Source organism: Porticoccus litoralis (genome assembly GCF_030676955.1).
Lineage (GTDB): Bacteria > Pseudomonadota > Gammaproteobacteria > Pseudomonadales > Porticoccaceae > Porticoccus > Porticoccus litoralis.
Window position 1 is genome coordinate 57,672 of sequence record NZ_JAUUUU010000005.1, and the last position, 105,113, is coordinate 162,784.

Here is a 105,113-nt window from a genome sequence, read left to right on the forward strand (position 1 = left end):
TTGCCGCGCCGCCTCCACCACAAACTCACGGTATTTTTCCTCAATCTCCTCGCGCTCACGATCAAAACGCAGCTTGTCCCTGGTACTTAACGCCTTCCAGTCCTCAAGAATCGGAATATGCGAGGTCGCCTGAGTCAGTTGAAAAAACACTTGGTAGCGATCTCTTTCTGTCTCCTCAAGATCCAGTTGTGATGCCAGCATACTGATACGTATGGCGCCCTCCGTCAGGGTCATCTGATCCGCTTCCAGCGCGGCAGCAAGTATCTGGATACTCTTTTTATAATGTTCGCGCCGCTCTTCAAGATCAGCGGCGCGCTGGTGTGCCTGTTCCTCTCTGGCCCGATTACGCTGGTGTAATTGTTTCTGCAGGTAGATAGCGTAACCGGCAAGGGCGACAATAATGAGTGCGCCGAGGATAAGTAATATTGTCATCAGTCTACTTGTTCCTGTTTGTTTGTCTGGTGGTTTATCTGGGGCAGCTCTTCCTGGTCATCCGCCTCTTCCACCAGCTTGTCAGGCAGTTGACGACTGGTGCGGGCGCCCAGCTTGCGGATATCTTCAAACTTCTTCACTAGGTTCCCGCGACCATCCACCAAGCGTTTTCGGGTCATCTGCCAGGCCTCCTGGCTCTTGTTCAGGTGTTTCCCCACATCATCCAAGGACTCCACCACCAACACCAGTTGGTCATAGAGCTTACCGGCCTCAGCAGCAATTTTCTGAGCATTGCGGTTCTGATCTTCATAGCGCCAGATATTGTGAATAGTGCGCAGCGTTGCCAGCAGCGTGCTGGGACTGACCAGAATAATGCCTTTATCATAGGCATCCCGAAACAGACTGTGATCCTGTTCCAGTGCCAGCATAAAAGCGGCTTCTACCGGCACAAAAATCAGTACGAAGTCGAGGCTGTTAACACCCTCTAGCTGTTCATAGGACTTGCGACTTAAGCCCGTAATATGTGCTCGGATCGAGTTGATGTGCTGTTTGAGAAAACGTTGTTTTTCGTCCGGTTCTTCGGCGCGACAATAGCGCTCATAGTCAGTCAGAGACACCTTGGCATCAATAACGATATCCCGTTGATCTGGCAGGTGCACAATAACATCCGGGTTGCGCCGATTGCCCTCATCATCCTTCAACGCCACCTGGGTGTCGTATTCACGCCCTCTAGTGAGCCCGGACTGCTCCAGTATCCGCTCCAGTACCACCTCACCCCAGTTGCCCTGGAACTTGCTGTCACCCTTCAGGGCGTTGGCGAGCATGACGGCGTCCTCCCCAACCCGCTGCGCCTGTTTTTGCAGCTCTACAATCTGACCCACCAGCTTGTTTCTTTCTGCATTTTCCTTGTCATAGGCATCCTCAACTTTTTTTCGGAAGTCGTGAATTTCCTTGCGCAGGGGGTCAATGCTGGTATTAAGCGCCTGCTTGCTCTGCTCGGAAAATTTCTCCTGTTTGGCATCGAAAATACGATTAGCCAGATTTTCAAACTCCTGGGTCAGAGATTCCCTTGCCTGGCGCAATAGCTGAAGCTGCTCCTCGTGACGAACCCGGTCAGCCTCCAGTCGGGTTTCCAGACTGACTTTTTCATGACTCAGCCTGGACAATTCTGCCTCACGCTGCACCTTGTCATTTCTCAGGTTATCCAGTTCACTCTGCATCCCGGATGCCAATCCTTCCGCCCTGCTGAGTAACGAGCGAATAAACAGATATGCCAGCAACCCACCAATCACCAGGCCAGCGAGTAAAAAAACCAGATTATCAACACTGACTTGCATGATTGGACGTGTATCCTGTGACTGTGGACTGGCGCATCCACCGGATCATCGACCTTTGTCGGCAACAGGTGTTATGCGATCATTTCTTTCAGTCAAGGATAACAAAGATAACTTCAATGATGCGCCCGCTTTTTGATATCGACACTCTCAAGGATCAAATCGAGAAGGGTGCCCTTATCCTCACACCCAACAACCGCCTGGCCAATAAAATCTGCCAGGCATGGGGTTTTCACCAACAGCAGTTGGGCCACCATAGCTGGCCCGCACCCCGGGTTGAGGCAATTGAATCCTGGCTGGATGAACAATGGCTACGTTGCGTGGACCTCGGGGTGATGGCCGCCGGTGCGGGTACGCCCGTCAATCCCCAGATGGAATTGATTCTCTGGGAACAGGCCATTGACCAGGACAGTGAAAAACCGGACATGCTACTGCCGGGCACCCTGACCCGACAAGCCCGCAGCGCCTATGACATCGTGCAACGCTGGCAGATATCTGATGTGATTCTGCAGCAGGAAACACCCATGTTCTGGCGATGGGTGGAACACTTCCGCAGAGCACTCACGACTCACCGCCTGATTACCGTCGCGGATAAAGCCAATGTGGTTAGGCAGACATACAAGGAAGGGCTGTTACCATCACCACCCTCTATTCACCTTTGTGGGTTTGATTATCTATCGCCGCTTTATGAAGATGTTCTAACCAATACCGCAACACAGATCACCCGTGACGAGGCAAAAAGGCGACCTGCCCAATCGGTAAAACTGGCTTGTTTCTCAGAATCACAGGAGCTTTCAGCTGCCGTAACCTGGGCGGCTGCCCGGCAACAATCCGACCCGGAAGCACGCATAGGCATCATTATTCCAGATCTCTCAAGGCTGCGAGGGCAAACTGAGCGATTGTTGTATTCTCAACTAAATCCCGGTTACAACCTGCCACAACAATCGCGGCAGCCCCCCCCCTTTAATATTTCCGCCGGTATATCTCTGAACAGCTGTCCGCTAGTGAGCAATGCCCTGCTTTTGCTGGAACTCAATCGCCGACAACTTCCCTTGGAAACCCTCTGTCAAATACTGAACAGCCCCTTCTGGGGAGAAAGTGCGCCTAAAGTGCGCGCTGAAACCGAGACTCAGCTGCGAGAAAAAGCCCAGATGCGCCTGCGCTGCAGCGAATTGCGCTTCCAACTCAGCCGCAACGATCTGGCTGAGGATTGCGGTCTGGCCAGTCGCCTGGAAGCCATGGAATCCCTGCGTCGTGAAATGCCTGACAAAGCCGGTTACGGTCAGTGGCTGGAATTATTCCAGCAGCAGCTTAACGCCCTTGGCTGGCCCGGCGAAAGAAGCCTGGACAGTATCGAATATCAACAGCTACAGCACTGGCAAAACCTGCTACAGCAATACCCTCAATTCGACCAACTGGGAATGATGGTTGAGCTCCCGGAAGCCCTGAGACAACTGCAGAACATGGCCACTAGCGCAGTTTTTCAACCAGAGACACCTGACTCCCCTATTCAAGTATTGGGGTTACTGGAATCCGCAGGGCTGCATTTTGATCACCTGTGGGTGATGGGGCTGGACGACCGACAATGGCCACAATCAATTTCACCAAATCCCCTGCTCCCTTTTACCTTGCAACGACAGCTGAATATGCCTCGAAGCAATCCGGGGCGGGAACTCTTGTTAGCAAAGCAACAACTCTCCAACCTGTTGCTGGCAGCACCCGAGGTGGTGCTGAGTTACAGTCAATTCGACGGGGAGCAGCCGTTACAACCCAGCGAATTGATTTCGGATATCCCGCCAATCACATTCGCCGATTTACCGGGGAATACCGCGGGTGAGCTGGACACAAAATCCGTATCTGTGGCCCTTGAAACCCTGTCCTGCGAATATGCTCCACCATTGGACACGGCACAGGAGCTTATCCGTGGTGGTACCGGTATTTTCAAGCAGCAGGCCAGCTGCCCCTTCAATGCATTTGCCATCCACCGCCTTGGTGCCAGACAACCACCGGATCCTTCTCCAGGCCTGTCCGCCATGGAACGGGGCAACCTGGTTCATGGGTGTCTCGAGCTGCTCTGGGCCAGACTGGAGAATCAGGCCCGGCTAGTGGCTATGGATGAGCAAGCGCTTCATCAGCTTGTGGACGAGGTAACCCAGTCTGCCGTTCGGGAATTCCAAAAGAACCAACGGGACTTGTTTGGCCCGGTATTTACAACGTTGGAACAGCAACGACTGCGTAAGTTATTACTGTCATGGCTAGATGTGGAAAAAACCCGTCAGCCATTTGCAGTGGCTGGCATGGAAAAACGTATGGATACAGAATTCGCCGGCTTACCCCTGAGAATGACCATCGATCGTATCGATACGCTGGATTCTGGAGAACGAATTATTATCGATTATAAAACCGGCTCAGCTTCCACTCGGCGCTGGCTTGGTGAGCGCCCGGAAGAACCTCAACTTCCCCTTTACCTGTTATGCAGTGAAACACCTGTCGCCGCAGTGTGCTTTGCCCAAATCAACAGCAGTGAGCAGAAGTTCCTGGGTTATACCAACAGTGAAGGTCTGTTACCTGGTGTCATTCCCCCCAGGGGAAAAAATAGCGAGCCTGACAGCTGGGAGCAACTACTTGAACAGTGGCAACAGTCGCTCAATCAACTGGGTGAAGAGTTCAAACAGGGTTACGCCGCCGTGGAGTTTCACCATCCTCAAAGCCGACAGTTTTCGGCTGCTCTCGAACCACTAAATCGCGCTGCAGAAATGACGACGTCTAGTGATGGGGAAAACGACGAATGACGATATCTGACGCCGAACAGCGCCGAATTGCGTTAGACCCTAACCGCTCCTTTGCGGTAGCTGCTCCGGCCGGTTCGGGTAAAACAGAACTGCTCACCCAGCGCGTGCTTCGCCTGTTATCAACCGTTGATGCCCCGGAAGAAATTTTATGTATGACATTTACCCGCAAAGCTGCAGGGGAAATGCGTCAGAGAATCATTCGAGCCCTCCAGCAGGCGGACCAGCAGGTACCGGACACCAGTGAACATCAGCGTGTCACGCTCGAACTGGCCCGCACGGCTCTGGATAGGGATAAGGCACTGGGTTGGCAGCTGTTACAGACTCCGAACAGGCTGAGAATTCTCACCATCGACGGTTTCTGCCTCAATCTCGCGAGACAGCTTCCTGCCGACAGTGGCTTTGGCGACCAGGTGGAACCGTTGGACAACCCCCTTCCCCACTATCGGCAGGTTATCGCTGAGCTGCTGTTACCGGCGCTGGAACAACAGTCCCTGCTGGGAACCGCCGTAGGCACGCTGCTGCGTCATCTGGACAACGATCTCAATAAACTGGAGCAGCTCTTGGTAGAGCTGTTGCAAAAACGTGAACAATGGATCAGCCCGTTGCTGAGTGCCAGGGATGCGAAGGCCTATCTGGAACAGAATCTGCAAGTCGCCATCTACGAAGTTTTGTCCAGCGCGCACAGTAAGCTCGTCCCTTTTGGCAGTGAATTGGCCTCGTTGGCGGATTTCGCGGCCTCACAACTACCAAAGGAAAAGCAGCAGTCAAAAATTGCCTCATGCCTGGGTATGACAGCCCTTCCCGAAGGCAATGGGGATCGTCTTGAGCAGTGGCTTGGTCTCTGTGAATTACTGCTGACCACCAGTAATCAGTGGCGTCTTAGCCTGAATAAGAACGTAGGCTTTCCGACAGATGTTGACGGCGATAAATCACTGGCAAAAGCCCGTAAGGATCGCATGAAGGCTTTGCTATCGGAATTAAGGGAGATCCCCGGCCTGCAGGACACCCTTGAGGACGTGCGTTTCCTGCCCTATCACACCTACCCTGATAACCAGTGGCAGGCTCTCGATGCCCTGTGCCAGCTGCTTCCGACCCTGGCTGCGGCATTAAGCCTGCACTTTCAACAAATCAAAGCCTGTGATTTCACTGAAATCACACTGGCGGCATTAAGAGCGTTAGGCAGTGAAGACGATCCCTCGCAGCTGGCTCTCAGGCTTGATTACCAGATTAAGCATATCCTGACCGACGAATTTCAGGACACCTCCACCGCCCAGTTTGAGATACTTAAACAGTTGACCGCAGGCTGGCAGTCCAATGATGGGCACAGCTTGTTCATCGTCGGTGATGCCATGCAATCCCTGTATGGTTTTCGCAATGCCAATGTAGGGCTGTTTCTGGAGGCCCGCACCCAGCCCATCGGGCAAATCCAACTCGAACCATTGGATCTCACTGTCAACTTTCGCTCACAGGCGGGCATTATCCAATGGATCAACGAGCACTTTCCCGCGGTATTTCCCACGGAAGAAAATATCGCTCGCGGTGCTGTCCCCTACAGTCCAGCCACTGCGTTTCACGAGGCGATGTCAGGGTCTGCCGTGACCCTGGAAGCCTTTCTGGACTACCCGGACCGAGAGGCGGAAGCACAGCGCGTGGTCGAACTGGTGGCCGAAGCCAAGGGTGAAAACCCCGATGGTTCCATCGCCATACTGGTACGCAACCGCACTCACCTCCCGGAAATTCTCAGTGCATTGCGCCAAGCTGGCCATAGCTGGCAGGCTTCGGACATTGATCCCCTGGCCAGCTGTATGCCGGTTATTGACCTGATGTCGCTGACACGAGCGCTGCTATCACCGGCAGATCGCATCGCATGGCTTTCCATACTGCGCGCGCCCTGGTGTGGCCTCGATCACCATGATCTGCTCTATCTCGCCACCACCATCAAAGGGCGATCAGAACAGAAAGGCTTTCCCTTACTGTTATCCCAACTTCAATCGAGCGCAGTTTTGGAGCAATTATCGACGGCTGGCAGAACCATCATGCAACGGGTGGCTCCTGTGCTTGTAGAAGCCTGGCAGCAACGGCAACGCAAACCCCTACGCTGCTGGATTCAAGGGACCTGGGAGGCCTTGGGTGGTCCCGTCGCACTCGGTTCGGTCACAGAACTGGAGCAATACCAACAATATCTGGACCTTCTGGAAACCCACGACCATGCCGGCACCGTGCCGGACTGGCAGACCTTTGAACGGGATGTTCAGGCGTTATATGCCACACCAGACGAGAATGCGGATCCGCACCTGCATGTCATGACCATTCACAAGGCCAAAGGCCTTGAGTTCGACACCGTGATTATTCCCGGACTCAATCGCAAGCCCCGCAATGAGGACCCTCAGCTGCTGTTGTGGCAGGAAAGGGTCAGCAAACAGGGTGGCAGTCAGTTGCTGATCGCCCCAACGGCGGAAATTGGGCAGGATAAAGATAGCCTCTATCTTCACCTCGACCGGGAACGCAAGCTCAAAACCCGACAAGAGATCGCTCGTGTGCTTTATGTGGGTATGACACGTGCCATCAAGCGCCTGCACCTGTTATGCACCATGAAAACAAACGACGAGCCGGTTAAAAACAGCCTGTTAGGTAGCCTCTGGCCAGCGATAGCGGACGACTTTACATCTCGGTCCGAGTCTATGCGGTGGTATCAGTACCAAGGAGACAACGGCGCCAGAAAGCCGCTGGCATTAAAACTGACCACACTTAAACGCCTTCCTCCCAGCTGGACTCCACCGATTCCCAGTCGTCCTCAAGGAGATGATCTACACGGTGATAACCCATCAGAGTCACTGCCGAGTTCAGCTTGGCAGGTGGAACAGGATCACGCCGCTCGACACACGGGAACGGTGCTCCATCGAATACTTCAACAAATCACACTAGATGGTATCGAACGCTGGTCTGCACAAACTGTGGCAGAACGGCAGCCGTTCTGGGATATCCAGCTGCGACAATTGGGACTGTGCGATACCCGAGGAGCGCTGTCTATTCTCCAGCAGGCCGTCATTAATTGCATCGAAGATAAGAAGTCGCACTGGATATTCGATCACAGCCATCCACAAAGCGCTTGCGAGTATGCCCTCGGTTATCAGGACCATAAGGGAAATTTTCGCACTGCCGTTATTGACAGAACCTTTATTTGTGAGGGGTCTCGCTGGATTATCGACTACAAAACAGCGCAACCGCATAAAGGACAAACCGAAGCAGAATTTCTACAAAATCAGCAAGAACAATACAGGGAACAGCTAAGCTGCTATGCCCTGTTATTAGAGGGGAGCGATGATTTTCCCATTCAATGCGCCCTGTATTTCCCCCTGATACAAAAACTACACATCTGTCCGGGATAGCATGATTCTGTCAATAAAGGCAAAATCGCTGTCCACTGCCACGATTCAGGCAAATTCATGTAGAATGCCCGGCCGAACTGGAACAAAACGATTTATCTGGTAACCCAATGACTAAAGCTGTTGAAAATATCAACATCCTGTCCCAGGACGTGTTGATCACACCCCGCGACCTGAAAAAGGAACTGCCTATTTCGGACGCGGCGCGCAAAACCATTACCGAAGGACGCCTCACCATTCAGAACATTCTGGATCGCAAGGACCCTCGCCTTCTGGTGGTAGTTGGTCCCTGCTCCATCCACGATGTGGACGCTGCCAAAGATTATGCTAACCGTCTGAAGAAACTGGCAGACGAAGTCAGTGAGACACTGTATGTAGTCATGCGTGTCTATTTCGAGAAACCCCGTACCACCACCGGTTGGAAAGGTTTGATTAACGACCCCTACCTGAACGACTCCTTCAAAATCTCTGAAGGCCTTCACGTGGGACGTCAGCTGTTGCTGGATATTGCTGAAATCGGTCTGCCCACTGCCACAGAAGCACTGGACCCCATCTCTCCTCAGTACATGCAGGATCTGATCTCCTGGTCAGCCATTGGCGCCCGCACCACGGAATCCCAGACACACCGTGAAATGGCATCCGGCTTGTCTTCTGCAGTCGGCTTCAAAAACGGTACCGATGGCAGCCTCACCGTCGCCATGAACGCGCTGAAATCTGTGGCTAGCCCGCACCGGTTTTTGGGAATCAACTCTGAAGGTTCAGTGGCAATTATTACCACGGCAGGCAACCCGTACGCTCACGTGGTGCTTCGTGGCGGTGACGGCAAACCCAATTACGATTCGGTCAGTGTCAGCCTGGCTGAACAAGAACTTGAAAAAACCGGTATCCCCGTCAACATCATGGTGGACTGCAGCCACGCCAACTCCAACAAAAACCACGAGCTGCAACCGCTGGTGATGGAAAATGTCACTAATCAGATTATCGAAGGCAACAAGTCTATTATTGGCCTGATGATCGAAAGCAACCTGAAGCCAGGCAATCAGAAGATTCCGGCCGACCTCAAAGAGCTGGAATATGGTGTATCGATCACCGATGCCTGCATTGGCTGGGAAGCTACCGAGCAGTCACTGAAGGAAATGAACGAGAAATTGAGGGATGTACTCCCCAACCGCTGAGTGTTGAAAGTATAAAAAAAGGGCCTTACGGCCCTTTTTTTATATGTCTGATTACTTTCAATGTTAGTTCTTCGATCAATCACCAAACACCGGAGTAAGTCCGGTATCGATCACTTGCTGCAACACTTCCGGAGACGCGCTGGATTTACACAAAGAGCGAAGACCTGCGGTCAAACCAATCAGATAGTCCGCCAGGGATTCCGCACTCTTCTCACGTTTGATGAGCCCGGCCTGCTGCGCCTCAGTCAATCGGGCAACGAACAGCTGTTTAATCCATTCAATCGCTTCAACTGCCTTGATCGCTAACTTGGGCTCCGTCTTGTTGAGTTCATTGATAGTATTGAAAAACAGACAGCCGTTGGCCAGCTGATCCTTATCTTCATATTCTATGAAAGCTTTCTGATAAAAACCTGTAATAGCGCCCTTGGGATCATCCTGCTTTGCCAGAGAACAACTGAAGAGTTCACGGCGCAGCATATCCATGTAGTGGTCAAGAACTTCAATGTACAAGTTGCTTTTACCGCCAAAAGCGGCGTACAGACTGCCACGGTTCATTTCCATAGCATCGAGCAGTTTGCTGATGGAACTGGATTCATAACCATGTGACCAGAACAGGTCAAGGGCCCTGTCCAGTACCTGGTTTCTGTCAAACTCGGGTTGACGCGGCATCTGTTCTCCCGGCGGTTTAGACGGTTTTTTTATTATTTGCAGACAGTTGCTGAGTGTATACCCCTCGTCAGGCGGCTGTCTAATATCTCAGATATACGACTGACTGCGGTCAGAATGGTCGGTTACGTCTCTAACCCCTTTCAGCTCGGGAATTTTCTCCAAAATGGTTTTCTCGACACCTTCTTTCAATGTCACATCTACCATGCCACACCCCTGACAGCCACCGCCAAAACGCAGTATGGCAATATCGTCCACCACCTCTTCCAGGGTGATCATGCCACCGTGAGCAGCCAATCCCGGGTTAATTTCATCGTAGAGCAGGTAGTTGATCTTGTCTTCAACCGGGCTATCGTCATTCACTTGCGGCATACGAGAGTTCGGGGCACGAATGGTCAACTGACCACCGAATTTGTCATCGGCATAATCCACCTTGGCATCCACCAGAAAAGGCAGACTGCGATGCTCAAAGTAGGCTTTGAAACTGGTCAGTTCCATCACCTCATCGTCCTCTTTTTCCTCCCCTGGACGGCAGTAGGCAATACAGGTTTCTGCCTTCGGCGTGCCAGGGTCAGTAACGAACATACGAATCCCAATACCTTCGCAATCCTGCTTGGCAAGAAGGCCACCAAGATACTGCTGAGCGGATTCGGTAATAGTGATATTGAGCATGAAAACAACCTGATTGATATACCCGACTAATTTAGTCATGTATTCTAGCAGTGTTGAGTATGCACCACAATCATTCAAACGGGTTTTATCCTGCTGAAGAGCGACTCTTCCCTCAGCAACTCGTTGAAACTCTGTTAGAATGCGCCCCTTTCTTTACCAGATGTCAGATGGAAAACGCCTTGAATAATCGACAGACCCGCATTGATGCCCTCTACGAAGCCGCTCGTCAACGAATCCTGATTCTGGATGGCGGCATGGGTACCATGATTCAGTCTCATCGTTTCAGTGAGGCCGATTATCGCGGCGAGCGTTTTTCAGACTGGCATCAGGATGTAGCGGGCAACAATGACCTGTTATCACTGACACAGCCAGATGCGATTGAGGCCATTCATCGCGCCTATCTGGATGCTGGCGCTGATATTGTCGAGACCAACACGTTCAACTCCACGACAGTCTCCATGGCCGATTATGGTATGGAATCGCTGGTTCGCGAACTCAACGAAGCGGGAGCACGTGTCGCTAGACAGGCCTGTGATAGCATCGCCACCTCTGATCGACCCCGTTGGGTTGCCGGCGTACTCGGCCCCACCAGCCGCACGTTATCTATTTCTCCGGACGTCAATGATCCCGGCGCACGAAACACCAGCTTTGACGAACTAGTGGAAACCTATAACGAGGCCACAGAGGGGCTGATTGCAGGTGGTGCTGATCTCATCCTGATTGAAACCATTTTTGACACACTGAATGCCAAGGCCGCCATTTTTGCCGTTCAGGGAACCTTCGAAAAACTGGGCGTGACTCTCCCGGTTATGATCTCCGGCACGATAACCGATGCCAGCGGGCGCACTCTGTCGGGGCAAACTCCGGAAGCCTTCTGGAATTCTTTGTCACACGCAAAACCTTTTTCCATTGGCCTTAATTGTGCACTGGGCGCTAAAGAACTGCGCCCCCACATTGAAGAGTTATCACGGGTTGCCGACACACTCGTCAGTGCTCACCCCAATGCCGGGTTGCCTAATGAGTTCGGCGAATACGATGAAAGCGCCGAGGAAATGGCGGCCATTGTGACCGAATTTGCCCAGAGTGGTCTGGTTAATATTATTGGTGGCTGCTGTGGAACCACTCCTGCACATATCCGAGCGATCGCTGAGTCCGTCGCCAAATTCCCGATTCGTGACATACCCCAAATTGCCCCCGCCTGCCGGCTCTCAGGCCTCGAACCATTCAATATCACCGCTGACTCACTGTTTGTGAACGTAGGCGAGCGCTGTAATGTGACCGGCTCTGCCCGCTTTAAACGGTTGGTACTCGAGGGTGATTACAATACTGCCCTCGATGTTGCTCGCCAGCAGGTGGAGGATGGCGCCCAGATCATTGATATCAACATGGATGAAGGCATGCTGGACGCCATCGAGGCGATGACAACTTTTCTCAAACTGGTTGCCACCGAGCCGGATATCTCTCGCATCCCCCTGATGATCGACTCCTCCAAGTGGCATGTGATTGAGGCTGGCCTGAAGTGGGCCCAGGGCAAGTGTGTAGTCAACTCCATCAGCCTCAAGGAAGGCGAAGCATCGTTCATTGAGCAGGCAAAACTCTGTCTGCGCTATGGTGCTGCGGTAGTGGTTATGGCCTTTGATGAAGAGGGCCAGGCGGACAATCTGGCCAGACGTCAGCAAATTTGCCAAAGAAGCTATGACATTCTGGTCAACCAGGTGGGCTTTGCACCTAACGACATCATTTTTGACCCCAATGTGTTCGCCGTCGCCACCGGTATCGATGAACACAACAATTATGCGGTTGACTTTATTGATGCCTCACGCTGGATAACCGCCAACCTACCTGGCGCTCTGATTTCCGGCGGAATCAGTAATGTCTCGTTCTCGTTTCGCGGTAACAACCCCGTGCGAGAGGCCATCCATTCTGTCTTCCTGTATCACGCCATCCATGCCGGTTTGCGTATGGGAATCGTGAATGCAGGTCAGCTGGCCGTGTACAGCGACCTGCCTGCAGAACTGCGCGATAGGGTTGAGGACGTCATCCTTAACCGCCATACCGATGCCACCGAGAACCTGCTTAATATCGCCGAGAAATACCGGGGTGATGGAACCGAAGAGAAAAAAGAAGACCTGGAATGGCGTTCATGGCCGGTTGCTAAACGACTGGAACATGCTTTAGTGAAAGGGATTACTGCCTTTATCGAAGAGGATACTGAAGCCGCACGACAGGAGGCTGACCGTCCGCTGCATGTCATTGAAGGTCCACTGATGGACGGCATGAATGTGGTCGGCGACCTCTTTCAGGAAGGTAAAATGTTCCTGCCCCAGGTGGTCAAATCCGCGCGGGTCATGAAACAGGCCGTTGCTTACCTGCAACCCTATATTGAAGCGGAGAAGGAAGAAGGGGCTGAAGCCAATGGAAAAATCCTGATGGCGACGGTCAAAGGCGATGTCCACGATATTGGTAAAAATATTGTCGGTGTGGTGCTGCGCTGCAATAACTACGAGGTGATTGATCTCGGAGTTATGGTGCCCGCGGAAAAAATCATTCAAACAGCAAAGGAAGAGGCCGTTGACATTATTGGCCTCTCCGGACTGATTACCCCCTCACTGGACGAGATGGTACACATCGCCAGTGAACTGGAACGGCAGCAACTCGACTTTCCGCTATTAATTGGTGGGGCGACAACCTCCAAAGCGCATACGGCTGTCAAGATCGACCCCAAGTTCAAGCGTAATCAGACAATCTACGTCCCGGATGCCTCTCGCGCTGTGGGTGTCGCCAGCAAGCTGCTGAGTAAAGACCTGCGGGATGCGTTCGTCACCGATATCCAACTTGAATACGAGCAGGTCCGCCAGCGAACAGCCAACCGCAAACCCAAGGGAACCACACTCCCCTATACGGAAGCCCGCAAAGCAGGACTCACCACAGATTGGGCAAGCTACACGCCTGTAAAACCTTCGGTTTTGGGGCTGCAAATACTGGATGATTACCCGCTGGAAAAGCTAGTTGATGTCATTGATTGGACTCCCTTCTTTATCACCTGGGGACTAGCAGGCAAGTACCCCAAAATTCTTGATGATGAAAAAGTCGGCGAAGCCGCCAGAAACCTGTTTAGTGACGCACAAACCATGCTCGCCAAGTTGCTCGATGAGCATCGATTGAAAGCCCAAGGGGTTTTTGCTCTCTGGCCAGCAAATACCATCAACAGCGATGATATTGAAATTTATAGTGACGATTCTCGAACCGAGGTGCTCGGCACCCTGCACCAGATCCGGCAGCAGGTCCGCAAGCTCGGTGCTGGGGACGAATTACTGTCGCTTGCCGATTACATTGCCCCGAAAGAAAGTGGCGTAGCGGATTATATCGGTGCATTTGCCGTCACCGCTGGTATCGGGGCTGACGAACTGGCTAACGAATACGAGTCCCAAGGCGATGACTACAGCAGCATCATGGTCAAGGCCCTGGCAGACCGCTTGGCAGAAGCGTTTGCCGAACATCTACACGAGCGGGTACGCAAGGAATTCTGGGGCTATGCCCCCAATGAAAATCTGGATGCCGAGGCACTAATTCGGGAACAATATCGGGGTATACGCCCTGCGCCCGGCTACCCCGCCTGCCCGGATCACAGTGAAAAAGACACGCTGTTCCGGTTACTGGAAGTCACCGACAAAACTGCCATTTCCCTCACAGAAAGTTTTGCCATGCTGCCTGCTGCTTCGGTGAGCGGACTGTACTTCTCTCACCCGCAGACAAAATATTTCAATACGGGTAAAATACAGAAGGATCAGTTGGAAAGCTTGGCGGAGCGAAAACAGGTCTCCGTGGAACAGATGAAACGCTGGCTTAGTCCGATCTTGGAAGATTGACATGAATAAACCCGACCCCGACAACGAGAAGAAACCCGGTTTTTGGCAAATTGTTTTCAGTACAATGGCTGCCTTTTTCGGTGTTCAGAGCAATAAAAACCGCGAGCGCGATTTTAAACACGGGAACATATACGCCTATGTGGCCTCCGGGTTAATTTTCACCGTGATATTTATTTTCTGTGTGATTACAGTCGTCAAGATGGTGTTGAGTAGTCGGGGTATGTAAACACCGAAAATAAGCGTCCAGGAGAAGATGTTAAGCGGCAGTAGCAAAAATCAGACACAAAAAAAGGCGGCCAATGGCCGCCTTTTTTAATGCAGCAGTTACTGATTGCTCAACCAGAAAATCACTGTCGCTACAAATAAACAGACAGTTGCAATAGCTGCAATGGCATCAGCACAGCTGTCGCCATCATTTTTTTCTGCTTCCATAACTGCATCAACTTGATTGTTCATAGTTCTTGTACCTCCAGGCTGGGACGAACGGCGGGCGCATTGTAGCAACATCACTAAACGATGTCCCTATTATCGTGGTGAATCCTTTATTACCCAACGCAACCTGGTTAGAGAGAAAAAGTTTTTCAAATCCGTGGGCGCTGCCGCTATTATCCACATCCGACTGACAGACCGCGCGTTAACCTGTAGAATTCGCGGCTTTCTGCCACCTGGCACACGAGAAATTACAGACACTATGTACCGTTATACTGAACACGATCAGAAAATTATCGAGGAGCGCGTTGCCCAGTTCCGGGGGCAAACTTCACGCTACCTGGCTGGGGAACTGGCTGACGAAGAGTTCCTGCCTCTGCGCCTGCAAAATGGACTTTACATCCAGCGCCTGGCACCCATGCTGAGGGTTGCTGTTCCCTATGGCCTGCTCAATGCCGGGCAATTTCGCAAACTGGCGCACATCGCCCGCCACTACGACAAGGGCTATTGCCATTTCACAACCCGCCAGAACATTCAGTTCAACTGGCCACAGCTTGAAGAAGTGCCGGACATTCTGGCCGAGCTTGCGGAAGTACAGATGCATGCTGTACAGACCAGCGGTAACTGTATTCGCAATATAACTTCCGACCAGTATGCCGGTGTGGCTGAGGATGAAATCGAAGATCCCCGCCCCTGGTGTGAAATTCTGCGTCAGTGGTCAACCTTCCACCCGGAATTCGCGTACCTGCCGCGTAAGTTCAAAATTGCCGTGAGCGGCTCAGAAAGCGACCGCGCAGCCATCCTTGTTCACGATATCGGCCTGCAGCTGTTGCGTAACGATGAAGGCGAATTGGGTTTCAAGGTGTATGTCGGTGGTGGTCTAGGCCGTACCCCGGTAATCGGTAGTGTCATTCGCGAATTCCTTCCCTGGCAGCACATTCTTGGCTACCTGGATGCCATCGTGCGTGTCTATAACCGCTATGGTAATCGTGCTAATAAATACAAGGCGCGGATCAAGATTCTGGTACGCGCCTGGACCCCCGAAGTCTTTGCCGAAAAGGTTGAAGCTGAGTGGTCTCACATTAAGGATGGCCCCTGCACACTCACACAGGAAGAAGTGGACCGGGTGAAACAATACTTCACTCTCCCGGATTACCAGGTTCTGGATGACGCCACCGAAGAGGCAGCACTGCAAGCCCTGAGTGCCGACAACATAGCCTTCGCGAAATGGCGGGAACGCAACACGCTGAAACATCGTGTCGCCGGTTACAGTATTGTCCACCTGTCACTGAAGCCGACTGGCGTTGCACCTGGTGACGTGACCGACAGCCAATTGGAAGCCATTGCCGACCTCGCCGACAAATATTCCTTCGGTGAGATTCGCGCCACCCACAACCAGAATCTGGTGTTGGCCGATGTCAGAAAATCCGACCTCCATGCCCTGTGGCAGGAGGCCAAAGCTGGCGGTTTCGCCACACCCAATATCGGCACACTGACTGACCTGATCTGCTGCCCCGGCGGTGATTTCTGTTCCCTGGCGAACGCAAAATCCATCCCGGTTGCAGAAGCCATTCAACGCCGCTTCGACGACATGGATTACGTCTATGATCTCGGAGATCTGAGTCTCAATATTTCCGGCTGTATGAACGCCTGTGGACACCACCATGTCGGCAATATCGGCATTCTGGGCGTCGACAAAAAGGGTGAGGAGTTCTATCAGGTCCAACTGGGTGGCTCCTCAGAGAATGACGCCGCGCTCGGCAACGTTCTGGGGCCCTCATTTGGCCGCGAAGAAATGCCTGACATCATCAGTCGAATTCTTGATGTCTATATCAATAACCGCCTGGGTGATGAGCTGTTTATTGACACTTATCGCCGCATCGGCCTCGACCCATTTAAGGAGAGCGTCTATGCCAAAAATCATTAATAAAGACAAAATTGTCGACGACAAGTGGGTAGTTTTGCCCAAAAACTATTCCGGCAATCTGCCAGAGAACCAATTGTCCCTGGCACCCATGAAGTATTGGCTCGAAAACAAGGAGTCCATCCGAATAGCCGTACTGGGGCTGTGGATCGACAGTGATGAAGATGTGGAAGCGCTAGGGGAAGACGCCAACCAATTCCCATTGATTGCTGTAAATTTCCCCTCATTCACTGACGGTCGCGGGTTTTCCACCGCCAGACTGCTTAGAGAGCGCTTTGGTTACAATGGCCAATTGCGCGCCATAGGCAACCCCAATCGCGACCAGCTTTTCTACCTAAAGCGCTGCGGTTTTGATTCATTCGTCTTGCCAGAAGGTACGGACCTGGAAGCTGCCCTGGAGTCGCTGAAGGATTTCAGCGTCACCTATCAAAACGCTGCAGACCAGCCTAACCCTCACTTCCGGCGCGATCAGTAAGTGAATAGCCGGTTGCATACTGCAACCGGCACTTGCTGCCCCTCCACCCGTACCTCACAATAGGGGTTGTGGAGTACCCCTATGAATGAAGCCGTTTTTCAGTCGTTCTTCCTGATATTCACCGGCGCTGCCATTATTGCCTCTTTGGCCATTTATGGTCGGCAGCCCCTGCTTGTAGCCTACATCGCTCTGGGTGCACTGATCGGTCCTTACGGACTTGGTTGGGTACAGGACGTCCACCTGCTGTCTGAAATCTCCGAAATCGGCATTATTTTTCTGCTATTTCTGTTGGGCCTGGATCTTCAGCCTCAATCGCTGATGACCGCGCTCAGAAAAGTCACCGTAGTGACTCTGATTAGCTCCGCACTCTTCGCCGCTGCCGGTTATCTGATCGCCCACCTGTTTGGCTTCAACTCTACCGAATGTCTGATTATCGGTGCGGCAATGATGTTTTCCAGCACCATTATTGGTATCAAGCTGCTACCAACCACCATTCTTCACCACCGTCATATCGGTAACATGATGATCGGCTTACTGCTGATGCAGGATTTTCTGGCGATCTTTGTATTACTGGTCCTGCTCAGTGGTGAAGGTGGGCAGATTAATGTCATGCAGATCGGCTTCACCCTATTGGCGCTACCGCTACTGATCCTGTTTGCCTGGGCCTTTGTCCGCTGGGTCTTATTGAAACTGATAGCCAAATTCGACCGGATGGGCGAATATATTTTTCTGCTCGCCATCGGCTGGTGTATGGGTTTGTCGGAGCTCGCTGAAGTCGTAGGACTGTCGCGGGAAATTGGCGCATTCCTCGCGGGCATCACCCTCGCCTCTAGCCCAATCTCCCAACACATTGCCCTGACACTGAAACCTCTCAGGGATTTTTTCCTGATCATGTTTTTCTTTTCCCTGGGCGCGGGATTCAATCTTGGACTGTTACCGGAAATTGCCTTGGCATCTGTGGCACTTGGCGGGACGATGCTGATTCTGAAACCGGCGATTTTCCGTTTCCTGCTGGGTCGGCAGAGCGAAAAGAAGGTATTGGCCTGGGATATTGGCTTTCGCCTCGGACAGATCAGTGAATTTTCGTTATTGATTGCCTATGTGGCTTTCAACGCCTCTCTGATCAGTGTTCAGGCATCTCACCTGATACAGGCTGCCGCGATTCTGACCTTCCTGCTGTCGAGTTATATCGTGATTTTCAACTTCCCAAACCCGATCGCAGTCAGCGAACGATTGCGACGAAACTAACATGTGGCGGTCGGGCTTCTTCAGCCGTTATCAACGATTAATATTAACCAGGTAACGGCCTTCTTTGGCAGAGGCTGTTCCACACAGTCCTCTCCCAGCAAATTGACGTTGCGCAAAATAAACGAATGTTCGTCAGGAAAAAAACTGCTGTTTCCGGGTCCTATCCAGCCAACGCATTAAAAAACTATCTGCGCGACTCTCAGCCGCTAGGCCAAATTTTTCTGGCAGACTTTTATGATAGACGAACTTGACCTGGAAGATGTCCGCCTCGGCTGAGCGTTCGACGAGATAGGTATCGCTGGTTTTGAGTTCATCCACCAATAATTTATCAAGGGCATGGCAGCCAAGCCATACTTTTCCTGTAGAGATTTCATTAATATCAACAGCTTGTCTGTGATTTTTCACAAAGTCTTTAAAAATGTTGTGGATTTCTTCCAGGTCCTCAATAAATTTATCCCGGCCCTCTTCTGTATTTTCCCCGAACATCGTCAGGGTGCGTTTGTAATCACCAGCAGTATGCAGCTCCACATCGACATCGTGTTTTTTCAACAGGCGATTAAAATTTGGTAGCTGTGCCACAACGCCGATAGAACCGATCATGGCAAAGGGCGCGGCAAGGATTTTGTTGGCGACACAGGCCATCATATAACCACCGCTGGCCGCCACCTTATCAACACATACAGTGAGCGGAATATTCTGCTGACGAATCCTGTCCAACTGGCTGGCGGCAAGACCATAGCTATGCACCATGCCACCACCACTTTCCAGGCGAACAACTACCTCATCTTCCGGTTTTGCCTGGGTAAGAATGGCCGTAATTTCCTGGCGTAGACTAGCCACAGCCGACGCACGCATGTCTCCCTTGAAATCCAGCAGAAAAACCCTGCTTCTGATTTCCGAGTTGGTTTTTTTATCTTTGTCCGATTTCTTTTTTTCCTTGTGCCACAACTTACGCTTTCCCGGCGGGAGGGTTGCCAGCTGTATCACATTGCTCATCTGCTCATACGTCTCATTTAGTTGCTCGATCTCAAGCTCACCCTCGGCATGTTTGCGAGCGCGATTACTGAGGCCGATGGCAATGCCTATCACCACAACTAGGGAAATAATGAGAGTAATGGCCTTCGCCAGAAACAATCCATATTGCAGCAAATAATCCAACGTCAGTTCCCCTTACATCATAATTTTTCAATTAAAGCTCATTGGGTCAGGCCACCAAAACAGTTGACGGCATCACCAGAAAGTTATTGTATGTTACCTATGACTGTTAACCATATCCTATATCTGTTGGCAGTCCTATCGCCCATCCCCTTTATTCATGCCGTACGGGATGGCTCTCCCGGCTGGATAGTCACAGCCTTAGGTGGTGCTCTCGAAAGCTCACCCACACTATCCATTCAGCGCCTCGACGCATGAGACGTTAACGCTCGACTTTTACTGATGCGTTTTGCTATCTGACTATAAACGTCAGCTTCACGACCAGTAGACCCGCTTGTTGTATTGCTTCGGAATGATCAACCAAATTGCGGGCGGTATTCATTTGAGCAAGACCATCTCCATCAATCAGTCAACCTGATTGAGAGCACTGAAATCAAAAGTTCAATCTCAAAAAAGTGGTGATGACGATGTCAAAAGTAATTATTTCCTGTGCAGTCACGGGTTCCATACATACCCCTTCCATGTCGCCCTACCTGCCGGTGACCCCCGAGGAAATTGCTGAATCTGCCCTGGGTGCCGCTGAAGCAGGCGCCGCTATCGTTCACCTGCACGCCAGGGACCCTGTGGATGGACGGCCGGTACATACCCCTGAAGATTTCGCCCCGTTTCTTACGGCAATCAAAAGCCGCTCGGATGTCGTAGTAAACATAACCACCGGAGCATCCCCCTTCATGCCCGTTGAATACCGCGTTAAACCCGCTGAGCATTGGCAACCAGAGGTCGCCAGTCTAAATATGGGGTCGATGAACTTTGCCCTATTTCCCATGTTAAAACGCTTTAAAGAGTTTGAGCATGATTGGGAGCCGGAAATGCTCGAGGGCTCCCACGATCTGGTATTTCGCAACAGCTTTAAAGATATTCGCTACGCGCTGGATACACTTAACAAAACCGGAACCCGCTACGAATTCGAGTGTTACGACACCAGCCACCTCTACAATCTCCAGTACTTCTATCAGGAAGGCATTGTTAAGGCTCCCTTGTTTATTCAAACCTGTTTTGGCCTGCTCGGTGGCATTGGCGCACATCCCGAGGATGTCATGCATATGAAGCGAACTGCGGATCGTCTCTTTGGGGATCATTACCGCTGGTCAGTGTTGGCTGCCGGTTCCAATCAAATGCGCGTGGCAGCCATGGCAGCCTCCATGGGGGGCAATGTTCGGGTAGGACTTGAAGACTCGCTGTGGTTACGTCGTGGAGAACTGGCTAAAACCAATGCCGAACAGGTCTATCAGGTGCGTAAAACCATTGAAGGACTGGGGCTGGAAGTCGCAACTCCAGACGAGGCTCGAGCTATTCTTGAATTGAAAGGTAAAGAGAAGGTGGCATTCTAACCACCTCCTCAAAAAGGCCGTGATTTCGGGTTGTTCTCTCTAGAAAAAAGGCGATGACAGATTATCGCCATGTCGACACGGCCTGTTTCGCCTCGGGATTGACGGGGCGAGCCAACATGCCACCAAAAGCCAGTTTGACTTCATAGACAGCACCATCGGCCATGGGCAAAAAGGTGGCGCTGCCATATTGCGCGTCAATCCACCGTCCCAGACCCGGGAATTTTTTGAGTAGCATCCATGTGTCAAAGTCGGTGGGTGGTTCAACCAGCTGGTGTGCACTGGCCGGTTCCTCAAGCTGTTGGCGGATATCGGCATAACGGCCACTTAAGCGATCGAGGCGATACAGCGATTTGAAGCCAAGGCTGGCCAGAGTCGGATGCCATTTCACTATGCGCGCATCCAGCTGCCACTGATCGCCGCTCAGGTGATAGCGGTATTGCTCCCCGTTACTTTCCACCAGAATGACACGGTAGCGCTGGGACTGCAGCTTCTGAAACTGCATGGTGACCACAGCCTGCTCGTCCAGCAGGGATCGATAGCTGTGCAGGTCATATCCAGCTAAAAATAACACCGCGCTACCCGCTAACAGTAGCAAGCCCAATGCGGAGCGCAGAACAGCCGCCAGCATACCCTGCCCGATCAACGCCTTGAGCCCAAGCAACAGTAACAGAATGGCACCAACCATAATGATCGAGATGGGAAGTGACATGATCAACTCTCCGCTTCTCGACAGGTGGCGACAAAATGGCGGATAAGTTGGCCTGATAACGTATTTTCATCCGGGTGAGGAGGCAAATCACGGTAATGCCACCAGTCCGCTGCGACGATCTCTTCACCATCTACCTGAATCTCACCGCGCAGGTAGTCGGCGTGAAAGCCCAGCATTAATTGTCCGGGAAACGGCCAGGGTTGGCTGGCAAAATAGGTCAGGTTGGAAACCCGAATACCGACTTCTTCCATCACTTCACGATGCAACGCCTGCTCGACGGTTTCCCCCGGTTCAATGAAACCGGCCAGCGCGCTGTAATAGCGCCCTTCCCAGCGGGCACTGCTCGCCAACAGGCAATACTCGCCACGACGGATCACCACAATGACACAGGGGGACAAGCGCGGATAGAAGCGCTCCTCGCAGGTACCGCAGGAACGGGAGCGATCTTCGGGAATAACAGTAGTCGCCCGGCCGCAGCGACCGCAATAACGGTGCTGCTTATCCCACTGCACGATCTGACAAGCTCTACCCGCCAATTGAAAACGGGTTTCATCCAGATCGCCCAGCAAAGAACGAAGCGCAACAAAAGACATCCCGGAGGGCAGCTCGGCAGTGGATGCATCCACTGCATAACAGGGTTGCCCGTCGAACACGCCCAGTAAATGTTTTGTCCCGTTGAGTGATGGGGCGAGAAACTCCGAGAGGAAAACGTCCCCTGAGCTCTCTGTAGCGCAGGCAACCTGTTGTCCATTAACGGCAATTAGCAGCGGGGTTTTATGGATACCCTCAGGCAGAGAGGAACAAGGTACAAAGTGGTGTTCTGAATTACCCATCAGCGCTGGTGTTAGGCTGCTTCCAGAGTCAACAAGCATTCTTCAGCCACACTGAGCACTGCGTCGTCAAAATTGCGGTTCCAGCGACGGTTTTGCAAGTAATACTCGAGGCTGACAATGGCGTCAGCAAACACTTCCATCGTCGAGGCCAGCGTCACGGTTCCGCCGGAAGTAACGCAGCGATTAAGAATCTCCAGGCAGCGCCGGGCAACATTCTCGGCACGGGTGAGCTCCAGCATACCCATCGGCCCGAGAATCAGTTTGAAATTATCCAGCAGCGGTTCGGCGACTTCATCACCGGCTATACCATCACAGTAATCTGCTGTCATCTGCATGACCACTGACAGGTGATCATTGGCTTCCTGAAGCGCCCTTCTCTCTGCATGTTCAACAATATTGTTTTCCACGACCTGTTTGAGGCTGCGTGTGTTCACCTTGGCAATGTGGGATTCCGAAGGCGCTTGGGACTGTAACTCCGTCAGGATACAGTCCAGGTACAGCAACGTATCGGCCAGTTGCTCATAGAGCTGCATGGGCAATTGACCGCCCTGCAGGCTTTCAATACCGGCAACATGAACCTGGCATCGTTGACTGGCAAGTTTCAGGTGGCTCTGTTCGCATAACTCGCCCAGCAGACTAAGCCCGGCTACCAGCTCTTCACAACGTTCCCCTGGATCCGCGTCTGACGTCATACCTTCATCAAGTTGCTGCCGGAGCTGATCAACTTGCTCGGCGATTGCCTCCAGCAATACACCGAGGGGCTTATCGCTATCCCCCGTGAAGCTGTTCCGACTCTCCGCAATTTCCTGACTGGTTATGCCGGGCGAAGTAACACCCAGCTTGTTCGCCAGTTTCTTGGCACCGTCACTCTGCAATCCGGACAGGGCGAAAAAAGCCAGCGCTCTTTGCTGGATATCCAGCGGATAAAACGCGCTCGCATCACGGTTCTCTTCCATAACACGCAACTGCTTTTCCACACTCATCAGTGTTTTGAGCAGGCTCTGCTCAAAACCCAGTGTGCCACGATGCATCGCACTGAGAATTTCAAACAACAGGGACCAATAATCGCGCTCGGCAGGTTCAGTGAGTGTCTTGCGCAACCGGTGTACGCCGTGGGCCATAACCTTGATAGCAGCCTTGCGATTTACTCCCCGGAAGGCGTGTACCAAACCTTGCTGAAACAGACGTCTTACCGAAGCAACGACCTGCCGCTCATCCTCGGTTCGCAGCGAAACATTGAGCAGTGGTAAATTTTCCGGTGTGCAATCACGTACTGCATCTCTTTCGTCCATCACTGGCTTACCAGCCACGGCACGCAATTCGTTGATCTCCGGAAGCAACAACATCAAGTTGTCCTGCTTGAGATTTGCCAGTTGCTGCAGGTAGGCAGAAAAGCTTTGCAACGCAGCGTAAACAGCCTTGGCTTCATAGGAGCCAGATGCCAGTTGAACCGGGGTATCCGCCAGCTCTGAAACCGCCTGCATAAAAGCAGTGGCGCTGGGCAACTCCAGAACTTTCAAAGCCCCTGAAAGAGCCGTAAGGTGTCCCTTAAACTTCTCCAAATCGACGCGGTCAGCGGCATCTTCAAGCAATTGCATCAGGGCGAGCACTTCTTTTTCAAGCTCTTCCTGCACCATCGCAATAACTTGGGGATTTATTGGATACATTAACGCATTCACCCTTTATAATTGCAGGCCGAAAGTTTACAAAACCACGAGGCCCGGGATAGTTTTTTCGTCACCAGATGGTCTCCGATAATAACACCATTAGCTCCCTGCGTTTGAGCCCGAGATAGACCGAACAAATAAAAAGGAACCCTTCATGTCCCAATCCATGTTCCAGGCATTCACGAAAAACTTTCTTGGCAATTCCCCAGACTGGTACAAATACACCATTTTGGGCTTTCTGGCTATTAACCCTGTTCTGGTTTTTACCGTTGGCCCTTTTGTGACCGGCTGGCTGCTGATTATCGAGTTCATTTTTACGTTGGCAATGGCGCTTAAGTGCTATCCGCTGCAGCCCGGTGGCTTGCTCGCTATTGAAGCCATTTTCCTGGGACTGGCCCAACCTGAAACCGTTTACCATGAAGCCATTGGAAATTTTGAAGTTATCCTTCTTCTGATGTTTATGGTGGCAGGCATCTATTTCATGCGCGATCTGCTGCTGTTTACCTTCACTAAAATTTTGATCGGTGTACGATCCAAAGCTGTTCTGTCACTGCTTTTCTGTATCACAGGCGCCTTTTTATCTGCTTTTCTCGACGCATTGACTGTGACCGCTGTATTGATCAGTGTCGCCGTTGGCTTCTATTCCGTTTATCACAAGGTTGCTTCCGGTAAGGAAGTACACCATGACCACGACCATTCCAGCGACGTATCCGTGATGGAATATCACCGGGAAGACCTGGAAGGATTTCGTTCTTTTTTGCGCAGCTTAATCATGCACGGTGTGGTGGGAACGGCACTGGGTGGTGTCTGCACCCTGGTGGGTGAACCCCAGAATTTGCTGATTGCCGAAAAGGCCGGCTGGAGCTTTATCCACTTTTTCCTCGTCATGGCACCAGTCACCATGCCAGTTCTGGTCTGTGGGTTACTGACTTGCTTGCTGCTGGAGAAAACTGGCATTTTTGGTTATGGCGCAGTTATTCCAACAAACGTCCGCACCGTTCTCGAGGAATTCAATGTTGAGGAATCCAAAAAGCTGACCAACAGGCACCGTGCGACCCTTATTGTACAAGCCCTGGTGGCCATTTTTCTGGTGGTTGGTCTGGCATTGCATTTGGCGGCCGTGGGACTGATCGGCCTGACCGTTATTGTGTTGCTAACCGCCTTTAATGGTGTCACAGAAGAACACCAGATTGGCCACGCATTTGAAGAGGCGCTTCCCTTCACCGCACTACTGGTGGTGTTTTTTGCTGTCGTCGCAGTGATTCATGAACAGCATCTGTTCTCACCGATTATTAACGCGGTGCTCGCCATGGACCAGAGCATTCAGCCGGTGATGTTCTTTATCGCCAACGGTGTACTATCCATGATCAGTGACAACGTGTTTGTGGCTACGGTATACATCAACGAAGTGAAGGCTGTATTTGAAGCAGGAAAAATCAGTCGCGAACACTTTGATCTGCTGGCTGTTGCCATCAACACCGGTACAAACCTGCCCAGTGTTGCCACCCCGAACGGTCAGGCTGCATTTCTGTTCCTGTTAACTTCAGCGCTGGCCCCACTGATTCGTTTGTCATACGGACGCATGGTAATTATGGCACTGCCTTACACCATCGTACTTTCCGGTGTTGGCATTATCAGTGTTGTTTTTATTCTTTAAGTTATAAGGCTAGTCCTTAGACAACCAAAGACACGCGCCACTGGCCTGCTCAATGCGGGCCAGTTGTGCATTGTGGGCTTCGATTTCCTCATCAGAGGCTTTGATCACTTTGAGCGGCTTCCGATCAGCTGACAACCGTCTGATCGCTTCTCCCCCTGACACACCGCCACGGGCACCGTGACCTCCAAACCCGAGATCCACTTGACCGCCGGTCATCATCAGATAGACGTCAGCAAGAATCTCGGCATCTAACAATGCGCCGTGCAGATCCCGCTGTGAGTTGTCCACATCGTAACGTTTGCAGAGTGCGTCCAGATTGTTCTTCTGACCGGGATGCCGTTGGCGGGCCATCACCAGGGTATCGACCACGGAACAGTAATCGAGGGTTTTACCATAGCCTTTCAGCTTGGCAAATTCGTGATCGATAAAACCGACATCAAAGGGCGCATTGTGGATTACCAGCTCGGCACCCTCGATGAATGCCAGAAAGTCTTCGGCGATGGCTTCAAACAGGGGTTTGTCGGCGAGAAACTCGTTGCTGATGCCATGCACTTCCAGCGCGCCATCATCGACTTCCCGTTGGGGGTTGATGTACTGGTGGTAGTGACGGCCGGTGAGACGACGATTGATTACTTCGACACAGCCGATCTCGATAATGCGGTGGTCCTGTGTAGTTTCCAGACCGGTAGTTTCAGTATCCAGAACAACCTGGCGCATATGATTACCTTTGGGTAGTGTTTGCTGTTATCCATTAACGGGGAGTTCATCAATCCCCCGGTTGGCCAGTTGATCTGCCAGTTCGTTTTCACGGTGGCCGCTATGTCCCTTGACCCAGTGCCATTCAACCTCATGCCTGGCTACTTCCTCGTCAAGCTTTTGCCACAAGTCGACATTTTTTACCGGTTTCTTGGCAGCGGTTTTCCAGCCACGTTTTTTCCAGTTCTCCAGCCAACTGGTTATGCCCTGCCGTACATACTCGGAATCCGTCGTCAGGCTCACCTTACAGGGCTGAGTCAGCGCTGCCAGTGATTCTATGGCTGCCGTCAGCTCCATACGGTTGTTGGTCGTCATGGCCTCACCACCATAGAGTTCCTTCTCATGCCCTCCGTAGCGAAGCAACGCACCCCATCCGCCTGGGCCGGGATTTCCACGACAAGCGCCATCTGTAAAAACTTCTACTTCTTTCAATCTACTTTCTTCCTGTGTGGGGACTTTCTCATAGCAGACTTCTCAATACCCGGCACCAGCGGCGCACTGATTGAGCGCCACAGTCGAGAGCCCGCCGGTGTCAGCCTCGCGGTATATTTTCTTGCACGCACAATATAAAAAGCGCCCCAGGGCAGCCGAAGCCTCTGACCGGCCCGCTCCAGTGGACCGGGTTCCTGACAACTGTCACCACACCCCAGAGGCCAACTGAAACATCCGGATACGGCTTTCTCAGGTTGCAGATTGAGTAGCCGTAACCAATCCAGCAGACGTCGGTTGCGCAGGCTATGGTGTCGCCAGCCCAGCTGGTTTGAAAAGAGTCTGGCCGGCCACTTGGCGATTCCAAACAGGCTGATCGGATTCAACACGACCAAGATCACTTGGCCGCCGGGAGTCAGTACTCTGGCGACCTCACTCAACACCTCATGGGGATATTGCGAAAATTCCAGTGCATGGTGCAACAGAACCGTATCAATGGTCTCGGAAGGCAACGGCAACGCATCAAAATCAGCGACGGCGGCAGCATTGCCAGTACCGGAGGGTGAGGCACTGATACAGAAACTATGTAAATGGTGATAATCATCACCCAACAGGCGACAGGCTCCCGCACCCAGGTAGAGCATCCGGTGGGCCTCAGTGGAGGGCATTAATTGCTCGAGTGCCTGCTGTTCCCGACGAAGTAACAATTCACCCTGACGGGTATGGAACCAGCTATCCAGCGCCTGTTGCGAATCAGCCAGCGGCAACACAGCATGGCGAAGGTCCAGATATTCAACTATCCCCTTGAACCACTCCTGTAATCGCATTCAGAAACCCGGATTAACCTTTTCGACCCTGTTGTTTATTATGGGTAATATGTTGCCCGAAAACTACCGGATCAATCCATGTCATTAATCATTGAGCGTATTGCCGCCTTTAGCGACAACTATTTTTGGCTGTTTCATCAGGCTGACAGCCAGCTTGCCTGTGTGGTGGATCCGGGCGATGCCGCACCGGTTGAAGCCGCACTTAAAGAACACCGACTGACTCTGAATGGGATTCTGGTAACACATCATCACCATGACCATATCGGCGGCATCAGGGAATTACTCCAAAATCATCCAGTGCCCGTCTACGGCCCGGGCAGCATCGAAGAGATCACGCACCCGGTAGCTGATCAAGACCACCTAACCATCGAGGGCACCCTGTTTGAGGTAATCGCCGTTCCCGGGCACACCTTGGACCACATTGCATTTTTTGCCCCTGAGGAATCCCTTGTTTTCTGCGGAGACACACTGTTTGCTGGAGGTTGCGGCAGATTATTTGAGGGAACACCGAAACAGATGTGGCAGTCCCTGCAAAAATTAATCGCTCTACCCCCATCAACCCGCATTTTCTGTGCTCATGAATACACCCAGGCAAATCTGCGCTTTGCCCAAGCGGTTGAACCGGAAAACAAGGCCTTGGCGATAAGAGTAAATGAGGTTGAGACTTTGCGCCGTGCTGGCATGGCAACCGTGCCATCAACCCTGGCCGAGGAAGTGGCGACCAACCCTTTTCTGAGGCCTGAACAGGCTTCTGTCCACTTGGCAGCAGAAGCCCATGAAGGTCACACAATTCAGAGCTCAGATGAGGTATTTCGCGTCATACGACAGTGGAAAGATAACTTTTAGGTTAAGGGATCTACTTCAACCTGAAGGGCGACTGACCGAGACTTTGCTCACAGCGGCAACAACTACTCGATCCCAAAGATTGCAGGCATGGGATCGCACCGTTAGAATTCTTGGCCAACGTGCTGGCTAACAAGAAAACTCCATGCCCCGATATTTCCGAACGACCGTACTAGTAGTTTTGTCGCTTCTCGCTGGCTGTGCACAGCAAGCCGTCGAGCAAGCCAAAAACACCTCGCCAAACGCCGTTCCACAGCAAACCGTCCTGACACAATCCCCCAGCAGACCAGCCCTCCAGCAAAAGCCTTCAAAAAAACCGGTAATATTTACCTCCTATGAGACACCGGCCTCTATTGAAATAGAAGAGGATATTTGGCAACGCATCCGCAATGGCATGGTGTTACAGGAGTATTTCGAGCATCCCGGCATTGCCCCACAGGTTGACTGGTACTCCAATAACCAGACTTATTTCGACCGTGTAATGGGCCGCGCCGAAATGTACCTCTATTACATTGTCGAACAATTGGAAAGCCGGGGGATGCCCCTTGAACTGGCGCTGCTACCAGTTGTGGAAAGCGCCTACGACCCATTTGCCTACTCAAACAGTCATGCGTCGGGGCTGTGGCAGTTTATACCGGATACTGGTACCAGGTTTGGCCTGCGCCGTGACTGGTGGTACGACGGACGTCGCGATCCCATCGCTGCAACGGAAGCAGCCATTCAGTACCTCCAGTACCTTTACAATTATTTTGATCAGGACTGGCTTCTCGCTCTAGCCGCTTATAACTGTGGTGAAGGCAATGTTCGACGCGCGATGAAACGAAACCGCAAAGCGGGCAAGCCCACAGACTTCTGGTCTCTTAAACTGCCCCGGGAAACACGCGCCTACGTGCCACAACTTCTGGCTGTCTCACGGGTGGTTTTAACACCCGAAGCGCACCAGATAGCCCTCCCCCACATTGATAATGCACCTTATTTCGATATTGTGGATATCCCCGACCAGCTGGATTTAGCGAAAGCGGCGGAATTAGCCAATTTGAACGAAGCTGAACTGCAACAACTGAATGCCGGCTATAGTCGCCTCGTCACGCATCCAGAGGGACCACACCGCATCCTGTTACCCATTGATCATACCCAGAGCTTCAAGCTGGCCCTGAATAGCACCCCAAGGGAACAGTGGGCACCCATCAAACAACATATTGTAAAGTCCGGAGATACTCTTTCGGAGATTGCCCGAAAAAATCGCGTTACTGTGAACCAACTGCGCAAACAGAACCATCTTAAAAACGACCTGTTGCGGATTGGTCAACGGCTTAAAATTCCTGGTTCCGGCGTGGATACACCCTTGGCAGGATACTCAAGAAGCTACCAGGTTAAGCAGGGAGACAGCCTGTGGAAGATTGCCAGAGATAATAAGGTCAGCGTTAAAGAGCTGGCCAAGTGGAACAACCTGAATATTCGCGAGCCGTTGCGACTAAATCAGGTCTTGAGCCTCTATACCGAGGGAGAGGCGCTGCCAACCAAACAAAAGAAAGTCCGTTACAAGGTACGCCGGGGAGATTCGTTTTACCGGATCGCCCAGGAGTTTGACCTCAGCATCAACGATATCCTGAAATGGAATAATCTGAATACCAAACACCTGCTGAAACCGGGGCAGCAATTAACTCTCTTCGTCGATGTCCTGAAAATATAAGCTACTGTCAGCGGGTGGCGTCATAGCCCAGTTCAGTCTTTGCCTTAACCTCATCAGCAGACTCGGTTTCAACACATTTCTCCGGATCATCCCCACAGATTTCGCAAACGTAATCTTTCTCACCCAATGCTGCACCCACACCACCACAGGATCCTTTCAGAGGTTTTTTACCCATAATCACGCCAATAGCCATACCGCAGATGATTAAGAGCACTAAGACAAAAGCAAGAAAAACTTCAAGCACAACTATTCTCCTGACAGATAAGGGGCAAAGGCCGACGAGTAATAGGCCTTGAACTCAGCCTCTTCTTTGACCAATAGATAAATGGCAAGGTCATTTTTTTCAGCTAACGCCAGTGATTCAGCGTGACCCATTACCATCAGTCCAGTCGCCAGCGCATCGGCAGAGGCCGTGTCCTCTGCAATCACTGTCACTGAAGCCAATTGGTGTGTGATCGGGAAACCCGTGCGGGGGTCTATGGTATGGGAATAGCGCCTCCCTCCCCGCTCGAAATAATTACGGTAATCCCCTGAAGTCGCAATGGCTGCATTGCCGAGGGTCAATGCCTGCTGCACCTCCCGGCGTTCCAATGTAGGGCTTTCGATGGCGATGCGCCAAGGTTGGCCATTCGCTTTAAGACCGTTGGTTCGCAGTTCTCCACCCACTTCAACCAAGTAGTTCACAAGGCCGTGGGAGGTCAGCAACTCGGCAACCACATCTACTGCAAAGCCCTTGGCTACCGCCGACAAATCCAACTGTATGTCTGCGGTGCGCCTGGCACTTGCTGCGCCATGATCGACTGCCAATTTCCCAAAACCGATACGACCAAGTTGTGTTTTAATTTTTGACAGCTCCGGCACCTTGTCCTGAGACGGATCGGGGCCAAATCCCCACAGATTGACCAATGGCCCGACGGTGGGGTCGAAGGCACCTCCCGTCAACTGGAAAACCTGATCAGATATACCTAATACACGCATCATCGGTTGTGACAACGACATTGTTTCACCGACTGGAGTCCGGTTTAAGGACATCAGCTCGGAGTCTGTCTGGTAAGTACTGAAGGTGCTGTCGAGACTCTCAAGGGTGCTCTGAATCGTCTTCCCGAAGTTGTCCGGCACTGGCACTCCAGCGGGCACCACCTTGACCTGATAGGTAGTCCCCATCGTCAACCCACTGAAGACATATTGTTCCGGTGTCTCGGAGCATGCCACAAGCAACAATGAAATAAGCAGAACAAACAAAAACGAGGCCTCTGGCCCCGTTTTTGTTTTTCTTGTTATTAGAGAAGTAATCATTAACCACCAAAGTCATCAAGGAAGATATTATCTCGTTCGACACCGAGGTCGACAAGCATCTTGATAACAGCGGCATTCATCATTGGCGGCCCACACATGTAATATTCACAATCTTCCGGAGCCGGATGATCTTTAAGGTAGTTTTCAAACAGCACCTGGTGGATGAAACCCGTCAGGCCCTCCCAGTTGTCTTCCGGCTGGGGGTCTGACAAAGCCAGGTGCCAATCAAAGTTTTCGTTTTCTGCCGCCAGTTCATCATACTCTTCAGAGTAGAAGCACTCGCGCAATGAACGGGCGCCGTACCAGAAAGAAATTTTTCGATCAGTTTTGATACGACGCAGCTGGTCAAAGATATGAGAGCGCATCGGCGCCATACCGGCACCACCACCGATAAAGACCATTTCGTTATCAGTATCCTTGGCGAAGAACTCACCAAACGGACCATATACTTTTACCTTGTCACCGGGCTTCAGGTTAAATACCCAGGAAGACATGATGCCCGGGGGAATACCCTGTGCACCGGGAGGGGGAGTAGCACAGCGAATATTGAACTTAACCACACCCTTCTCTTCCGGGTAGTTGGCCATGGAGTAAGCGCGGATCGTGGTCTCATCCACAATCGATTCGAGATTGAAGAAACCGAAGCGCTCCCAGTCGCCACGGTATTCCTCTTCGATTTCGAAGTCGCTGTATTTGACGTGATGGGGCGGACATTCCAACTGAACATAACCACCAGCGCGGAAGTCGACGTTCTCGCCTTCCGGAAGACGCAGAGTCAACTCCTTGATGAAAGTTGCAACGTTCGGGTTGCTATCTACCGTGCACTCCCACTGCTTCACACCGAAGACTTCTTCAGGTACTTCCACTTTCATGTCCTGTTTGACCGGGGTCTGACAAGACAGGCGCCAACCTTCATTGGCTTCACGGCGCGTAAAGTGAGCTTCCTCTGTGGGCAGCATGGAGCCACCACCGTCAGTCACAATACATTTGCACTGGGCACAGCTACCACCGCCACCACAAGCAGAAGGCAGAAACAGGCCAGCAGAAGACAGTGTCTGCAACAACTTATCACCGGCAGGTACTGTAATGGTTTTCTCACCATTAATATCAATGGTGACGTCACCTGAGCTCACAAGGCGAGCACGGGCGGCAAGAATAAACGCCACTAACGCCAACACCACTACGGTGAACATCACGACGCCGAGTATGATTTCCAGATTCATTATCTATCTTCTCCTCGCCGATTACAGATCAATACCGCCGAAAGACATAAAGCCCAACGACATCAGTCCGACAGTGATAAAGGTTATGCCCAGACCTTGCAGGCCAGCGGGAACATCACTGTATTTCAACTTCTCGCGTACACCTGCCAGTGCAATGATCGCAAGCGCCCAGCCAACACCGGCGCCAAAGCCAAAGACAGTACTCTCCGCCAGATCGTAGTCGCGCTCCACCATAAAGAGGGATGCGCCCATAATGGCACAGTTCACTGTAATCAGCGGCAGGAATACACCCAGAGCGTTATAAAGAGCCGGAACATATTTATCTAGGAACATTTCCATGATCTGTACGATCGCGGCGATCACACCGATGTAGCTGAGCAGGCCAAGGAAACTCAGGTCAACATTTTCCATGCCCTCTATACCAGTCCAGGTCAACGCCCCTTCGGACAGTAGATAGGTATAGATAAGGTTATTGGCAGGAACCGTAATGGTCAGCACCACAATAACCGCAATACCCAAACCGATAGCCGCCTGTACTTTTTTGGAGATCGCTAGGAATGTACACATACCCAGGAAAAAGGCCAGCGCCATGTTTTCGATAAAAACAGAGCGCACAAACAAACCGAGTAAATGTTCCATCAGGCAACCTCCCCTTTCGGTGTATTTGGAGCAATCTTGTATTCAGGAGCTTCAACCTGAGATTTTTTCCAGGAACGCAGTGCCCAGATAAACAGACCGATCAGGAAGAAAGCACTCGGTGGCAGCAACAACAAGCCATTAGGCACATACCAGCCATCGTTACTTGCCAGTGGCAGAATCTCAAAACCGAACAGTTTACCGGAACCAAACAGCTCACGAATAAAGGCCAGTACCAACAGGATCACACTGTATCCCAGGCCGTTTCCGATGCCATCCAGGAAGCTGGGGATTGGCGGGTTTTTCATGGCATAGGCTTCAGCGCGACCCATCACAATACAGTTGGTAATGATCAGCCCCACAAATACCGACAGCTGCTTGCTGATATCGTAAGCCACAGCCTTGAGGATCTGATCAACCACAATAACCAGCGATGCAATAATCGTCATCTGCACAATAATGCGGATACTGGAAGGAATGTGATTGCGGATCATCGACACAAACATGCTCGAGAAAGCTGTCACCAGCGTCAGAGCAACGCACATCACAAATGAGACCTGGAGGCTGGAGGTAACCGCCAGCGCAGAACAAATACCAAGGATCTGCAACGCAATCGGGTTGTTGTCGAAAATTGGATTTAATAAAACATCTTTTGTTTTCGTCGCCATGATCAGGCCTCCCCTGCGCGCAAGTTAGCCAGGAATGGAGCAAAACCGTTATCGCCCATCCAAAATTTAATCAGGTTATCGACACCACGACTGGTTAGAGTCGCCCCGGACAGCCCATCAACCTGATGGGATGCTTCGGGCCGGGTGTTGTCAACAGCACCCTTGATAACCGTCAGTACCGCTTTGTTGTCTTCGCCGTAGGTTTCTTTACCAACCCACTTCGCTTTCCAACTGGGGTTATCAACCTCGCCACCCAGCCCGGGGGTTTCGGCGTGCTCATAAAAGCCAAGCCCCGCAACCGTATTGAGATCAGACTCCAGTGCGATAAAGCCATACAGGGTAGACCACAGGCCGTAGCCCTTGATCGGCAGAATAACTTTATCAATACCGGAATCGCCTTCAACAATGTAGACAAGGGCGTAGTCGGCGCGACGACCTATCTTCGCAATATCTTCGTCCTCACTCAGGTCTGTTGACATGGAGGGCACTTTCGCAGATTTGCGCTGGTCATAGCTGGAGACATCAACAGCATCGGTAAATTTACCGGTTTTCATGTCGACCGCACGGGTTGTCACATTGGCGAACTGCTCATCCACACTGACACCGGGTTTCAACATACCGGCTGCGGCCAGAATGTTGGTTTTCCGATCAAGGTCCTTGTTCAACTGCTGTGCAGGTCGCAACATGACCGCCGCAGTCGAAACAAAAACCGAACAGACGATACAGAGCGCCAGCGCGACGATAATAGTTTTGGAAGTCGAATCGTTACTAGCCACGTGCCACCCTCCGCTTGATATTCGCTTCAACCACAAAGTGGTCAATCAATGGTGCAAACAGGTTGGCGAACAAGATAGCCAACATCATACCCTCCGGAAACGCCGGGTTAACGACACGGATTAACACCACCATGACACCAATCAGGCCACCAAACCAGAGTTTGCCAGTATCCGTCATGGATGCAGACACAGGATCAGTTGCCATAAATACCATGCCAAAAGCAAAGCCACCCATCACCAGGTGCCAGTACCAGGGCACATTAAACATCGGGTTGGTATCAGAGCCGATCAGATTAAAGAGTGATGACAGCGCAATCATGCCGATCATTACCCCGGCCATAATCCGCCAGGAAGCAATGCGGTTTAGCAACAACAGCGCACCACCAATAAAGATCGCCAGGGTAGATGTCTCACCAATGGAACCGTGCATATTACCGAAGAACGCGTCCATCCAGGTCATCTGCTGCTGCAACACGTCCATACCCTGTTGTGCAGCCATGGACAGCGCGGTCGCTCCAGTATAGCCATCGACAGCAGTCCAGACCGCATCACCGGACATTTCAGCGGGGTAAGCAAAGAACAGGAAGGCCCTGCCGGTCAGTGCCGGGTTGAGGAAGTTCTTGCCGGTTCCGCCAAATACTTCTTTGCCAATCACCACACCAAAACTGATGCCCAGTGCCACCTGCCACAGGGGCATATCGGGGGGGCAGATCAGAGCAAAGAGAATCGATGTAACAAAAAACCCTTCGTTAACTTCGTGTCCGCGCACCATGGCAAACAGTACTTCCCAGAAGCCGCCAACAACAAAGGTCACCATGTAGATCGGTATAAAGTAGACCGCACCGTACCACATGCAATCCCAGATACTATTAGGGTCATGCCCCGCCAGCAGGGAAATCAGCGCACCGTGCCAGCCAGCGACGTCAGTGGTGCCGGTGGCTGCAAGAATAGTGTTAGCCTGAAAGCCCAGGTTGTACATGCCGTAAAACATGGCGGGGAAAGCCGCCAGCCAGACGGTGATCATAACCCGCTTCAGGTCAATGCCATCGCGAATATGTGATCCGTTTTTGGTCACCGAACCCGGCGAATAAAAAATGGTATCGGCGGCCTCATAGAGGGCAAACCATTTATGCCACTTGCCACCTTCTTCGAAGTGCGGCTCGATCTTGTCGAGATAGTTACGCAACGCTTTCACTATCAGCCCTCCTTCTCAATACGGGTCAGATTATCGCGAAGAATCGGACCGTATTCGTACTTGCCCACACACACGTAGGTGCAAAGCGCGAGATCTTCTTCATCCAATTCCAGACAGCCCAGCTTTTGTGCTGTCTCGGTATCGCACACGATCAAGGAGCGCAGCAGCTGTGTCGGCAAGATATCCAATGGCATAACCTTCTCGTAGTTACCCAGCGGCACCATGGCACGCTCACTGCCGTTGGTATTGGTAGTGAAATCAAAGGTCTGACCTTTATTCAGGGATGAGAGGTAAATTGGCATTGCTGAGTGACGATTGCCACCCAGAGACAGATAGCGGAAAAACTCCCGCATACGGCCTTCCAATAACACAGACACTTGACTGTGGTAACGGCCCAGGTAGGCAAAATCACCTGCGGCATTGCGACCAGACAACACAGAACCCGAAATCACCCGGTTCTCGCCCGCTTTCAGTTGACCCGCTGTTAAATCGCTCAGGCTGGCACCCAGACGTGTGCGCAACAGTTGCGGTTTCTCTACTTGGGGACCTGCGAGCGCAATCACGCGTCGGGTATCCAACTGTCCGGTGGTAAACAGCGCACCAATTGCCATCACGTCCTGATAGCCAATGGTCCAAACAGTTTTCTTCACACTGACTGGATCGACAAAATGGATATGGGTGCCTGCCAGACCTGCAGGGTGTGGCCCTGCAAAACTATTGACCTGAACTCCAGCCACTTCACCGCCAGCGACCTGGCTGCCTTCAGCGTGGCAGAGGTGTACGGCACCATCGGTAAGTCGCTTAAGAACTTTAAGGCCATTGGCAAAGTCATCGCTGCGCTCGGCAATAATCAGTGCCGGGTCTGCCGCCAACGGATTAGTATCCATAGCGGTCACAAAAATGGAATTGGGGACATCAGCGGCGGGTGAAGGAATCTTGGAGTATGGGCGAGTACGCAACGCAGTCCACAAACCAGATTTCACGAGGTTGTCGACGACGGCTGAACGCTCCAGTTGCTCCAGCTCGGCAGCACCGTACTGGGCGAAAGTCTCCTGTTCATCACCATCGATATCAATCACAACGGAGTGCAACACACGTCGCTCACCGCGATTGATAGCGGAAATGACACCGGCTGCGGGTGCAGTGAAACACACGCCTTCGGTTTTCTTGTCAGTGAAAAGTAACTGGCCCAGTTTTACCCTGTCGCCCTCTTTGACAGCCATAGTGGGTTTCATGCCCACATAGTCAAAGCCTACAACTGCGACGGAATTCACTTTGGGCCCATCGTGAATGACTTGCTCGGGTGAGCCCGAAATCGGTAAGTCCATTCCGCGACGGATCTTGATCATAGGTTGTGCCTACTGATGCGGTTTATGATTTTTCGCTCTAATCAAAGAGCCCCAATTTTTTATCGCTTGCCTGCGACAAAAGGCAACGGTGGTAACCGTCACCCGACTGCAGCAAAAACAGCCCACGTCTGGCCGACAATGCTGACCAACAAAACGCCGGGATTATAAAGGTCAGCGCCACCCATTACCAGTGCGAAAGGAAGGGCTATTCGCCCTGAGACCAGCATTTCCGCACCAGTGACAGCCCGGCCACAAAAAAGCCGCAACAAAGTGCGGCTTCATTTTTGTCAGGATTTCGGGTACATGGCCCAGGAAAGCCCAGCCAGTTTTTCCAGGCAGCGAACTACCTGACAGCTGTACCCAAACTCATTGTCGTACCAGCAGTAAAGTACGACGCTGTCACCACTAACGATAGTCGCCTCGGAATCAAAAATACAGGCATGTCTGGAACCAACAAAGTCGGTGGACACTGCTTCCGAGGAAATGGTGTAGTCAATCTGTTGCTGCAAAGGTGAATACAGGGCCACCTTGCGCATATATTCATTCAGCTCTTCTTTGGTGGTCTCACGGCCCAACTGCAAATTCAGAATTGCCATAGATACATTTGGCGTCGGTACCCGAATCGCATTACCGGTGAGCTTGCCACCCAATTCCGGCAACGCCTTGGCCACTGCTTTGGCTGCACCGGTTTCAGTGATAACCATATTCAGCGGTGCGCTACGGCCCCGACGGGAACCCTTGTGATAGTTATCAATCAGGTTCTGGTCATTGGTGTAGGAGTGAACGGTTTCCACATGGCCGCGCTCGATGCCATAGTCATCCATCAGCGCCTTCAGAACCGGCACGATGGCGTTGGTGGTGCAGGACGCTGCAGAAATGATTTTGGAATCAGGAGTGATCTCACCCTGGTTGATGCCGTAAACAATATTGGGAATATCACCTTTACCGGGCGCCGTCAGAATTACCTTGCCTGCGCCGGGGCACTTCAGGTGTTGACCCAGACCATCTTCATCGCGCCAGACACCGGTGTTATCCACCACGATGGCATTACTGATGCCGTATTCGGTGTAATCCACTTCCTCGGGTGAATTGGCATAAATCACTTGGATGGGGTTGCCGTTACACACCAGGATATTTTTGTCTTCCAGGACACGAATGGTGCCATCAAATGCACCATGAACCGAATCCCTGCGCAGCAGACTGGCACGCTTGGCCAGATCGTCTGCACTTTTGCCCTTGCGGACTACGATAGCGCGCAAACGAAGCAGGTCACCACTGCCGGTTTTTTCCAGCAACAGGCGCGCAAGCAGTCGACCGATACGACCGAAACCATACAGCACAATATCCTGGGGCTGAGGCAGCGGCTTGCGCATACAGCCAATATCGTCACCCACCTCGCGCTGCAGGAAGGCGGTCATATCTTCACCGTTGCCAGATTCCTGGTACTTTACGGTGAGCTTGCCGATATCGATGTGGGCAGGCCCCAAATCCATTTCGGCCAACGCTTTGATCAGAGGAAAGGTTTCAAACTCGGAAAGCTCGTTGTGCTCGATTTGACGGACAAAACGGTGTGCCTTCATCAGCTCGATCACTGAGCGGTTCACCATATTCCGGCCGTACATATAGAGAGACACATTGTTCTCACGATAGAGCTTGCCAATCAATGGAATCATGGCTTCTGCCAGCGCTTCGCGCTCTTTCCAGTCGGCAAAAAAATCGGCGGGAACGGGGCGGTTTTGTTCAGTCACTTGGTCAACCTCTCGCTAGATTCAAGGAGCTTTGCGGAGCACAGTCCGTCGAGGGGCGCTATTATCGGTATTCAGTGTTTTCAGAGCAACTAAGACTGGTGAATATCTGGTACTTCAGTTCATCTATGGTTGATTTGGGTCAGCAAAGCCCAATTTTCGATGCCGACTGGCACCCTCCTAGAGAGGAATAAACGCCATGGTTGCCACATTCTGTGCCACAGCCTTGATCACCCGCTGATTTTTCTGTGCCGTGATTGTGGCAATCATATCCTGCAAGGCGATCAGCTTGCCGAACAGCCTTTCGTAGCTCAGGTTGCGCCGCTCCCCGCGCCAGCTGTTCATGACAATCAGGGGGTTATTATCGGCATCAACACCACGTGCAATCCGCCACAAGGCAATCTCGATATTGCGAGCGCTGTGGTAAAGCTTTTGATGGTCAAGTTCCGAGAAAAGGTAGAAGTCATATTGATAATCGTAGGATTCTCGAATCATATCGGTTAAACCAACGACAAGCGCAAACACACGATCACCCTTATAGGCAGGATCAACGGATAGCTCAATGGCCTGGGTCCCCGTCACCGGCAGCTCGGCAAACTGCAATCTGCCAGGCACATCAAAAATCTGAGAGACACGCTGCTCAATCGTAGGGTCACTGCCTTTGTGAAGCTCTCTCGGGTTGCGCTTATAGAGCTTTACCGTCAACTTTCTCAACAAGGATTCCACTTCCCGGTAATGGGCGTCGGACACCATGTCGATATCCGTCTTGGCCAGGTTCTTCACCTGGAAAGGAGAACTTCCACAGGCCACCAGTAGCAGGCATATCCAGCACAGTATGAGTTTGCGCGTGAGCGTCACAACAATTCCCTAGCAGACATATCAATCTCCAAACGGCCTCGCTAAAATACCACACCTCAATTCCCCGACCACAAAGTACTTTTCCAGCATGTCGATTTTGTCACTTCCGCCACTCAATGCTCCCGGCGACAGACGCCTTTGGCAGGGAGTCTACGGAGCTGGCACCGCCCTCACCATTGCAGAGGCCAGCCAACAACACCAGGGGCTTACCCTGGTGATTACCGACACAGCAAAAACGGCGATGGAGCTGGAAATAGAACTGCGTTTTTTCCTGGACGACAACTATCCGGTTTTCCACTTTCCTGACTGGGAAACCCTCCCCTACGATCTGTTCTCTCCGCACCAGGACATCATTTCGGAGCGGCTACGTACCCTGTTCAGGTTGCCACAGGCCAACACCGGTGTGGTAGTTGTCCCTGTCAGCACACTGATGCACCGCCTGCCCCCCAGGGAGTTCGTCAGCCAGCGCGCCTTTGACTACTCTACCGGGGATCACGTCAATCTGGACGAACTCCGCGGACAACTGGAAGCCGCGGGCTACCACTGCGTGGATACGGTGGTGGAACATGGGGAGTTTGCGGTGCGCGGCGCCCTGATCGATATTTTCCCCATGGGAGCGAACAGGCCGTTTCGTATTGATCTGTTTGATGACGAAATTGAAACGTTGCGTACATTTGATCCGGAAACCCAGCGTACCCTGGAACAGTCCGACACCATCTGCCTGCTGCCGGCCCGGGAAGTACCGCTGGATAAGGCCGCCATCAAACGGTTTCAGGACAACTGGCTGTCGCGGTTTGATGTAGATGAACGCCGCTGCCCGGTGTTTCGCGATGTCAGCGAAGGTATTCCTTCCCAAGGTGTTGAATATTTTCTACCCCTATTTTTTGAGCACTGCGTCAGCCTGTTTTCCTACCTTCCGGAAAACTGCCAGCTCTTCTCTGCGGGTCCCATAGAGCAGGCGGCAGAGAAATTCTGGCAGGATGCCACCCAGCGTTACCAGGAATACAACGTCGACCCTTGCCGCCCACTGCTGCCACCCAAAGATGTCTTTATCCCGGTTGAAGAGCTATTCGCGTCACTGAAAACCTACCCGCGCACTGCACTGCGCGACCAAACCACAGATGGTAAGCCCAGTCTGTCGTTGGGCTTATGTGCATTGCCCGATGTCAGTGTGGACGCCAAAGCTGATGCCCCACTCCAGAAGTTCTCAACCTTTTTGGAAAACACCGAACAGCGTGTTCTGATCTGCGCCGAATCCGCGGGGCGTCGCGAAAGTCTGCTGGAGCTGTTGCACCAAGCCAAAATAAAGCCCACGAATGTCAGTGACTGGCAAAGTTTTGTCGCAGGCTGCGACACCCTCAGCATCACAACCTTTCCACTCATCCGGGGCTTCAGTCTAGAGACCCCTCCCCTGGCCGTCATTTCGGAAACAGAATTATTCGGCCAGCAGGTAATGCAGCGTCGGCGCCGCAGCAAACAACGGGAAGACGCAGATCAGGTTATTAAAAACCTTACGGAACTGCGTGTCGGCGCACCGGTAGTCCATATGGATCATGGTGTTGGTCGATACCTGGGCCTGCAGACCATTGATGCTGCCGGGGAGACCCAGGAATTTCTGACCCTGCAATACGCGGATGACGCCAAACTCTACGTCCCGGTATCGTCACTGCACATGATCAGCCGTTACAGCGGCTCAGAAGAAGAACTCGCCCCACTGCACAGGCTCGGTAGTGAACAATGGCAAAAAGCCAAAAATAAGGCGCTAAAACAGATACGCGACACCGCCACAGAGCTGCTGGACATCTACGCAACCCGGGCTGCGCGCAAGGGCTTTGCCTGCCGGGACCCGGAAGCGGAATACCGGGCTTTCTGTGCTGACTTTCCCTTTGAGGAAACCCCGGACCAACTGGAAACCATCGAAGCCGTCAAGAAAGATATGCTGGCGGAACAACCTATGGACCGTCTGGTTTGCGGCGATGTGGGGTTCGGCAAAACCGAGGTGGCGATGCGTGCCGCCTTTATTGCAGTCGCCAGCGGCAAACAGGTCGTGATGCTGGTGCCCACCACACTGCTGGCCCACCAGCACCTGGAAAACTTCCGTGACCGCTTCGCCAACTGGCCTGTAACCATTGAAGAGCTTTCCCGTTTCCGGACGGAAAAAGAACAGCAGCAAGTGCTCGAGCGCGCATCCGTGGGCAAGGTGGATATCCTCATCGGCACACACAAACTGCTACATGCGAAGGTCAATTATCAGAACCTGGGGCTGCTTATTATTGATGAAGAACATCGCTTCGGGGTTCGTCAGAAAGAAAAGATTAAAGCACTGCGCGCAGAAGTGGATATTCTTACCCTGACGGCCACCCCGATTCCCCGGACACTCAACTTATCCATGTCCGGCGTACGCGACCTCTCGATTATCGCCACACCTCCGGCGCGCAGATTGTCGGTAAAGTCTTTTATACGGCAGAGCGATCCGAGGGTCATTCGCGAGGCTGTGCTGCGGGAAATTCTGCGTGGCGGACAGGTTTACTTTCTGCACAACGAGGTCAAGAGCATCGCCAAAACGGCCCAGGAACTACAGGAACTGATCCCGGAAGCACGTCTGGAAATTGCCCATGGGCAGATGCGCGAGCGGGAACTGGAAAAGGTGATGTCCGACTTCTATCACCAGCGCTTCAATGTGCTGGTGTGCACCACGATCATTGAAACCGGTATCGACATCCCCAGTGCTAATACTATTCTGATCGATCGCGCCGACAAGTTGGGTCTCGCGCAACTGCATCAACTGCGTGGCCGGGTGGGCCGCTCACACCACCAGGCCTATGCCTACCTGCTAACGCCGGAACCCAAGGCCATGACCGACGATGCCGTCAAACGGCTGGAAGCCATCAGTGCCGCAGATCATCTCGGTTCGGGCTTCACATTGGCAACCCACGACCTGGAAATTCGCGGTGCCGGCGAATTGCTGGGGGAAGATCAGAGTGGCCATATCCAGTCCATCGGTTTTACCCTCTACATGGAATTGCTTGACCGAGCGGTAGACGCCATCCGCAAGGGAAAGTCTATTGAACTCGATATTCCTCTCAGTGAAGACATTGAAATCAATCTCAATATTCCGGCATTGATTCCCGAAGACTTCCTCCCCGATGTACACATGCGATTGATCATGTACAAACGCATTGCCAACGCACAATCCGATGAGGAGCTCAAAGAGCTGCAAGTGGAAATGATTGATCGTTTTGGCCTGTTGCCCGACCACCTGAAAAACCTGTTCAGAGTCACAGCCCTGAAACTTGAAGCGCGCCAACTGGGTATCTGTAAGGTAGAATCCGGGCCAAGCGGTGGACGAGTCGAGTTTGGCAGTGATACGGTGGTCGAACCGCTAACCATTGTGCAAATGGTGCAGAAAGAGCCCAAAATTTTCTCTTTGCAAGGCGCCTCAACTCTGAAGTTTGCCATACCAACCAGCACAACCGAGCAGAGACTGGTTCAGATACAGGCACTATTGGAAAGACTCACTCCAAAGGAAAAAGGACGTCAATGAAACCCTCATTCCGCCAGACTGCTGCCCTGCTGTTTCTATTATTGCCAACGCTTTCGCTGGCCGAAGAGACACTGCCCTGGTATCAGGTGGAAATTCTGGTATTGACACAACAGGATCTCTACGGCGACGAAAAACACCGCACTGACGTCGAACTTAGCTACCCGCAAAACTGGCTGACACTGGAAGGTTCCGAGCTGCGTATACCTCCTGCACCCCTGCTGGAATCCTCCGAGGTTACAACAGAACTTCCAGACAACATCTCTTCAGACAGTCTCGACGCTTCTGGCCCTGAAGGCATATCAAAAGCAGAGCCATCAACTGACAAAGCAAAATCTTTTGTGCTGCTCGATAAAAAAGACTATGAACTCGGTCCTGAAAATTACACCTTGGGCAGGGCCTCGGGGTATCGGGTGCTGTTGCACTGGGCATGGCGTCAACCCGGACTGGATATCGACAACAGCCCCTGGGTGCTGCTGGCCGGCGGTGAGCAATACGGCGAGCATCACGAACTGGAGGGCAGCCTGCGCATCGTGCTAAATCGCTACTTGCACGTTCAGGCCAACCTCTGGCATACCCGCTTTGGACAACTGCAACCCGCAATGCCGGTTACAGAGACCGCCATCGAACCATCTGATCTGGTGGCCGATGATCAACAGAGCACTGTCGATAACGCAGTTTCACCTACCTGGCCTGGTCTGCCTGGCCAGCCGTGGCGGGAAACTGTCGAAGCACCGCAATCGGGCACAAACTTCCCGGAGTCCATCAATCAGGCTGACACTCCCGCCTGGACATTTGAAACGCCAAAGTTTTCGATCAATGACCTTGTCACGCTGAACCAGTCTACGCGCCTTCAACTTGGGGAGCTGACCTATCTGGACCACCCTAATCTGGGTGTACTGGTGCTTGTGAACCGTTACGAGAATTCCGAGGAAAACACACCCTAAGGTATTTATTTTCCGTCGTTGCGGGTGCCCGGCCTCTTCGACATCTGCTCAGCTCTGTCCACAAAACGCCCCAGACCTGAACGCTTGTCCGCCAACTTGTTGGCTGATGACGATTCCCCACGGGATCGCTGTTCAATCACTTTCTCAGCACTGCTGCTCTCACAGGGGCGATCACTGAAGGTGGTTTTGCCCCTGCTGTCGACACATTTGAACACCTGGGCGCCTGCTGGAGTGATAGCCAGCAAAAACAGTGACATCATAGCGATTCGTATCAAGGTCAGTGGTCTGACACTCATGACAAATCACTGCAAGCCGAGGCCAGCAAACGGCGTACAACAGGCATACGCAAGGCCATCATCGCCTCTATTTTCTCCATGGAAATCGGTTCAGCGGCTAGACCCGCCGCCATATTGACCACCAGTGCCAAACACGCATAAGGAAGACCCAGCTCACGGGCCAGAGCAGCTTCCGGCATACCCGTCATGCCAACGATGTCACAGCCATCATTCGCCATACGCCTGATTTCCGCCGCGGTTTCCAGTCGAGGTCCCTGGGTGACCCCGTGGACGCCTTCGCCATGGACAGGCAACCCACTGGCAATGGCAGCCTTTAACAGCGTTTCACGCAGGGGCTTGTCATAGGGCTCGGTAAAATCAACATGCTGCAAGGCCGACCCCGCACCATCTGAATAGGTGTGCTCCCTGTTCCAGGTATAGTCGATGACCTGATCGGGAATCACCAAATCACCGGGACACATTTCACCGTTGATGCCACCCACCACGTTAACGGCAAGCACCGCGTCAACACTCATGGCCTGCAAGGCCGCCAGGTTGGCCCGGTAATTCACCCTGTGTGGCGGAATATGGTGAGCTTCACCATGGCGGGCAATAAAAGTGACCTCGCAGCCATTCAGACTGCCGCATACCAGCTGATCTGAAGGCTTGCCCCAGGGGGTATCCACAGCCTGACGTTGGGTGACCTCCAGCTCATCCAGGGCATATAAGCCGCTGCCTCCGATAATGCCAATTTTCATGAGGTCATATCACTCCCTGGATGCCGCGGGTTATCTGGCATTCTCCAGCTGGGTACCCAACAATTTAATGTCATCGGGCACATGAATCGTGGAGGTGGGGAATGCGATTTCTGCCCCGTGATCGGCAATGATGTCACTGATTTTCAACAGCACATCCTGCTTAATCTCATGGAACAGTACCCACTGTGTGGTCTTGGTGAAGGTATAGATAAAAAAGTTGATAGAGGAGGCACCGAATGACACGAAATTCACGATCATTGTCTGCTCTTGATCAATCTCTGGGTGACTGCGTAGCATCGCTTTGACGTCTTCGACGATCGCAGACATCTTGCCGATATCGTCGTAGCGAATGCCAATGGTCTCGTAGATGCGGCGGTTGAGCATCCTCGAAGGGTTTTCAACAGAAATATTGTTAAACACGGCATTGGGAATATACAGCGGTCGCTTGTCAAAGGTCCGGATGCGGGTCAAACGCCAGCCAATATCCTCCACGGTGCCTTCAATTTCCTTATCGGGAGAACGCACCCAGTCACCGACCTTGAACGGTCGATCCAGATAGATCATCAATCCCCCAAAAAAATTTGCCAGCAAATCCTTGGCGGCAAAACCCACCGCCAGACCACCGATACCGCCGAATGCCAACACACCGGAAATACTGTAACCAAAAGCCTGCATGGCGATCAGGATTGCAGTGATGATCACCGAGGCACGCACCAGCTTGCCAATGGCCTTGACCGTGGTTTCATCCATCGGCTCCTGCATGTATTCCGGGTGTACCAGGTTACGCTCCACACGCCTGACCAGGTTCACCAGGAACAATGCAGCCAGGAAAATAATCGCCACCCGATTCACCGGTGCCACCAGGCTATACCATTCTGACTCTGCGGCCCTTGCCGCCACAGCTGCAGCCATGTTGACACCGAGTATCCAGATCGCCCAGACAGCAGGCCGGCGACAGGCTTCGATCAGAGCGTCGTCCCAAACATTGGTAGAACGTGCGGCATGGATTTCCAGAAAATTGATAAATTTGTTCGCCAGATAACCAAGCATCAGGGCAATAAGCACAATCAGGAATATCTCTACCATCCACAGGTAGTCATCACTGATAAAACGTACCAACCAGTCCTCGAATATCTGCATCGTTATTGACTCCATTGACTCCGATTATTTAGCCTTGGCAGCGACCAGCTCTTCCAGTTTGGCCACGGTTGACTGCCAGCGCGGGGAAGCGACCAGCGTTGTCCAGTCCGGTTGTTGGCGCCCGAGCATGTCTGGCAACCTGGGGGATGGGTTAACGTCTGCACTTTCCAGGAAATCCAGCACTTCCAGCGCGCCGGGCCGACTGTTACAAACCAGTACCATATCACAGCCAGCGTGCAGGGCACTGTCAGCCTTCTGCGCATAGCTCCCGGCAATGTCCGCCCCTTTCATGGACAGGTCATCACTAAAAATAACGCCCTCAAATTGCAATTCATCCCGCAGGACAGTCTGCAACCAGAACCGGGAAAATCCGACGGCATTGTCATCTATATTGGGAAATACGATATGTGCCGGCATCACAGCATCCAGCGTATTGCTCAGTTCGACAAAGGGCCTCAAATCCCTATCTCGCAGGGCCTGAAGGGAACGCTGGTCGTAGGGAGTTTCCAGATGGCTGTCAGCCCTGACCCCGCCATGCCCCGGAAAATGTTTGCCAGTGGCAGCCATACCCGCCTCATGCATACCGGCAATAAAGGCTCCGGCAGCCTGAACGAGACAAATGGGATCATCAGAAAAGGAGCGGTCAGCGATGACCTCACAACCCTCTCGGTCCACGTCCAGTACCGGGGCAAAACTGAAATCAATGCCCGATGCCAGCAACTCGGAAGCCATCAGCCATCCGGTATCCCGCAGCAACTGTAGAGCATCACCTCCGGGGAGAAGGTCACCCAATATCTGCATGGGTGGTATCCGCGTAAAACCTTCACGAAAGCGCTGTACGCGACCACCTTCCTGATCAACGCACAGCAACAATTCGGGGCGGATGTCACGTATCTGCGCCACCAATTCCATCATTTGCTTTCGACTGGAGAAATTACGTGAGAAGAAAATAACGCCACCAACCCCCGGGTGCCGCAGAAGGTGCTCCTCATCCGGGGTCAGCACCAAACCTTCCAGATCGAGCATCAACGGGCCAGGAATCATAGTAAAACCTCAAACAACGGGTGACAGGGGAAAAGCAAGCCATTACCGGCCAGAAACCGGGGTAACAGATTAGACAAATTTTTCATTTTGAAAACAACCCGTTATGACAGATGGAACTTAACAGATTACAGAACCATTTTCGGGATAAGAATTAAATGCTTTTCATCACTGAAGTTACATCACTTTTTTAAAAGTGGTCTCATATTTATCCTGTTTGAAGTCTTCATCCCGTCAACGTCCGCTTATCCAAAACAGCTTGCCAGCATAGTGCAGAGCAAGTTCGTTGGTGATACTTTGATTAGTCCTAGAAAAAAGGAAGGGGGTGAATCATGGCTTCACAAGTTCCTGTCATTGGTGCCTGGTATCAGGATGCCGCTGAAGATGAAATTTTCGAAGTCGTAGCCGTTGATGAACACGCCGGATCTATCGAGGTGCAATATGTCGGCGGAGAGGTCAGTGAGATTGATCTCGATACCTGGCAACAATTGTTACTGTTAGCGGCAGAACCGCCGGAAGACTGGCGGGTATCCTATGAACTGAGTAATGAAGACAGCCTCTCGTCAGACGATGTGTACGTGCCAGAGAACTGGAATGATCCCTTGATGGATATTGACTCAGATACGATCTACGGCCTGGATGACTATTGAGCAGAGCTGATCACCTTTTCTCCCAACAGTTATTCGGCAATTTCCTGAGCCTGTAGCATGCGCGCATGCTGCAGGATAATTTTTGCCGCTGATTCAGCATCATCTACCACCGTAAACAGATGCAGCTCCCGCTCAGCAATACAACCATTCGCCAACATGGTGTTTTGAATCCAGTCTACCAGGCCTCCCCAGTAATCACTGCCCACTAGAATAATTGGAAATGGCCTTACCTTGCTGGTTTGCACCAGCGTTAAAGCTTCAAACAGTTCATCAAGTGTTCCATATCCCCCCGGAAAGATGACAAACCCCACCGCATGTTTAACAAACATGAACTTGCGCACGAAGAAATAGCGAAACTTGAGGGACAAATCCAGGTAGGAATTGGGGTCCTGTTCCGTTGGCAGCGATATATTTAATCCCACGGAGGTACTGGCACTGGCGTGACAACCCCGATTGGCTGCTTCCATAATTCCCGGACCACCACCGGTAATGACGGGAATCCCCTCTTTACCCAACAAGCCGCCAAGGCGCTGTGCCTCTTCATAGTAATGGCTGCCCGGTTTAAAACGGGCGCCACCAAAAATGGTCACCGCACTGCCCAATTTGGCGAGCGCCTCAATGCCGTCCACCAGTTCCGCCTGGATTCTCAATACTCGCCAGGCTTCAGGGATTTTATTTTCGTCCATAAATGCTCCTATCAATACTTGCTGGGCCAGACACGTGACTATACCAAGTCCTTTACCAAAGCCTCTGCTAAGTATAGTGTCGTCCGATAAATAACAGGGTGCCACCCGGCCAAATACTGTGTTTTAATACAGGCTATATTAATTTACAGTACTCTATATATTGTTGGCAGCAAGCCTGCCTCTTATTCAGCAGCCGAGGTGACAGCCATGAGCAACCCGTCTTTGACCGCACGCCAGCAACAGATTCTGGACCTGGTTAAGCAGCACATCGAAGAGAGCGGTTATCCCCCTACCCGTGCCGAGATTGCCTCTGAGCTTGGATTCAAATCCCCCAATGCCGCCGAGGAACACCTGCGGGCCTTGGCTCGCAAAGGTGTGATTGAAATGACCTCCGGAGCCTCCCGGGGCATTCGTCTCATTGAAGAAACACCACCCGGCCTGCCGCTAGTAGGTCGTGTCGCTGCAGGTGAGCCGGTATTGGCGATTGAAAATATTGAAGCTTACCTGGATGTGGCAGCCAATCTATTCTACCCACAAGCTGATTATCTGCTCCGGGTGCAGGGAATGAGCATGAAAAACATCGGTATTATGGATGGAGACATCCTCGCCGTACACAAGTGCGAAACCGCTGACAATGGGCAGATTGTTGTCGCCAGAATCGACGATGAGGTCACGGTCAAACGCTTTAAAAAGAGTCGCAAGCGCTACGAGATAATTCTGGAACCGGAGAACGAAGACCTGGAACCGATCCACGTGGACCTGAGAGAGAAAAGTTTTGCCATTGAGGGCTTGGGGGTTGGTGTTATTCGCACCCAGACCTGATCACTGCAAATTACGAAAACCCATACCTGAGCGGGGTTATAAACGGAGTTAGTGGCCCGCTCAAGATCAGTGGAGCACGCGGTCCTTATCGATACGGGGCGATTCAAGCTTCATGTTTTCTGCTCCGAGCTCTTCAAATACTTCGATGCCGGCATCGATCATGACCTTGGCCACATCCACCTTGGCGCTCTCCAGAAATGCTTCCGCATCATCAGAAAAGCTGATCCGGATCAGGGGGGAATCATCATCAGTCCGCTGCAGGGCAATATCCCCGTCGGGCAGGATAACGATTTCAAACAGAGAAAGAGACATGAGGTCTACCAGTAGTGGTGGGAATGTAGTAAAGCGAGATTGTAACAGAGCCGAACCCGGTTATTAACCATCGTCCGGAAAAATTAACTTAGCACTCGAGCATGTGCTGGCGGTGACGTTCAACCACTTCGAGGAAGGCATTGCGCCAATCGGATAACCGCTCTGCCGTGAGTTCCTGGTCATCCTGATCACTGCTGACCTGAACCACCGCTATCGGAGAATGCTGGCTGACCTGCTCTGACTGCACCCGCATCACCTGGTGGCAGGCTGACAATAGACCGCTCAGCCAACTGCCGGGCTGCTGTTCCAGATTAGCCAATTCGCTGGCCTCAGCTGGGTGTTTACCCATGGATTGCAGGGCACTGATCAACGTGTCCACGTCCTGTATCTGTTCCGGCTCCCGGCATTTATAGGTGGCGGCCACTTCCCTGAGATAGAACCGGTAGGATATTTCCAGCTGGAGCAGTACTGACTGAGCCAGTGCAAGGACCTGCAGGCGATTTGTACTCTTCCCCTCATACTCAGCCAGTTGCTCCAGCAATAATGCGCTGAAACAAACGTGCTGGTTCACCACAGACAGGTACGGGTTCACGGCGTGTCTTTATTTCTTGCCTTTGCGGCCATCTGTTTCCTGCCAGCGGCCCTTTTCATAAAAGGCCTTCCAGCCGGTGGGCTTGCCCTCCACCTCCGACTGTACGTACTGCTCTGCCGTCTTGCGACTGTAGCGAACCACTGTGGGCAGACCATCGGGATCTTCTGTCGGGGCACTGAACAGGAAACTGTATTTGGGATCGATTTCCTCGCGATGTGGCAACAGCTCCGATACCAGAGGCGCGCGGGTCTCGCGATGACGGGGAAACTTGCTTGCAGCGAGAAACAGGCCGCTGGCCCCGTCGCGGAGAATGTAATGATCATCGACTTTCTCACAGGCCAGCTCAGGCATCGGCACCGGGTCCATTTTTGGCGGCGCGGGCTGACCATTTTTCAGCAGCTTGCGAGTGTTACTACAGCTCTCATTGGTACAGCCAAAGTACTTGCCAAAACGGCCTGACTTTAACTGCATGTCGCTGCCACACTTGTCGCATTCAATGAGCGGACCATCATAGCCCTTTAGCTTGAAAGACCCGAGTTCTACCTCGTAACCCTCACAATCCGGGTTGTTACCGCAGACATGCAACTTGCGGCCTTCGTCAATCAGGTAGCTGTCCATTGCTGTATTGCAGAGTTTGCAACGTCGGCGCTCCATCAACTGGCGGCTTTCGGCTTCCTCATCCTCATCGGCATTGACGGCCTCGTCCCCTGGCGTTAGATTCAGTGTGCCCTTACAGCGCTCCTTGGGTGGCAGGCTGTAGCCGGAACAGCCCAGGAATACGCCGGTGGTACCCGTGCGAATCATCATGGGTCGACCGCACTGCGGACAGGGGATGTCCGTATGGGAAGGCTGATTGGGACGCATACCGTCATCGGAGGCATCAGCCTTGGCCAGCTTCTTGGTAAAGTCACGATAGAAGCGGTTCAGTACATCTTTCCACTCCAGTTCACCCTGGGCAATCTCATCCAGGTATTCTTCCATGGAAGCAGTAAAACCGTAGTCCATCAGATCGGTGAAATTTTCATTCAGGCGATCGGTAACAATGTCGCCAATTTTTTCCGCATAAAAACGGCGGTTTTCGACCCGCACGTAGCCACGATCCTGGATGGTGGAGATGATGGAGGCATAGGTAGATGGACGACCAATTCCCTTCTTCTCCAACTCCTTAACCAGGGAGGCTTCGGAATAACGGGCGGGCGGTTTCGTAAAGTGTTGCAGGGGAATCAGCTTGTTGAGGCTCATGGCCTCGCCCACGGCCATTTCCGGCAGCTCAATATCGTCCCCTTTCTGGGCCATCGCCGGCTGAACCTTGAGATAACCATCAAAGCGGGTTACACGCCCTTTAGCACGCAGCTCATAGTCTGCGGCTTTGACAGTCAACGTGGTGCTGGTGAATTGGGCAGGGGTCATCTGACAGGCCACGAACTGTTGCCAGATCAGGCGGTAAAGTTTTTTAGCATCCTCTTCCATGCCGGCAAGATCACCGGGGAGGATATCGATATTGGAGGGCCGGATGGCCTCGTGAGCTTCCTGTGCCCCGGACTTACTGCTATAGACATTGGGCTTTTCCGGTAAGTAACGGTCACCGTAGCGTTTACCGATAAATTCGCGGCAGGTGTCCACCGCATCAGCACTGAGGTTGGTTGAATCCGTTCTCATATAGGTGATGTAACCAGCCTCGTAGAGACGCTGAGCCAACATCATGGTTTTCTTCACCCCGTAACCCAGTCGAGTGCTGCAAGCTTGCTGTAATGTCGAAGTAATAAAGGGGGCGGAAGGTTTACTGCTGGTGGGCTTGTCTTCCCGGCCGCTGACAACATACGCGGCATTGTTAAGAGCAGCCAGTGCGGCATCGGTCTGTTCTTTGTTAACGGGTCGGAAGTTGTCACTGCCCTGCTTCTTGACTTCAAATCGAACCTGATCTTCTGCCGCTGTCTCCAGGTCCGCGTGCAGCGTCCAGTACTCTTCGGGTTCAAAGGCACGTATTTCGCGCTCACGCTCTACAATCAGCTTGACCGCCACCGACTGAACCCGTCCAGCAGACAGGCCACGGGCTACCTTGCTCCACAACAGGGGGGATACCATGAACCCGACCACACGGTCGAGAAACCTGCGTGCCTGTTGGGCACTGACGCGGTTGGTGTCGAGACGTCCCGGGTGTTCAAACGCTTCCTTAATTGCCTTCTTGGTAATCTCGTTAAACACCACCCGCTGATAGCTTTCAGGGTCGCCGCCAATGGCCTCCATCAGGTGCCAGGCAATGGCCTCCCCTTCTCTATCAAGGTCCGTTGCGAGATAAATATGATCGGCAGTTTTAGCGAGTTTTTTGAGTTCCGCGACAACTTTTTCCTTGCCGGGCAGAATTTCATAGCGGGCTTTCCAGTCGTTTTCCGGATCGATACCCATCCGCGATACCAGCTGCTCTTTGGCCTTGCGGGCACGATGAGCTTCTTTCTCCTCGGGAGACATTTTCCGGGTTGCGGCAGCTGCTTTGGCGCGCTCTTTCGGGTCCACTGTTTTACCGCTTCCACCAGTCGGCAGGTCGCGGATATGTCCAACGCTGGACTTCACGATAAAGTCGTTGCCAAGATACTTGTTGATCGTTTTGGCCTTGGCAGGGGACTCTACGATAACGAGTGATTTACCCATGAATCTATTAAGAACTCAGTGAATTTGAATGAGTGTACCTGCCAGTTTTAGGGCAAGGACAGCTTTGTAAGGGGGCGAATATACATGCGCGGACAGTAGGTCGGTCAAGGAAATTCTTCAATTTCTTCCTTTTGACTTCCCCTGGAACCGGCACGAATGGCGCTCATTAACACCGATAATTGCTCAGCCATCACGGCCACATCCGACTCCTTTCCGCGCTCCTGCCAATAGATGGAAAGACCGGCAGCACTGGCCTCCAGCCCCTTCACTGAAGCCGGCAAATTGCGGATCACGTCACCGATGGGTACGTCGAGAACAGGGTTCGCCTCACGGCCCAACCATTGCCAGTTAGCCCAGGGAGATGGGTCGCCCCGCCTTGTCTCCGACACCAGCAGCCACTTTTCCATTCGAGGCAAAGGTGTCTGCGGTGTTTTACCGCGCCATGGCAAGGTGTAACTGACATACTCAAGATGTCCTTCACCCTCTCGGGCATCGGGAGGGTTCACCAATCTGATATGAAATCCCTCGCGAGCTGCTGTCTGACGCATGGCAGAAACCAGTTTTTGCCGGGGCGTCTGTCGCAACCACAGCATGGGGGATACAATGATGGCCATGACGAGCGCTATTAACAAATAGGTCATTGTCTGCTACAACTTTTATATCTTTAATGATGATGTGGCAATTGGAGTCGCCTTATGTCCGCCTACAAACACGTCCTGGTCGGCCTGGATCTGCAGCCAGAATCACAGCAAGTCGTTGATCGCGTCAAGTCCCTGTTCTCAGGCAGCGATAGCCAGCTGTCTCTTATTCATGTTCAGGAGCCCCTGTCTTTCGCCTACGGCGGCGATATTCCGATGGATCTCACTGAAGTTCAAAACCAGCTTGAAGAACAGGCCAAGGAACGACTTGCAGCTCTGGGTCTGGAGTTGGGTATCCCCAGAGAGCGTCAACATGTCATTATCGGTCAGCCCTCCCATGAGATGCACCACTTTGCCGAAGAAAATAATGTCGACCTGATTGTGGTTGGCAGTCACGGCCGCCACGGCCTCAGTTTAATTCTCGGCTCAACGGCCACGGGGGTTCTGCACGGTTCGCAATGTGATGTCCTGGCGGTCAGGGTCTGAAAGCTGGCATGGGATGGACCCTGTTCAAGCTTCGCTGATCTGATCTAACATACGCAAACACGACCCTTCCCTCACATTTAAACGGACTCCCAGAATCCCATGGATTGTCACACGGGTAAAAATGCCTTATTCCTTTCGATCACTCTTTTATTTTGCCTTGTTAGCCATATTAGTGTCGCGAAAACACTTTCCCTGGACGAACAGCGCGCGCTCTATCGAGCGGGCAAGATCGCCATCGCCAAGCACGATGAGAGTGAAACCCGCAGGATAATCGCCAATATCGGAGATTATCCGCTGGCACCCTACCTGGAATATCTGTGGTTAAGTGATCGCCTGCGTCAGGCCCGGAACAGCGAGGTCGATGATTTTCTCACCCGGCATAAAGACAGCTCCCTGGCCCGACGCCTGCGCTACCGCTGGCTGGAAACCTTGCGTTCTGGAAACAGGCCGGAAGCGTTTCTTAAATACTACCAGCCGGAATCTGCGACTACAGCGCAACAATGTTATTACCAACTAACACGCATTCGCGGAGATGGCGGAGATAACGCCATAACCGATGCCATACAGTTGTGGAATGTCGGCAAGTCCCAGCCAAAAGGCTGTGACCGGCTATTCGAATTATTGATCAAAAACAATCAGATAACTGAGGAAATAGCCTGGCAGCGCTACACTGCTGCCGTGCTTAACCACCAGTACCAGCTCGCCCGCTACCTGCAGCGTTTCTTTATCTCCGACAAGTTTCAACAGCTGGCCCGCAATTTTTACCAGGTCGATAGAGCCCCCAAAACCATTGGCAACTACCAACTATTTCAGCACCAGGGAAAATTCCTTGAGAATGAAGAAATACACGCCATCGTTATCCATGGTCTCACACACTTGGCACGCCAAGATGCCGTCATCGCCCTGAAACATTGGAATCGTTACCAACAGATCCATACATTTACCGATGAGCAAAAAACCGAGGTCATTTCTGATCTGGTGAAGGGTCTGTATTCACAGGAACACAAAAAGGTGGCCGACGGTTACCTGCTGGAAAACCTCAGTCTTGTAGAACCGGAATTACTTGAATGGCGCGCCAGAAAAGCCATGCGTGAATCCAACTGGGATCAACTCCACGAGTGGATTGCCCGAATGCCGGAATCTCTCAAGGAAGAAGATCGCTGGCTTTACTGGCGAGCCCGCAGTAGTGAACTCGCTCAGGGCAGCATCCTTTCAACAGACAATGATTCTGCCTATCAGGTGCTGTCCCGCGGTCGCAGTTTCTACGGTTTCATGGCCAGTGAGTGGCTCGGCATCGATTACGAGATGGCTTTTCGTCAATCCCCGGTAACCAGTGAAGACATGGAGAGACTGAGCAAGCTTCCCGGTTTGCAGAGAACCAGAGAATTGATCTTCCACGAGGACTACATTTCTGCGCGCCGTGAGTGGTATCACACCAGCCGCAACTTCAACCAACAGCAATGGATTACCGCCGCACATATTGCCAGCCAGTGGCAGTGGCACAATGGCGCCATCACCAGCTTCATCAATGCCGGATTCTGGGACGATATCAACCTACGTTTTCCTCTGGCCTTCAGAGACGTCTTCTACAACCATGCCAAGGCCACCGGCGTCCCGGTTTACCTGTTATTTGCCGTTGCCAGACAGGAAAGCGCACTGGCTCAGGACGCCCAGTCACCTGCCGGCGCCAGGGGACTGATGCAACTAATGCCCGCCACGGCCAAGCAGACTGCCCGTAAAAACAGCATTCGTTATCGCGGCACCCGGGACCTTCTTGAACCCGAAATCAACATTACCCTGGGCAGTCGCTATTACCGCGAAATGCTCGACCGTTTTGACAACAATCGCATTCTCGCCACTGCCGCCTACAACGCCGGTCCACATCGAGTAACTCGCTGGCTGGAGGACACTCAGGGCAAGCTGCCCTTTGACGCCTGGATTGAAACCATTCCCTTCCGGGAAACACGTAATTACGTGCAGAACGTACTGGCCTTTTCCATGGTCTACGCACACCACCTGGATAGCGATGATCGGATTCTCTCTGAGCAGGAAAAACAACGTCAGTTATGACAGAGCTTCTGGTCAGTACAGACCCGCTGGTCGATATTGGGGTCAATCTTAGCAACAGTGCCTTCAGCGATCAGTTGCCGGAGATTCTTCGGCGTGCACAACAGGCCAACGTCCGCCAGCTAGTAATCACCGGCACTTCTGTTCGTGAAAGTGAGCAGGCCGCAGCCATTTGTGAAGACTTTGACCAGGACTTCCCAGGCATGCTGTATAGCACCTGTGGGGTTCACCCCCACGATGCCAAGACATTTGTCGCCGGAACCACCACATCCCAGCTCAGAAGCATCGCTCAGGCGCCGCACGTGGTTGCTATTGGCGAAACCGGCCTAGACTTCAACCGCAACTTCTCTTCCCCCAAAGACCAGGAGAAAGCCTTTGAGGCCCAGCTAGAACTGGCCGCCGAATTATCACTTCCCCTATTCATGCACGAGAGAGATGCTCATCAGCGGCAATTTGAAATCCTCAAACAATACCGGGATCACATCACTGACGGGGTCATTCACTGCTTTACCGGGGACAAAACGGCACTTTTCAACTACCTCGACCTGGATTTACATATCGGGATTACCGGCTGGATCTGCGACGAACGTCGCGGCCTGTCGCTACAAAGCCTGGTCACCAGTATTCCAGACCAGCGTCTGCTTCTGGAAACCGATGCCCCCTACCTCCTTCCCCGAACCATGACGCAAAAACCGAAGGCCAAACGCAATGAACCGGCATTTCTGCCATGGGTATTGCAGACAGTGGCCAAGTGCAAAAGTCAGACAGAGGAACAGGTCGCCCACCAGACCACGCAAAATGCTGTCGCCTTTTTTCGCCTCGCCCAAAAATGATGACTGTCAATATTGCCGCCCCGGTAGCGGCAATCATTATCCCTGCTAAACTGCTGTATTCGTATTCAAGGAAGCATCTATGAAACAGGTTTTTCTGCTGATACTCGGCCTACTGGCATCGACATCCAGCTGGTGTGGCGGCGACCGATCCACCCTTCTGGAGCAGGAGGCAGAGCAGCTTGCCCAGGAGTTTGCGAAGACCCTGAAACCCCAATTAGTAAACGCCATGCAACAGGGTGGCCCTGTTGAAGCCGTCAAAATCTGCGCCACTGCCGCGCCAGAAATTGCCAGGGAGTTAAGTCAGAACAGTGGCTGGCTGGTGAAGCGGGTCAGTCTGAAAGCCAGAAACACATCAATGGCGATACCTGACAACTGGGAAGAAGCCATTCTGGAACAGTTTGATGATCGCCGAGCTAACGGGGAACCGGCGGAGACGCTATCGGCCACAACCCAAACGAACAGCGAGTTTCGCTACATGAAAGCACAGGGTGTCGGGCCACTTTGCCTGACCTGCCACGGCGAAACCGTAGCACCCAATATTAAACAGGTGCTGGACAGCTATTATCCTGATGATCGGGCAACCGGTTATCGTCTCGGCGAAATACGTGGCGCCATCAGTCTTACCCGTCCCCTGTAATCACCAAACATAGATCCACACCATCCTTAATAGAGTCCTGAGCCAAGCCACCCCGAAAATGAATCCACCCATACGCGAGCAGCCATTAAGCAAATGGCAACATCACCACGACTTTCACCATACCAATCGCAGGGGTGAACAGCGCACACGCTACGTACTGATTCTGACGGCAATCACCATGGTGGCGGAAATTTCTGCCGGCACCCTATTTGGTTCCATGGCCCTATTGGCCGATGGCTGGCATATGGGCACACATGTTGCCGCATTCATGATCACCATCTTCGCCTATCGTTACGCCCGCAAACACAATAACAACCCCGCCTACAGTTTTGGCACGGGAAAAGTGGGCGTTTTGGGAGGTTTTGCCAGTGCCGTCGCACTGGCCAGTGTTGCGTTGATGATGCTGATTGAATCGCTGCAACGGCTTGTCACGCCCCAGACAATCCAATTTAATGCGGCCATCAGCGTGGCGGCCCTTGGTCTGTTCATCAACCTGTTAAGTGCTGTGATTCTCAAGGATCACCACGCTCATGACCACGCCCACGGCGTGGGCTCGGATCACGACCACCACGCACATCATCACGATCACAACCTCTACGCTGCCTACATGCATGTACTGGCCGACGCACTGACCTCAGTGTTGGCCATCGCCGCCCTGCTCTGCGGCAAATATCTGGGACTCAACTGGCTCGACCCGCTGATGGGTATTGTCGGTGCAATCATCATTTCCCGCTGGTCATGGGGGTTAGTCAAGCAGTCCGGCCCCATTCTGCTGGACGGCAGCCTTCCCCTTAAGCAACGGGAAGCGATACGTGAAACCATTGAAAAAGATGGCGAGAATCATGTCACAGATCTACATATCTGGCGGGTCAGTGAACACCACTTTGCCGCTATCATCAGCATTGCCAGCACCCATCCCCGAGACGCAGAGTATTACAAGCAGGTTCTGGCCGACTTTGAAGCGCTGGAGCACCTTACTATTGAGGTCAACCCAATTGGTCAGCATACGGAAAACCAGGCGAAACAGGCCTGAAATAACTCTGTTGCCACATCAGGAGACAATAATGATCAGGAAACCTAAAACGCTGTTGTCTTACCTGCTGCTGTTGGCGAGCACCTGTCTGATTCCCTCGGCATCAACTCTGGCTGAGCAACAGGTCATGGAAATCGCTGCTGAAGTTGCGGGAGCCGCACTGTTCAATGAAGCAGAAAAAAGGTTATTTAGTGACTACCTGAGAGACCGTCACTATGACGATCAGGATGAGTACCATCAGGGAAAAACAAAAAAACTGCCCCCGGGTCTGCGCAAGAAACTGGAGCGCGGTGGCGAATTGCCTCCGGGCTGGCAACAAAAGGTCGCCAGGGGTGAGGTACTGGATGCCGATGTCTACTACCATAGCCGGGACCTGCCCGACGACATCCTGAGACGACTGCCCCGGGATATCGATGGCACATCAATCCGCCGTATTGATGACCGTATCGTGCGCATTGTGGATGCGACACGGACTATCTTGGATGTGTTCTATTTAACAAACGGCAGCTACTAGCCCTCCCCAACCGCAGTAAGGAAGCAGGCAATTTCAGGTGGATTCAACCTGATTTGGACATCTGGCCCACCGAAGTGTGCCCACAGCCTAGAGCCCTGATATGGACTCAGGAGTCGACATTATTAACGTCCGGCAGTCAGACCGGGGCGTGAATCCACGTAGCTCATCATGTCTTCAAAGGACGGAAAGATTCTGTCCCTGCCCAGAGTATCCAGGGTACCCAGCCTTGCCAGACTCTGTTCCGTTTTCTCAGATAATCCCACCACCAACACATCGCGGCCATTGGCCATCTCTGTTTGAATCAGCTCATCGAGAATCATGGCGGTCGAGGTGCCGACCAGGAGCGCGCCCGTCAGGTCAAAGATCATGGTCTGATGCGACATCTGGCTGGACAGGCGTCGCCTGAGCCCCCGACCCACACCAAAACTCAGCGGCCCCTTGAGTCGCAGCATCAACAATGCACCCTGCTGAGACTCCAGCCATAGCTCTTCAGTTGGCCTGCCCTGTTCACTGGCATTGGTGCCATCGGTGAGGTGCACACTGTCCAACTGGATACTGGTCAAACGCTCCACCGTAATCAGATTTGACAGGAAAACCCCCACCAATACGGCTGTTATCAGGTCGACAAATACCGTAAGGCCAAGCACGAGCAACATCAGTGCGACCGTATTCATGGGCAACTTGCCGAGACGGCGAAAGAAAGGCCAGTCGATAATATCAAGACCCACCTTGATCAGGATGCCCGCCAGCACCGCCAGTGGCACATGGGCCGCATACTTGCCTGCACCCATCATCACCACCAGCAAAACCAACGCGTGTATTGCCCCTGAAAACCCGGTCTTTCCCCCAGCGCGAATATTCACCACCGTGCGCATGGTTGCCCCGGCCCCTGGCAGTCCGCCAAAAAAACCTGCCAGAGTATTACCAACGCCTTGGCCAATCAGCTCACGATCAGAATCATGCTGCTGCTTGGTCATGCTATCTGCCACCAGGGAGGTCAACAGCGAATCTATGCTCCCTAGCACCGCCAAGAGCACCCCGGCATAAAGCAGCTCACCCAACACGTCCAGATTGATGACAGGCCAGTGCAGCGGGGGGAAACCTGTGGGTATATCGCCAATAATGGCAATGGCTTCCGGAGGGAACCATAGCGCAACCAGGGTACCTGTCAGTAGCGCGACCAGTGGTCTGGGCAGCCAGACATTCCATCGAGCTGGCCACAAATACACGACGGCCAATGCCAGCCCCCCTAACGCAAGTTCCTGCCAATTGATGGCTAGCAGCCAGTCCGGCAAACTCACCAGTGCAGCCATCAGCGAAGGGGTGCCTCCATGACCCAATAGCGGACCCAGCTGCAGGATAATAATGATGACCCCGATACCAGTCATAAACCCAGAAATCACCGGATACGGCACCAGAATAAAATATTTACCCAACCTCAACAGACCGAAAGCGATCTGAAATAGCCCGGCAATAATCACGGCGGTAAACCCGAGGTAGAGCCCGGTTTCGGGATATTTCGCCTGCATGGAAGTGAAAACTCCTGCCATCACTACCGTCATCGGGCCAGTCGGCCCGGATACCTGGGAGGGGGTACCACCAAATAATGCAGCAAAAAAACCCACCAGCACCGCGCCATACACCCCTGCCACGGGCCCTGCCCCGGAGGCCATACCGAACGCCAGCGCCAGTGGCAACGCCACCACGGCCGCTGTCAGACCGCCGGTAAAATCGGTTCCGATATGACGGAATGACAATTGGTTAAAGCGAGATTGACTGGACATGGCAACCCTCGGTGGAGGTACTAATTCAACCCAACAATACTAACAAGATTGCCAGATGGTGCCCGAGAGCGGAATGCCGAATTTCTAGTAAATGTTATGAATATTGAGCAGACGACGCACCTGACCGGCACTAAACGGCCAGCCTTTTTCCCGGCCATCGGGAGTGGCCACCACGGGAATACGAATACCGTATAGCGACTGCAATTGCTCGTCGGTCGCGATATTGACTTCATGCAACTGCCAGCCCTCTTCGTGGAGAACGGGGAACAGTAATGCCTTGGCCTGCTCACAGAGGTGACATTGGGGGCCGCTGTAGAGGGTTAGCACTTTCTCCATCAGCCATCCCCTTCCCGATGACGAATTAACCAGCAGTTGTGAATTTTCTGATTGCGTTGGAAGTCGGGGTCAAAGGTCTGCGCAGTGATATTTTCCACCAGATAATCCGCTGTCACACTGTCACTCAACTCAAATTTTCGGTAGTTATTGGAAAAGACCAGGGTGCCACCACGGGCGAGAATAGCCATCGCCTGTGCGATCAGGCGCGGATGATCCTGTTGAATATCCAGCACGCCCTCCATTTTCTTTGAATTGGAGAATGTCGGCGGGTCGAGAAAGATCAGGTCAAACTCGCCCTGGCCTTTGGCCAACCAGTCCAGACAATCTGCACGCATCAGCTGATGGCGCTCCTGGTCGAGCTTGTTGAGCACAAAATTGCGACTGGCCCATTCCAGATAACTGTTGGACATATCCACGCTGAGGCTACTGGCTGCACCTCCCAGCGCCGCGTGTACCGTGGCCGCTGCGGTATAGCAAAACAGGTTCAGGAAACGTTTTCCCGCGGCCATCTCGCCCAGCAGACGGCGAACCGGGCGGTGGTCGAGAAAAAGCCCCGAGTCGAGATAATCACTGAGATTGACTTCAAATCGACAGGAACCCTCCGTGACCACAAATACGCTGCCATCACGCTGGTTGCGCTGTTGACGTGACTTCACCGGTTGGTACTGGCTGTCACCCTTCTGTCGACGCCGCTCCTTGAAAAATAGCTTGCCACGACTCCCGGGATAGAGGCTCAACAGTGCCTGGCGAACTTCACTGAGATGGCGATTGGCCTGCTCTTCATCGATCTTTGCCGGGGGCGCGTATTCCTGAACGTGAATGGCCTCATCGTAGATATCCACGGCTACGGCATACTCCGGCATGTCCGCGTCGTAGAGGCGATAACAGCTGACACCGGATTTATCCAACCACGGGGCCAACTTGCGGGCATTCTTTTTCAGACGGTTGGCAAACATCTGCGCCCCATCACTGAGGCTTTTCTGATACGGCGAAGTTTGCGATGGCTGCTCATCTGTCACGCTGCGCAGCTGAAACAGCAACAACTGACTGGGGATGGTGCCATTAAAAAACTGATACTTTTTTTCTGCCCGCAGACGCAGCTCACCGGCAAGATCTGCATTACCGGTAATCACCGCCAGCCGCCAACCGGGGCACTCCCGCTTGGCCACTTCACCCAGTGTCTGATAGAGGGGGCGAAGCTCTTCCATATCACCCCAGCGTTCGCCGTAGGGCGGGTTGCAGATAATCAGGCCGTTATCAATTTCCCTGTGGGTAGGTTTCTTGAAGGCCTGAATGGGCTTGGCCATTACCCGCACCCATTTCTCCAGGCCGGCACAGGCAATGTTTTCCTGGGCGGCACTTACGGCGCGGGTATCTTTATCGTAGCCACGAATTTCCGGCAACTCTTTTGCCAGCCCTTGCTCACAGCGTGCCAACGCCTCCTGACGTAACTCCTGCCATAGATCCGGTTCATACTGCTTCCAACCGTGAAAACCAAATTGCTCGCGGTTTAAACCCGGGGCGATATCGGCAACCATCATCGCCCCTTCAATCAGCAGTGTTCCACTGCCACATAAGGGGTCAAGCAGTGCACCACCACTGGCCGCGATTTCTGGCCACCCGGCCCTCAGCAACAACGCTGCGGCCAGGTTTTCTTTCAGGGGTGCAGGCACCATGGCTACACGATAACCGCGCTTGTGCAGGCTATCGCCGGAAAAATCCAGGCTGATGTTGGCCTGATCCTTGGCAAGCCGCACATTGATACGCAGATCGGGGTGTTTTAAATCCACATTGGGCCGCGCTGAGTAATGACTCTGCAACCGATCCACGATCGCGTCCTTTACCTGTTGGGCGCCAAACTTGGTATGGCGAATCGCATCGTTGGTACCGATAAAATCCACGGCAATCGCTTCATTGGGCGTTAGATGCTCCTCCCAGGGAATAGCTGCCACACCGCGGTACAGATCATCGGCACTGTCGACGGGGGTTTTATCCAGCGGCATCAGGATGCGATTAGCCAGTCTCGACCAGAGACAGGCGCGGTAGGCGAAGGCCATATCCCCTTCCGCATAGACTCCAGCTACCGTTTCACGGGTTTTTACGGCACCCAGCTCGGCCAGTTCACTGGCTAACAATGCTTCGAGACCTTTAGGACAGCTGGCAAACCACATAGTCATCATTATCTACTTTAATCCTAATTTTGCTGAAGGGCCCGTATTCAGACAGTCTCGCCTTCAAGATGCAACCGGCTGATTACTTAGCGTAATTAAAACCCATTGCTTATAGACAAATAAAATCCTCGACAGCTGTGCCCAGTTTTGATGAGATAGACCGGCTGTACGAAAAAAACTAACAGGCCACAGCCAGTATAGAAGTCGGCAGTAGTGGCTCAGGAATGAGGAGTTCATGTCCTATGAGAAGACAAAAACGCGATTCATCCCACCGTGCATTTATTAAAGGATACCAAGCTGGCATCAGCGGCAAAAACAAATCTACATGTCCCCATACAGAAGAAACATCCCTCGCTCAGGACTGGTTTAACGGCTGGCGCGAAGGACGCGAAGATAACTGGAGTGGCTACAACGCACAAGCCTGTCAACAAAAAGTCATTAGTCTATAAAAGAAAAACAAACTAACAATTTCTCCCTTGGGGTTAACAACCCCTCATAAAGCCCAAAGGGCTTTGAAGCGGAGGCGGAGGCAAAAGCCTCCCTCCGCTTCCACCAACCACTCATCCCCCACTACTGTAACAAGTTACTAAACGGCACAGACTGGGGGTGAATCCTGCCGGTTTTCTGTGGACTGCACCAGATCCAACAATTCGCGCAATGCCACTGAGAACATGGCAAAGTCGTACACCGGCGCGGTGTGAAGCTCTTTCATCATATCCTGCCAGCGTTTGATCAGAGGCGATTGGGCCGCTTTCCAGATATGTATCACATTGTCGATATCTTCCATGACAGCAATATCTTTCAGCAACGTACCCGCCAGAGAACGCCGTTGGTTTTCCAGGTCATCCACAAACGACTCCCGAGCAAAATCTTCCCAGCGACTGGCAGGTTCAAGGTGCACTATCTGCTCGGCAAACCATTCCAGGTCCAGCTCAACACTGATTTTGTAATACAGCTCAAGCACCAGCCCCACCGGTTTGTCGCTGCTTGCTGCGAGGTCAACAATACCAAATCCGAAAAACAGGAAGTTGGAGCTGGACACCAGCATAGCCACTTCTTCCTGAACCCCCTGTTCAACCAGGCGGGTAACTTCAGCTTGCCAGCTATTCTCCTCTTCCCCCCAGGCAAACAACGTCGGTAACAACAATTGCAGCTCGGCGAGTTTCGGGCCAAGGGTTTTTACTTCTTTCCCGGGGTTCAGACAGGACCGGCGGTTGCGCAAGACCCAGCGGGAAGCACGCCGACCCAGACGCATCAGGGCATAGAACAGTTCGAATTGCACCTCTGCCGGCACCTGGTAATCGAGCTGCTCCACTCGGTGCCAAAAATGCTGTAGGTGGAGGATGTCCCGCACCACCACATAGGCTCTGACCACGTCATCAACGGTGGCCCCGGTGGAGGCTACCTGGCGGAGAAAATAGTTGACCCCCATCAGATTGACGATCTCATTGACGATCTGGTTGGTTATGATTTCACGCCTCAGGCTGTGGTGCATCACCTGTTCGGGGTAATCCTTCAGCAAGCGCTTGGGAAACGCCCCCTCGATGGCTCTGGCGACATAGGAATCTTCTGCCGCATCAGATGCCAGCACCTGTTCCTTGATGAGAATTTTGGCGTAAGACACCAACACAGACAGTTCCGGATGGGTCAGCCCCACCGAACGTTTCACGCGATCCTTGAGGGTCTCATCATCCGGCAGGAATTCCAATGCGCGATCAATTTTTCCAGCGGCCTCCCAGTCGGTTAGGGTGCGCCAGTACTCAGAGAAGTTAGTCACGCAGCGATAGTGTGCCAGACTGATAGCCAAGGTCTGCCGGTAATTGTTGTTGAGTACCAGATCCGCCACCTGGTCCGTCATGTCCACCAGCAATTGATTACGCTGCTTGGTGGTGAGGTCCTGGGACTGAACCAGCTCGTTGAGGAGAATCTTGATATTCACTTCATGGTCTGAGCAGTCAACGCCACCCGCATTATCGATAAAGTCCGTGTTGCAGGCGCCACCATTGAGGGCAAATTCAATACGCCCCCGCTGAGTCATACCTAGGTTGCCCCCTTCACCAAACACACGACAGCGCAATTCCCGGCCATTGACGCGCACCGGGTCATTAGCCCTGTCCCCCGCCTCCTGGTGACTCTCTGTCGATGCTTTGACGTAAGTACCAATGCCTCCGTTCCAGATCAGGTCCACGTCGGATTTCAGCAGCTCATGAATCAGCTCATTGGGTTTTAGGGCAGTCGCGTCCAGGCCAAAACGTGCTCTGACCTCTTCGGAAAGTGGCACTGATTTCGCCGATCGTAAATAAACGCCGCCACCTTTTGAAATCAACTCCGGGTTGTAGTCCTCCCAGTTCGACCGGGGCAAATCGAATAACCGTTGTCGCTCGCCAAAGCTGAGGGTGGCATCCGGGTTGGGGTCGAGAAAAATATGCTGGTGATTAAATGCAGCCACCAGGCAGATATGCTCGGAACGCAGCATGCCGTTGCCAAAGACATCGCCCGCCATATCGCCGATGCCCACAACGGTAAAATTTTCTTTCTGGGTGTTTAGGCCAATCTCCTGAAAATGCCTCTGCACAGAGACCCAGGCCCCACGGGCAGTGATGCCCATTTTCTTGTGGTCATAGCCGAATGACCCCCCGGAGGCGAAAGCATCTCCCAACCAGTGTCCGTACTCCAGGGAGATGTCATTGGCGTAATCGGAGAAGGTGGCTGTCCCTTTGTCGGCTGCGACCACTAGATAGGGATCGTCGTAGTCCCGGCGCACGACACAGGGCGGCGGAACAATCTCCCCGCCGACAATATTGTCCGTCAGGTCCAGCAATCCACGAATGAACAGTCTATAGCAGGCAATGCCTTCCTCAAGAAATGCTTCTCGACTGGGATTTCGCGGCATCTGCTTGGCGACAAAACCGCCCTTTGCCCCAGTGGGTACAATCACGGCGTTTTTCACCTGCTGGGCTTTGACCAGACCCAGCACCTCCGTGCGGTAGTCCTCAAGCCTATCCGACCAGCGCAGCCCGCCCCGAGCGACTTTTCCGGCCCGCAGGTGCACCCCTTCCATACGAGGGCTGTAGACGAAAATTTCAAACATCGGTCGCGGTTCAGGAGCGTCACTGATCTCCCGAGGGGCCAGTTTGACTGAGATGTAAGGTTTGACGGCACCCTCCGCATCCAACTGGAAGAAATTGGTGCGCTTGGTAGCGTTGATTAGTTGCAGGTAACTGCGTAGCACCCGGTCGGCATTGAGATTGCTGACCTGATCGAGCATGTCGGTGATTTTTTCATTAAGACGCTCGGCCCGCCCGTACTCATCGCCGTGGGATTCCAGTAATTTCGGATCGAACAGACAACGAAACAGAGCCACCAGATTACGCGTCAATTCCAGATTCGTTGCCAGCGTATCGGCAATAAAATCCTGGCTGAAACTACTACCCAGTTGTTTCATGTAGCGGCCGTAGAGTCGTAATAACGCCACAGTGCGCCAGTCGAGCCGCGCTCCGACCACCAGGTGGTTGTATCGGTCATTTTCTGTATGCCCAGACCAGACCGCGGAAAAAGCGTCTTGAAATGCATTGCGCACCAGCGACACATCGACATCCACGTCCAGACCAAAGCGCAAGGTAAAATCGTGCATCCAGATTTCACTACCCTGGTGAGGCGTAATCTCGTACGGGTGCTCACCGAGCACACGAAACCCCAGGTTTTCGAGCATCGGCACCAGCTCGGACAGCTCCAGCTGCTCGGCGCGGTGGAACAGCTTGAAGCGCATAACATTTCGTTCCGCACCGAGCGGCTGGTAAAAACTGGTGGCAATCTGCCCTTCCCGCTCCAGCCCATGAAACAGGTCAATATCGTGAATGGCTGAACGATGATCAAAATGGTCACGGTAGCTGGCGGGAAATGCATTGCGGTAGGTACTGGCCATATTCCGGCCCAGCTCCTCGCCCCAATGTTCCAGAGCAGCTTCTTCCAGATCATCTCCCCAGTCCTGGGTAAGAGAAACAATATGACGTTCAAGATCGCGCTGATTGACTTCCCGGTAGCGGTCCGACTCGATCTTGAGCACAAATTGGGTTCGCGCCAGTATGGATTCCGAAAAACTGGTGTTGAATTCACACTCCTCAGCGCCAAACTCTTCCTTGAGCACTTCTTCAATATGGGTGCGGATGGAGGTCCGGTAGACGTCTCTAGGCATGTAAACCAGGCAGTTTACAAACTTTTCAAACGGGTCGACGCGCACAAAGAGTTTGACGATACGTCGCTCGTTGATCTGCCAGACACCCACCAGAGTGGCGTAGAGTTCATCGGCTGAAGAGTGGAACAACTCATCCCGGGGATGCACCTCGATCAACTGCCGCATTGCCTTGAAGTCGTGGCTGCCGGGCGGAAACCCGGTTCGATCCAGGACCTGTTGTACCCGCTGACGGATCAGCGGAATCTGGAAAGGGCTGGCATGATAAACAGCCGAGGTATACAGCCCCATAAACAGGTACTCGCCCACCACATTGCCCTGACGGTCAAAATGTTTCAGCACGATAAAGTCCGCGTAGGCCTGCCGGTGTACTTTTGAACGGCAGGACGACTTGGTAAACGCCAGCGGTGCATCTCCTTCATAAAATGCTTGGATACCACCGCTCATTGAAGACAGAGGCGTCTTTTCGTCCCCCAGGTGGTGTCGCCTGAAGATGCCTAATTGCTGTCCCTCCTCAGCCCTGAGTAACGGATTATTCCGGCCTTTGAGAAGTTTAAATTCCGCCACACCATGAAAGATAAAAGCGCCGTCACGCAGCCATTCCAGAAAACTGGCCAGCTCATGGACATCCTCCTCTGGCAGACCGCCCGGATTGGCGCGGACTTCAGTGATGACCTTGTTGACGCGCTCCGTCATAGGTTGAAAATCATCCGTGACAACTTCCACATCCTGCAGCACATCAACAATGTCATGCTCGAGGGTTTGCAGGGTTTCCGTGGAGGTGTGCAGATCGATATCAATAAAGATCAATGCTTCAGGACGGCTGTTGGGGTCATCTGCGGTGGCCAGCAAATCCAGTAGCTTGCCTTCCTCATCCCGTACCACGTTCAACAGGGTGCTTTTAATAACCTGTACGTCAATACCGATCCGATTAAGCAGAATTCGTACCGAATCAACCAGGAAGGGCATATCCCGCTGCAGAATAAAAATGGCTGTTGCATCATTAACCCAACCGTCCTCTTCCAGGGACGGGTTGAACACCCGAACTTTTGGCCTCAGGATGTCCCGCTTATTGTTGAACAGGTAAAGGCTGTGAACAAACCCCTCAATGTCCTCAATACGCTCCTCGGCCAACTCCTCTATGGGAAACAGGTCAAAGAGTCTGTGGGCAAAGGGCACCAGCTTTTTTGCCAATGCCGGAGAATAATGTTTATCAAACAGTTCCTCTAACCGAGTGAAAAAATCACTCTGTGAAAGCACCTGCATGAAGCCTCCCTTTTTTCATTATTGTCAGGATAGTAGTCGGCCATTATGAACCGAGTTTCATTATCACTGAACTTCATTTACTCCCTACAGTCTAGGTTAACTTCGCAGGAATGCTCCTGTTTGGGTTAACTGCTCACAGGCATTACAATTCATCGCCTTATATCATCGAGAAGTATCAACAGCATGACGCACCAACAAAAAATTCTGCAACTCCGTGATTTTCTCAACAACCAGATTGTCGGCCAGCCACACCTGGTTGAACGACTCATTATTGCCTTGCTGGCAGACGGCCACCTGCTGGTGGAAGGCGCGCCAGGGCTGGCAAAGACCAAAGCCATTAAGACCCTATCAGAGGGCATCAGCGGAGATTTCCACCGCATTCAGTTTACCCCCGACCTCTTACCGGCAGACATCACCGGCAGCGATATCTACCGCCCTGAGGACGGCAGTTTTCAGTTTCAGCCCGGTCCTATCTTTCATAACCTAGTGTTAGCCGATGAAATCAACCGGGCTCCGGCCAAAGTGCAGTCGGCCCTTTTGGAAGCGATGGCAGAACGACAGATCAGTGTCGGTCGCAGCACTTACCCCCTACCAAAGCTGTTCCTGGTCATGGCCACCCAGAATCCCATCGAACAGGAAGGCACGTATCCGTTGCCGGAAGCACAGATGGATCGGTTTCTGATGCACGTGAATGTCGACTACCCGGCAGCAGAAGCCGAACGGGAAATTCTCAAACTGGCTCGCAACGAAGCGTTACAGGCGCCAAGTGCAGGTATTGAAGAAGTGTCCGAAGAAACTCTGCTTGATGCCCGTAAAGAGGTGCTGTCAGTTCATATGGCAGAACCGCTGGAGGAATATATTGTTCAGTTGATTCTGGCCACCCGAAACCCCGGGCAATACGGTGAGGACCTGGGCAGTTGGCTGGAATACGGTGCCAGTCCGCGGGCCACCATTTCCCTGGACCGCTGTGCCCGGGCCAGTGCCTGGTTGAATAACCGCGACTATGTCTCTCCCGACGATGTGCGCAATGTCGCCCACGATGTACTGCGTCACCGGTTGATACTCAGCTTTGAGGCAGAAGCCAGCGGCATCACCGCCGACCATGTGATCGATACGCTGATTGCCAACGTACCTTCTGCCTGATCAATGACAGACCCGGACATCCATAACCCGGCTATCGCCGATGTCACCACTTTGGTAGGCATGCGGTTTGGCACACGGGAGCTGAATTTCTTTCCGCGACTGATGGCACGTACCGCCCTGATGGGAGGCCACCAGTCCCGCAGCCGCGGCCGCGGAATGGATTTTGAGGAAGTCCGGCAGTATCAGCCCGGCGATGACATCCGCACCATAGACTGGCGCGTGACGGCGCGTACCCTGACGCCTCACACCAAACTGTATCGGGAGGAACGGGAGCGTCCGGTACTGATCGTCAGCGACCTTCGTTCCGGTATGTTTTTTGGGTCGCGCACACTGAAATCTGTGCTCGCCTGTCAGATCAGCGCCACCCTGGGGTGGGCCGGCCTGAATGTCAACGACCGCGTGGGCGGATTAATTTTTGGCACCCGGCAAGTGACAGAAATCCGCCCCAAGCGCAGCCACCACGCTGTGCTGCAAATGATTCACCGCTTGCGGGATTTCAGTGAAATGCTGCTGCAACCTGAGGTTGATCAATTTAGCTTGTCGGATATTCTCAAGGATTGCCGCCGAGCGGCTCTGCCCGGTTCCACCCTGTTTCTGGTCAGCGACTTCCACGATCTGGACCGGTCCTGTGAACAGCATCTGTTTGAGCTTGCCCGGCATTGCGATATCACCCTGTGCCAGGTTATTGATCCACTGGAAAAAACCCTGCCGCCCCCGGCGCTCTACCAGGTCAGTAACGGCCAACAACGCTTTGTGCTCAACAGTCGCGATGGCAAGTTGCGGCAACAGTTCGAGCGACAATTTACAGAGCGGCAGAACAAGCTGCGGCAATTGGCGACGCAGCTACGTCTCGGATTATTGAGCTTCACCACGACCGAGCCCGTATTACCCGTTTTACAGCGAGCATACAGTCGCAAGAATAAAGGGCGACGCCGATGAACCCGCAGGATCCATTGGCACAGTTGCGTGATATTCACTTGCACGAAGCCGTGGGTTGGTGGCCGCCCGCACCTGGCTGGTGGTTGCTCACCCTGTTGGTACTGCTGGCGTCTTATTACCTGGTGCGATTTCTGGTGCGTAATTACCGCAACAACTGTTATCGCCGCGAGGCCTTTGCCTGCCTGGAAACCATGGCGCAGCAGCCGGAAGAATCACTAACGGACCAGTGTCATGCCCTGTTAATGCTGTTGAGGCGCACGGCGAAAACCGCTTACCCGGGCTTTGGCCTGGAATCGGAACGGGTCCCGGATATGCTGGACAGGATGAATCATGCTTGTCGTAAACCGGTGTTTGACGAGTCCTTGCAACAAACCCTCGGGGATCAGCTTTACCGGGCTGATGCGAACCTACCGCCATCCTGCCTGATACAACTGGCAGAGGGAACGCGACGCTGGATAAAACAGCATCGCAGGGGGGCATCATGCTAACTTTTGAATGGCCCTGGCTACTGGTTCTATTACCGCTACCTATTCTGTACCGGCTGTGGCGGCGACGTGCAGAGACCCTGGCCCCGGCACTGAAAGCGCCGGTCTACTGTGCCCTCGCGGCACAAACCAGTGTTGAACGCCGGAGTGGCTACTGGCAATGGCTGACCCTGACGCTGTTGTTTGTTGCCTGGGCGGGAACCCTGCTGGCCGCCACCCGCCCCACCTGGATCGGCGACCCGGTCACATTGCCCAGCAGCGGGCGGGACCTGTTAATTGCCGTGGATATCTCTGGCAGTATGAAACAAACGGATATGCGGCTTGAAGGCGAAAGCGTAGACCGCCTGACCGTAGTCAAACAGGTTGTAGGGGAATTCGTTGAGCGACGCCAGGGGGATCGCCTGGGCCTGATTCTGTTTGGTACCCGCCCCTACCTGCAAACACCGTTGACCTTTGACCGGCAAACCATGAACACGCTTCTGAACGAGGCTCAGATTGGATTTGCAGGGGAAAGCACCGCCATCGGCGATGCCATCGGGCTGGCAGTCAAACGACTGCAATCCCGCCCGGAAAACCATCGCGTGTTGATACTGCTCACCGACGGTGCCAACTCCGCCGGTGAAGCGCAACCTCTGGAAGCGGCAGAGATCGCCGCCCGTGAGGGCATCACCATTTACACCATCGGCATCGGTGCCGAAGTCGTTGTGGAACGCAGTTTCTTTGGCTCCCGGCGAATCAACCCCTCTCGAGATCTTGATGAAACCACTCTGACCGCCATCGCCGATAAAACCGGGGGCCGCTATTTCCGCGCCCGCAACCCGGATGAATTGCAACAGATCTACGCGCAACTGGACCAGCTCGAACCCGTGGAACAGGAAGCGGAGACCCTGCGCCCCACCAAGGCATTGTTCTACTGGCCACTGGGTGTGGCTCTGCTCTGCAGCCTGTTACTGGCGCCGCTCACAGCACGAGGTGATTCATGATCCCGGTGCTGACAGATTTTCATTTGCTTAGACCCCTGTGGTTGCTGGCCATCCTGCCAGCCCTGCTGGCTGCATGGTGGTTATACAAGCAGGAGAAGAACACCGGCAGCTGGCAACAGGTGATCGCCCCGGAGCTGTTGCCATTCCTGGTAGATGGCACCACCGTTAAACAGCGTCGTTCCCTGGTAACAGGTGCGCTGATCGCCTGGCTGCTGGCGACAGTGGCTATGTCCGGCCCCACCTGGGAACGCACACCCCTGCCCGTGCATAAACAGGAAAATGCACTGGTCGTCCTGTTCGACCTCTCGCCATCAATGTTGGTGCAGGACCTGAAACCCAACCGCCTGAATAGGGCACGGCTGAAACTGATTGAGCTGCTTCAGCAGCGTAAGGAAGGAACCACCGGCCTTATCGCCTACGCGGCGGAAGCATTTGTCGTCAGCCCGTTAACCGACGACGCGGCAACTGTGGCAGCACTGGTACCGGCCCTGGACCCCAACATCATGCCTGGGCACGGCAGCAACATTGAGTCTGCCATTAACCAGGGCATTGAGCTGGCACTGAATGCCGGCCTCAACCAGGCTGACTTTCTGTTGATCACCGATGATGTCTCTGCCAGCGCACGGGATGAACTCTCATCACTGCTGGAGGAAATGGGTGAGTTCCGCCTTTCCGTGCTGGGCATCGGTACCGCTGAAGGTGCACCGATTCCTCTCCAAAACGGCGGATTTGCCAAGGACAATACAGGCGCTATCGTCATCCCCAGACTGGATGCCGCTGCTCTGGGTTCTTTGGCCAGCGGGCTGGGGGGGCGTTATTCCGGTCTCACCGCCGATGACAAGGATATTCGCTACCTCTCCGAAGGCTTTGCTGCAGAACACGGATCGGCCAGCAAACAACTGGAGAGAACCTACGACAGCTGGCACGACCTGGGCTACTGGCTGGTGTTACCACTGTTACCCATACTGCTACTGGCTTTCCGTCGTGGCGTATTCGCATCAATCCTGCTGTTGCCGCTGCTATCCGCCCCACAACCGGCCATGGCATTCGGCTGGGATGACCTGTGGCTGACCCAAGACCAACAGGCGGCGCGGGCATTAGCCGAGGGTGACGCTGAAAGCGCGCAACAAACATTTAAAGACCCCGACTGGAAGGCCGCTGCCGCCTATCGAAACGGTGACTTTGAAAACGCCGAAAAGCTCTATGGGGGAGACACCGCCAATGCGCACTACAATCGCGGCAATGCACTGGCAAAGGCAGGAAAACTTGATGAGGCACTGGAAAGTTATAAGCGGGCACTGTCATTGACACCCGACATGCCAGATGCCGAATTCAACCGCGACCTGGTGGAAAAACTGCTGGAACAGCAAAACAACTCGCCGCAAAACGACCAGCAGCAGAACAACGATAACCAGAACAATGATAGCCAGGAGCAGCAACAGGGATCGGACCAGCAGCAATCCCAGTCCGACCAACAAAATCAGTCCAGCGATCAGAATCAGGACGGCTCATCCAACCAGGACCAATCATCCTCTTCCAAGCAACAGTCTCAGGATAACCCCAGCGATACGGGTAAAAACCCCGACAAGCAACAGCAACCATCTCACGGGGAACAGCCTCAGGATGGAGAGCAACAAAGTGAGCAACAAGGCGAACAGGATAAAGAGCAGCAGGACGCCCAGCCACAACAGGAAGGTAGCGATCAACAGGGTGAACAGGAGGGTAAACAACAACCCGCCCAGGCTCAGGCAGCTACCGAGGGTGAAATGAGCGAGGAGGAAAAACAGGCCATGGAGCAGTGGTTGCGAAAAATCCCTGATGACCCAGGTGGCCTGTTACGCGAGAAATTCCGTTATGAAGCGGAGAAACGCCAGTATGAACAACGCCGCGGCATCAATCGACCCGGTAACTCAGAGCAGAGGTGGTAATAACCATGGCCTTCACGTTTAACCGTCAGCAGATCTGTCAGTGGATCGCCGCCGCCCTGTTACTCTTATCCAGTCTTGCCTGCCAGGCCGACAGCCTGACGGCCACTGCAGATCGCACCCAGCTGAGCCGAGGGGAAACCCTGGAATTACAGGTTCGCTTTGATGGCCAAACCACCAGCGACCCGGATTTTTCCGTGCTGGAAGAGGACTTTGAAATACTTAGTCAGAATCAGCAAAACCAGTTTTCCATTATCAATGGTACGACGGAGTCCTATACCCAGTGGGTGCTACAGCTGCTTCCGAAAAAAACCGGCAGCCTGCTGATCCCCCCCCTTGAGCTCAAGGGGGTACAAAGCAGTCCCATTCGACTTCAGGTCGCACCCCGTTCCAATACCAGTAACGGCAGTGAACCCATTTTCATCGAAACCGAGTTGAGCAAGTCGTCGGTGTTTGTCCAGGAACAGGTGCTACTGACCCTGAGACTCAACACATCGGTACCCCTATCCGGACTCAGTAGCGAAGAACTGATGATCAAAGATGCCGCCATGGTGAAAGTTGCGGAAAACCAGTACCAGAAGCAGAACAACGGCAAGCTGTACCAGGTGGTGGAACTGAAATACGCCCTGTTTCCCGAAGCCAGTGGCAAACTGGTTATCCCCCCGGTGCGTTTCAACGCCGTGATGGCGGACCGGCGTGATCGTTTTTCCGGTTCCTTTTTTGGCTCACGGGGTAAACCCGTGTTTTTGCTGTCTGATGAACAGCATATTGACGTCAAGCCCCGACCCGACAACTACGGTCCCGGAGACTGGCTACCCGCCCAGGGCCTGAGCCTCAGTGAAAGATGGAGTCGCCCGCTCGATGAACTGGTCGCTGGCGAGCCTGTCACCCGCACGATTCACCTCACAGCCCAGGGCCTGATGGACAGTCAGCTACCACCGCTAATTATCGATGCCGGTGATGGCTTCAAGGTTTACCCGGACCAGCCTCAGCTGGAAAATAATGTCGATCCCCAAGGGGTGATTGGATCACGGGTGGAATCGGTTGCTATCGTGCCTTCTCGTGCCGGGCAGATCACCCTGCCCCCGGTGAAAGTCCGCTGGTGGGATACCCGCAGTCAACAGATGAGGGAAACCCTGCTGGAATCACAAACCCTCACCGTCAAGCCAGCTCCGGGAACTGTTGCAACACCGGCAGACCCTGCTCCTTTGACCAGCGATATCGCAGTGACCAGTGACTCTGTTGAGCTTCATGAGAATTCGTCGGACAACCGGCTGTTGTGGATACTCGCTGCGACAAACCTGTTGTTGTCAGTTGCAGTCATTACCCTGCTGATCCTCTGGCGCGGCAGCCGCAAACAGGCTGCAACTGTCGTCAATCATGAGCCCAACCATGAAAAAGAATCAGCCCTGTTTAAAGACCTCTGCCAAAGCGCTAACAGTAAGGACCTCCCCGGTTTCCGCGAAGCGCTGTTAATCTGGGCCGGAAGCTTCTGGCAGCGCCCGGTGCAGAAGCTCAGTCAGGTCTCACAGCTGGCCAATGATGAGCAGGTTTCCCTCCTCCTGGAGGCACTGGACAAGTCTCTCTACAGCACAGCTGCTGATGATGAGGTCGACCTAAACAGGCTCTGCCAGCGGTTAAAGACTCTGCGTAAAACCCGTCCGGAGAAATCACCTAAGGGCACACCATTGGCCCCACTCTATGGTAGCCATACCTGAGAGCCTCCAATAAAACAGGGATAAAATGCCTAAAAATCGGGCATTTCTGACCACATTTGACCCGTATTTGTGCATCTTCTATCCAAGCGGGGATTCCCATACTGAAGATAAAGTTGTGGTCATTTTTTGTACGCCGATTCTTCCCATTCGCCCCTCGCCACTGAAGGGGCCTTCCAGTAGAATGAAATCAGCTGTTCCATCCAGAGCGCTGTTTATGCCCCACAAGCTCATTCCATTCCCCCTCCTCTCTTCTGCCATGAAAGGATTAACACTATGCGCCGAGTCGTCTTCAACCAAAAAGGTGGTGTAGGAAAGTCCAGCATCACCTGTAACCTGGCTGCCATTTGCGCAAACAACGGCAAAAAAACCCTGGTTGTGGATCTGGACCCTCAAGGCAATTCAACTCACTACTTGCTGGGTCAGGATGCCAAGCCTGACCTCACCATTGCCGATTATTTCGCCCAGACAGTGTCGTTCAATCTGTCCCCCAAAAAGCCCGCCGACTTCGTTATTAAGACGCCCTACGAAAACCTGTCTGTAATTGCCTCAGACCCGGAACTTGAGAGCATCGAACAGAAACTCGAGTCCCGTCACAAGATTTATAAATTACGGGACCTGCTGAACAAACTGGATGGCGAGTTCGACCATGTCTTTATTGACACCGCACCTGCCCTGAATTTTTACACCACTTCGGCACTGGTCTGTGCCGACAGTGTATTGATTCCCTTTGACTGCGATGCTTTCTCACGCCACGCCCTGTACAACATTCTCGAAGTCATTGGTGAAATGCGCGAAGACCACAACGACCGGCTTGAAGTGGAAGGCATTATCGCCAACCAGTTCCAGCCAAGGGCCAATCTGCCAAGTAAAATCATTAAGGAACTACTGGCAGAAAAACACCCAGTCTTGCCTGTTTACCTCAGTCAGTCAGTAAAAATGCGCGAGTCTCACCAGGCTTGTAAACCACTGATCTACTTCGCCCCGAGCCACGCCCTCACCAAGCAGTTTGTCGAGCTGCACGAGGTCATTAGTGGTGGTAAAAAAGCGGTAAAAAAAGCCGGAAAGAAAAAGAAAGAGACCGAAACAGCCTGAGCCACTGTTGAACGCAGATATGGCAAAAAAAAGGAGAGCTGGACGCTCTCCTTAATAATGAACCCTTGAGATAGAGGGTTGAATGTCACTCATGCGTCTCAACGCTTTCAGCGTTTCAACGGCGGCCATTATCCTGCCATCGGTTAACAGGGCAGTTGATACCGATCAACTGGGTTACCTTTTTATCTCTCACAGACTCTTCGACGCGATCTCGTAGGTATCCCGGGACAACCCCGGTTCCGCCAGAACTCGCGCCAACTCTTCCCGCATCAGCGCCTGCCGTGTCAGATCATAACGTCGCCACTTGGTGAGAGGTGTCAGCTGGCGGGACGCAATCTGAGGGTTGAGCTTGTCCAGTGCAATAACGTTGTCTGCCAGGAAACGATAACCCTCTCCCGCTTCGTCGTGAAAGTTGATGAGATTACTATTACAGAACACGCCGATCAGGGAGCGCACCTTGTTGGGGTTGTGGAAGTCGAAGGCCGGGTGCTCCATCAACACTTTCACCCGCTCCAGACCACCGGGCAAAACACAGGCGGCCTGGGTTTGAAACCACTGGTTCAAAACCAGCGGCTCGTGTTGCCAGTCATTATAGAATTTATCCAGAGCCTGTTCCGAAAGAGGCCGTGCCTCTTCCCGTGGATCATTGACCAATCCGTTCAGGGCCGAGAGGCGATCCGTCATGTTATCGGCTTCCATAAACTGGGTGTGCATCAACGATAATGAATCGTCTGAGGCGCCATTCAACAGGTAACGCAGAGACAGGTTTTTGAGGCTGCGTTTGGCCACTGCAGCACCGGACATTTCGAAAACTTTTTCGCTGTTAGCGAGGTAGGTTGCGCGCCATGTATCTCTCAGTTCACGGCCAAGTTCGCGACACATAAAGCGCCGCACCTGGTGAATCGCTTCAACATCGATAACCTCCGCCAGTTCCGCCAGCAAATACTCGCTGGGCAACATTAGCACCAGGGCCTGCATGGCTTTGTCAGTATCTGTTTCGGCCAGAACTTTGGCAAAGGCTTCTACCAACCGCTGATCCAGCACTAGCGGGGTTCCTTCGCGATAATCTGTCACCAGCGCCTGCATCAGCTGTATCGACAGCTGTTGACCGGCATTCCAACGATTGAAGCCATCGCTGTCGTGACCCATCAGGAAGCTCAGCTGGTCCAGAGTGTAGGGGTAACTGAGTTTTACCGGTGCAGAAAAACCGCGCAACAGGGAGGGTACAGGGGCCTCGGTGATGCCCTCGAACACCACGGTCTGCTCTGGCTGGGTAATTTCCAGCACCTGGGTGGTGTTGCCCTTTGCATCCAGAGGCAGATCCCCTGACGGTGTAACCAAACCGACCGATACCGGTATATGGTATGGCTGTTTTTCCTGGCATTCAGGCGTGGGCGGACAAGACTGACTGAAATGCAGGCTGAATTGTTGCTGCTGCGGATCATAATCACTGGTCACCGACAAACGCGGCGTGCCCGCCTGGCGATACCAGTTCATAAACTGGGTAAAGTCCCGCTCGCTAACATCGGCCATGGCTGCCACGAAGTCCTCAATCGTCACCGCCTGACCATCGTGGCGTTCAAAATAGATATCCGTACCACGACGGAACAGCTCGGGCCCCAGCAGGGTGTGGATCATGCGCACCACTTCCGAACCCTTTTCATAAATCGTGGCGGTGTAAAAATTGGATATTTCCATGTAGTAGGCCGGTTGGACCGGGTGCGCGGTGGGGCCGCTATCTTCTGCAAACTGCACAGTGCGCAACATGTTCACGTCTTCAACGCGTTTCACCGTTGCTGAACCCATGTCGGCAGAAAACTGTGAGTCGCGAAATACGGTGAAACCCTCTTTCAGGCTCAGTTGAAACCAGTCTCGACAGGTGACACGGTTCCCAGACCAGTTGTGGAAATACTCGTGGGCCACTACCGCTTCAACGCGTTTAAAACCGTCATCGGTGGTAGTGGACGGGTGCGCCAGTACGCAGGAGGTGTTAAAAATATTTAACCCCTTGTTCTCCATGGCACCCATGTTGAAATCGTCCACGGCAACAATCATGTAGAGATCCAGATCGTATTCGCGACCATAAACCTCCTCATCCCAGACCATGGCATTTTTCAGAGAATCCATGGCGTGGCCGCATTTTTCAATATCCTTCTCTTCCACATACAGCTTTAAGGCCACATCACGGCCACTGCAGGTGGTGAAGCTGTCTTCTACCAGCGAAAGATCCCCGGCAACCAGGGCAAACAGGTAGGCCGGTTTCAGGAACGGGTCATGCCAGGTTGCCCAATGACGCCCATCATCAAGAGCACCCCAGTCGTGCAGGTTGCCGTTCGACAGCAACACCGGGCATTCCGATTTACTGGCCACCACGGTGGTGGTGAATTCCGACATCACATCCGGGCGATCGAGGTAGTAGGTGATTTTCCGGAAACCCTGCGCCTCGCACTGGGTGCAATACATGGTGCGCGACTTGAACAGGCCCTCAAGGGATGTGTTTTCCCTGGGGCGGATCAACACTTCAGAAGTCAGCGTAAAATTATCCGGTACCCGGTGAATCAGCAGCTCTTCCCCGTTGACCTCGTACTCGGCCTTCGACAGGGCACGGCCATCCACTGCCAGCTGTTGCAATTCAAGCTGCACACCGTGGAGGGACAGGCTTTTGCCCTGGTAGTTGCTCGCAGGATTGCGACGCATGGTCAGGTTGGCCAGCACCGTGGCATCTTTATCACCAATCTCCACCCGCAGCTCGGTCTTATCGATCAAAAAGCGCGGTACTTCGTAGTCTTTCAGGTAAATATTGCCCGGTTGGGCGTCTCTCATGGCCATCATCAGATTGCTACTTCCACGTGGTAAGCTGTGTATTTGCGGATATTAATCACGCCACTGTCCAGGATCAGGTACTGTCCCTTAATGCCCTGTAGTGTGCCCTCCACCACCGGGTTTTTGTCCATATTCAGACTGGCAACCTTGCTGGGATAATTCAGTACCGGGTAGTCGATATCCACCACGCTGGATTGCTCCAGACGCTGCAAGGACTGTATACCAAATTGCTCTTCCAGCTGACTGAGGGTTGTTTCACAACGGTCAAATAATTCGTCTCGTATAACGGGCAGCTCAACAGCTTCAATCTGGCCCTTCAACATGGTGCGCCAGTTGGTTTTATCGGCCACATACTGTTTCATCGCTGTCTCAACAAGGCCGGATTGTTGCCGGGTTTTCACCCGCATAATCGGCAAAGCCTGAACCGCACCCTGGTCGATCCATCGGGTAGGTAACTGGGATTCGCGGGTAATACCGACTTTCACCCCTGACGAGTTGGCCAGGTAGACAATATGGTCGACCATGCAGTGGCTATCTGCCCATTCAGGCTCACGACAGGTGCCCTCAAAATAGTGGCATTTTTCGGGACTGACGATACAGCTGTCGCACTGTGCCAGTTTGGCAAAACAGGGGTAACAGTAGCCCTGGTTAAAGCTTTTGTTACTGCGACGCCCGCAGTGAATGCAGTGAATCTCGCCGGTAAACGTCATACGGATAGATTCACCCAGCAACCCATTTAAAGGCAGACGTTCTTCATCCAACGGTAACTGGTACGTCACTTGGCCCGCCGGGTCCGGCGGCAGTGCCACCTTCATTTTCTGGAGATGCCCTGAATAATCAGCCACCGGCTACTCCTGCCATTTCAGGGGCTGGGGATCACTACCCTTCTTCTGTTTTGTGGCACAGGGTTCGGCCTTCTGCTTTGGCGCCACGTAGCCCACACGCTCCTCCTCGGACTTATGACGGGCATCGTAGGCAATAATGGCCTGCATGCTGTGCTCCCGCTGCTCCTTTGTCAGGCGCGAGCCATCGGGCCATTTGCCCGTCTCCACAGCACGTTTCAGGTTGTCGTAAATGTCGGGTGTGATCGCATCGATCAATTGTTGAAAATCCATGGACATCCTCGGTGTAACCTCGGTACAGATAGGCGCCAGCCAGTAGTGACAGCGCCAATGGGATAGTGTGAAAAACAGCTGACGATTATAGCAATTACTGCCGCTCTCCGCCGGATTCAACCTTGCCGGACCAGATGCCCAGCACCATGCCGCTCACCAGACCGGCAGCGTGGGCAGCATTGGCAATACTGCCTGACATCAGCAAATCGATGAGTCCGGTCATACCGACAAACAGCCACACCAGCATAAACACCAGCAGGCCGTTTGGCAGCGCCAGTATTGGTCGCGGGGCTACCTTATTGCGCATCCAGACATAACCTAGCAGGCCATAGACGACGCCTGACATGCCACCAAACAGCGAAGGTCCGCTCCAAAGGTATTGGGCAATATTGGAAGCCAACGCCATCAACAGCACCACCATTAATATGTGCATGCTTCCCGCCAAGGGTTCGACCCGACGCCCCAGCTCCCACATCCAGACACTGTTGAAGGCGACGTGAAAAATGCCGAAGTGGAGAAAGATAGGTGTAATCAATCGCCAATACTGCCCCTTAGCCATAGCCATGTCGGCGGTATCAAAACTGATGCTGTCGCCAAATAGCTCAAAATCCTGAAAGGTAAACCAGTGTATCAGGGGGAAGCCCCAATCCACGATGGCTGACCCCACAATGCTCAGCAGTATAAGAACTACCACCACCGGCATTTTCTGCACTTGTTCCTTGAAACCCAACTGCGGCATGCCGGGAGGTGGTGGTGGTGGGTGATGAATGCTGTAATCCTGCAGCATCCTGACGACTTCCCGGACATCCTCTGAGGAAGCCACCCACAATTCCACCATGTCTCCGCGCTCGCGGACGCGAAAGCGAATACCCTGAGCCTCTAGCTGGTGGTAAAACTCAGTGATATCGTACTGGGATGGAATGTCCGCAATCTGGACCCATTCTGGCTGTTGCTCTGTCATTGCGTCAGCGGTTCCGCTCCGAAATACCTAGGCGACTACCCCAGCCCAGTTTGGTGCGACAGGTTTCGTAGAAATCATGCCCAACGGGATGAATCAATTGAATCTGCTGGGCCATCTTGTGAATCCGGATCGTGTCTCCCGGCTCTGACTGAATATCATTCTGGCCGTCACAGGTCACCAAAGGATGAAGTTCGTTGCGAGAACCCACCCGAATCTCAATATCACTGTTGCCACCGACCACGATGGGACGGCTGGACAGCGTGTGCGGATTCATAGGTACCAGCCCAATCGCATCCAGGTTGGGATGCATGATCGGGCCGCCCCCTGACAGGGCGTAAGCTGTAGAACCGGTGGGGGTAGAAACAATCAAGCCGTCGGAACGCTGGCTATAGACAAACTGCTCATCGATATACAGCTCAAACTCCATCATCCGCACAGATTTTCCCGGGTGCAGTACCACGTCGTTGAGAGCGCTGCCAGTACCAATCACCTGTCCAGAACGCCTGATAGACACTTCTAGAAGAAAGCGGCTGGAGATTATGAATTCCCCGGAAAGTACACGCTTGACCTGCTCTTCCATTTCGTGGGGCAGGATGTCGGTGAGAAAACCCAGTCGACCGCGGTTCACTCCCAGCAGGGGCACGTTGTGCTGTACCAGGTTACGGGCGGCACTCAGCATACTGCCGTCGCCTCCCACCATAATCACCAGGTCCAGTGGTACATCCAGCTTGCCGCATTCAAACACCGGCAACTCGGTGTTGCCGACAAACCGCGCGGTATTGATCTCAAGAATCACCGTGTAACCAGCTTCACCGAGATAGCTGATAAGCCGCTTGATGGAATCACCGATTTCCGGTGTCTCAATATTGGAAACCAGCGCAATCCGCTTGAAATCAGTCATGAAGTTATCTGAATAGCCCAAAAAAGTATCGGATCATTATATACCAACAGTTTCTACAACTACGCTCAAAGAAGCTGCTGCCGGTTATCTCAGCATAATCGTGGACAAAAGAGGTCATATCGAACAAGACACTCGCAACCCTGAGTATCATTCTGGGAACCTGGCCTAACCTAACCGTTGAGCAGATCAATACGTTATCCCTTGAGGCAGATCCGATTCGGGCCGCCATCCTGGCAGCCTATGACGCTGATCCCGTCCTAGACCCACTCTTCCATCAGGGTGGCATAGGACTCGTCGTCCGGGATCTGCCGGGGCGGGTGCTTGCAGAAGAACGCGGAAGGAATCTCGATAATGCCTCCCATGTTCCGTTCCAGGGCAACCTTGGCGCAGCGGATGGTATCAATGGCCACGCCGGCGGAGTTGGGGGAATCTTCCACGGACAACCGTAATTCCAGGTTCATCGCCACGTCGCCAAACAATTTGCCCTCCATGCGGATAAAACAGACCTTATTGTCGTTCTGCCAGGGCACGTAATCACTGGGGCCAACATGGATGTTTTCGGCTTCCAGTCGCTGGGGAATAGCCGCCTGCACGGCCTCCGTCTTGGATTCTTTCTTCGAGGCCAGACGCTCCCGATTCAACATGTTGAGAAAATCGGTGTTGCCACCGGTGTTGAGCTGATAGGTGCGCTCCAGCTTCACGCCGCGCTTCTTGAACAGGTTGCCCAGGGTGCGGTGCACGATGGTCGCGCCCAATTGCGCCTTGATATCATCACCGATGATAGGAATATGGCGCGCCTCGAAGCGCTGCGCCCATTCGGGATTGCTGGCAATAAACACTGGGATGTTGTTGACGAATGCGCAACCCGCTTCCAGGGCGCATTCAGCGTAAAACTCAGTGGCTTTCTGGGAGCCAACCGGCAGGTAATTCATAAGGACATCCACCCCGGCCTTTTTCAATTGGTCTACCACGTCGGCCTGGCTGGGTTCCGCTTCCGATGACAACAGGAATGTGCGGTCATCACCGAAATTGGCCATGTGTTCGGAGTAACCGTCAAGCACCTTACCCATGGATACCTTGACGCCACTGGCGGGCAAGTCGCCACAGAACACTGTGGTGCAATTGGGAAGGGCGAAGACCGCTTCGTTGACATCCACTCCCACTTTGCGTTTGTCGATATCAAATGCCGCCACCACCTCAATATCTCCAGGCTGGTAACCGCCAATTTCATAGTTGAGGAGACCAATACATTCCTCTGCACCCCTGTCACGGTAATAATGGATTCCCTGAATCAGGGAACTGGCACAGTTGCCCACGCCAATGACAGCAATTCTGATGTTCTTTCTTTCCACGACGACTCCTTAGCAAGCCCCACAAGGTCCACAAAAACTGGCAACAAAAAAAGGTTACTGACTTTTCAACAAACCGCCCCTGGCCGCAAACACCAGATAGCGGTGCAGGGGGTAATTAATAAGCAGGGCAACAGTCAGAGCGACAAGAACCCGGGCAGGAAAATATGCCAATGCTGTATGGGCCACCATAAGCACCACACCATAGGCATTGACTAGAGCAGAAACCAGGCACACAGACATATAGGTGCCCATCTGCCACAGCAACCTGTCTCCGGCAACACGGAAACTCCAGTAGCGATTAAGCGTAAAGTTCACCATGCCACCGACCATGGGGCCAAGGGCAACCGCAATGGCCAACGGCAACCCAAGGAGCTGGTAACAGAACACCATAACTGCGAAATCCACAGCTGTGGCCAGCATCGCAGCGAACTGGGCGCGGTAAAACATCAGCCCACGTTCCCAGCAGAGAGGAACAGTGAACGAAAGCGCATCAGGGCGGACCAGTTTGTCAGAACTGCCAATAGCCATACCACCACCAGCAATGGCGAAAGACCTTCAGATCCCGGATAAAAAGTACTGGCGACCAGTGCCAGCAACAGGTAAACGTACCGCTCAGTGCGCTTCATGGCACCGCGTGGCACGCGCACCGCCATTGCCTCAGCTTTGGCCGTGGTGTAACTGATCATAAACGAACCGTGGATTGCCAGCAGACTGGCGGACAAACTCATCACATCATGTCGAAAATAGAGGGCGCAACCGGCCAACAAAAAGAAATCCACATAGCGATCGATCGTAGAGTCCAATACCACACCGGAAGCATCACTTTTTCCCGACAGGCGCGCCAGCATGCCATCAAGCATATCTGTCATGCCGGCAACAATCGCCACACAGAAGGCATAACCAAAGTGGCCAGAGGCGATACACAGACCGGCCACAAGACCAAAAAACACCGAACTCAGGGTCACCTGGTTGGGTGTGATGGAGAGCCTTGCCAAAAGGCGGGCCACAGGCTCCATCCCCCAAACAGCAAAATTCATTACCGCCTTGCCGAGCAGCACACTGCCCCCCTGGCGATCAACCCGCTCGTAGTGTTTAAAATCACCGTTTAAATATCCCCTGACGACATACACCAGCCCCAGTAACAGGACCAGTCCGAAGAGGATAAAAACGCTAAGAGACTCACTATTCATAGCTACCGCGAAATATTAAACTGCGCTCGTTTTATTGTATTAACACGGCCAAAACTATAACAAGAGCCACATGCTAAAGTATTCGCTCAAGGCGACTGCCCTATTTCCTATCACCATCTACCGCGGCTGTCAGTGGCTGTCCTCCCGCGCCTGGCGGAGACACACTAACGATTATTATAAAAAGGCGACAGCGCTCATCCTATATCTTTTTGGCGGTCTGCCACTAACCGTATTTGTACTTCTGGAACTGGTCATCTTCGCCAATGCACGGCTGATGGCCGACCCACTAGAACCTGTCATTTCCCTGCCGGAGTTGGCCACGGGGCACTTCGACCGAATCAAACTGCCGGGATACATGCCAAATCCCGCACCACAAGATGTTCAGCTGGCTGACATATCTCGGGAACACCGTTATCAGCAGCTATTGGAAACCTTCAGCCCCACTATCATCCAGAAAATCGGCCACCAACCACTGTGGGACGTTCCCACCGATATCTTCTTCGATAGCGACACCGACCCACGCAATAACGTAGACAACGCCCTGGCCCGGGGAACACTGCCCAGCGTGGTTTACGGGGAAGTCATCGCCGAGACTGACGACTCCTACTACCTGGCCTACATGCTGTACCACATCAAGGATTACGACTCTCCACTGCGTGAGGCCCTCTCCAACATGACCTATCACGATAGCGATAACGAGGGTCTGCAACTGCGGGTCGACAAGGCTTCCATGAAGGTGGCCCTGGTGGAAACCTGGTTCCACAACCGCTTTTTTCTATGTAACAGTCATGGTGAATCCAGCGGCACGGAGCCGATCCAGTCCCGTGCGCTGTTCGAGGACGACAACCATGTCATCATCTACACTCAGGCAATGGGGCACGGCATTCGCTGCGCCGAAGAACGCGATTTCCTCAAGCTGGCTACGCATACCAAAATCCTGCGCCACAACAGCAGGCATACGCATCGTGAACAGCTACGTGTGGATGGTATAAGTCAATTCTCCATCAGTTACCGACTCGCCTCCCTAAAGCCCTGGTACGAAATGGCGCGTAACTTTCGGCCCTCAGGCAAAGGCAAGCAAAGCCTGTTTGAAGACTCCCTAGTTATAGGTACTGACAGTCTGGGACGACAAGTGCAGGTTGGTAAGTATATTGCCGGCAGGGATTTTGATCGTCGCGGCTGGTCCCGGCCCAAACCGCCATGGTCCTGGGACGACCGCTGGGATGATATTCCGGTGGGAACCTGGCACCTCGACCCGGCCCGGGCATTCAGCAGCCATACCGGAGAGAAGCTATCCGATAATTACCTCTACAATGCCCCTGCCAGCATGATGCTCGACCAGCGGAGGGACACGTCCAAATACGGCGTTACCCCATCAAATATAAACAGCGGTCGCCATAGCAACCTTGCTCATCAATCAGCGCCACAGAAGTCTCACGCGAATCGCGAAACATCGAAAATCAATCTCCAGGTAAAAAAATACATCAACCGCCTGATTAACTCCCTTGGTTGACGTTACTGACCGGTGGCAGCAGGCAGACCGTCTATACTCTCATTCATGACGACCCAACCCAATCTGTTGCGCAACCTCTCCCTGGTCGAGATCAGTTTTTACGGCATTGGCACTATTCTCGGTGCAGGCATATACGTTCTGCTCGGCGCCGTCATCGCAAAAAGCGGGGCCATGACACCCTGGGCCTTCATGCTCGCAGCCGTTGTGGTCTGTTTCAGCGCCTATTCCTATGCTCAGATGGCACGACGCTTCCCCCGCAGTGCCGGAGAGGCGGTCTACATTCAGGAAGGATTGCGGTGCAAACAGCTGGCTACCCTGGCGGGATTCGCTATCTCTCTGGGAGGCATTGTCTCCGCCGCGACCATGGCCCGGGGTTTTAACAGTTATTTCAGTGTCCTTATCAACACCCCCGAGGGATTAACCATCAGCCTGTTGGTAGCGACTCTGGTCGGCATTGCCGCCTGGGGAGTTAAGCAATCGGTGACTCTGGCGATACTGACCACACTGCTGGAAATCGCCGGTTTGTTTCTGGTGATCATTGTCAGTAGCGATGAACTCAGCCGGGGCGGGATAGACTGGACCGTGATGGTGCCACCCCTGACATTGCCTGCTTTCTCCGCCATTGCCAGTGGTGCCTTTCTGGCTTTCTTTGCCTTTATCGGCTTTGAAGACATGGTCAACATGGCCGAGGAGGTCAAACACCCCGAACGCAACCTGCCCTGGGGTATCGCCATTGCAGTTGCAACCACCACCCTGCTTTATGCCGCTATCGCCATTATTGCCCTGTCCACCATACCGATGAGAGAGATCGCCGGATCAGAGGCACCCCTGGCGTTGTTAATTGAGCACAACAGCACTCTACCTGTCAGTTCTATGGCTTTAATCAGCCTGGTCGCCATCATCAATGGTGCGCTGATACAAATTGTCATGGTCTCCCGGGTACTCTATGGGATGGCGCGGCGAAACCTCGCCCCGGCTTTTCTCGGCACAGTTCATCCCAGAACCAGAACACCTATACCGGCAACCCTGTTTGCCGGCTTACTGGTGTTGAGCTTCGCCCTGTGGTTGCCGGTAACCACCCTCGCCGCCACCACCAGCGCCCTGATCCTGTTGGTATTTACACTGGTGAATCTGGCGTTATTGTTTTTAAACTACAGGGAAGGAAAACGGCGACCACTGCAGCTGGCCATACCATTCATGGGCACCCTGCTGTGCAGTGGTTTCCTGTTCGTCCAGTTATGGAGCCAATGATGCCATTACCCACAGACATGCAGTGTATTGAAATCAGCTCACCAGGGCCCGCCGATGTCCTGCACCCGGTGAGACGGCCACTGCCTGTTCCCGGTGATGATGAGGTGTTGATTCGGGTCATCGCCGCCGGCATCAACCGGCCCGATATCCTACAGCGACAGGGCCTTTACCCGCCGCCACCCGGCGCCCCGGATCTTCCCGGCCTGGAAGTCTCCGGCGAAATTGTTTCCGTTGGCAATCATGAAAGTCGTTGGCAGGTTGGACAACAGGTCTGCGCGCTGCTGAGCGGCGGCGGTTATGCTGAATATGCCGTTGCCCATGAAGAGCAGTGTCTTCCTATTTCCGCTCCATTCACAGCCATACAGGCAGCGGCCATACCGGAAACGTTTTTCACCGTCTGGAGCAACCTGTTCCTCCACAACACCCTCAAGGCCAGGGAGAGCCTGCTCGTGCACGGTGGCAGTAGCGGCATTGGCACCACCGCCATACAGCTAGCCAATGCGATGAACCATCGTGTGTTCGTTACGGCCGGAAGCCAGGAAAAGTGTCAGCATTGTCTGGAACTGGGTGCAGAAAGGGCTATCAATTACCGAGATGAAGACTTTGTATCAGAGGTCAAGGCGTTGACCGATGGCACGGGTGTCGACGTCATCCTCGACATGGTGGGTGGCGACTATGTACAGAGAAATATCCGTGCTGCCGCCTTTCGCGGTCGTATCATTTCCCTGGCATTTCTAAAGGGTTCAAAAGTCGAAGTGGATTTGATGCCCATGATGTTAAAACAGCTGGTGCTCACAGGTTCTACACTGCGTTCACGCCCGGTATCCGAGAAAGCGGAAATTGCCCGCTCCCTGCTGGATAAGGTGTGGCCTTTACTGGACAATGGCGTCATAGCACCGGTGATTCATCGCACCTTTCCACTACACAGGGCCAATGAGGCCCACCGCCTGGTGGAGAGCAGCGAACACATCGGCAAAATCGTACTCACTGCAAACTGACACCTGGAGCCCCATGAGCAAGGACACCCGACTGGTTTACTCCACGGAAACCGGCAGGATCAATACGACTGAACCAGAACCTGCCCGAGACAAGGGCGACGGTATCGTTCGCATTCGACGGGAAACCAGTGGCAGAAAAGGCAAGGGAGTGACCACCATCAGCGGCCTCGATATGAACAATGATTCGCTGAAACAACTGGCAAAACAACTCAAGCAATTATGCGGCACCGGTGGCTCGGTAAAGGATGGCATCATTGAAATCCAGGGGGACCACCGGGAGAAAATCCGCGAGGCACTCACACAGCAGGGCCACACCGTTAAGCTCGCCGGAGGTTGAACATGACAACCACCGCCCCTTTCGGCTGCTGGGCTTCACCGATCGTACCGGAACTACTGACAAACGGCTTGCCCGGTTACGCGTTTCCACAGTTTGATAACGGCAACCTCTACTGGCTGGAAACTCGTCCCTGGGAAAATGGCCGTTCGGTGGTGGTCCGCCGCCGGGCAGACGGGGCCATCGAGGACGCCTTTCCCGCCCCACTGAGCTGTCGCAGCAAGGTTCACGAGTACGGTGGATCTCCCTACATCGTCAGCGGCAATGTGATGTATTTTTGTCTCTACGATGATCAACGGGTCTACGCCCTGACACTCGATGACCCTGAAGCCCTGCCGCAACCCATCACCCCGGATGCCAAATACTGTTTTGCCGATTTCTGTGTCGATCAGACTCGGCAGCGCCTGATCTGCGTAATGGAAGACCACAGTCAGTCCGGTGAACCACAAAACCTGGTTGCCGCTATCCCTCTGAGCGGGGATATGGCCCTGCAACGGCTGTGTGAAGGCGAGGATTTTTACGCCTACCCCAAGCTCGATAACAACGGCCAACAACTCTGCTGGATAAGCTGGAACCATCCCGATATGCCTTGGGACAATACCCGCCTGTGGCTATCCACCCTGGACAATGACGGCCTTCCGGGAACACCTGAATTGATCGCAGGCCAGGGCGATGAGTCAGTCACCCAGCCACGCTGGTCCCCGGATAACCACCTGCATTTTGTCTCTGACCGGAACAACTGGTGGAACCTCTATCGCCTTGGGGACACACACCAGATTGAAGCATTGCTTCCCATGTCGGCGGAGTTTGCCACCCCGCTGTGGACACTGGGTATGTCCAACTACGACTTTTTAGGTGATGGCGCCATCCTTTGCAGCTATACCGCAGACGGCAGCTGGTTCCTGGCAACACTGTCACCGGATAGCCAAACCCTGAAACCCGTGGAAACCCTGTACACCCAGATTTCCGATATTTATTGCCAAGGTGAGTGTGGCTGGCTGGTGGGCGCGGCACCACAACTTTCTGCAGAGCTGGCGCAATGGACAACAGATGATCGCAATCTGACAACCGTGGCTCGGGGGGAACCCCTGGGTATCGATGACGGGTTTCTTTCCCGCCCCCAGCCCATCAGTTTCCCGTCGGGGGACAATGCCGTTGCCCACGGGTTTTACTACCCACCGTCCAACCCCGATTACACTGCACCTGAAAACAGCAAACCACCCCTGATCGTCGTCTGTCACGGCGGACCCACTGGCGCTACGGGCACCAGCCTGAACCTTAAACTGCAATATTGGACCAGTCGGGGCTTCGCTGTTCTGGACGTCAATTACCGCGGTAGCACCGGCTACGGTCGCGACTACCGGCATGCGTTGGATGGCCAGTGGGGAATCGTCGATGTGGAAGATGTAGTGGCAGGCACCCGCTATCTGATAGATCAACAGCTGGTGGACCGGAAGAAAGTGGCCATTCGCGGCAGCAGCGCCGGCGGTTACACGGTACTGGCAGCACTGTGCTTTGAAGATATCTTCCGCGCCGGCGCCTGCCTATATGGCATTGGTGACCTGGAAACCCTCGCCCGTGACACCCACAAGTTTGAATCCCACTATCTGGAAAGGCTGGTCGGCCCCTACCCGGAACAGCAGGAAACCTATAGGGCGCGCTCGCCTATTCACCATGTTGATCGCTTTGATTGCCCGGTGATTTTCTTTCAAGGGCTGGATGACCGAGTTGTTCCCCCGGAACAAGCACTGACCATGGTCAAGGCCCTGCGTCAGAAACAGATGGCCGTCGCCTATCTGCCGTTTGAAGGAGAAAGCCACGGCTTCCGCAAGGCCGAAACCATCAAAACGGCTCTCGAAGCGGAACTGTATTTTTACGGCCGCGTGTTTCGCTTCAAACCCGCCGACCAGTTGCCAATCACCCCTATTTTCAATATTGGCCTGTAATCCGGTGGGAAGGTATCGTCCACCAGCCCCCAGAAGCGCTCCCTACATTACTCCGGAGGGTGCCAAATCCCTTCGAGAAGAGCTGCAGCAGCTGTGGAAAGTGGAGCGCCCTGCCGTGACAGCCGCCGTGCATGAGGCTGCAAAAAATGGCGACCGCTCGGAGAATGGCGATTACATCTACGGCAAGCGACGCTTGCGGGAAATTGACCGCAGAGTCCGCTATCTCAGCAAACGTCTGGATGAAGTTACCATTGTGGATAGATTGCCTGCGGATAAAGACAAGGTGTTTTTTGGTGCCTGGGTGACACTGGAAGACGACAATGGCGAGGAATTACGTTACCGCATTGTCGGCGCCGATGAAATTAATCCCGCAGAGAAGAAAATCAGCATCGATTCGCCCTTGGCGAAACAGCTGCTGGGCAAGCGTCTGGATGACCAGGTTCTACTGACCATCGAAGGTAAGCAGACGAGCTACATTATCGTGGAGGTGATCTACGAACTCCCTTAAGGATCGACGGTGTTCCCCTCACCTTCATCGGCTATCGGAGGTGTAACCAGAGAATCCAGCGGCAACTTCAAAATATCAATATCGAAATCCCCATGACGCAAGACCCGCTGAATCAGATAGTCACTGACCTCTCCAGCTTTATCCAAGGCAGACAAGTCGATCACTTGGCCCCTTGTAAGCGCCTGTTTGTCAGTGTCAAGGATCAGGCTTATAACCGGGAGCTGCCTCTGTTTCGGGGAGCTGGTCAGCACCACCGCGACACAACCATTTTTCAGTTCAACCAGCGTGCCCGGTGGATAGGGTCCGATGGCGTGGATAAATTCCAGGGCGAAATCTTCATCGAACTGTTTCCCCCGATTGCGATACACCTGTTGCAGCGCCTGCAGGGGTGTTTTTTCTTCCGCGTACACCCTAGGGCTAGTCATGGCATCGTAAGCATCAATGATGCTGATAATCCGTGAAAATTGCGGCAGGGTTTTGGCGTTAAGGCCCCGGGGATAACCCTTGCTATCAAGGCGCTCATGGTGGTTGATGACCGCATCGGAGGCAAAGCGGGAACCGTCTTCACTGTTCATCAGCAGTTTGCGCCCCAAGGAAGGATGGGTATTCATCAGTTCCTGCTCTTCCGGCGTCAGTGGCTCCACTTTCGACAACAGCTCAAGTGGCAGGCGCATCATGCCCATATCTGCAAATAGACCGTGCAAACCCAGCCTGAGGATATCCTTGGTGTTTAGGCGCAACAGGCGACCAAAGTTCACTGCCAGAATAGAGACGTGCAAACAATGATTGAGCAGGTACGCTTCCTTGTCCTTGGCATTGGTCAACCAGAGCATCGGATCGGGGTGACGCAACACACTGCGAATCATACTGCCCACCACCTTTTTGGCCAGCACCATGTCAACCTGGTTTTCACTACGTGCCTGGGCAAGCAATTGTGCAACGCTATTACGAGCTGCCAAGTAAACTCGGCGAGCCTGGGGCAACTCTTCGTAGAAGGTTGAAGTCAGGACATGTAGCGGTCGCTCGTTAATCGTTACGGCAAGAGAGGGCTTTTGATTCTGGGCCTGGCTAAAAATGCCGGTCTGGTTTTGTTTTGTCGTAAAGGCGTTGGCGTTAAGGTTTGTTTTGGCGAATGGATCTTTTTTCCCTGCCCATAAGCGCCCCTCTTTTTCCACGTACACATGGTTGCACAATTCACGGATTTTTTTGATTTCAGACAGGCTGCTGATGGTGAAACCCTGGGTCAGAAACGGCGTCCCCAACCAGGGACGATCCAGCTCCGCCACAAACATACCGAGCTTCACCTCGGAGGCGGGTATGCGAATATAGGCAGATTTGTCGAGAAATTTATTATCCATAACATTGCACTTCCAATCAGTGGCTTTCCTGGCAGATCGATCTGTGGCCTATTGGCTTTCCCCGGGCTGAGCTGTGCTATCAGAAACATTAAACGCCGACACGGCCATCCTCACCGGACAGTTTTCCAGCAATACACCATTTTCACCGTCCTTGAGGACTTTTCGTATCAGCCACTCTCTTGTGAGCGTACCCCGCTGAACATCCTGCAGGTCGATAAATTCCTCACCAATAGGCTGTTTATCCTGATCCAGCACCAGTTTAACCAATGGCAAGTGTCGCTTTTTCTCCATGGAAGACAGAACGATAGCCACATAACCATTGATCAATTCAACAATGGTACCCGGGGGGTATGGCCCCATCAGCTGGATAAACTCCAGTGAATAATCTTCGTCAAAGTGCGTACCACGGTGCCGATAAATTTCTTTCAAGGCATCCAGCGTAGAACTTGCCTGATCATAACAGCGGTCGCTGGTCATGGCGTCAAAGGCATCCACGATGGCAATAATTCGGGAATAACTGGACAGTTCATAGGCAAACAGTCCTCTGGGGTAACCCTTGCCATCAACACGCTCATGGTGGTTGATGGCCACGTCGATGGCACTGCTGAGAGAGCCTTAGGATTTCATCAGCAGTTTGCGCCCCTCTTCCGTGTGGGTTTTGATAATTTCAAACTCTTCGTCGGTCAGTTTGTCAGGCTTGTTGAGGATCTCAGGCGGCACTCGCATCTTGCCGATATCATGCAACATGCCACCAACACCCAGTTTCACCAGGTCTTCTTTGGGTAGCCGTAAGTGGCGACCAAAAGCTACCGCGAGAATGCAGACATTCAGGCAGTGCTCCATGGTGTAGTGATCCACGTGTTTGATTTTGGCCATCCACAACAGTGCATGGGGGTTTCGTAAGATACTGTCGACGCAGTCGGTGACCACCTCCTTGGCGGCTTCGGTATCTACGGCATTACCCATTCGGGCCTGCTCAAGCAACTGCCCCACCGTTTTATTTGCACTTTCATAGGCCTGTCGGGCTACCGGATGTTCCGCTTCAACGGACTCTGAAACAGGGTGCGGGGAAGAGGTCATCATCACTTCGAGCGGTGATTTTTTTGTGATGGAGCTTTTGGCCCGCTTTTGCATGCCACTTTCACCGGAACCATCGGCATGGCGTTTGGGCAAACCAAAGTTGGCTCTGAACGGATCTTTTTTGTCCCCCCAGGTGCGGCCCTGTTTTTCCACATAAACGTAGTCACAGTACTCCTGCAACTTGCGGATTTCAGACATATGTCTGACCACAAAGCCCTGCAACAGGAAGGGAGTTTCCAGCCAAGGGCGATCCAGCTCAGCGACAAACATGCCGAGCTTGATACCGGAAACAGGCACCCGTATCAGATTAGATCGGTCAATAAATGGATTGCTCATTCAGACTTCCTTGGCAACAGCGATGAAGTATAGCGCCTTCATAGGCCTATTTTTATTACTTTTTCCTCAAAATACTCAGCTGATGCGACGAGCAACTTCCATTCGGAGGAACGGTACCAGTTCTTTCTCAAACCAGGGATTCTGGGCCAGCCAGCGACGATTCCGCGGTGATGGATGAACCAGGGGCAAAAATCGGGGCAAGTAATCCCGCCAGCGCTTTACACGCTCAGTGAGGTTGCGGTGATGGTCGGCGAGGTAGTAGGACTGGGCATATTGACCGATCAAGAGCGTTAAACCGAGGTTGGGCAGGGACTCAAGAATGGCTTCGTGCCAGAGGGGTGCACACTCAGGTCTGGGCGGCAGATCACCGCTGCGCCCTTTCCCCGGGTAACAAAATCCCATCGGCATAATGGCGATACGTGAGGTGTCGTAGAATTGTTCGGAAGTTAAACCCATCCAGTTTCGCAGCCGTTCTCCACTGGGGTCGTCCCAGGGGATACCACTGGCATGCACCCTTGTGCCCGGCGCCTGTCCGATAATCAGCACAGAGGCTGTGGAGGCTGCCCTCACCACCGGCCTCGGTCCGAGAGGCAGATCCTCACAGCGCTCGCAGGAGCGCACCTCTTCAAGGAGATTTTGCAGAGGAATATCAGACGTTGCCATCGTCCTGGCTGGCCCAGTAGGTATCGAGAAGAAAGCTGCCCAGAGTGCCGAGCACTAACCACAGTGGCCAACTGCGCTCCGGAACTGTCAGCAATACCCAGGCAACACCCAGCATGACGAACAGCGACACCAGCGGCATTTTGACTTTCATGTTCATGGAAAAACCACGGTCGAATGGCAAGACTCGGTTCACCAGCGGAGCGGCTGCAGAAAGCAGAATTCCCAGCCACGGCAAAGCAAACTCACGCAACAGCGCCACTAATGCGATGGCAGTGGAAGCCAACATCCAGGCAAGAAACAAATACGAACAGACGCGCTTTAACACGGAGCTCATGCGCCGGGCTGACCAGGCGACAGGGCATCCAGCCCCTTACTGATACCTCGCCGCAGATACTCCGGCAACACCAGCATCGCCGGGGTTACCAGCAGGGTCAGGATGGTCGAAAACATCAGACCATTGACGATGGCCGCCGCCAGTTGTTGCCACCATGAGGCCAACTCGCCCCCAACTTCAATCTGGCGGTGAACAAAATCCAGGCTGACATTACACGCCAATGGCAATAATCCAACAGCGGTGGTCACAGTGGTCAACAGCACCGGGCGCAACCGGGTCATGGCCGCCATTCTCGCTGCATCCAACGCCGACATATGAATAGATTCACGGCGCAGGTGGTTATAGGTATCAATCAGGACAATATTGTTGTTCACCACAATTCCGGCCAGAGCGACAATGCCAATACCGGACATCAGGACACTCAGGGGCTGTTGCATCACCAGCAGACCCAGCATCACTCCCGCCGTAGACATCACCACGGATGACAGGATCAGGAACGCCTGATAGAAACTGTTAAATTGCATCACCATCAATATCAACATCAGGAACAGCGCCATCAGGAATGCGACGCCGAGAAACGCGATGGAATCCTCCTGCTCCTCGTTGGCACCACGAAAATCGATCTTTACTGATACTGGAATTTCTGCACTTTTCAACCACTCCCGTATTTCCCTGACTTTGTCGTCCGGCAATACGCCATCTTCGGTATTGGCACGCACCATCAGTACTTCCTCGCGATCAATGCGCTGAATACTGTCGACCCTCGGCCTGGCGATTCGGGTGACGAAAGGACTCACCGGTACGGCGCCGTTAGGAGTAGTTACACGCAGCTCATCCAGGGCAAACAACCCACGCTCCGACGCCGGGTAACGCACCCGAATCTCCACTTCGTCTTCCGCATCATCCGGACGAAATTCACCGATCTTGATGCCGTTGGTAACCAACTGCACCATATTGCCGACCTGCAGGGTATCAACACCGAGCATTGCCGCTTCGGCCCTGTCGACCACCAGTTCCCACTCGATACCTGGCAGCGGCAGGGTGTCATCCACATCCAGCAAGCCGCTGACCCCATGCTCCAGGTAATAGCGAATCCGTTGTGCGGTCTCGCGCATCGCCTGACGGTCATTGGAAGACAGCTGTAACTGGATATCCTTGCCCACCGGCGGTCCGCCCTGTACCGGCTCAGCCGACACGATGATGCCCGCCATGTCCGTGGTGGCTTTGCGTATTTCTGCAAACACCTGATGACTGCTTACATCCCGGTCACTGGCCCGATCCAGCTCCACCAGAATATTACTGATCTGATCCTTGGCCCGTTCCAGGTTAGAGCCGATACCATTGCCCTGGCTGGCGGCATAGACCGCTTTCACATGGGGGATAGCCATCACCCGCTGTTCTACTTCGGTGGACAGGCGGGACATTTCCGCCACCGGCAGGTTGCCCTGGGCCCGCACGGACACAATGCCGTAACGGTCTTCGGTATCCACAAAAAATGACACACCTCGACCAAAGGCACCGTAGAGCACAAAAATCAGCAACAGTAGCGAGAGTAAGGCACTCACCGTCAATACCGGGCTTGCAAGCGCCTTGCTGATAAAGCGGCCATAGGCCCGCCCCAGAATACCCAGGTTGGCATCTTTTTCCGGTTCACGGCTGCTGTCAGCCTTACCACTGGGCTTCAGTCCACGTGCAAATAACACCCCCAGCACAGGCACAAAAAACAGGGCATACAGGAGTGACCAGCTGAGAACAGCAAATACGGTGATGGGCAGGTAAGCCATGAACTCCCCGACTACTCCCGGCCACATCATCAGGGGTAAAAACACCGCCAGCGTGGTCGCGGTAGATGCCACCACGGGCAGAAACATGCGGCGCACTGCCGCCACATAGGCCTCCCTGGCGGTATATCCGGCCAGTGACTGCTGATCCGCATATTCCACCACCACGATGGCGCCATCGATCAACATCCCCAGTGCCAGCAGCAGCCCGAAAATCACCATAAAGTTAAAACTGTAGCCCAGCAGATAAACAATGATGGTGGCACCCAGCAGAGAGAACGGGATACCCATCCCCACCAACAGTGCCGAGCGCAGACCCAGTGCGGCCAGTACCACCACCATCACCAGCGCGATTGCCGTGAGAATATTACCCTGCAGCTCATTCACCATCTGCAAGGCAAAGTCCGAGGCATCAAAAATATAATCGATCTGCACACCCTGAGGCATCCGGGGAGAGGCGGCATCAACCACCTGCTTGACTGCATCCACGGCCAGAATGGCGTTGGCCTTATTGCGCTTGAAGACTTCAATCGCCATGGCCCTTCGGCCGTTGATATGGCTGAAACCGGAACGATCTTTAAAGGTACGGCGTATATCCGTCACATCGGACAGAGTCACCACACCATCCGCATTAAATTTCACCGGCAGGTTGATCACATCTTCCCGGTCTTCAATCAGGCCCGGCACCTTGACGCCAAAGCGCCCACGCGCGGTGTCGTACTCCCCGCTGGGAATCAGCAGATTATTGGCAGATACGCTCTTCAGGAGCTCCTCTGCGGTGAGGTTGTAGTGCTCCAGACGGGAGGAGTCGAGCAGCACTTCCACCACCTCTTCGCGATCACCGGAAAGATTGGCCTCGAGAATTTCCGGCAGCGCCTCAACATCCTGACGCAACTGCCTGACAATATGAAACAGCTCCCGCTCGGTGAGCTGATCGCCGGAAAACGTAATCACTACCGTAGGTTCAGGAGAGGCCGACATCTCCTTGACCAGGGGCTCATCGGTATCATCGGGGAATTCTGCCTTGGCACGGCTGACCGCCTCGCGGACATCGGCCAGAGCCGCATCCACGTCAATCTCCGGCTCAAATTCGACGATAGCAAAGGCCGATCCCTCCCTGGCCTGTGCAGTCAATTCTTCTACCCCATCAAGGGATTTCAACTCCGTTTCCAGAGGTTTCACCAGCAGGCGATTGGCATCTTCCGGGGAAATGCCCTGATGGGTCACCATCACCATCACATAAGGCACACTGACATTAGGGTTGAGATCAACACTAATCCAGGAGCGGGCAAACACGCCAGCAATCAGCACAAACAGAAGTAGCGAGACGGTCGCCCGGGAGTGACTGATAGCGCGTTCGAGAAAATTCATAGGGGGCGCTGGTCCGCTATGGTCCAGGTATCTTCCTCAGCCATCACCTGTTCACCACTGGAGACATATTCCTGGCCCACGGTAATTAGCCTCACTTTTTCCGGCAGGCCGGTAATCCAGACCCCTTCACCGTCATCGCCCACCAGATTCAGCTCGACAAACTGTACCCGATCCTGGTCATCGACAATCTTCACGCCGGCTTCACCGGCATCACCCAAAGCCAGCAACGCTGCGGGGATACGATGGGCCATCACCTGGTCTGCAGACACCTGGATATGGCTGGCCACACCCGCGCGCAGTCGAAAATCCGGGTTAGGCAACAAAATTTCCATTTCGTAGGTGCGGGTTTGAGGATCTGCGAGATGGCTAAGGTAGACCACCTCACCGGTCACTTGCTCGCCAGTAGCCAGTTTGACACTCGCCTCACTGCCGGCGGAGATCTGCACCACTTCACGCTCCGATAACCTGGCAACGACCTTTAACGGATTGATCTCCACCAGTTCCGCACAAATATTGGTGCGGTCCATGTAATCACCCACCTCAACCGGGCGGTCATCCACAAAACCGGAAAATGGCGCGACAATTCGGGTGTTGGCAAGATTAACCCGGGTTTGTGCCAGAGTGGCTTTGGCACTCTCCAGACGCGCCTTGGCCTGGGCAATAGCCGATTCAGACTGATACCCCTTCTGCTTGAGCTTTAAGGCCCCCTGGTAATCGATTTCCGCCTGAGCCACGGTTGCTTCCGCTTCGACCACCCGCTGTGGTCGGTCTTCCTCAGCGAGTTCGCAAACCACATCTCCCTCGGCAACTGCCTGGCCTTTGGCCACCGGCACCGCGACTACACGGCCACTGATTTCGGCTTTAAGGATGACTTCACGGTTGGGAGACGTTCTTCCCCGAGCCAGAACCTGTCGGGAGTATTCCTGAGCTTCGCTCCAAACCACCCTCACTTTAGCCAGGTCAGACGTTTCGGTTTGAGGTTGTTGGGAGGCTTCCTCCTCACCATTGGTGAGCGCACCACTGAGAAACCAGCTAATGACGAGCACCAGGGTCACCAGCGCGATTTTTACATTGGCATTCAAATCAGTTCTCCGCCAAACAGTGGCTGACAGTACGCGGGTTTCCCCACATCACTGCAGCTATGGTAATCAAGCTCTCACAGGATTGGAAAGAAAGTCATCTCACGCCTGCCCAATGTCTAACGAAATCACTCATAACGACCACAACAAACAGCCATCAACCCCATTAACCAGTTCATATGAAGAGCCCCAGCATAGGGTTTCCATGATATTTATCATGGCAGCGGCCATTGTCCGCAAGTGGGCATTATCGATCGCCTACTGGCAACAGACGGTGGAAGAAAAAAGTCTCTGCAACTCTTCAAGTGCTTCTCTCCGCCAAAGCATATTGACAACAATGTGTTGGACTCGAAAAAAACATCCCTCAGACATGCAGACTAGTTAGTCTAACTTTTAATGACAGGATACAAAGCATCTCTGTCACATTGTTATTTTTTAGAACTGGTATAGATGCAATGCCCCGATTTGATGGATTCCTAATTTTCAGCCACTCTCATCACTCCTCTCTCTGGCAAAAAGTTTATGGAGGTCGCGTTGATATTGACCGGATGTCTATAAAAAAATACGAGAAAGGGTTTTACGAAGATCATCAAGCCTAAATGGTTTGGTCAGATAAGCATCCATACCAGCTGCTATCCCTTTGCTGATATCTTCGTCCATTGCATAGGCTGATATGCCGACAATTTTGATATGACTATTGCTCTTTTCTAATTGATCTCGAATATAACGGGTTAACTCTATACCACTCATTCCCGGCATTCGAACATCAGTAAGAACCAGATCAATATTTGTTAACTGCTTAAGCCTTTCTATAGCATCCTTCGCACTGTCAGCCATGATGAACTTATAGCCAAGATGTTCCAGCTGAGCCGCCAGGACCATTTGATTTGTCTTGTCATCCTCTACAACCAACACAAATTTAGCGTCATCAGCCACATCAACACCCCCTACTTGAACCTCTGACTCGACATCATAATCGAGCTTATCTCTGTATTTTGGTTCCTGATCAGTGATAGGCAGCTCGACAGCAAATACTATTTCATGCTCTGAATCAGAGCGGACAGATAGTGCCCCCCCCATTAGCTCTACCAATCGTTTTGAGATAGCAAGGCCGATGCCTGCCCCGTCTACAAGGCTTTTATGAATATCAAGTCGCTCAAATGGGCTGAAAATACGGGCCTTCTCTTCTTCCGACAGTTCTCTGCCTGTATTACAAACCAGAATCGCCCCTCGATCACCAGACAATCCTTGGTAATAGACATTTATTTCAGAGCCTTCAGGGCTATATTTGCAGGCATTAGAAATCAGATTGAATAGCACCTGTGATAGACGTGTATTATCTGCAACAACGATTGCAGGGTTCTCTCTGACAGTGAATTTTATTTTCTTTCCTTTTTCTTCTGCTATTTTCTGGACAACACCTGAAACGTCCTTAAAGGTTTTGCTAATCGAGAGAGGCTCTAGAAACAAATCTATAGCCCCAGCCTCCAGCCTTGGCAAATCCAACATATCATTTACTAGCGATAACAGGTGCTGCCCTGAAGTGCTTATTGTTTTTACCTTTTTAATAAGCTCCTGGGGCGCTTTCTGTTCAGAAATAACAAAATCAGAAATACCTATGATGGCGTAAAGCGGGGTCCTCAGTTCATGACTCATATGCGATAGAAAATTCGACTTGGCCCTGTTTGCCTCGTTCGCTTCTTCCCGCAGGGCAACCAACTTCTCCTGATGCTGACGAATATTTTCTCGAGACCATTTAAAATCTGTAAGTAACCCGTCTAATTCAGCATGCTTTACCTTTGGCAGGGGGTATTCAAAGTCCCCTCTTGTAAGCGCTGTCATCGCATCTGATAGCCTTTCCAGAGGAACACCGATATTCAGCCTGAAATATAGGAACATAAAGAACAAGCCTGCAGAAAAAAGCCCTAAATTCAAAGCCTCTATCTGGTAGCCAAATTCTGAAATTGATAACAGGTCATGATCTAGATCTAAAACAAGTTGAAGTTCCCCAACGCTCTTGTCCAGGAATAATAACCGTTGTGTTAGAAGTATTTCATTTTTCTGAATCATGGGTTCCCATGGATCCAGCGGGTACAATTGCTTTCCATTGTCCCTTATGACGCGAATACGTTTCCAACCGTCCCTGGCCTCTTGAGACTCGAGCAATTCGAACATAGTCGAGTAGTCACGCTGTAGCATTGGCGTGATCACTACTGACCCCAGTTGATTAAGTGTACCTTTGTGGGCATCAACGAGGGATTGGCGAATGGTCGACTCTTCCAGCGGCATGAAAACAAATATTCTCAGGGATAGAATAAACAAGGCCAGCCCCATCAATCCAAGGGCTACGGTGGAACTAACCGACCTTAACTTACTCCTATTCCGAGACATAAAAATCTCTTAACCCCCAACTCTTCAGTATTAAATAATCGTCAATACTAGCCCGCTCCGGAAGATCTATTGGGACTTCTGAAAATAGGCTATTTGTCGCCAGATCTTCACCAAGGTCCAAGAACGCTCTTTGTATCGTCACTCGGTCCTCATCTGATAATCGAGGATGAACGCATATTGGATGGGGATTCATTGGCCTTGTTTCATAAAGAACACGCAAGACATCAGACATCTTATTGGGTAGTTCCATGAATGTCCCCCTCACGCCGCCACCTGCTGAAGCATCACCAAGAACTACATTTAGGTACACCGAAGTGTGCGTCTTCACGTAGATGGGCACTACCTGAACACCGAAAAGGTTTTGCAGATCCGCCCTCATTAGCAAAGATGCCCCAAGAGCGTTTGGGGCAGGAAAAGCGACTTCTTGTCCATCAAGCTGGCTTACTTCGTTGATACCACTATCTTTTCTTACAACAAGAATACCTTTAAGTTTCTTCTTGCCATCTTTGATTATGGGCACATACCCTTGCGTTTCATTTGCAATTACGGCGTGCCATGGGTTGGCATAAATAATATCGAACTCACCTTTTTGGAGCGACGACTCAAATTCTGGGATAGTTTTACTTCCCATCAATTTGAATGTATGACCCGTTTTCAAAGACAGCGCATCGAGTATAGGCTGCCATGTTGAGTGCAGCTTTTTTGCTTCAAACTGAGGAACAACACCTACAGTAAATTCTGCGGCTATAGCTGAGCCAACGATAGAAGGCGCGAGTAGAACTACGGCAACCAACAATACTGCGAGGCGATAAAAAGCACGCTCAATTTTGAGCAAAGAAGGGTTCTACCCCGTTTTTACGGACGGTTTAATAAAGATTGAATCCTTAAATCTTGCTTAGCCACTCGGCGTCGCATCCTCGGATTATGAAACAATTCTATGTAATTAAAAACATCTGCCTTAGCAGCATCTCGAGTTGGATAACGTGTATGATTTAATCGTTCACGTTTGATCATTCCAAAAAAGCCCTCACAAGCCGCATTATCACCACAATGTCCAACTGCGCTCATTGAACTGACTATATTCTTCTCCTTCAAGAATCGTTGATAGACGTAGCTTCTAAACTGACTTCCACGATCTGAATGCAATATGACTTTATCGCTGGACTGTCTCTGCCAATGCGCCATCTCAACAGCCTTGAGTACCATGTGACGGTCCTGCCTATGGTGCATAGACCAACCAACAATTATCTTGTGATATAAATCCATGACGACACATAAGTACAATTTGCCCTCATCCGTTTTCATCTCAGTAATGTCAGTGACCCATTTGGTCTCTGGTTCTAGTGCTGAAAAATCACGGTTAAGATGATTTGCAACTGCAGGGGAGTACATCTGCACCTTGCCACGCATGCTGCGCTTCTTTCTTCTAGGCCAGCCTTGCAGTCCATTTGTGGCCATGATTCTAGCCACTCGATTTAAGCTAACAGACTCTCCATCATCCAATAAATCTTCATGCATTCTAGGCGCACCAATAATGCCTCGACTATCTTCATGAATATCTTCGATCTTGCTTAGTAGGCGCTTATTTTCAAGCTTAGTCTTACACAAGGGTCTTTTAGACCAGTCGTAATATCCACTAGGTGAAACACCTAAACAGCGGCACATAAGCCTGACAGGATATTGTCCGCAGCAACGTCGAATCGCCTGATACTTCAGCTCGATTCCCTGGCAAAGTACGTCGCCGCTTCGCGTAAAAAATCCCGCTCCTTTTTAACGCGAGATAGCTCTCTCTTGAGAGCTGCCATTTCTTGATCTCGAGGACTACCAGTTCCACTGAAAGCTTCTGAACCAGCTTCTTCTATCTGACTACGCCATCTAGAAAGCATGTTTTGGGCTATACCCAGTTCTCTAGCCACCTGAGCGCAAGTGACACCAGGTTGATTTAGCTGCTCGACTGCGCCCCGCTTAAACTCAGGGCTATATTTTCTACGTTTAGACATAACAAACACTCCTTAGCCATGATTATGGCCTTCTTTAAAGTGTCCGTAAATTCGGGGTAGAACCC

Annotated in this window: 86 protein-coding genes and 2 pseudogenes (1 of these 88 only partly in view); 36 read left to right on the forward strand and 52 right to left on the reverse strand. The window is 52.9% G+C overall.

Features of this window, described 5'->3' with window-relative positions:
* Both Q8A57_RS09330 and Q8A57_RS09335 read right to left on the reverse strand, forming a co-directional pair.
* Positions 1–432 carry the 5' portion of a DUF2489 domain-containing protein gene (locus tag Q8A57_RS09330; RefSeq protein ID WP_305170832.1) on the reverse strand. The gene continues 63 nt to the left of window position 1, outside the view, so 432 of the gene's 495 nt are visible here — the first part of the coding sequence; its start codon is at positions 430–432; its stop codon lies beyond the left edge, outside the window.
* Positions 432–1,769 (reverse strand): DNA recombination protein RmuC, encoded by a 1,338-nt coding sequence (locus Q8A57_RS09335; protein WP_305170833.1) that lies wholly within the window; start codon positions 1,767–1,769, stop codon positions 432–434. The genes Q8A57_RS09330 and Q8A57_RS09335 overlap by 1 nt, the downstream gene beginning before the upstream one ends.
* Before the next feature lie 116 nt (positions 1,770–1,885).
* Between Q8A57_RS09335 and Q8A57_RS09340 the strand changes: the two genes are divergently transcribed.
* The 3 genes from Q8A57_RS09340 (at position 1,886) to Q8A57_RS09350 (ending at position 9,119) form a co-directional block, all read left to right on the forward strand.
* On the forward strand, positions 1,886–4,558 hold the full coding sequence (locus Q8A57_RS09340) for a PD-(D/E)XK nuclease family protein (RefSeq protein WP_305170834.1): 2,673 nt from the start codon (positions 1,886–1,888) through the stop codon (positions 4,556–4,558).
* Complete coding sequence (locus Q8A57_RS09345; protein ID WP_305170835.1) at positions 4,555–7,947, forward strand: UvrD-helicase domain-containing protein; 3,393 nt, start codon at positions 4,555–4,557, stop codon at positions 7,945–7,947. The genes Q8A57_RS09340 and Q8A57_RS09345 overlap by 4 nt, the downstream gene beginning before the upstream one ends.
* Before the next feature lie 107 nt (positions 7,948–8,054).
* On the forward strand, positions 8,055–9,119 hold the full coding sequence (locus Q8A57_RS09350; RefSeq protein WP_305170836.1) for a 3-deoxy-7-phosphoheptulonate synthase: 1,065 nt from the start codon (positions 8,055–8,057) through the stop codon (positions 9,117–9,119).
* A gap of 75 nt (positions 9,120–9,194) precedes the next feature.
* On the opposite strand, the gene Q8A57_RS09355 is transcribed toward Q8A57_RS09350, so the two are convergent.
* Together Q8A57_RS09355 and nfuA are read right to left on the reverse strand one after the other, a co-directional pair.
* Complete coding sequence (locus Q8A57_RS09355; protein ID WP_305170837.1) at positions 9,195–9,788, reverse strand: TetR/AcrR family transcriptional regulator; 594 nt, start codon at positions 9,786–9,788, stop codon at positions 9,195–9,197.
* A gap of 87 nt (positions 9,789–9,875) precedes the next feature.
* Positions 9,876–10,457, reverse strand: a complete 582-nt coding sequence (gene nfuA, locus Q8A57_RS09360; RefSeq protein WP_305170838.1) for a Fe-S biogenesis protein NfuA — start codon at positions 10,455–10,457, stop codon at positions 9,876–9,878.
* A gap of 179 nt (positions 10,458–10,636) precedes the next feature.
* Here nfuA and metH point away from each other — a divergent pair, with 179 nt between their 5' ends.
* Complete coding sequence (gene metH, locus Q8A57_RS09365; protein ID WP_305170839.1) at positions 10,637–14,326, forward strand: methionine synthase; 3,690 nt, start codon at positions 10,637–10,639, stop codon at positions 14,324–14,326.
* A 1-nt stretch (position 14,327) separates the two neighbouring features.
* Positions 14,328–14,552 (forward strand): DUF2970 domain-containing protein, encoded by a 225-nt coding sequence (locus Q8A57_RS09370; protein WP_305170840.1) that lies wholly within the window; start codon positions 14,328–14,330, stop codon positions 14,550–14,552.
* 98 nt (positions 14,553–14,650) lie between these two features.
* On the opposite strand, the gene Q8A57_RS09375 is transcribed toward Q8A57_RS09370, so the two are convergent.
* Positions 14,651–14,782: a hypothetical protein gene (locus Q8A57_RS09375; protein WP_305170841.1), complete on the reverse strand. Its 132-nt coding sequence runs from the start codon at positions 14,780–14,782 to the stop codon at positions 14,651–14,653.
* Between the two features lie 235 nt (positions 14,783–15,017).
* Between Q8A57_RS09375 and Q8A57_RS09380 the strand changes: the two genes are divergently transcribed.
* The 3 genes from Q8A57_RS09380 to Q8A57_RS09390 all read left to right on the forward strand — a co-directional run bounded on the left by Q8A57_RS09380 (position 15,018) and on the right by Q8A57_RS09390 (position 18,402).
* Complete coding sequence (locus Q8A57_RS09380) at positions 15,018–16,682, forward strand: nitrite/sulfite reductase (RefSeq protein WP_305170842.1); 1,665 nt, start codon at positions 15,018–15,020, stop codon at positions 16,680–16,682.
* The gene (locus Q8A57_RS09385; RefSeq protein ID WP_305170843.1) at positions 16,666–17,154 is read left to right on the forward strand and encodes a DUF934 domain-containing protein; all 489 of its coding nucleotides are present in this window, start codon (positions 16,666–16,668) and stop codon (positions 17,152–17,154) included. The genes Q8A57_RS09380 and Q8A57_RS09385 overlap by 17 nt, the downstream gene beginning before the upstream one ends.
* Positions 17,155–17,235: 81 nt before the next feature.
* Positions 17,236–18,402 (forward strand): cation:proton antiporter, encoded by a 1,167-nt coding sequence (locus Q8A57_RS09390; RefSeq protein WP_305170844.1) that lies wholly within the window; start codon positions 17,236–17,238, stop codon positions 18,400–18,402.
* Between the two features lie 132 nt (positions 18,403–18,534).
* On the opposite strand, the gene sohB is transcribed toward Q8A57_RS09390, so the two are convergent.
* Positions 18,535–19,560, reverse strand: coding sequence for a protease SohB (gene sohB, locus Q8A57_RS09395; protein ID WP_305170845.1), 1,026 nt, complete (start codon positions 19,558–19,560; stop codon positions 18,535–18,537).
* Between the two features lie 464 nt (positions 19,561–20,024).
* On the opposite strand from sohB, the gene Q8A57_RS09400 reads away from it, so the two are divergent.
* Positions 20,025–20,948 (forward strand): beta-keto acid cleavage family enzyme, encoded by a 924-nt coding sequence (locus tag Q8A57_RS09400; protein ID WP_305170846.1) that lies wholly within the window; start codon positions 20,025–20,027, stop codon positions 20,946–20,948.
* Between the two features lie 61 nt (positions 20,949–21,009).
* Here the strand turns inward: Q8A57_RS09400 and Q8A57_RS09405 are convergent, their stop codons facing one another.
* From Q8A57_RS09405 to Q8A57_RS09415, 3 genes are read right to left on the reverse strand one after another with little or no spacing between them, the layout of a single operon-like run.
* Positions 21,010–21,657, reverse strand: a complete 648-nt coding sequence (locus Q8A57_RS09405; protein ID WP_305170847.1) for a cation/multidrug efflux pump — start codon at positions 21,655–21,657, stop codon at positions 21,010–21,012.
* Positions 21,658–21,659: 2 nt separating this feature from the next.
* Positions 21,660–22,529 (reverse strand): NAD(+) diphosphatase, encoded by an 870-nt coding sequence (nudC, locus tag Q8A57_RS09410; RefSeq protein WP_305170848.1) that lies wholly within the window; start codon positions 22,527–22,529, stop codon positions 21,660–21,662.
* On the reverse strand, positions 22,502–24,157 hold the full coding sequence (locus tag Q8A57_RS09415; protein ID WP_305170849.1) for a hypothetical protein: 1,656 nt from the start codon (positions 24,155–24,157) through the stop codon (positions 22,502–22,504). The genes nudC and Q8A57_RS09415 overlap by 28 nt, the downstream gene beginning before the upstream one ends.
* Before the next feature lie 154 nt (positions 24,158–24,311).
* Here Q8A57_RS09415 and nhaB point away from each other — a divergent pair, with 154 nt between their 5' ends.
* Complete coding sequence (gene nhaB, locus Q8A57_RS09420; protein ID WP_305170850.1) at positions 24,312–25,814, forward strand: sodium/proton antiporter NhaB; 1,503 nt, start codon at positions 24,312–24,314, stop codon at positions 25,812–25,814.
* Positions 25,815–25,823: 9 nt separating this feature from the next.
* Here the strand turns inward: nhaB and dnaQ are convergent, their stop codons facing one another.
* The 3 genes from dnaQ to Q8A57_RS09435 are packed head-to-tail and all read right to left on the reverse strand — an operon-like array spanning position 25,824 to position 27,826.
* On the reverse strand, positions 25,824–26,531 hold the full coding sequence (dnaQ, locus tag Q8A57_RS09425) for a DNA polymerase III subunit epsilon (protein ID WP_305170851.1): 708 nt from the start codon (positions 26,529–26,531) through the stop codon (positions 25,824–25,826).
* 27 nt (positions 26,532–26,558) lie between these two features.
* Positions 26,559–27,002, reverse strand: coding sequence for a ribonuclease HI (gene rnhA / locus Q8A57_RS09430; protein ID WP_305170852.1), 444 nt, complete (start codon positions 27,000–27,002; stop codon positions 26,559–26,561).
* The gene (locus tag Q8A57_RS09435) at positions 26,999–27,826 is read right to left on the reverse strand and encodes a class I SAM-dependent methyltransferase (RefSeq protein WP_305170853.1); all 828 of its coding nucleotides are present in this window, start codon (positions 27,824–27,826) and stop codon (positions 26,999–27,001) included. Before Q8A57_RS09435 ends, rnhA begins: the two co-directional genes overlap by 4 nt.
* A gap of 78 nt (positions 27,827–27,904) precedes the next feature.
* Between Q8A57_RS09435 and gloB the strand changes: the two genes are divergently transcribed.
* Positions 27,905–28,672: a hydroxyacylglutathione hydrolase gene (gloB, locus tag Q8A57_RS09440; RefSeq protein WP_305170854.1), complete on the forward strand. Its 768-nt coding sequence runs from the start codon at positions 27,905–27,907 to the stop codon at positions 28,670–28,672.
* 142 nt (positions 28,673–28,814) lie between these two features.
* A complete protein-coding gene (locus tag Q8A57_RS09445; protein WP_305170855.1) occupies positions 28,815–30,362 on the forward strand; it encodes a LysM peptidoglycan-binding domain-containing protein in 1,548 nt (515 codons plus the stop codon).
* A 7-nt stretch (positions 30,363–30,369) separates the two neighbouring features.
* On the opposite strand, the gene nqrM is transcribed toward Q8A57_RS09445, so the two are convergent.
* The 10 genes from nqrM to Q8A57_RS09495 all read right to left on the reverse strand — a co-directional run bounded on the left by nqrM (position 30,370) and on the right by Q8A57_RS09495 (position 40,108).
* Entirely contained in the window at positions 30,370–30,606 is a 237-nt protein-coding gene (nqrM, locus tag Q8A57_RS09450) for a (Na+)-NQR maturation NqrM (protein ID WP_305170856.1), read from the reverse strand.
* 2 nt (positions 30,607–30,608) lie between these two features.
* A complete protein-coding gene (locus Q8A57_RS09455; RefSeq protein ID WP_305170857.1) occupies positions 30,609–31,604 on the reverse strand; it encodes an FAD:protein FMN transferase in 996 nt (331 codons plus the stop codon).
* Positions 31,605–31,657: 53 nt separating this feature from the next.
* The gene (gene nqrF / locus Q8A57_RS09460) at positions 31,658–32,881 is read right to left on the reverse strand and encodes an NADH:ubiquinone reductase (Na(+)-transporting) subunit F (RefSeq protein ID WP_305170858.1); all 1,224 of its coding nucleotides are present in this window, start codon (positions 32,879–32,881) and stop codon (positions 31,658–31,660) included.
* Positions 32,882–32,902: 21 nt separating this feature from the next.
* Positions 32,903–33,520 carry an NADH:ubiquinone reductase (Na(+)-transporting) subunit E gene (nqrE, locus tag Q8A57_RS09465; RefSeq protein ID WP_305170859.1) on the reverse strand — a complete coding sequence of 206 codons (618 nt, stop codon included), beginning with the start codon at positions 33,518–33,520 and terminating at the stop codon, positions 32,903–32,905.
* Positions 33,520–34,185, reverse strand: coding sequence for an NADH:ubiquinone reductase (Na(+)-transporting) subunit D (locus Q8A57_RS09470; protein ID WP_305170860.1), 666 nt, complete (start codon positions 34,183–34,185; stop codon positions 33,520–33,522). The genes nqrE and Q8A57_RS09470 overlap by 1 nt, the downstream gene beginning before the upstream one ends.
* Positions 34,186–34,187: 2 nt before the next feature.
* Complete coding sequence (locus tag Q8A57_RS09475; protein ID WP_305170861.1) at positions 34,188–34,961, reverse strand: Na(+)-translocating NADH-quinone reductase subunit C; 774 nt, start codon at positions 34,959–34,961, stop codon at positions 34,188–34,190.
* Positions 34,954–36,156: an NADH:ubiquinone reductase (Na(+)-transporting) subunit B gene (locus tag Q8A57_RS09480; RefSeq protein WP_305170862.1), complete on the reverse strand. Its 1,203-nt coding sequence runs from the start codon at positions 36,154–36,156 to the stop codon at positions 34,954–34,956. Before Q8A57_RS09480 ends, Q8A57_RS09475 begins: the two co-directional genes overlap by 8 nt.
* A 2-nt stretch (positions 36,157–36,158) precedes the next feature.
* Positions 36,159–37,505, reverse strand: a complete 1,347-nt coding sequence (locus Q8A57_RS09485) for a Na(+)-translocating NADH-quinone reductase subunit A (RefSeq protein WP_305170863.1) — start codon at positions 37,503–37,505, stop codon at positions 36,159–36,161.
* A 287-nt stretch (positions 37,506–37,792) separates the two neighbouring features.
* Positions 37,793–39,253 (reverse strand): glyceraldehyde-3-phosphate dehydrogenase, encoded by a 1,461-nt coding sequence (locus Q8A57_RS09490; RefSeq protein WP_305170864.1) that lies wholly within the window; start codon positions 39,251–39,253, stop codon positions 37,793–37,795.
* A gap of 177 nt (positions 39,254–39,430) precedes the next feature.
* A complete protein-coding gene (locus tag Q8A57_RS09495; protein WP_305170865.1) occupies positions 39,431–40,108 on the reverse strand; it encodes a hypothetical protein in 678 nt (225 codons plus the stop codon).
* An 88-nt stretch (positions 40,109–40,196) separates the two neighbouring features.
* On the opposite strand from Q8A57_RS09495, the gene mfd reads away from it, so the two are divergent.
* Both mfd and Q8A57_RS09505 read left to right on the forward strand, forming a co-directional pair.
* Complete coding sequence (gene mfd / locus Q8A57_RS09500; protein ID WP_305170866.1) at positions 40,197–43,652, forward strand: transcription-repair coupling factor; 3,456 nt, start codon at positions 40,197–40,199, stop codon at positions 43,650–43,652.
* Positions 43,649–44,596 carry a CsiV family protein gene (locus Q8A57_RS09505; protein WP_305170867.1) on the forward strand — a complete coding sequence of 316 codons (948 nt, stop codon included), beginning with the start codon at positions 43,649–43,651 and terminating at the stop codon, positions 44,594–44,596. Before mfd ends, Q8A57_RS09505 begins: the two co-directional genes overlap by 4 nt.
* A gap of 5 nt (positions 44,597–44,601) precedes the next feature.
* Here Q8A57_RS09505 and Q8A57_RS09510 read toward each other — a convergent pair whose 3' ends face one another.
* From Q8A57_RS09510 to nagZ, 4 genes are read right to left on the reverse strand one after another with little or no spacing between them, the layout of a single operon-like run.
* The gene (locus tag Q8A57_RS09510) at positions 44,602–44,892 is read right to left on the reverse strand and encodes a DUF4124 domain-containing protein (protein ID WP_305170868.1); all 291 of its coding nucleotides are present in this window, start codon (positions 44,890–44,892) and stop codon (positions 44,602–44,604) included.
* Positions 44,889–45,629 carry an S-methyl-5'-thioinosine phosphorylase gene (locus Q8A57_RS09515; RefSeq protein ID WP_305170869.1) on the reverse strand — a complete coding sequence of 247 codons (741 nt, stop codon included), beginning with the start codon at positions 45,627–45,629 and terminating at the stop codon, positions 44,889–44,891. Before Q8A57_RS09515 ends, Q8A57_RS09510 begins: the two co-directional genes overlap by 4 nt.
* Before the next feature lie 30 nt (positions 45,630–45,659).
* Positions 45,660–46,769 carry a mechanosensitive ion channel family protein gene (locus tag Q8A57_RS09520; protein ID WP_305170870.1) on the reverse strand — a complete coding sequence of 370 codons (1,110 nt, stop codon included), beginning with the start codon at positions 46,767–46,769 and terminating at the stop codon, positions 45,660–45,662.
* Between the two features lie 24 nt (positions 46,770–46,793).
* Entirely contained in the window at positions 46,794–47,813 is a 1,020-nt protein-coding gene (gene nagZ / locus Q8A57_RS09525; RefSeq protein WP_305170871.1) for a beta-N-acetylhexosaminidase, read from the reverse strand.
* A 329-nt stretch (positions 47,814–48,142) separates the two neighbouring features.
* Between nagZ and Q8A57_RS09530 the strand changes: the two genes are divergently transcribed.
* Positions 48,143–48,460, forward strand: coding sequence for a DUF6763 family protein (locus Q8A57_RS09530; RefSeq protein WP_305170872.1), 318 nt, complete (start codon positions 48,143–48,145; stop codon positions 48,458–48,460).
* 29 nt (positions 48,461–48,489) lie between these two features.
* Here the strand turns inward: Q8A57_RS09530 and Q8A57_RS09535 are convergent, their stop codons facing one another.
* A complete protein-coding gene (locus tag Q8A57_RS09535) occupies positions 48,490–49,146 on the reverse strand; it encodes an LOG family protein (RefSeq protein WP_305170873.1) in 657 nt (218 codons plus the stop codon).
* A 207-nt stretch (positions 49,147–49,353) separates the two neighbouring features.
* On the opposite strand from Q8A57_RS09535, the gene lexA reads away from it, so the two are divergent.
* Positions 49,354–49,968: a transcriptional repressor LexA gene (gene lexA / locus Q8A57_RS09540; protein ID WP_305170874.1), complete on the forward strand. Its 615-nt coding sequence runs from the start codon at positions 49,354–49,356 to the stop codon at positions 49,966–49,968.
* A gap of 66 nt (positions 49,969–50,034) precedes the next feature.
* On the opposite strand, the gene Q8A57_RS09545 is transcribed toward lexA, so the two are convergent.
* From Q8A57_RS09545 to Q8A57_RS09560, 4 genes are all read right to left on the reverse strand, one after another.
* Positions 50,035–50,280: a hypothetical protein gene (locus Q8A57_RS09545; RefSeq protein ID WP_305170875.1), complete on the reverse strand. Its 246-nt coding sequence runs from the start codon at positions 50,278–50,280 to the stop codon at positions 50,035–50,037.
* An 88-nt stretch (positions 50,281–50,368) separates the two neighbouring features.
* A complete protein-coding gene (locus tag Q8A57_RS09550) occupies positions 50,369–50,872 on the reverse strand; it encodes a DUF6586 family protein (protein WP_305170876.1) in 504 nt (167 codons plus the stop codon).
* Positions 50,873–50,881: 9 nt separating this feature from the next.
* Positions 50,882–53,521, reverse strand: a complete 2,640-nt coding sequence (gene topA / locus Q8A57_RS09555) for a type I DNA topoisomerase (RefSeq protein ID WP_305170877.1) — start codon at positions 53,519–53,521, stop codon at positions 50,882–50,884.
* Positions 53,522–53,625: 104 nt separating this feature from the next.
* A complete protein-coding gene (locus Q8A57_RS09560) occupies positions 53,626–54,135 on the reverse strand; it encodes a hypothetical protein (protein ID WP_305170878.1) in 510 nt (169 codons plus the stop codon).
* Between the two features lie 81 nt (positions 54,136–54,216).
* Here Q8A57_RS09560 and Q8A57_RS09565 point away from each other — a divergent pair, with 81 nt between their 5' ends.
* The 6 genes from Q8A57_RS09565 to Q8A57_RS09590 all read left to right on the forward strand — a co-directional run bounded on the left by Q8A57_RS09565 (position 54,217) and on the right by Q8A57_RS09590 (position 59,729).
* A complete protein-coding gene (locus Q8A57_RS09565) occupies positions 54,217–54,645 on the forward strand; it encodes a universal stress protein (protein WP_305170879.1) in 429 nt (142 codons plus the stop codon).
* 99 nt (positions 54,646–54,744) lie between these two features.
* A complete protein-coding gene (locus Q8A57_RS09570; protein WP_305170880.1) occupies positions 54,745–56,715 on the forward strand; it encodes a transglycosylase SLT domain-containing protein in 1,971 nt (656 codons plus the stop codon).
* Positions 56,712–57,545: a TatD family hydrolase gene (locus tag Q8A57_RS09575; RefSeq protein ID WP_305170881.1), complete on the forward strand. Its 834-nt coding sequence runs from the start codon at positions 56,712–56,714 to the stop codon at positions 57,543–57,545. Before Q8A57_RS09570 ends, Q8A57_RS09575 begins: the two co-directional genes overlap by 4 nt.
* Positions 57,546–57,624: 79 nt before the next feature.
* Positions 57,625–58,182 carry a Tll0287-like domain-containing protein gene (locus Q8A57_RS09580; protein WP_305170882.1) on the forward strand — a complete coding sequence of 186 codons (558 nt, stop codon included), beginning with the start codon at positions 57,625–57,627 and terminating at the stop codon, positions 58,180–58,182.
* A gap of 58 nt (positions 58,183–58,240) precedes the next feature.
* Positions 58,241–59,215, forward strand: coding sequence for a CDF family Co(II)/Ni(II) efflux transporter DmeF (gene dmeF / locus Q8A57_RS09585; RefSeq protein WP_305170883.1), 975 nt, complete (start codon positions 58,241–58,243; stop codon positions 59,213–59,215).
* A 31-nt stretch (positions 59,216–59,246) separates the two neighbouring features.
* Positions 59,247–59,729: a hypothetical protein gene (locus Q8A57_RS09590; protein ID WP_305170884.1), complete on the forward strand. Its 483-nt coding sequence runs from the start codon at positions 59,247–59,249 to the stop codon at positions 59,727–59,729.
* A gap of 122 nt (positions 59,730–59,851) precedes the next feature.
* Here the strand turns inward: Q8A57_RS09590 and Q8A57_RS09595 are convergent, their stop codons facing one another.
* The 3 genes from Q8A57_RS09595 to rlmKL form a co-directional block, all read right to left on the reverse strand.
* Complete coding sequence (locus tag Q8A57_RS09595; RefSeq protein ID WP_305170885.1) at positions 59,852–61,513, reverse strand: SulP family inorganic anion transporter; 1,662 nt, start codon at positions 61,511–61,513, stop codon at positions 59,852–59,854.
* Between the two features lie 84 nt (positions 61,514–61,597).
* Entirely contained in the window at positions 61,598–61,849 is a 252-nt protein-coding gene (locus Q8A57_RS09600; protein WP_305170886.1) for a glutaredoxin family protein, read from the reverse strand.
* On the reverse strand, positions 61,849–64,029 hold the full coding sequence (rlmKL, locus tag Q8A57_RS09605) for a bifunctional 23S rRNA (guanine(2069)-N(7))-methyltransferase RlmK/23S rRNA (guanine(2445)-N(2))-methyltransferase RlmL (RefSeq protein ID WP_305170887.1): 2,181 nt from the start codon (positions 64,027–64,029) through the stop codon (positions 61,849–61,851). Before rlmKL ends, Q8A57_RS09600 begins: the two co-directional genes overlap by 1 nt.
* Before the next feature lie 233 nt (positions 64,030–64,262).
* Between rlmKL and rmf the strand changes: the two genes are divergently transcribed.
* A complete protein-coding gene (gene rmf / locus Q8A57_RS09610; protein ID WP_305170888.1) occupies positions 64,263–64,469 on the forward strand; it encodes a ribosome modulation factor in 207 nt (68 codons plus the stop codon).
* A 137-nt stretch (positions 64,470–64,606) separates the two neighbouring features.
* On the opposite strand, the gene Q8A57_RS09615 is transcribed toward rmf, so the two are convergent.
* Positions 64,607–69,478 (reverse strand): NAD-glutamate dehydrogenase, encoded by a 4,872-nt coding sequence (locus Q8A57_RS09615; protein ID WP_305170889.1) that lies wholly within the window; start codon positions 69,476–69,478, stop codon positions 64,607–64,609.
* A gap of 183 nt (positions 69,479–69,661) precedes the next feature.
* On the opposite strand from Q8A57_RS09615, the gene Q8A57_RS09620 reads away from it, so the two are divergent.
* The 7 genes from Q8A57_RS09620 to Q8A57_RS09650 all read left to right on the forward strand — a co-directional run bounded on the left by Q8A57_RS09620 (position 69,662) and on the right by Q8A57_RS09650 (position 77,763).
* A complete protein-coding gene (locus tag Q8A57_RS09620) occupies positions 69,662–70,621 on the forward strand; it encodes an AAA family ATPase (protein ID WP_305170890.1) in 960 nt (319 codons plus the stop codon).
* Positions 70,622–70,624: 3 nt separating this feature from the next.
* Positions 70,625–71,560: a DUF58 domain-containing protein gene (locus tag Q8A57_RS09625; RefSeq protein ID WP_305170891.1), complete on the forward strand. Its 936-nt coding sequence runs from the start codon at positions 70,625–70,627 to the stop codon at positions 71,558–71,560.
* Positions 71,557–72,048 (forward strand): DUF4381 domain-containing protein, encoded by a 492-nt coding sequence (locus Q8A57_RS09630; RefSeq protein ID WP_305170892.1) that lies wholly within the window; start codon positions 71,557–71,559, stop codon positions 72,046–72,048. Before Q8A57_RS09625 ends, Q8A57_RS09630 begins: the two co-directional genes overlap by 4 nt.
* A complete protein-coding gene (locus Q8A57_RS09635; RefSeq protein WP_305170893.1) occupies positions 72,042–73,028 on the forward strand; it encodes a vWA domain-containing protein in 987 nt (328 codons plus the stop codon). Before Q8A57_RS09630 ends, Q8A57_RS09635 begins: the two co-directional genes overlap by 7 nt.
* On the forward strand, positions 73,025–74,956 hold the full coding sequence (locus Q8A57_RS09640) for a vWA domain-containing protein (protein ID WP_305170894.1): 1,932 nt from the start codon (positions 73,025–73,027) through the stop codon (positions 74,954–74,956). The genes Q8A57_RS09635 and Q8A57_RS09640 overlap by 4 nt, the downstream gene beginning before the upstream one ends.
* Positions 74,957–74,961: 5 nt before the next feature.
* Complete coding sequence (locus Q8A57_RS09645) at positions 74,962–76,671, forward strand: BatD family protein (protein WP_305170895.1); 1,710 nt, start codon at positions 74,962–74,964, stop codon at positions 76,669–76,671.
* 273 nt (positions 76,672–76,944) lie between these two features.
* A complete protein-coding gene (locus tag Q8A57_RS09650; protein ID WP_305170896.1) occupies positions 76,945–77,763 on the forward strand; it encodes a ParA family protein in 819 nt (272 codons plus the stop codon).
* A gap of 189 nt (positions 77,764–77,952) precedes the next feature.
* Here the strand turns inward: Q8A57_RS09650 and pepN are convergent, their stop codons facing one another.
* From pepN to Q8A57_RS09690, 8 genes are all read right to left on the reverse strand, one after another.
* Complete coding sequence (pepN, locus tag Q8A57_RS09655) at positions 77,953–80,586, reverse strand: aminopeptidase N (protein WP_305170922.1); 2,634 nt, start codon at positions 80,584–80,586, stop codon at positions 77,953–77,955.
* 8 nt (positions 80,587–80,594) lie between these two features.
* Complete coding sequence (locus Q8A57_RS09660) at positions 80,595–81,431, reverse strand: DUF2797 domain-containing protein (protein WP_439651669.1); 837 nt, start codon at positions 81,429–81,431, stop codon at positions 80,595–80,597.
* 3 nt (positions 81,432–81,434) lie between these two features.
* Positions 81,435–81,701, reverse strand: a complete 267-nt coding sequence (locus Q8A57_RS09665) for a YeaC family protein (RefSeq protein ID WP_305170897.1) — start codon at positions 81,699–81,701, stop codon at positions 81,435–81,437.
* 94 nt (positions 81,702–81,795) lie between these two features.
* Complete coding sequence (locus tag Q8A57_RS09670) at positions 81,796–82,662, reverse strand: rhomboid family intramembrane serine protease (protein WP_305170898.1); 867 nt, start codon at positions 82,660–82,662, stop codon at positions 81,796–81,798.
* A gap of 4 nt (positions 82,663–82,666) precedes the next feature.
* Positions 82,667–83,563 (reverse strand): NAD(+) kinase, encoded by an 897-nt coding sequence (locus Q8A57_RS09675; protein WP_305170899.1) that lies wholly within the window; start codon positions 83,561–83,563, stop codon positions 82,667–82,669.
* A gap of 257 nt (positions 83,564–83,820) precedes the next feature.
* Complete coding sequence (locus Q8A57_RS09680; RefSeq protein ID WP_305170900.1) at positions 83,821–84,915, reverse strand: inositol-3-phosphate synthase; 1,095 nt, start codon at positions 84,913–84,915, stop codon at positions 83,821–83,823.
* Between the two features lie 54 nt (positions 84,916–84,969).
* A complete protein-coding gene (locus Q8A57_RS09685) occupies positions 84,970–85,362 on the reverse strand; it encodes a GtrA family protein (protein WP_305170901.1) in 393 nt (130 codons plus the stop codon).
* Entirely contained in the window at positions 85,362–86,105 is a 744-nt protein-coding gene (locus Q8A57_RS09690; protein WP_305170902.1) for a CDP-alcohol phosphatidyltransferase family protein, read from the reverse strand. The genes Q8A57_RS09685 and Q8A57_RS09690 overlap by 1 nt, the downstream gene beginning before the upstream one ends.
* A 70-nt stretch (positions 86,106–86,175) precedes the next feature.
* On the opposite strand from Q8A57_RS09690, the gene Q8A57_RS09695 reads away from it, so the two are divergent.
* The 6 genes from Q8A57_RS09695 to greB are packed head-to-tail and all read left to right on the forward strand — an operon-like array spanning position 86,176 to position 92,655.
* Positions 86,176–87,618 (forward strand): hypothetical protein, encoded by a 1,443-nt coding sequence (locus Q8A57_RS09695; RefSeq protein ID WP_305170903.1) that lies wholly within the window; start codon positions 86,176–86,178, stop codon positions 87,616–87,618.
* Positions 87,619–87,663: 45 nt separating this feature from the next.
* Positions 87,664–88,869, forward strand: coding sequence for an APC family permease (locus Q8A57_RS09700; RefSeq protein WP_305170904.1), 1,206 nt, complete (start codon positions 87,664–87,666; stop codon positions 88,867–88,869).
* Positions 88,866–89,867 (forward strand): NAD(P)H-quinone oxidoreductase, encoded by a 1,002-nt coding sequence (locus Q8A57_RS09705; protein WP_305170905.1) that lies wholly within the window; start codon positions 88,866–88,868, stop codon positions 89,865–89,867. Before Q8A57_RS09700 ends, Q8A57_RS09705 begins: the two co-directional genes overlap by 4 nt.
* A 13-nt stretch (positions 89,868–89,880) precedes the next feature.
* On the forward strand, positions 89,881–90,204 hold the full coding sequence (gene yciH, locus Q8A57_RS09710; RefSeq protein WP_305170906.1) for a stress response translation initiation inhibitor YciH: 324 nt from the start codon (positions 89,881–89,883) through the stop codon (positions 90,202–90,204).
* A 2-nt stretch (positions 90,205–90,206) separates the two neighbouring features.
* On the forward strand, positions 90,207–92,147 hold the full coding sequence (locus Q8A57_RS09715) for a S9 family peptidase (RefSeq protein WP_305170907.1): 1,941 nt from the start codon (positions 90,207–90,209) through the stop codon (positions 92,145–92,147).
* Positions 92,148–92,151: 4 nt separating this feature from the next.
* Positions 92,152–92,655, forward strand: a complete 504-nt coding sequence (greB, locus tag Q8A57_RS09720) for a transcription elongation factor GreB (protein ID WP_305170908.1) — start codon at positions 92,152–92,154, stop codon at positions 92,653–92,655.
* Here greB and Q8A57_RS09725 read toward each other — a convergent pair.
* The 9 genes and pseudogenes from Q8A57_RS09725 to Q8A57_RS09770 form a co-directional block, all read right to left on the reverse strand.
* A complete protein-coding gene (locus Q8A57_RS09725; protein ID WP_305170909.1) occupies positions 92,652–94,013 on the reverse strand; it encodes an HD-GYP domain-containing protein in 1,362 nt (453 codons plus the stop codon). The two genes, greB and Q8A57_RS09725, sit on opposite strands and share 4 nt — an antisense overlap.
* A 48-nt stretch (positions 94,014–94,061) precedes the next feature.
* Positions 94,062–95,429 (reverse strand): annotated as a pseudogene (locus Q8A57_RS11130) (HD-GYP domain-containing protein).
* 75 nt (positions 95,430–95,504) lie between these two features.
* Positions 95,505–96,092 carry a uracil-DNA glycosylase family protein gene (locus Q8A57_RS09740; protein ID WP_305170912.1) on the reverse strand — a complete coding sequence of 196 codons (588 nt, stop codon included), beginning with the start codon at positions 96,090–96,092 and terminating at the stop codon, positions 95,505–95,507.
* Positions 96,079–96,426 (reverse strand): hypothetical protein, encoded by a 348-nt coding sequence (locus tag Q8A57_RS09745; protein WP_305170913.1) that lies wholly within the window; start codon positions 96,424–96,426, stop codon positions 96,079–96,081. The genes Q8A57_RS09740 and Q8A57_RS09745 overlap by 14 nt, the downstream gene beginning before the upstream one ends.
* On the reverse strand, positions 96,423–99,578 hold the full coding sequence (locus tag Q8A57_RS09750) for an efflux RND transporter permease subunit (protein ID WP_305170914.1): 3,156 nt from the start codon (positions 99,576–99,578) through the stop codon (positions 96,423–96,425). Before Q8A57_RS09750 ends, Q8A57_RS09745 begins: the two co-directional genes overlap by 4 nt.
* Positions 99,575–100,660, reverse strand: a complete 1,086-nt coding sequence (locus tag Q8A57_RS09755; protein WP_305170915.1) for an efflux RND transporter periplasmic adaptor subunit — start codon at positions 100,658–100,660, stop codon at positions 99,575–99,577. The genes Q8A57_RS09750 and Q8A57_RS09755 overlap by 4 nt, the downstream gene beginning before the upstream one ends.
* A 549-nt stretch (positions 100,661–101,209) precedes the next feature.
* On the reverse strand, positions 101,210–102,946 hold the full coding sequence (locus Q8A57_RS09760; RefSeq protein ID WP_305170916.1) for a response regulator: 1,737 nt from the start codon (positions 102,944–102,946) through the stop codon (positions 101,210–101,212).
* A gap of 88 nt (positions 102,947–103,034) precedes the next feature.
* The gene (locus Q8A57_RS09765) at positions 103,035–103,883 is read right to left on the reverse strand and encodes a phosphate/phosphite/phosphonate ABC transporter substrate-binding protein (RefSeq protein WP_305170917.1); all 849 of its coding nucleotides are present in this window, start codon (positions 103,881–103,883) and stop codon (positions 103,035–103,037) included.
* 9 nt (positions 103,884–103,892) lie between these two features.
* Positions 103,893–105,048 (reverse strand): annotated as a pseudogene (locus tag Q8A57_RS09770) (IS3 family transposase).
* Positions 105,049–105,113 lie beyond the last annotated feature (65 nt).

Coding starts and splice junctions, on each gene's coding strand:
- Q8A57_RS09520 (WP_305170870.1), bottom strand. CDS start 46,769: ATGCAGATATTCGAGGACTGGTTGGTACGTTTTATCAGTGATGACTAC.
- Q8A57_RS09590 (WP_305170884.1), top strand. CDS start 59,247: ATGATCAGGAAACCTAAAACGCTGTTGTCTTACCTGCTGCTGTTGGCG.
- Q8A57_RS09405 (WP_305170847.1), bottom strand. CDS start 21,657: ATGTCACTTCCCATCTCGATCATTATGGTTGGTGCCATTCTGTTACTG.
- Q8A57_RS09445 (WP_305170855.1), top strand. CDS start 28,815: ATGCCCCGATATTTCCGAACGACCGTACTAGTAGTTTTGTCGCTTCTC.
- Q8A57_RS09575 (WP_305170881.1), top strand. CDS start 56,712: ATGACAGAGCTTCTGGTCAGTACAGACCCGCTGGTCGATATTGGGGTC.
- Q8A57_RS09415 (WP_305170849.1), bottom strand. CDS start 24,157: ATGTATCCAATAAATCCCCAAGTTATTGCGATGGTGCAGGAAGAGCTT.
- lexA (WP_305170874.1), top strand. CDS start 49,354: ATGAGCAACCCGTCTTTGACCGCACGCCAGCAACAGATTCTGGACCTG.
- Q8A57_RS09580 (WP_305170882.1), top strand. CDS start 57,625: ATGAAACAGGTTTTTCTGCTGATACTCGGCCTACTGGCATCGACATCC.
- Q8A57_RS09380 (WP_305170842.1), top strand. CDS start 15,018: ATGTACCGTTATACTGAACACGATCAGAAAATTATCGAGGAGCGCGTT.
- Q8A57_RS09505 (WP_305170867.1), top strand. CDS start 43,649: ATGAAACCCTCATTCCGCCAGACTGCTGCCCTGCTGTTTCTATTATTG.
- Q8A57_RS09400 (WP_305170846.1), top strand. CDS start 20,025: ATGTCAAAAGTAATTATTTCCTGTGCAGTCACGGGTTCCATACATACC.
- nagZ (WP_305170871.1), bottom strand. CDS start 47,813: ATGATTCCTGGCCCGTTGATGCTCGATCTGGAAGGTTTGGTGCTGACC.
- Q8A57_RS09335 (WP_305170833.1), bottom strand. CDS start 1,769: ATGCAAGTCAGTGTTGATAATCTGGTTTTTTTACTCGCTGGCCTGGTG.
- Q8A57_RS09470 (WP_305170860.1), bottom strand. CDS start 34,185: ATGGCGACGAAAACAAAAGATGTTTTATTAAATCCAATTTTCGACAAC.
- topA (WP_305170877.1), bottom strand. CDS start 53,521: ATGGGTAAATCACTCGTTATCGTAGAGTCCCCTGCCAAGGCCAAAACG.
- Q8A57_RS09375 (WP_305170841.1), bottom strand. CDS start 14,782: ATGAACAATCAAGTTGATGCAGTTATGGAAGCAGAAAAAAATGATGGC.
- Q8A57_RS09515 (WP_305170869.1), bottom strand. CDS start 45,629: ATGAAAATTGGCATTATCGGAGGCAGCGGCTTATATGCCCTGGATGAG.
- Q8A57_RS09385 (WP_305170843.1), top strand. CDS start 16,666: ATGCCAAAAATCATTAATAAAGACAAAATTGTCGACGACAAGTGGGTA.
- Q8A57_RS09705 (WP_305170905.1), top strand. CDS start 88,866: ATGATGCCATTACCCACAGACATGCAGTGTATTGAAATCAGCTCACCA.
- rmf (WP_305170888.1), top strand. CDS start 64,263: ATGAGAAGACAAAAACGCGATTCATCCCACCGTGCATTTATTAAAGGA.
- dnaQ (WP_305170851.1), bottom strand. CDS start 26,531: ATGCGCCAGGTTGTTCTGGATACTGAAACTACCGGTCTGGAAACTACA.
- Q8A57_RS09715 (WP_305170907.1), top strand. CDS start 90,207: ATGACAACCACCGCCCCTTTCGGCTGCTGGGCTTCACCGATCGTACCG.
- Q8A57_RS09545 (WP_305170875.1), bottom strand. CDS start 50,280: ATGTCTCTTTCTCTGTTTGAAATCGTTATCCTGCCCGACGGGGATATT.
- Q8A57_RS09650 (WP_305170896.1), top strand. CDS start 76,945: ATGCGCCGAGTCGTCTTCAACCAAAAAGGTGGTGTAGGAAAGTCCAGC.
- Q8A57_RS09570 (WP_305170880.1), top strand. CDS start 54,745: ATGGATTGTCACACGGGTAAAAATGCCTTATTCCTTTCGATCACTCTT.
- Q8A57_RS09685 (WP_305170901.1), bottom strand. CDS start 85,362: ATGTTTTACCGCGCCCAGTTCGCTGCGATGCTGGCCACAGCTGTGGAT.
- dmeF (WP_305170883.1), top strand. CDS start 58,241: ATGAATCCACCCATACGCGAGCAGCCATTAAGCAAATGGCAACATCAC.
- Q8A57_RS09625 (WP_305170891.1), top strand. CDS start 70,625: ATGACAGACCCGGACATCCATAACCCGGCTATCGCCGATGTCACCACT.
- Q8A57_RS09630 (WP_305170892.1), top strand. CDS start 71,557: ATGAACCCGCAGGATCCATTGGCACAGTTGCGTGATATTCACTTGCAC.
- Q8A57_RS09370 (WP_305170840.1), top strand. CDS start 14,328: ATGAATAAACCCGACCCCGACAACGAGAAGAAACCCGGTTTTTGGCAA.
- gloB (WP_305170854.1), top strand. CDS start 27,905: ATGTCATTAATCATTGAGCGTATTGCCGCCTTTAGCGACAACTATTTT.
- Q8A57_RS09640 (WP_305170894.1), top strand. CDS start 73,025: ATGATCCCGGTGCTGACAGATTTTCATTTGCTTAGACCCCTGTGGTTG.
- Q8A57_RS09340 (WP_305170834.1), top strand. CDS start 1,886: ATGATGCGCCCGCTTTTTGATATCGACACTCTCAAGGATCAAATCGAG.
- nudC (WP_305170848.1), bottom strand. CDS start 22,529: ATGCTTGTTGACTCTGGAAGCAGCCTAACACCAGCGCTGATGGGTAAT.
- Q8A57_RS09760 (WP_305170916.1), bottom strand. CDS start 102,946: ATGCCGCTGGAAGAGTCGACCATTCGCCAATCCCTCGTTGATGCCCAC.
- Q8A57_RS09620 (WP_305170890.1), top strand. CDS start 69,662: ATGACGCACCAACAAAAAATTCTGCAACTCCGTGATTTTCTCAACAAC.
- Q8A57_RS09675 (WP_305170899.1), bottom strand. CDS start 83,563: ATGACTGATTTCAAGCGGATTGCGCTGGTTTCCAATATTGAGACACCG.
- Q8A57_RS09745 (WP_305170913.1), bottom strand. CDS start 96,426: ATGAGCTCCGTGTTAAAGCGCGTCTGTTCGTATTTGTTTCTTGCCTGG.
- nqrF (WP_305170858.1), bottom strand. CDS start 32,881: ATGAATCTGGAAATCATACTCGGCGTCGTGATGTTCACCGTAGTGGTG.
- Q8A57_RS09510 (WP_305170868.1), bottom strand. CDS start 44,892: ATGAGTGTCAGACCACTGACCTTGATACGAATCGCTATGATGTCACTG.
- Q8A57_RS09560 (WP_305170878.1), bottom strand. CDS start 54,135: ATGGCCATCATTGTATCCCCCATGCTGTGGTTGCGACAGACGCCCCGG.
- Q8A57_RS09355 (WP_305170837.1), bottom strand. CDS start 9,788: ATGCCGCGTCAACCCGAGTTTGACAGAAACCAGGTACTGGACAGGGCC.
- Q8A57_RS09635 (WP_305170893.1), top strand. CDS start 72,042: ATGCTAACTTTTGAATGGCCCTGGCTACTGGTTCTATTACCGCTACCT.
- rlmKL (WP_305170887.1), bottom strand. CDS start 64,029: ATGATGACTATGTGGTTTGCCAGCTGTCCTAAAGGTCTCGAAGCATTG.
- Q8A57_RS09690 (WP_305170902.1), bottom strand. CDS start 86,105: ATGAATAGTGAGTCTCTTAGCGTTTTTATCCTCTTCGGACTGGTCCTG.
- pepN (WP_305170922.1), bottom strand. CDS start 80,586: ATGAGAGACGCCCAACCGGGCAATATTTACCTGAAAGACTACGAAGTA.
- Q8A57_RS09695 (WP_305170903.1), top strand. CDS start 86,176: ATGCTAAAGTATTCGCTCAAGGCGACTGCCCTATTTCCTATCACCATC.
- yciH (WP_305170906.1), top strand. CDS start 89,881: ATGAGCAAGGACACCCGACTGGTTTACTCCACGGAAACCGGCAGGATC.
- Q8A57_RS09535 (WP_305170873.1), bottom strand. CDS start 49,146: ATGGACGAAAATAAAATCCCTGAAGCCTGGCGAGTATTGAGAATCCAG.
- Q8A57_RS09740 (WP_305170912.1), bottom strand. CDS start 96,092: ATGGCAACGTCTGATATTCCTCTGCAAAATCTCCTTGAAGAGGTGCGC.
- Q8A57_RS09350 (WP_305170836.1), top strand. CDS start 8,055: ATGACTAAAGCTGTTGAAAATATCAACATCCTGTCCCAGGACGTGTTG.
- Q8A57_RS09700 (WP_305170904.1), top strand. CDS start 87,664: ATGACGACCCAACCCAATCTGTTGCGCAACCTCTCCCTGGTCGAGATC.
- Q8A57_RS09345 (WP_305170835.1), top strand. CDS start 4,555: ATGACGATATCTGACGCCGAACAGCGCCGAATTGCGTTAGACCCTAAC.
- Q8A57_RS09645 (WP_305170895.1), top strand. CDS start 74,962: ATGGCCTTCACGTTTAACCGTCAGCAGATCTGTCAGTGGATCGCCGCC.
- Q8A57_RS09750 (WP_305170914.1), bottom strand. CDS start 99,578: ATGAATTTTCTCGAACGCGCTATCAGTCACTCCCGGGCGACCGTCTCG.
- Q8A57_RS09485 (WP_305170863.1), bottom strand. CDS start 37,505: ATGATCAAGATCCGTCGCGGAATGGACTTACCGATTTCGGGCTCACCC.
- Q8A57_RS09530 (WP_305170872.1), top strand. CDS start 48,143: ATGGCTTCACAAGTTCCTGTCATTGGTGCCTGGTATCAGGATGCCGCT.
- Q8A57_RS09725 (WP_305170909.1), bottom strand. CDS start 94,013: ATGGATAATAAATTTCTCGACAAATCTGCCTATATTCGCATACCCGCC.
- Q8A57_RS09565 (WP_305170879.1), top strand. CDS start 54,217: ATGTCCGCCTACAAACACGTCCTGGTCGGCCTGGATCTGCAGCCAGAA.
- Q8A57_RS09670 (WP_305170898.1), bottom strand. CDS start 82,662: ATGACAGAGCAACAGCCAGAATGGGTCCAGATTGCGGACATTCCATCC.
- Q8A57_RS09600 (WP_305170886.1), bottom strand. CDS start 61,849: ATGGAGAAAGTGCTAACCCTCTACAGCGGCCCCCAATGTCACCTCTGT.
- Q8A57_RS09390 (WP_305170844.1), top strand. CDS start 17,236: ATGAATGAAGCCGTTTTTCAGTCGTTCTTCCTGATATTCACCGGCGCT.
- nqrE (WP_305170859.1), bottom strand. CDS start 33,520: ATGGAACATTTACTCGGTTTGTTTGTGCGCTCTGTTTTTATCGAAAAC.
- mfd (WP_305170866.1), top strand. CDS start 40,197: ATGTCGATTTTGTCACTTCCGCCACTCAATGCTCCCGGCGACAGACGC.
- Q8A57_RS09665 (WP_305170897.1), bottom strand. CDS start 81,701: ATGGATTTTCAACAATTGATCGATGCGATCACACCCGACATTTACGAC.
- Q8A57_RS09435 (WP_305170853.1), bottom strand. CDS start 27,826: ATGCGATTACAGGAGTGGTTCAAGGGGATAGTTGAATATCTGGACCTT.
- nhaB (WP_305170850.1), top strand. CDS start 24,312: ATGTCCCAATCCATGTTCCAGGCATTCACGAAAAACTTTCTTGGCAAT.
- Q8A57_RS09595 (WP_305170885.1), bottom strand. CDS start 61,513: ATGTCCAGTCAATCTCGCTTTAACCAATTGTCATTCCGTCATATCGGA.
- Q8A57_RS09615 (WP_305170889.1), bottom strand. CDS start 69,478: ATGCAGGTGCTTTCACAGAGTGATTTTTTCACTCGGTTAGAGGAACTG.
- nfuA (WP_305170838.1), bottom strand. CDS start 10,457: ATGCTCAATATCACTATTACCGAATCCGCTCAGCAGTATCTTGGTGGC.